Annotated in this window: 78 protein-coding genes and 1 pseudogene (1 of these 79 cut by a window edge); 49 read left to right on the forward strand and 30 right to left on the reverse strand. The window is 70.8% G+C overall.

The window, feature by feature from the left end; all coding sequences use genetic code 11:
* The 13 genes from ACFHWS_RS10130 to dmpG all read left to right on the forward strand — a co-directional run.
* Positions 1-153 carry the 3' portion of a hypothetical protein gene (locus ACFHWS_RS10130; protein ID WP_416553942.1) on the forward strand. 675 nt of this gene lie to the left of the window's left edge, so only the last 153 of its 828 coding nucleotides appear in the window; its start codon lies beyond the left edge, outside the window; it ends in the stop codon at positions 151-153.
* The gene (locus ACFHWS_RS10135) at positions 150-392 is read left to right on the forward strand and encodes a hypothetical protein (protein WP_416568066.1); all 243 of its coding nucleotides are present in this window, start codon (positions 150-152) and stop codon (positions 390-392) included. The genes ACFHWS_RS10130 and ACFHWS_RS10135 overlap by 4 nt, the downstream gene beginning before the upstream one ends.
* The gene (locus ACFHWS_RS10140; protein WP_416553946.1) at positions 389-1,876 is read left to right on the forward strand and encodes a sugar ABC transporter ATP-binding protein; all 1,488 of its coding nucleotides are present in this window, start codon (positions 389-391) and stop codon (positions 1,874-1,876) included. The genes ACFHWS_RS10135 and ACFHWS_RS10140 overlap by 4 nt, the downstream gene beginning before the upstream one ends.
* Positions 1,873-2,844 carry an ABC transporter permease gene (locus tag ACFHWS_RS10145; RefSeq protein WP_416553948.1) on the forward strand — a complete coding sequence of 324 codons (972 nt, stop codon included), beginning with the start codon at positions 1,873-1,875 and terminating at the stop codon, positions 2,842-2,844. Before ACFHWS_RS10140 ends, ACFHWS_RS10145 begins: the two co-directional genes overlap by 4 nt.
* A gap of 74 nt (positions 2,845-2,918) precedes the next feature.
* Positions 2,919-3,890: a sugar ABC transporter substrate-binding protein gene (locus ACFHWS_RS10150; RefSeq protein ID WP_416568067.1), complete on the forward strand. Its 972-nt coding sequence runs from the start codon at positions 2,919-2,921 to the stop codon at positions 3,888-3,890.
* A 27-nt stretch (positions 3,891-3,917) separates the two neighbouring features.
* Positions 3,918-4,742, forward strand: coding sequence for an IclR family transcriptional regulator (locus ACFHWS_RS10155; RefSeq protein ID WP_416553952.1), 825 nt, complete (start codon positions 3,918-3,920; stop codon positions 4,740-4,742).
* The gene (locus ACFHWS_RS10160; protein WP_416553954.1) at positions 4,739-5,497 is read left to right on the forward strand and encodes a dienelactone hydrolase family protein; all 759 of its coding nucleotides are present in this window, start codon (positions 4,739-4,741) and stop codon (positions 5,495-5,497) included. Before ACFHWS_RS10155 ends, ACFHWS_RS10160 begins: the two co-directional genes overlap by 4 nt.
* A gap of 13 nt (positions 5,498-5,510) precedes the next feature.
* Positions 5,511-6,365, forward strand: a complete 855-nt coding sequence (locus ACFHWS_RS10165; RefSeq protein ID WP_416553956.1) for an alpha/beta fold hydrolase — start codon at positions 5,511-5,513, stop codon at positions 6,363-6,365.
* Positions 6,349-7,218, forward strand: a complete 870-nt coding sequence (locus ACFHWS_RS10170) for an alpha/beta fold hydrolase (RefSeq protein ID WP_416553958.1) — start codon at positions 6,349-6,351, stop codon at positions 7,216-7,218. The genes ACFHWS_RS10165 and ACFHWS_RS10170 overlap by 17 nt, the downstream gene beginning before the upstream one ends.
* Complete coding sequence (locus ACFHWS_RS10175) at positions 7,215-7,934, forward strand: class II aldolase/adducin family protein (RefSeq protein ID WP_416568068.1); 720 nt, start codon at positions 7,215-7,217, stop codon at positions 7,932-7,934. Before ACFHWS_RS10170 ends, ACFHWS_RS10175 begins: the two co-directional genes overlap by 4 nt.
* Before the next feature lie 70 nt (positions 7,935-8,004).
* Entirely contained in the window at positions 8,005-8,823 is an 819-nt protein-coding gene (locus tag ACFHWS_RS10180; protein ID WP_416553962.1) for a 2-keto-4-pentenoate hydratase, read from the forward strand.
* Positions 8,816-9,790, forward strand: coding sequence for an acetaldehyde dehydrogenase (acetylating) (locus ACFHWS_RS10185; RefSeq protein WP_416553964.1), 975 nt, complete (start codon positions 8,816-8,818; stop codon positions 9,788-9,790). The genes ACFHWS_RS10180 and ACFHWS_RS10185 overlap by 8 nt, the downstream gene beginning before the upstream one ends.
* Complete coding sequence (gene dmpG, locus ACFHWS_RS10190; RefSeq protein WP_416553966.1) at positions 9,787-10,797, forward strand: 4-hydroxy-2-oxovalerate aldolase; 1,011 nt, start codon at positions 9,787-9,789, stop codon at positions 10,795-10,797. The genes ACFHWS_RS10185 and dmpG overlap by 4 nt, the downstream gene beginning before the upstream one ends.
* 24 nt (positions 10,798-10,821) lie before the next feature.
* Here dmpG and ACFHWS_RS10195 read toward each other — a convergent pair whose 3' ends face one another.
* Both ACFHWS_RS10195 and ACFHWS_RS10200 read right to left on the reverse strand, forming a co-directional pair.
* Positions 10,822-11,163 (reverse strand): hypothetical protein, encoded by a 342-nt coding sequence (locus ACFHWS_RS10195; RefSeq protein WP_416568069.1) that lies wholly within the window; start codon positions 11,161-11,163, stop codon positions 10,822-10,824.
* Positions 11,164-11,261: 98 nt separating this feature from the next.
* Complete coding sequence (locus ACFHWS_RS10200; RefSeq protein ID WP_416553970.1) at positions 11,262-12,008, reverse strand: VOC family protein; 747 nt, start codon at positions 12,006-12,008, stop codon at positions 11,262-11,264.
* 150 nt (positions 12,009-12,158) lie between these two features.
* Between ACFHWS_RS10200 and ACFHWS_RS10205 the strand changes: the two genes are divergently transcribed.
* Together ACFHWS_RS10205 and ACFHWS_RS10210 are read left to right on the forward strand one after the other, a co-directional pair.
* On the forward strand, positions 12,159-13,160 hold the full coding sequence (locus tag ACFHWS_RS10205) for a helix-turn-helix domain-containing protein (protein ID WP_416568070.1): 1,002 nt from the start codon (positions 12,159-12,161) through the stop codon (positions 13,158-13,160).
* Between the two features lie 20 nt (positions 13,161-13,180).
* On the forward strand, positions 13,181-13,513 hold the full coding sequence (locus tag ACFHWS_RS10210; protein WP_416568071.1) for a hypothetical protein: 333 nt from the start codon (positions 13,181-13,183) through the stop codon (positions 13,511-13,513).
* A gap of 8 nt (positions 13,514-13,521) precedes the next feature.
* Here the strand turns inward: ACFHWS_RS10210 and ACFHWS_RS10215 are convergent, their stop codons facing one another.
* Positions 13,522-13,659: a hypothetical protein gene (locus ACFHWS_RS10215; protein ID WP_416553976.1), complete on the reverse strand. Its 138-nt coding sequence runs from the start codon at positions 13,657-13,659 to the stop codon at positions 13,522-13,524.
* Between the two features lie 80 nt (positions 13,660-13,739).
* Here ACFHWS_RS10215 and ACFHWS_RS10220 point away from each other — a divergent pair, with 80 nt between their 5' ends.
* Positions 13,740-14,933 (forward strand): helix-turn-helix domain-containing protein, encoded by a 1,194-nt coding sequence (locus ACFHWS_RS10220; protein ID WP_416568072.1) that lies wholly within the window; start codon positions 13,740-13,742, stop codon positions 14,931-14,933.
* Positions 14,934-14,960: 27 nt separating this feature from the next.
* On the opposite strand, the gene cutA is transcribed toward ACFHWS_RS10220, so the two are convergent.
* The gene (gene cutA / locus ACFHWS_RS10225; RefSeq protein ID WP_416553980.1) at positions 14,961-15,296 is read right to left on the reverse strand and encodes a divalent-cation tolerance protein CutA; all 336 of its coding nucleotides are present in this window, start codon (positions 15,294-15,296) and stop codon (positions 14,961-14,963) included.
* 192 nt (positions 15,297-15,488) lie between these two features.
* A complete protein-coding gene (locus ACFHWS_RS10230) occupies positions 15,489-15,683 on the reverse strand; it encodes a helix-turn-helix transcriptional regulator (RefSeq protein WP_123604313.1) in 195 nt (64 codons plus the stop codon).
* Positions 15,684-15,838: 155 nt separating this feature from the next.
* Between ACFHWS_RS10230 and ACFHWS_RS10235 the strand changes: the two genes are divergently transcribed.
* Both ACFHWS_RS10235 and ACFHWS_RS10240 read left to right on the forward strand, forming a co-directional pair.
* Positions 15,839-16,078 (forward strand): hypothetical protein, encoded by a 240-nt coding sequence (locus ACFHWS_RS10235; protein ID WP_282232799.1) that lies wholly within the window; start codon positions 15,839-15,841, stop codon positions 16,076-16,078.
* On the forward strand, positions 16,075-16,323 hold the full coding sequence (locus tag ACFHWS_RS10240; RefSeq protein WP_416568073.1) for a hypothetical protein: 249 nt from the start codon (positions 16,075-16,077) through the stop codon (positions 16,321-16,323). Before ACFHWS_RS10235 ends, ACFHWS_RS10240 begins: the two co-directional genes overlap by 4 nt.
* A gap of 454 nt (positions 16,324-16,777) precedes the next feature.
* On the opposite strand, the gene ACFHWS_RS10245 is transcribed toward ACFHWS_RS10240, so the two are convergent.
* Positions 16,778-17,578 (reverse strand): hypothetical protein, encoded by an 801-nt coding sequence (locus ACFHWS_RS10245; protein ID WP_416553986.1) that lies wholly within the window; start codon positions 17,576-17,578, stop codon positions 16,778-16,780.
* A 257-nt stretch (positions 17,579-17,835) separates the two neighbouring features.
* Here ACFHWS_RS10245 and ACFHWS_RS10250 point away from each other — a divergent pair, with 257 nt between their 5' ends.
* The 3 genes from ACFHWS_RS10250 (at position 17,836) to ACFHWS_RS10260 (ending at position 21,295) form a co-directional block, all read left to right on the forward strand.
* Entirely contained in the window at positions 17,836-18,420 is a 585-nt protein-coding gene (locus tag ACFHWS_RS10250) for a TetR/AcrR family transcriptional regulator (RefSeq protein ID WP_416553988.1), read from the forward strand.
* A 43-nt stretch (positions 18,421-18,463) separates the two neighbouring features.
* Positions 18,464-20,686 carry an MMPL family transporter gene (locus tag ACFHWS_RS10255; RefSeq protein ID WP_416553990.1) on the forward strand — a complete coding sequence of 741 codons (2,223 nt, stop codon included), beginning with the start codon at positions 18,464-18,466 and terminating at the stop codon, positions 20,684-20,686.
* A gap of 66 nt (positions 20,687-20,752) precedes the next feature.
* A complete protein-coding gene (locus ACFHWS_RS10260) occupies positions 20,753-21,295 on the forward strand; it encodes a YbhB/YbcL family Raf kinase inhibitor-like protein (RefSeq protein ID WP_416553992.1) in 543 nt (180 codons plus the stop codon).
* A 46-nt stretch (positions 21,296-21,341) separates the two neighbouring features.
* Here the strand turns inward: ACFHWS_RS10260 and ACFHWS_RS10265 are convergent, their stop codons facing one another.
* On the reverse strand, positions 21,342-22,133 hold the full coding sequence (locus ACFHWS_RS10265; protein ID WP_416553994.1) for a hypothetical protein: 792 nt from the start codon (positions 22,131-22,133) through the stop codon (positions 21,342-21,344).
* Positions 22,134-22,466: 333 nt separating this feature from the next.
* On the opposite strand from ACFHWS_RS10265, the gene ACFHWS_RS10270 reads away from it, so the two are divergent.
* On the forward strand, positions 22,467-24,014 hold the full coding sequence (locus tag ACFHWS_RS10270; RefSeq protein WP_416568074.1) for a peptide deformylase: 1,548 nt from the start codon (positions 22,467-22,469) through the stop codon (positions 24,012-24,014).
* Positions 24,015-24,027: 13 nt separating this feature from the next.
* On the opposite strand, the gene ACFHWS_RS10275 is transcribed toward ACFHWS_RS10270, so the two are convergent.
* Positions 24,028-25,143, reverse strand: a complete 1,116-nt coding sequence (locus ACFHWS_RS10275) for an FAD-binding oxidoreductase (RefSeq protein WP_416568075.1) — start codon at positions 25,141-25,143, stop codon at positions 24,028-24,030.
* 201 nt (positions 25,144-25,344) lie between these two features.
* Here ACFHWS_RS10275 and ACFHWS_RS10280 point away from each other — a divergent pair, with 201 nt between their 5' ends.
* Positions 25,345-26,091, forward strand: coding sequence for a CPBP family intramembrane glutamic endopeptidase (locus ACFHWS_RS10280; RefSeq protein ID WP_416554075.1), 747 nt, complete (start codon positions 25,345-25,347; stop codon positions 26,089-26,091).
* On the opposite strand, the gene ACFHWS_RS10285 is transcribed toward ACFHWS_RS10280, so the two are convergent.
* Positions 26,078-27,073, reverse strand: a complete 996-nt coding sequence (locus ACFHWS_RS10285) for a hypothetical protein (protein ID WP_416568076.1) — start codon at positions 27,071-27,073, stop codon at positions 26,078-26,080. The genes ACFHWS_RS10280 and ACFHWS_RS10285 overlap by 14 nt on opposite strands.
* A 104-nt stretch (positions 27,074-27,177) precedes the next feature.
* On the opposite strand from ACFHWS_RS10285, the gene ACFHWS_RS10290 reads away from it, so the two are divergent.
* From ACFHWS_RS10290 to ACFHWS_RS10305, 4 genes are all read left to right on the forward strand, one after another.
* Positions 27,178-28,464, forward strand: a complete 1,287-nt coding sequence (locus ACFHWS_RS10290; RefSeq protein ID WP_416554002.1) for an erythromycin esterase family protein — start codon at positions 27,178-27,180, stop codon at positions 28,462-28,464.
* A gap of 182 nt (positions 28,465-28,646) precedes the next feature.
* Entirely contained in the window at positions 28,647-29,183 is a 537-nt protein-coding gene (locus ACFHWS_RS10295; RefSeq protein ID WP_416568077.1) for a PadR family transcriptional regulator, read from the forward strand.
* Complete coding sequence (locus tag ACFHWS_RS10300; protein WP_416568078.1) at positions 29,180-29,884, forward strand: ABC transporter ATP-binding protein; 705 nt, start codon at positions 29,180-29,182, stop codon at positions 29,882-29,884. Before ACFHWS_RS10295 ends, ACFHWS_RS10300 begins: the two co-directional genes overlap by 4 nt.
* Complete coding sequence (locus ACFHWS_RS10305) at positions 29,881-31,416, forward strand: FtsX-like permease family protein (protein ID WP_416568079.1); 1,536 nt, start codon at positions 29,881-29,883, stop codon at positions 31,414-31,416. Before ACFHWS_RS10300 ends, ACFHWS_RS10305 begins: the two co-directional genes overlap by 4 nt.
* A 66-nt stretch (positions 31,417-31,482) precedes the next feature.
* Here the strand turns inward: ACFHWS_RS10305 and ACFHWS_RS10310 are convergent, their stop codons facing one another.
* From ACFHWS_RS10310 to ACFHWS_RS10320, 3 genes are read right to left on the reverse strand one after another with little or no spacing between them, the layout of a single operon-like run.
* Entirely contained in the window at positions 31,483-32,172 is a 690-nt protein-coding gene (locus ACFHWS_RS10310) for a hypothetical protein (RefSeq protein ID WP_416554010.1), read from the reverse strand.
* Positions 32,169-33,737: a type VII secretion protein EccE gene (gene eccE, locus ACFHWS_RS10315; RefSeq protein WP_416568080.1), complete on the reverse strand. Its 1,569-nt coding sequence runs from the start codon at positions 33,735-33,737 to the stop codon at positions 32,169-32,171. The genes ACFHWS_RS10310 and eccE overlap by 4 nt, the downstream gene beginning before the upstream one ends.
* 3 nt (positions 33,738-33,740) lie before the next feature.
* A complete protein-coding gene (locus ACFHWS_RS10320) occupies positions 33,741-35,420 on the reverse strand; it encodes a right-handed parallel beta-helix repeat-containing protein (protein WP_416554014.1) in 1,680 nt (559 codons plus the stop codon).
* Positions 35,421-35,624: 204 nt separating this feature from the next.
* On the opposite strand from ACFHWS_RS10320, the gene ACFHWS_RS10325 reads away from it, so the two are divergent.
* The 3 genes from ACFHWS_RS10325 to ACFHWS_RS10335 are packed head-to-tail and all read left to right on the forward strand — an operon-like array spanning position 35,625 to position 37,806.
* Positions 35,625-36,008 (forward strand): YwqJ-related putative deaminase, encoded by a 384-nt coding sequence (locus tag ACFHWS_RS10325; RefSeq protein ID WP_416554016.1) that lies wholly within the window; start codon positions 35,625-35,627, stop codon positions 36,006-36,008.
* Complete coding sequence (locus tag ACFHWS_RS10330) at positions 36,008-36,499, forward strand: SUKH-3 domain-containing protein (protein WP_416554018.1); 492 nt, start codon at positions 36,008-36,010, stop codon at positions 36,497-36,499. The genes ACFHWS_RS10325 and ACFHWS_RS10330 overlap by 1 nt, the downstream gene beginning before the upstream one ends.
* Positions 36,496-37,806, forward strand: coding sequence for an SseB family protein (locus ACFHWS_RS10335; protein WP_416554020.1), 1,311 nt, complete (start codon positions 36,496-36,498; stop codon positions 37,804-37,806). Before ACFHWS_RS10330 ends, ACFHWS_RS10335 begins: the two co-directional genes overlap by 4 nt.
* Positions 37,807-37,813: 7 nt before the next feature.
* On the opposite strand, the gene ACFHWS_RS10340 is transcribed toward ACFHWS_RS10335, so the two are convergent.
* The 5 genes from ACFHWS_RS10340 to eccCa all read right to left on the reverse strand — a co-directional run bounded on the left by ACFHWS_RS10340 (position 37,814) and on the right by eccCa (position 45,911).
* Entirely contained in the window at positions 37,814-38,287 is a 474-nt protein-coding gene (locus ACFHWS_RS10340; protein WP_416554022.1) for a hypothetical protein, read from the reverse strand.
* On the reverse strand, positions 38,266-39,549 hold the full coding sequence (locus ACFHWS_RS10345) for a S8 family serine peptidase (protein ID WP_416568081.1): 1,284 nt from the start codon (positions 39,547-39,549) through the stop codon (positions 38,266-38,268). Before ACFHWS_RS10345 ends, ACFHWS_RS10340 begins: the two co-directional genes overlap by 22 nt.
* Positions 39,550-39,656: 107 nt before the next feature.
* Positions 39,657-41,246: a hypothetical protein gene (locus ACFHWS_RS10350; RefSeq protein ID WP_416568082.1), complete on the reverse strand. Its 1,590-nt coding sequence runs from the start codon at positions 41,244-41,246 to the stop codon at positions 39,657-39,659.
* Between the two features lie 31 nt (positions 41,247-41,277).
* The gene (locus tag ACFHWS_RS10355; RefSeq protein ID WP_416568083.1) at positions 41,278-41,874 is read right to left on the reverse strand and encodes a hypothetical protein; all 597 of its coding nucleotides are present in this window, start codon (positions 41,872-41,874) and stop codon (positions 41,278-41,280) included.
* A 77-nt stretch (positions 41,875-41,951) separates the two neighbouring features.
* On the reverse strand, positions 41,952-45,911 hold the full coding sequence (eccCa, locus tag ACFHWS_RS10360; protein ID WP_416554030.1) for a type VII secretion protein EccCa: 3,960 nt from the start codon (positions 45,909-45,911) through the stop codon (positions 41,952-41,954).
* A gap of 125 nt (positions 45,912-46,036) precedes the next feature.
* Between eccCa and eccD the strand changes: the two genes are divergently transcribed.
* Entirely contained in the window at positions 46,037-47,434 is a 1,398-nt protein-coding gene (eccD, locus tag ACFHWS_RS10365; RefSeq protein WP_416568084.1) for a type VII secretion integral membrane protein EccD, read from the forward strand.
* Here eccD and ACFHWS_RS10370 read toward each other — a convergent pair.
* Positions 47,424-48,185, reverse strand: coding sequence for an SUKH-3 domain-containing protein (locus ACFHWS_RS10370; RefSeq protein WP_416554034.1), 762 nt, complete (start codon positions 48,183-48,185; stop codon positions 47,424-47,426). The two genes, eccD and ACFHWS_RS10370, sit on opposite strands and share 11 nt — an antisense overlap.
* Before the next feature lie 124 nt (positions 48,186-48,309).
* Between ACFHWS_RS10370 and eccB the strand changes: the two genes are divergently transcribed.
* The 3 genes from eccB (at position 48,310) to ACFHWS_RS10385 (ending at position 50,544) form a co-directional block, all read left to right on the forward strand.
* Positions 48,310-49,725 (forward strand): type VII secretion protein EccB, encoded by a 1,416-nt coding sequence (eccB, locus tag ACFHWS_RS10375; protein WP_416554036.1) that lies wholly within the window; start codon positions 48,310-48,312, stop codon positions 49,723-49,725.
* A gap of 196 nt (positions 49,726-49,921) precedes the next feature.
* Complete coding sequence (locus ACFHWS_RS10380; RefSeq protein WP_416554038.1) at positions 49,922-50,245, forward strand: WXG100 family type VII secretion target; 324 nt, start codon at positions 49,922-49,924, stop codon at positions 50,243-50,245.
* A gap of 14 nt (positions 50,246-50,259) precedes the next feature.
* A complete protein-coding gene (locus ACFHWS_RS10385; protein WP_282232770.1) occupies positions 50,260-50,544 on the forward strand; it encodes a WXG100 family type VII secretion target in 285 nt (94 codons plus the stop codon).
* 10 nt (positions 50,545-50,554) lie between these two features.
* Here the strand turns inward: ACFHWS_RS10385 and mycP are convergent, their stop codons facing one another.
* Positions 50,555-51,862 carry a type VII secretion-associated serine protease mycosin gene (gene mycP, locus ACFHWS_RS10390; RefSeq protein WP_416568094.1) on the reverse strand — a complete coding sequence of 436 codons (1,308 nt, stop codon included), beginning with the start codon at positions 51,860-51,862 and terminating at the stop codon, positions 50,555-50,557.
* Positions 51,863-52,038: 176 nt separating this feature from the next.
* Here mycP and ACFHWS_RS10395 point away from each other — a divergent pair, with 176 nt between their 5' ends.
* From ACFHWS_RS10395 to ACFHWS_RS10405, 3 genes and pseudogenes are all read left to right on the forward strand, one after another.
* Entirely contained in the window at positions 52,039-52,431 is a 393-nt protein-coding gene (locus ACFHWS_RS10395; protein ID WP_416554040.1) for a YbaB/EbfC family nucleoid-associated protein, read from the forward strand.
* A complete protein-coding gene (locus ACFHWS_RS10400) occupies positions 52,428-52,769 on the forward strand; it encodes a hypothetical protein (RefSeq protein ID WP_416568085.1) in 342 nt (113 codons plus the stop codon). Before ACFHWS_RS10395 ends, ACFHWS_RS10400 begins: the two co-directional genes overlap by 4 nt.
* A gap of 1,056 nt (positions 52,770-53,825) precedes the next feature.
* A pseudogene (locus tag ACFHWS_RS10405) lies at positions 53,826-61,913 on the forward strand (toxin glutamine deamidase domain-containing protein); the annotation flags it as partial.
* A gap of 2,901 nt (positions 61,914-64,814) precedes the next feature.
* Here ACFHWS_RS10405 and ACFHWS_RS10410 read toward each other — a convergent pair.
* Positions 64,815-65,885: a TIGR02996 domain-containing protein gene (locus ACFHWS_RS10410; protein WP_416554079.1), complete on the reverse strand. Its 1,071-nt coding sequence runs from the start codon at positions 65,883-65,885 to the stop codon at positions 64,815-64,817.
* Between the two features lie 2,280 nt (positions 65,886-68,165).
* Between ACFHWS_RS10410 and ACFHWS_RS10415 the strand changes: the two genes are divergently transcribed.
* The 4 genes from ACFHWS_RS10415 (at position 68,166) to ACFHWS_RS10430 (ending at position 73,170) form a co-directional block, all read left to right on the forward strand.
* Positions 68,166-68,978: a DUF6406 domain-containing protein gene (locus ACFHWS_RS10415; protein ID WP_416554043.1), complete on the forward strand. Its 813-nt coding sequence runs from the start codon at positions 68,166-68,168 to the stop codon at positions 68,976-68,978.
* Between the two features lie 483 nt (positions 68,979-69,461).
* On the forward strand, positions 69,462-70,646 hold the full coding sequence (locus tag ACFHWS_RS10420; protein WP_416554045.1) for a hypothetical protein: 1,185 nt from the start codon (positions 69,462-69,464) through the stop codon (positions 70,644-70,646).
* Entirely contained in the window at positions 70,643-71,917 is a 1,275-nt protein-coding gene (locus ACFHWS_RS10425; RefSeq protein WP_416554047.1) for a M16 family metallopeptidase, read from the forward strand. Before ACFHWS_RS10420 ends, ACFHWS_RS10425 begins: the two co-directional genes overlap by 4 nt.
* A 341-nt stretch (positions 71,918-72,258) precedes the next feature.
* Positions 72,259-73,170 carry a nucleoside-diphosphate kinase gene (locus ACFHWS_RS10430; RefSeq protein ID WP_416554049.1) on the forward strand — a complete coding sequence of 304 codons (912 nt, stop codon included), beginning with the start codon at positions 72,259-72,261 and terminating at the stop codon, positions 73,168-73,170.
* 16 nt (positions 73,171-73,186) lie between these two features.
* On the opposite strand, the gene ACFHWS_RS10435 is transcribed toward ACFHWS_RS10430, so the two are convergent.
* Both ACFHWS_RS10435 and ACFHWS_RS10440 read right to left on the reverse strand, forming a co-directional pair.
* Positions 73,187-74,362: a hypothetical protein gene (locus tag ACFHWS_RS10435; RefSeq protein ID WP_416554051.1), complete on the reverse strand. Its 1,176-nt coding sequence runs from the start codon at positions 74,360-74,362 to the stop codon at positions 73,187-73,189.
* Positions 74,359-75,381 carry a GNAT family N-acetyltransferase gene (locus ACFHWS_RS10440; protein ID WP_416568086.1) on the reverse strand — a complete coding sequence of 341 codons (1,023 nt, stop codon included), beginning with the start codon at positions 75,379-75,381 and terminating at the stop codon, positions 74,359-74,361. The genes ACFHWS_RS10435 and ACFHWS_RS10440 overlap by 4 nt, the downstream gene beginning before the upstream one ends.
* A 40-nt stretch (positions 75,382-75,421) precedes the next feature.
* On the opposite strand from ACFHWS_RS10440, the gene ACFHWS_RS10445 reads away from it, so the two are divergent.
* Genes ACFHWS_RS10445 through ACFHWS_RS10460 form a run of 4 tightly spaced genes read left to right on the forward strand, consistent with a single transcriptional unit; the run spans position 75,422 to position 81,744 of the window.
* Positions 75,422-76,636 (forward strand): hypothetical protein, encoded by a 1,215-nt coding sequence (locus ACFHWS_RS10445; RefSeq protein WP_416568087.1) that lies wholly within the window; start codon positions 75,422-75,424, stop codon positions 76,634-76,636.
* Positions 76,637-76,641: 5 nt separating this feature from the next.
* Positions 76,642-78,567, forward strand: coding sequence for an aminotransferase class I/II-fold pyridoxal phosphate-dependent enzyme (locus ACFHWS_RS10450; RefSeq protein WP_416554057.1), 1,926 nt, complete (start codon positions 76,642-76,644; stop codon positions 78,565-78,567).
* Complete coding sequence (locus ACFHWS_RS10455) at positions 78,564-80,531, forward strand: DUF4910 domain-containing protein (protein WP_416568088.1); 1,968 nt, start codon at positions 78,564-78,566, stop codon at positions 80,529-80,531. Before ACFHWS_RS10450 ends, ACFHWS_RS10455 begins: the two co-directional genes overlap by 4 nt.
* Positions 80,509-81,744 carry an MFS transporter gene (locus tag ACFHWS_RS10460; RefSeq protein WP_416568089.1) on the forward strand — a complete coding sequence of 412 codons (1,236 nt, stop codon included), beginning with the start codon at positions 80,509-80,511 and terminating at the stop codon, positions 81,742-81,744. The genes ACFHWS_RS10455 and ACFHWS_RS10460 overlap by 23 nt, the downstream gene beginning before the upstream one ends.
* A 46-nt stretch (positions 81,745-81,790) precedes the next feature.
* On the opposite strand, the gene ACFHWS_RS10465 is transcribed toward ACFHWS_RS10460, so the two are convergent.
* From ACFHWS_RS10465 to ACFHWS_RS10485, 5 genes are all read right to left on the reverse strand, one after another.
* Positions 81,791-82,879 carry an alkaline phosphatase family protein gene (locus tag ACFHWS_RS10465; protein ID WP_416554063.1) on the reverse strand — a complete coding sequence of 363 codons (1,089 nt, stop codon included), beginning with the start codon at positions 82,877-82,879 and terminating at the stop codon, positions 81,791-81,793.
* Between the two features lie 171 nt (positions 82,880-83,050).
* Positions 83,051-83,314, reverse strand: a complete 264-nt coding sequence (locus ACFHWS_RS10470; protein WP_416554065.1) for a hypothetical protein — start codon at positions 83,312-83,314, stop codon at positions 83,051-83,053.
* A 15-nt stretch (positions 83,315-83,329) separates the two neighbouring features.
* Positions 83,330-83,605, reverse strand: a complete 276-nt coding sequence (locus tag ACFHWS_RS10475; RefSeq protein ID WP_416554067.1) for a hypothetical protein — start codon at positions 83,603-83,605, stop codon at positions 83,330-83,332.
* A complete protein-coding gene (locus ACFHWS_RS10480; protein ID WP_416554069.1) occupies positions 83,595-83,732 on the reverse strand; it encodes a hypothetical protein in 138 nt (45 codons plus the stop codon). The genes ACFHWS_RS10475 and ACFHWS_RS10480 overlap by 11 nt, the downstream gene beginning before the upstream one ends.
* Positions 83,726-84,400 carry a recombinase family protein gene (locus ACFHWS_RS10485; protein ID WP_416568090.1) on the reverse strand — a complete coding sequence of 225 codons (675 nt, stop codon included), beginning with the start codon at positions 84,398-84,400 and terminating at the stop codon, positions 83,726-83,728. The genes ACFHWS_RS10480 and ACFHWS_RS10485 overlap by 7 nt, the downstream gene beginning before the upstream one ends.
* A gap of 285 nt (positions 84,401-84,685) precedes the next feature.
* Between ACFHWS_RS10485 and ACFHWS_RS10490 the strand changes: the two genes are divergently transcribed.
* From ACFHWS_RS10490 to ACFHWS_RS10500, 3 genes are all read left to right on the forward strand, one after another.
* Positions 84,686-85,543: a helix-turn-helix domain-containing protein gene (locus ACFHWS_RS10490; RefSeq protein WP_416557632.1), complete on the forward strand. Its 858-nt coding sequence runs from the start codon at positions 84,686-84,688 to the stop codon at positions 85,541-85,543.
* The gene (locus tag ACFHWS_RS10495) at positions 85,540-85,737 is read left to right on the forward strand and encodes a DUF397 domain-containing protein (RefSeq protein ID WP_281552639.1); all 198 of its coding nucleotides are present in this window, start codon (positions 85,540-85,542) and stop codon (positions 85,735-85,737) included. Before ACFHWS_RS10490 ends, ACFHWS_RS10495 begins: the two co-directional genes overlap by 4 nt.
* Positions 85,738-86,075: 338 nt before the next feature.
* Positions 86,076-86,258 carry a DUF397 domain-containing protein gene (locus ACFHWS_RS10500; RefSeq protein ID WP_416557633.1) on the forward strand — a complete coding sequence of 61 codons (183 nt, stop codon included), beginning with the start codon at positions 86,076-86,078 and terminating at the stop codon, positions 86,256-86,258.
* Between the two features lie 70 nt (positions 86,259-86,328).
* Here the strand turns inward: ACFHWS_RS10500 and ACFHWS_RS10505 are convergent, their stop codons facing one another.
* The 3 genes from ACFHWS_RS10505 to ACFHWS_RS10515 all read right to left on the reverse strand — a co-directional run bounded on the left by ACFHWS_RS10505 (position 86,329) and on the right by ACFHWS_RS10515 (position 88,069).
* Positions 86,329-86,901: a hypothetical protein gene (locus ACFHWS_RS10505; RefSeq protein WP_416568091.1), complete on the reverse strand. Its 573-nt coding sequence runs from the start codon at positions 86,899-86,901 to the stop codon at positions 86,329-86,331.
* Between the two features lie 115 nt (positions 86,902-87,016).
* Positions 87,017-87,334, reverse strand: coding sequence for a hypothetical protein (locus ACFHWS_RS10510; protein ID WP_416556623.1), 318 nt, complete (start codon positions 87,332-87,334; stop codon positions 87,017-87,019).
* 18 nt (positions 87,335-87,352) lie between these two features.
* Positions 87,353-88,069 carry a hypothetical protein gene (locus tag ACFHWS_RS10515; protein WP_416568092.1) on the reverse strand — a complete coding sequence of 239 codons (717 nt, stop codon included), beginning with the start codon at positions 88,067-88,069 and terminating at the stop codon, positions 87,353-87,355.
* A 15-nt stretch (positions 88,070-88,084) separates the two neighbouring features.
* Between ACFHWS_RS10515 and ACFHWS_RS10520 the strand changes: the two genes are divergently transcribed.
* Entirely contained in the window at positions 88,085-88,315 is a 231-nt protein-coding gene (locus tag ACFHWS_RS10520; RefSeq protein ID WP_416568093.1) for a hypothetical protein, read from the forward strand.
* Positions 88,316-88,522: the final 207 nt, after the last annotated feature.

The raw sequence follows: 88,522 nt of genomic DNA on the forward strand, positions 1-88,522 counted from the left end.
CAGGCCGGCAATGGGGCACTGGAGATCCGGACCTGGCTGGTGGCCGTGGGTGCGACAGCTGGTGCGGGGGAGCCCGCGCCGGGAACGCTGCTGGCGTACGCGCCGATGGCCGAGTGGGCGATCGGCGCCGGGATCATGGAGTTCGTGCGATGAGCCTCGTGGAACTCAACCGGCTGGCCTGGGACCTGGAACACGAGTCCGGTCTGCTGGCCCGGGTTCGGGACGGCCTTCTCGACGGCTACGCGCTCGACGAGGAGGAGGCCCGCGCGGTGCGCGACCGGGACTCCTGGAAGCTGCTGGCCCAGGGGATGAATCCGGTGGCGCTGCGGAACCTGATGGTGATGCTCGGCGTCCCGCACGCCGAGATGTACCCGCCCCGGGACACGCCGTGACCGCCCCGCTGCTGTCGCTGCGTGGCGTGAGCAAGTCCTTCGGGGGCGCTCGCGCTCTGATCGACATAGATCTGGATCTGCACGCTGGCGAGGTCCACGCCCTGCTGGGGATGAATGGCGCCGGCAAGTCGACTCTCGTGGAGATCATTTCCGCGTCGCTGACGCCGGATACGGGGACCCTGTCCGTGGCGGGCGAACCGGCCGGCCCACTCACTCCACGACGGGCCCGGCAGATCGGCATCACCACCGTGCACCAGCGCCGGTCCCTGGTTCCGTCGCTTTCCGTCGCCGAGAACCTGTTGCTCGGCCGGCTGCCGCGTCGAGGCCCGTGGGTGCGCTGGGACGAGATTCGGCGGTCGGCCCGCGCGGCACTTGACGACATCGGGGTACGGATCGATGTCACCGCCCCGGTCCGGACGCTCCCTGCGGCCCAACAGGTGCTGGTGGAGATCGCCCGGGAGGTGCACGCCGGCGGCAGGGTGCTGATCCTCGACGAGCCGACCGCCGCCCTCGGTGGCGGCGACGCTGCCCATGTCCACGAGCTGGTCCGCACCCTCAGCCAGCGGGGAGTCGGCATCGTCTACGTCTCGCATCACCTGGACGAGGTGCTTGCCCTCGCCGACTCGATAACCGTGCTGCGCGACGGCCGCCGGGTCACCACCGTGCCGGCCGAGGGCACCACCGTTTCTGACCTGGTGACCTCGATGACCGGCGGCAAGGCCGACATCGGCCAACGCCGGCCGGCCGTCGAGCCCGGGCCGGTGGTGCTGGACCTGGTCGGCATCGGCACCGGCGACAGGCTGCGTGAACTCAACCTTCAGGTCCGCGCCGGGGAGGTGGTCGGCGTACTCGGTCCAGCCGGCGATGGCCAGTCCCAGCTATTCGGCCTGCTCTCAGGCACCCGTCGCCCGCGCACCGGGAGCATCGTGGTGGACGGCCAGCCGGTACGGCCGGGCAGCGTACGTGACGCGCTGCGGCACGGCATCCGGTGCGTCACCGGGGACCGGCTTGCCCTGGGCCTGATTCCCGAGCTTTCCGTGGACGAGAACGTCACGCTGGCCAGACGGGCGCTATCGGGCCGGCCGTTCGTCCGCTGGCCGGCGCTGCACGCCATGGCCGCCGAGGCCCGCGACCGCTACCGGGTCGTCAGCATCGCCGCCGACCCGCCGGTCCGGGCACTTTCCGGTGGCAATCAGCAGAAGGTTCTTCTGGCCAAGTGGCTGCCGACGGGCGGGCGGGTCTGTCTGCTGGAAGAACCGACGAACGGGGTCGACGTCGCGGCCAAGGCCGAGATCCACGAACTGGTAGAGGGTCTGGCCGCGGATGGAACAGCGCTCCTGCTGACCTCCTCCGACGTCGACGAGGTGCTGCGGCTGGCGGATCGGGTGGTGGTGATCCGGGGCGGCGCAGTGGTGGCCGAGTGCGCCGTGGCGCAGACCAGCAGGGACGAACTGGTGACCATGACGGCCGGAGGGACAGCATGACAACGTCGGCGCTCAACAAGCGGACCCGGCTCGCGGTGCCGGGCGGGTTGACCCACCATGCCGGACTGATCGGCCTGCTGATCGTTCTGGCGATCTTCACGGCGACCCAGTCGGACGCCTTCCTGACGGGGCCGAACCTGCTGAACGTCGTCCGGCAGATCTCCGTGGTGGCCGTGCTCGCCGCGAGCCTCACCCTGCTGATGACGGCCGGCGGTATCGACTTCTCCCTGGCCAGTCTCGCCGGAGTCAGTGCCGGGGTGCTCGCCCGGCTTCTCGAGGCCGGCGTGTCAGAGCTGACGGCGGTGGCGCTCACAGTCGGTGTGGGCATCACCGTCGGCCTGCTCAACGGCGCGATCATCACCGCCTCGGGAGTAGCGCCGTTCGTGGTCACGCTCGGCACCGCGACAGCGTTGGAGGGCGTCGCGCTCCTGGTCATCCGTGGGCAGAGCATCTCGATCGGGCAGAACCTGTCCGGCCTCGGCTTCGGTGAGGTGGTGGGCATTCCGGTGTTGTCGCTGATCGCGCTCGCGGTCTGCGTCGGGGTGGGATTGGTGATGCGCTACACCACGATCGGCCGGCACGCGTTCGCGATCGGTGGGAACGAGGCCGCCGCACGGCTGTCCGGCGTCCCGGTGACCGGTGTGAAGCTGGCCCTCTACGGACTCAACGGAGCGCTCGCCGCCATCGGCGGCACGATGCTGCTGGCCAGGCTGGGAGCGGCCAGCCCGGGCACCGCCGGGTTGCACCTGGAACTGACCGTGGTCGCCGCCGTGGTGATCGGTGGAACGGCGCTGGCCGGTGGCAGCGGCACGATCATCGGCACCGTCCTCGGCGTGATCCTGCTCGGGGTGGTAGCCAACGCGCTGAATCTTCTCCAGATCGACTCCTACTACCAGCAGGTCTCCGTCGGCGCCGTGCTGCTCGTCGCGGCTGTCGCCAATCAGGTACGTCGCCGGCACAGCGGCTGATCTGGTGCCGTTGCCCGGCCGTAGACCGTTCTCCCGTACGACCACACTGGTCCGTCTTTGAGAGGTTGACCGCTATGAAAAGAAAGAGCAGATTCTTCATCGGGGTTGCCGTCGCCGCCCTGACGGTGTCGGCCTCGGCCGGCTGCGGTAGCGACGACGCAACCGTCGACTCCGGTGGCCAGGAGGGATACCGGATCGGCTTCGTGAACGGCAATACCATCCAGTTCCACACTTGCCTGGAAAAGTCGGTACGGGCGCAGGCCGAGGCGAAGGGCGTGGAACTGCTGGTCGCCAACTCCGCCGGTGATCCCGCCAAAGAGATCTCCAACGTGGAAGACATGATCATCAAGCAGGTTGACGCGATCATCGTGCAGACCGTCAACATCGATGCTCAGCAGGGCGATGTCGACCGAGCCAACCGCGCCGACGTCCCGATTTTCCTGACCTCCGTGGCGGCTGTCGATCCCAACAAGATTCTCGGCGCGGCCACCACCGACGTGGAACACGCCGGCGCGCTGCTCGGCCAGTGGGTGGCCGAGGACGGCGGCCAGGAACCGGCCGAGATCGCGATCATCGGCGGCGCCCCCGGCGCCTCGGCCGACCTGATGAACAAGGGGTTCAAGGCAGCCCTCGGAGACGGTCAGCAGGTGGTCTTCGAGCAGCCGGCGCTGTGGCAGCGGGCCAAGGCGCAGGAGGTCGCGGAGAACCTGCTGCAGGGCAACCCCGGCATCAAGTACCTCTTCGTTCACAACGAGGACATGGCGTTCGGCGCACTCTCCGCGCTCCGAGCCGCCAACCGCGACGACATCAAGATCGTCACAATCAACGGCACCGACGACGGCCTTGCGGCGATCCGCGACGGCCAGATCTCCGCGACGATCAGCCAGCCGCCGCGCCTGATCGGTGAGATGGCCATCGACGCCGTGGTGTCCCTGCTCGACGCCGAGAACGGCGGTTCCGGCCCGGCTGCCCCCAAGGTGCAACAGATCCCCGACCAGCTCATCACCAAGAGCAACGTGGATCAGGCTCCGCAGTACTGCCTGTAGCCCAAGCCCGGTGACGGAAGGCTTCTGATGATCGACCTCGATGATGACCCGGACCGTCGGCGGGGCGTGCGCTCGGTGGCGCGGGCGCTGGACATCCTGACCGCGTTCAGTACCACCCACCCGAGGTTGCACCTGTCCCAGCTTGCGGAGGCCGCCGGGCTGCCGCGCCCGAGCGCCCACCGGATCGCGGTCACGCTCGTCGAACGGGGCTTCCTCCGGCAGGACCCGGACGGGGCGTATCTGCTCGGCATCCGGTTGCTCGAACTGGGCAACCAGGTCTCGGAGAGTTCCGCCCTGACCCACCTGACCCAGCCGGCGGCCGACGAGCTGGCTCGGATCACCGGCGAGACCGTCCTGGTGGCCGAGGTCGACTGGTCGGACTGCACGTTGGTCATCACGGGCAAGCGCCCGGCGGCCCACCCGCTGGCCGTGTCCTCCCCAGTCGGACGGCGCTCGGTGCTCGGCGGCGGATGCATCGGCAAGGCGGCTCTGTCCGGGCTGCCACCCGAGCGGGTCGCCGAGATCGTGCCCCGGCTACGACTGACCCGGCGCACCCCACGGGCGATCGTCGACCATCAGGAGCTCTGCGCCGAGGTCGAGGTGAGCCGCGCCCGGGGCTACGCGATCGAGTCCGGCGAGTATCTGGTCGGTGTGGCCGGGGTCGCCGTACCGGTGACGGTCAACGGCCGGGTCGCGGGGGCGCTCGCCGTCATCGGCCCCGCGTCCCGGTTCCTGCGGCGCCAACTCGACCGGACCGGGCAACTGGTCCGGCAACAACTCACCTCCGCGTCCCCGGGCGAACGGCGTCCGGTGGCAACCGCGATCGAACCGGAAGGATGGGAACACCTGTGAGCCCCAACGAGACACCCGGTTGGGTCACCTTTCCCAGCGGGACCGACCAGATCCAGGGCTACCTGGCCCTGCCCGAACCGCGCGCCGACCGGCTCCCTCCGGTCGTGCTGATGGCGCACGAGAACCTCGGCGTCACCGAGCACCGGCAGGACGTCACCCGCCGCTACGCGGCGCAGGGGTTCGCCTGCCTGACGGTGAACATGTTCAGCCGCGTCGGTGGCCGACCCCCACAGGACTACACCACTGTGGAGGAGCGACGTGCCAAGGCGTTCCTGGCGGCGACCGACGAGCAGGCCGTACCCGACTTCGAGGCTGCGCTCGACTACCTCGCCGGGCGCGGCGACGTGGACACCTCTCGGGCCGCGGCCGTCGGTTTCTGCCTCGGCGGCGGGACGGTACTGGTCTGGGCGACCCGGACGGACCGGCTGCGCTGTGTCGTGCCGCTCTACGGTCTGCCGGTGCTGCCACCGGAGTACTCCCCGACCGGGCGACCACGCTCCCGGATCGAGGCCGCCGAGTCGGTCCGCTGCCCGGTTCAGGCCCACTACGGGGAGGCGGACCAGTTCATTCCGCTCGACGAGGTCCGCCAACTCAAGCAGGCGTTGGCCCGCAGTGGCCAGTCCACCGAGCTGCACCTGCATCCGGACGCCGGGCACGCGTACCACGACGACACCCATCCGAACTACCACTCCAAGGCGGCCCAGGAGACCGACCGGCTCACGTTCGACTTCCTGCACGCGTACCTCGACCGGTGAGGCGCCGGCTGTGATGACGCTCTGGACCGAACTGCTCGGCGCCGAGGTGCGCTGGGTCGACGCGGGTGGTGTGCGTACCCGGACAGTGACCCAGGGCGACGGCCCGCCGGTGCTTCTCCTGCACGGCCGGGGCGGGCACCTGGAGACCTGGTCGCGCACCCTGCCGGCGCTGTCCCGGCGGCGCCGGGTGATCGCGGCCGACCTGATCGGCCACGGACTGACCGCCGCACCGCCCGGCGAGTACTCCGTCGACCGGCTGCTCAGCCACGTCGTGGACCTGCTCGACGCGCTCCGGCTGCCCCGTGTCGATCTGGTGGGACAGTCACTCGGCGGCTGGGTAGCGGCCCTGCTCGCGATCACCCGACCGGAGCGGGTCGACCGGCTGGTCCTGGTCGAACCGGCTGGGCTGCAGTCCGAGCAGGAACGGCTCGACGACCCGAGGGTACGCGCGGCGTACGAGCGCGGCGGCCGGGCCTTCGCCGAGGCGAGCGGAGACAACGTCCGGACCCGGCTGACCGGCCTGTTGGCCGACCCCGACCTGGTCACCGACGAACTCGTCGAGGTCCGGCGCCGGCTCTACGCTCCTGACGCCGCGCGGGCGGTCCACCAGTCCGTCCGCCGCGCCGACAACAGTCGTTGGCTGCTCACCCCCGAGCAGCTGACCAACGTCGCGTCACCGGTGCTACTGGTGCACGGCGAATCCGGCCATCTCCCGACCACCGTGCTGCGCGCGGCCGTCGCCGCGCTTCCCCGGGCCCGGTTGCGAACCGTGCCCGGCGCCCGGCAGTGGCCGCACTACGAACGTCCGGACCTGGTAAACCCCGAGATCGAGAAATTCCTTGAGGAGAACGATGACATTCTGGCTTGACGCGCTCGGCGCGGAGGTGCGGTTCCGGGACGCGGGCGGCTGGCGTACCCGATCGATCGAAGCCGGCGATGGTGAGCCGGTCATCATGATGGGCGGCCTGACCGGGCACGCCGAGGGCTTCATCCGCAACGTGCTGCCGTTGGCGGAGCGCGGCCTTCGGGTGTACGCGATCGACTGCCTGGGGCACGGGCTCACCGCACGACCCACCGACGTCACGTACCACACGCCGGTCTTCGTGGACCACCTGCTGCGGTTCCTCGACGCGATCGGCGCGCCCCGGGCACACCTGGTTGGTCAGTCACTCGGGGGATGGGTCGCGATGTGGGCGGCGCTGCACCACCCGGACCGGGTGGGCCGGGTGGTCTCCGTCACGGGCGCCGGCCTGCTGCTCGACGACGAGGAGAGCCGCCGGGAGAGCGAGCGGGTGCACCAGCGGGTCGGCGACGTGACCCGGCGTGCCGCCCAGGCTCCGACGCTGGACAGCGTGCGGAAGCGGCTGGAGTGGCTGATGCACGACCCGTCGACAGTCACCGACGAACTGGTGCAGACAAGGTACCGGTACTACACGTTGCCCGGGAGCCAGGAGGCGATGGCGAAGCTGATCGCCGAGCAGCCCGGTGAGGAGAACCGGCGCTACCTGCTACGTGAAGCCGACCTGCGACAGATCCCGCACGAGACCCTGGTGCTCTGGAGCGAGCACAATCCGACTACGCCCGCCACGGTCGGGGAACGGGCCAGCAAGCTCCTGCCGGCCGGGTCGTTCGCCCTGATCGAGGCTGCCGGTCACTGGCCGATGTTCGAACAGCCGGCGGCGTTCAACCGGGTCGTCGGTGACTTTCTGGCCCGGCCGTGACGCGGCCCGTTGCGGCACCGGCGGAACAGGTCGCCCAGGGCTGCCGGGTGCTCGCCGCCAACGGTCATTCGGATCTGGTGTGGGGTCACCTGTCCCTGCGCGACCCGACCGGCGCCGGGATCTGGATGAAGGCGGCCGGGTACGGCTTCGAGGAGGTCGACGCGGACGGGGTGCTCCTGCTCGACTCCGCCGGAACCGTGCTGCCGCTTCCGCAAGCGGGGTCGCGGGCTGCGGGCCGGCGGCACCTCGAGTATCCGATCCACACCGAGATCCTGTCCCGACGGTCTGATGTGAACGCTGTGGTGCACAGCCACGGCGAGGCGGCCGTCACCTTCGCCGCCACCGGCCACCCGCTCCGCCCGCTGGCACACGAAGGCACCCTGTTCAGTCCGCCAGACATCGCCCGGTTCACCACCACCGGCGACCTGATCCGGACCCCGGAGCAGGGGGCGGCGGTGGCCGAGGCGCTAGGTGACCGCAACGCCCTCCTGCTGCGCCATCACGGGCTGGTCACCGTGGGGGTCGATGTCCCGACCGCGGTGCTGACGGCGGTGTTCCTGGAGAAGGCCTGCCGGATGCAGCTCACCGCCATGGCCACCGGCGCCGAGTTCACCTGGTCGGACGACGCGGAGGCGCGCGCCAAGCGGGACCGCTGCTACGGCCCCCGCCAACTCGCCGACGCCTGGGCCTACCTCGTGCGGACCCTGCCCGGGTGACCCCATGACCACCATCGGACCTGTCGTCCGGCCTCGGCGCCGGCCTCCCACATCCGCGAGGAGTCCTGTCGTGTCGCAGCACCCACCCCACCTTCGCGACCGGGCCGCAGCCCGGTTGCGTCGTGCGGCATACGAACGCCTTCCCTGTCAGCCCGTCCGTGACCTGCTCGGATCGGACGATGTCGATGCCGCCTACGCGGTGCAGGCGGCGAACACCCGGCACGCCTGCGAGCTCGGTCGCCACCGGATCGGGCGCAAGGTCGGACTGACCTCGTCGGCAGTGCGACGGCAACTCGGAGTACATCAGCCGGATCTCGGCACGCTCCTCGACGACGCCCTGGTCCCGTCCGCTGGTCGGGTCGATCCGGGCCGGCTGCTGCAGCCCCGGATCGAGGCCGAGGTGGCCTTCGTGCTCGGCCGTGACCTCGACGCCACGACGGCCGACGTCGAGCAGGTCCGGGACGCTGTCGAGTACGCGGTCGCCGCGCTGGAGATATGCGACAGCCGGATCGCCGGCTGGGACATCTCGATCACGGACACCGTCGCCGACAACGCATCGGCCGGGCTGTTCGTGCTCGGTCCGGATCGGGTCGACATCTCCGACTTGGATCTGTCGGCGGTGACGATGACCATGCATCGCAACGGAACGCAGGTCGCCAGCGGGTCCGGCGCGGACTGTCTGGACGATCCGCTCAACGCCCTGCGGTGGTTGGCGAACGCGGCCCTGACCTACGGCGAACCGCTCCAGGCCGGAGAAATCGTCCTCAGTGGGGCGCTCGGTCCGATGGTCCCGGTCACCGCCGGCGACGAGGTCGCCGCCACCATTTCCGCAGTCGGTTCGGTGGCTGTCTCGATCGGGTCCGCCGAGGAGGTCCACACCCATGGCTGAGGCGCTCACGTCCACCGCCGGCAGGTCCGACGGCCGGCCAGCCGCGAAGGCGGCGGTGATCGGTTCGGGCAACATCGGCACCGACCTGATGATCAAGATACTGCGGCAGTCGGCCGTGCTGCGAATGGGTGTCCTGGTCGGCATCGATCCCGACTCCGACGGGCTGGCCCGGGCCCGCCGGCTCGGAGTCCCGGCCACTTCGGACGGGGTGCGAGGGCTGCTGGCCCGGGACGACTTCGACGAGATCGAGGTCGTCTTTGACGCCACCTCGGCCCGGGCACACCGCGACAACGCTGCCGCGCTGCGGCACACCGGAGTACGCATGGTCGACCTCACGCCCGCCGCGATCGGTCCGTACGTCGTGCCCTCGGTCAACCTGGACGCCAACCTGGCGGCACCGAACCTGAACATGGTCACCTGCGGCGGCCAGGCGACGATCCCGGTCGTCGCCGCGGTCGGAAGTGTCGCCCCGGTGCGTTATGCCGAGATCGTCGCCTCGATCGCCTCCCGGTCGGCCGGTCCCGGCACCCGGGCGAACATCGACGAGTTCACCGAGACCACGGCCCGGGCGATCGAGCGGGTCGGTGGCGCGGACCGCGGCAAGGCGATCATCGTCCTGAATCCAGCCGAGCCACCGCTGCTGATGCGGGACACGGTGCTTTGCCTGGTCGACGACTGCGACCCGCAGGTAGTGGAGGCTGCGGTTGCCGAAATGGTTGCTCGGGTGGCTACCTACGTACCCGGCTACCGGCTCAAACAGCGGGTCCAGTTCGATCGGATCAGGGCTGGCGACCCGCGCGCCCAACTGGCGCCATCGGCGAGGAACCTGGCCTGGCAGATCTCCGTGTTTCTGGAGGTCGAGGGTGCCGCGCACTACCTGCCCGCGTACGCCGGCAATCTCGACATCATGACGTCGGCCGCGCTACGGGTCGGTGAGTGTCTGGTTCGGACGGGAGGAGCGGCGTGACTGATCGGCTCTACGTCCAGGATGTAACGCTACGGGACGGCATGCATGCGATCCGCCACCAGTACACCCTGGCGCAGGTCCGGACCATCGCGGCCGCGCTGGACGCGGCCGGGGTGGACGCGATCGAGGTGTCACACGGCGACGGTCTCGCCGGTGGCAGCCTCACCTACGGCCCCGGCGCACACTCCGACCTGGAGTGGATAGCCGAGGTCGCGGAGGTGGTCCGGCGGGCCCGGCTCACCACCCTGCTGCTGCCCGGCATCGGCACCGTCGACGATCTGCGCCGGGCACGGGAGCTTGGGGTCGCCTCCGTCCGAATCGCCACCCACTGCACCGAGGCCGACATCGCCGCACAGCACATCGAGGCCGCCCGGGAACTCGGCATGGATGTGGCCGGGTTCCTGATGATGTCGCACCTGGCGGAGCCCGCCGAACTCGCGGCGCAGGCTCGGCTGATGGAGTCGTACGGCGCACACTGCGTCTATGTCACCGACTCGGGCGGTCGGCTCACGATGACCGGAGTGCGGGACCGGATCCGGGCGTACCGGGACGTGCTCGACCCGCGTACCGGCATCGGCATCCACGCCCATCACAACCTCGGTCTCGGTGTGGCGAACTCTGTCGTCGCGGTGGAGGAGGGCGCCATACGGGTGGACGCGTCGTTGGCCGGTCAGGGTGCCGGCGCCGGCAACTGTCCGATCGAGGCGTTCGTGGCGGTGGCCGAACTCACCGGGTGGGCCTCCGGCTGCGACCTGTTCGCTCTGATGGACGCCGCCGACGACCTGGTCCGGCCACTGCAGGACCGGCCGGTCCGCGTCGACCGGGAAACCCTCAGCCTCGGCTACGCGGGCGTGTACTCAAGCTTCCTCCGGCACGCCGAGCGGGCCGCGGCCGCCCACGGGGTCGACACCCGCGAGATCCTGGTCGAGGTGGGCCGGCGCGGCCTGGTCGGTGGCCAGGAGGACATGATCGTCGATATCGCCCTGGACCTGGCAGCCGGCCGGTGAGTCGGCGCAGACCGGCCGGTTGGCCTACGGGATCACCCAGATCCGCGCCCACAGCCAGTAGACCAGCGACACCAGCGCCATGATCGCGACGAAGGCCAGCGGCACCGCGATCAACGCGGTCAGGATCGGAAACCGGCGGTGCAGCCGTTGCCGCCGCTGCCAGCGCCACCAGGCCCGGCGGACCCTCGGTCCGCCGGGCAGGCGCAACGCGGCCAGCATCACCCGGCGCCGCCAGGTGACCCGGACCGGCTCCGGGTCACGGATCCAAGCCGGCAGGGTGACCGGCTGCCGGCCACGCCGGGGCTGACCTACCTCGTCGGTACGCGGACCGGCAGCGTCGCTGTGGTCGCCGGGCATGTCGGCCATGGCTTCCTCGCTGATCGAAGGGTGTTGGCGTCGGCGATGCCGAACCACGGCCCGATGGTGACAGCGGTACGCCAGCTTGTCGTGATCATTTCGCCTGGTCAGGCAGCCCAGACGAGACAGAACGGGTGGCCGGCGGGGTCGGCGTAGACGCGCCAGTCGGGGCCGGCGCCGTCGAGGCGGGTGGCGCCGATGGCGAGGGCGGCCCGTTCGGCGGTGTCGACGTCCTGGACCTGCACGTCGAGGTGGATCTGCTGCGGGTACGCCGGGTCCGGCCAGCGGGGCGCGGCGTACTGCTCGACCTGCTGGAACAGGACGGGCTGCGCGCCCTGTTCGCCGATCATGGCGATCCCGTCCCCCTCGTAGGTCACCGGTCTGCCGAGCAGCCCCGCGTAGAAGTGGCTCAGCTCCTTGGCGTCGGGGCAGTCGAGCATGACACCCGCCAGAGTGGTACGCGGCTCGTCAGCTTTCAGACACAGGCAGAACGGGTGGCCGGCCGGGTCGGCGAGGGTGTGCCACCGTTCGTTGCGTTGCAACAGGCTGGCACCGAGTTGCTGGGCGCGGTCCGCCGCCGCGTCGATGTCCGACACCTGGAAGTCGAGGTGGGCCTGCTGCGGTCGGTCCTGGCCGGGCCAGTCCGGCGGTACGTGGTCGGCCGCCTGTTGCAGCCCGATCCGCCAGCCGTCGTCGGTGACAAGGGTGATCCAGTCGTCGTCATCGTCGCCGGTGGGGCGGCGTCGCCAGCCGGCGAGCTGTTCGTAGAAGGTGGCCAGGCGGTCGATGCCCGGCGCGTCGATCGCCACGGCCCGCAGTGAGCCGACCGCCTGCCGGTCTGGTCCGGTGGTCATTCCCCCGATCCTGCCGACCCCAGCGCCGGCCCGCCACCGGAATTCGGCGTCGGTCGCCGTTGCCAGGACGCGTGGCCTACGGGTGATCTCGGTGGTGCAGGGTCGCTGGTACGCCACCTCCGTCTACCTGTTATCCGTTCCGCCCGATCGATGGCCAGCAGCGACAAGATGGTCTCGGCGGTACGGTTGGCGGCGGCGGTCGATGCGGCGTGCCGGATTCCGTACGGCCGGGGGCGGGTTTCGGGAGGCGGCGCGATGAGTTCGACGGTGGGCGACAACGTAGGGCGGCTACGTCGACTCAGGGGACTCACTCAGGAGCAGTTGGCGGAGGCGGCCGGGCTTGCGGTCGAGACGATCCAGAAGCTGGAGCAGAACAAGCCGGGATCACCGCGGATGTCGACCTTGCGAGCGGTCGCCGCCGCGCTTGCCGTGCCGACGTCCGTACTGGTCGGGCCTCCTGTCGCCAGCCCGGCGGCCGGTGCCGGAGCCGATGACGACGAGATCGCGGTTGGCCTGCTACGGCGGGCGCTGACTCCGGCCCGTGGCTTGAGCGGGACGACCGTCGGTGGTGTCTCGACAGATCCGCCGACAGTGCGGGAACTGCAGACGTCGATTGCCGATATCGATCGGATCTACCATGGCGACGATTACGCCACCGCGCTCGCCCGGTTACCGGCGCTGATCGGCGAAGCCCGCACCCTTGTCGACGCGAGTGGCGGCGATCAGCGGACCGCAGGTGCGGGGCAGCTCGCTCAGGCGTACCAGATCGCCGGGACGGCGTTGATCCAGCTCCGGCGTTTCGATCTTGCCTCCCATGCGCTGAGTCTCGCGCTCGACGTCGCGGACGAGTCCGGAGACGAACTGGTCGCCGCGTCAGTCGTCACCACGATGTGCTGGCTGTTGCTCCGGCAGGGGCGGTTCGACGAGGCCGAGCGGTTGGCCCTCGCCACGGCGGACGCGATCGAGCCACGCTTTTCACGTACTGACCCGACCCGGCTCGCGGTCTGGGGCTGGCTCATGCTGCGCGGGTCGGCCGCGGCGATCCGCGACGGTCGCGCCGACGACGCCAGAGAAATGCTGACGCCGCCGGTGCGGCAGCGGTCCGGATCGGCGAGCAGCTACCAGCAGACGTGGCTCTTCGCATGCCGGTGACCACGGGTGCCTTCTGTCCGGTGACCGTGCAGATGAAGCGGGTGGAGATGTCGGTCGTGGCGGGCGACCCGGTCACGGCGCTCGCGTTGGCGGAACGCGTACCTCCGGGGCGCGGCCGGGCCACGTCGGACAACCGGAATCGTCACCAGCTCGACCGTGCCTGGGCCAACTCTGAGCGCGGCGACCTGGTCGAAGCGACGCGCATTCTGTCCGGGCTCCGAGTGGAGTCGCCGACCTGGTTGCGGCATCAGCGGTACGCCCGGGACATCGTCACCACGGTCCTGGCCCGCCACCGTCGATCGGTAAGCCAGGAGCTGGCCACGCTGGCTGACCTGCTGGGTGCGGAGTCCTGAGCGTCCTTTCACAGGGGCGCCTGTCCGCATCGGGGCATGATCGACGCGGTCGCCTCGGACGCGATGCGGTAGGCGATCACTCGATCCTGCGCCGCTGTGGAAGCGAGCGCGTCGGTCACATCAGGCAGTGACAAGATGATCATCATTCTGCGGTACGGTTGTCAGCGGTGAGCGTCGAAGTCTCGCTGACGCGGCGCTGATCTTCCGGCGATCAGGGATGGTCGAGATGGCAGAGTCAGAAGGTTCGAGCTTCTCCCGTCGACTGGGTCAGCTGCGGACTGAGTGCGATATGTCGCTGCGTCAGCTCGCCAGGGCGACCTTTTACAGCAAGTCCTATCTCCATGAGCTGGAAAGCGGCTCCAAGCGACCAACGGCGCAGGCTGCCCAGCGGCTCGATTCTGCGCTCCGAGCCGGCGGTGAATTGTCAGCATTAGCTGACACTCAAAGGGCTCTCAGCCGCCGCCAGTTCGTAGCTGGAGCTGGTCTCGCTGCCGCGCTTCCGCATACCTATCTGGATCACGGCTGCCAGATTGGTGCAGATCTTCCGAATCAATTGGTGGAGCGTACCGCGCGGTTGCGTCGTCTGGACGACTTCCTTGGCGGCGCGGACACGTACCAGATGTACGCTGCCGAGCTTGATTCGACAGATCGGCTCATCCGGGACGGACGTTACGCCGAGGACATCCATCGACGGTTGTTGGCGGTGCTCGCCGAGCAGGCGCAGTTGGCCGGCTGGGCCGCCTTCGACGCGGGCCGTCACGGCGACGCGGAGCGGCTGTATCAGGCGAGTCTGACCGCTGCGCAGCAGGCGGACAGCCCGGCGCTTGCCGGCAACGCGCAAGCGTTTCTTGCCTACCAGGCGATCGCGCTCGGCCGGTCCGGCTTGAATCTAGCTATCGCGGCGTGCGAGACAGCGAAAGATGGCGCAACCCCTCGGGTCCTGACTCTCCTGCACTGCCGCCGGGCCTGGACTCACGCCCTTCAAGGACAGGCAGCAGAAGCGGAACGGCAACTCGATACAGGCGCACGGTGGCTGAGCGCCGCCGGTGACCGAGTTGAACCAGATTGGGTCTACTGGGTGGACGACGTCGAGGTCGACATCATGACTGGCCGCTGCTGGTCGGTGCTGCACCGGCCGATGCGCGCGATATCGGTGCTGGAGCACGTCCTGGCGCTGTACAGCGACACGCATGCCCGTGACAAGGCGCTCTATCTGACCTGGCTCGCTGACGCCTACCTCGACGCCAACGAGGTGGAACAGGCGTGCTCCGTGGCGGGCAAGGCAATGCGGCTGGCAGCGGGAGTCGGGTCGATCCGCCCAGCTCAGCGAATCGACTCATTCATGTCGAGGCTGGAGCCTTACGCGGCTCTCCCATGTGTCGTCGACCTACATGGCCAGGCGGCGGAGATGAGCCGGTAGCGTCGCCCGGCCAGGGCAGCTTCAATGTCAACTGCCTGGTGCGGCTTCGTCCGTCGACGATCGAAGCCACTCCAGACATGCTGCCGACCCTGCCACGATTGCCGTGGCGGTGATCTGCGGGTTCTGCCAGGGATGGTGCGCGAGTAGGTGGCGCTCCAAGGCTTCGTACCGGGCGGCCGTCGTGTTGAGTAGCACCTGCCACTCTTCACCCTCGCCCTGGTCGCCGAGATGCCAGAAGACGCTGATCACGGGGCCAACCACCTGAGCGTTCCCAGCCAGGCGAGCACGTACCGCCGATCGGGCGAGGGCTACTGCGGCATCACGTGTCTCGACTGCGGTTGACACCTGTAGATAGTCGCTCATGGTCTGAGGTTAACTCCCGCTCTAGCCGATCCGGTGTCTGCGGACAGCAGATGGTATTCGGCGGACGTCCCCGCCATCGCGTCTTGCGCCAGCGGCCGTGAGTATCGGTTTGTCCTTGCGGACTCCGGTCCTGTTGCGGGTTCTTGGTAAACGGACGCCACCGTACGAGGGAGCACGAAGGTGAATGAGGCATCAGTCTTCTTGTTGGGTCGGGCGGTGGGTGCGGATCCATTCGGCGACCTCGTCGCGGTCCCAGATCCGCATCCGGCCGGAGGCGACGAGCGCGACTGGTGCCGGGAAGCTCGCCCGGTTGGTGATCTCGGTGGCGCGGGTGCGCGATACACCGCCGAGCATCTCGGCGACGTCGGATAGCGCGACGACTCTCACGAGTCGAACGTATGCACCGGCACCCCGTGAACCTTGACAGTTGCAAGGTTGCCTGTGGACGGTCATGGAAGCTGTCCGGGCGAGACATCAGCGGTGTAGCGCCCTGAGCTTGATCGGTTGGGTAACACCAAAACGATCTTGAGAAGGAGAGAGCAGTGATCGTCGAGATGATTCGTGAACTGGTGGTGCGGTGGCGGGAGTGGCGGGACGGGCGGTCGGCGGCGTCGAAGCGCCTGGCCCGGCTCGACCAGGAGCGTGCGGCGGCCAGGCAGCGGCGGTTGGCGGGCAACCGTGGGCACCGCTGGTCGTCCGAGCCGACGATGCTCACTCCGACGCTGCGTCCGCTGATGACCTACGGCCAGATGGTCGGCTACCGCGTACCGGCAGGGTTGTGAGCCTGGTGGACGACGGTGCGAGCGAGTTGGGTCCGAAGGCCGATGCCGATGCCGATGCCGACGACGCCTACTCCACCCGAGAGTGCGAAACCGACGAAGCGGCCGAGGTGGCTCTCACGCTGCGGTGGAGCTTCGAGGACTTGAAGGCCGAGCACGGTGAGGCCGGTGCCCGCCGGATCGTCGCCGAGATCCTTGCCCGGTGGCAGGCCAACGGCGGCGAGCCCGTGTCACTCGACGACGCGTGACCGCTTGGAATCGTCATCTCTTGGAAGGGACGGAACGATGTGGGACATCGGGGCGCTGTTCAGTGCGGCGTTGCTGGGCTTCTGCGCCGGGCTGTGGTCGTTCAAGGTGAAGTCGCGATGGTGTCCGGACTGCGGGCGTAGGACATATCCGTTGGCGGATCGGCGTGGCGGGTAGTCGGCTGCTCCGTGCGCCCGAGCCGAGGCCGGGTGACGTGCTGGTGGTCGGCGGTGAGGCCAGTGTGCAGTTCGCTGGTGAGCGCAGGCTGAGGTTCCGAGTCATCTCGGTCGACCCCGAGCCGACGTACGAGGGCTGGCTCTGGGTCACGGGTTACGTGCTTGACAGGTCCGGCGATGCCGCCGAGCGGCGGGAGATATTCGTGCAACGTGACGGACTCTATCGTCTGCCTTGGCCCGACGGGTCGTAACCTCGCCCGGCCGCCGGGTCGGGCGGTGGTCAGGCGGCGCGGTTGTAGACCGTGATCGTCAGGTTGATCCAACTGAAGACGGTGTATCCCATCCGGACGTCTTCGCGGTTGAACCGCACCGAGGCGAAACGGTCCTCGTTGGTGATCGCGCAGGTGTACCTGGTATCGGGCAGGTCCTCGTCCAACGTCAGCCGGTATTGCGCCGTCGCCTGCTGGCAGAGCTCCGGGCCGTCCCCGGCGGCCTCCCGTAGCTCGGCGTTGTTGATCGCGTCGAGGCCGCTGATGCTGAACCGCAGATCGGCCCGGCCCGTCTCGTCGTAGCCCGTGACGTCCCAGTCCGGGGCGAGTGAGTCGAGGTCGATCTCCGATGTCGCGGAGAGGGGGACGATGGTTTCTGCCCGGTGCACCGTCACCGATGTGCCGCCGGTCGCGGGATCCGGTCCGGCAGTGGTTGGCGACGAACCCGACGAACTCGACGCAGTGGTCCTGGTCGAGCTCGGTGCCGGCGCGCCGGCCTCCCGTGCCGCGTCCGGCCGCGCCGACCAACCGAAGAGGCCCGCCCCGATCAGCGCCAGCACCAGCGCGCTGGTGAAACCAAAGCGAGGGCCGCCGGCCGTACGCCATCTGAAAGCGAGCGCGACCCCGCCGACGAGCAGGCTGCCCGCGATGAGCCGCAGCCCCGCAGTGGGGTGCTCAGTAAAAAAGGACGCGACACCGGCGATCGACCCGGCGACGGCCGCCGCCTGAATGAGTCGGTCGACCCAGTTGATCTTTTGCCGGGGCATGGACGAATCGGTACGCGGCGGCGGTGGATCCACGGTGGCCGACACGACCTCAGGCTATCAAGCAACACACAGCAAGACCGCGACAAATGATTGATCTGCGCCGCTTCCATCTTCGGGTCGGACTCTTAACAACTCTCATCAGGTTCTCGTCAGGCTTCCACCCGCTTCGGGTGCGATCTGCTGGTCGAGATCGAGGTTGAGCGGGCCGTTTGTGTGAGCTGCTTCACCTTCTGACCGATCGGTCAGGATTCCCGGGTTGGCTCCGGCATCCTTGGTTGCGACAGGTGACCTTAGGAACGGAGGTGAGCAAGGTGACGCAGGCCGGCCGGGGCGGCGCAGGCCGGCCCGAACTACGCGAACAGATCCTCGACGTGGCCGCCCAGCGCTTCGCGGAGGTCGGCTTCCGGGGTGCCTCCCTTCAGGACATCGCCGCCGAGGTGGGCTGCGCCAAGGCGTCCCTGCTCTACCACTTCGACAGCAAGGACGCGATCCTCGCCGCCCTGATGAACCCGGCGGTCGCCAGCCTTGCCCAACTCGACCAGCAACTGGCCGGACTCGACGACGAGACCGCCCGCCGTACGGCGATCGACGGCTTCATCGAACTCTGCCTGCGCTACCAGCGGCAGATCGCGGTGCTCTACGCCGAGATCCCGCAGATGCTGCACCAACCCGCCTTCTGCGACCTGGAACAGATGATCGACCGGCTGCTCGACGCCCTCACCGGTCGATCCGGACGCCTGGAGGACCGGTTCGCCGCCCTGGTGGTGCTGGCCGGGGTCGCCGCCGCCAGCTCCAAACACCTCGACCTCGACGCCGACCGGCTCCGCCCGCTGCTGAGCCAGGTGATCGACCGGACCCTTGACCATCCGAGGCCCGGCGCCAGCTGAAGACCCGAAGTTCCGTAACGCCCGACACGACAGAGGATGCCGCATGGCCACCCTGCTATACCGGCTCGGCCGGACCGCCTTTCGCAAGCGACACCTGGTCGTCGCGATCTGGCTGATCGCCCTGGTGGCGCTCGGCTCGGCCGCGCTCGCCTTCCGTGGGCCGACCGTCAGTAACTTCAGCATCCCCGGCACCGAGTCCCAGGAGGCGTTGGACCTGCTGCAGGAGCAGTTCCCCCAGGCCAGCGGAGCCGGCGGTGCGATCGTGATCGCCGCGCCCGAAGGGGAGCAGCTCACCACCGCCGAGGGCCAGGCGGCGGTACTCGCGGTCGTCGGGCAGGCGAACGAACTGCCCGGGGTGGTGGCCGCGCTCGACCCGTTCCAGACCGGGTCGGTCTCTCCGGACGGTCGGTACGCGCTGATCAACGTGCAGTTCGCCGCCCCCACCGACGAGGTCACCGCTGAGCAGCGCGAAGCGTACGAGTCGGTCGGTGAACCGGCCCGCGACGCCGGCTTCCAGGTGGCCCACGGCGGTGAGGTGATGAACACCGAACCGCACGTCGGCTCGCAGGAGGCGATCGGCGTGGCGATCGCCCTGGTGGTCCTGATCATCACCTTCGGTTCGCTGGTCGCCGCCGGAATGACGATGCTCAACGCGCTGATCGGTGTCGGCGCCGGCATGGCCGGCCTGTTCGCGTTGAGCAGCATCGTCGACCTCACCTCGACCGCCCCGGTGCTGGCGCTGATGCTCGGTCTCGCGGTCGGCATCGACTACTCGCTGTTCATCACCTCCCGGCACCGGCAGCACCTGCTCGAAGGGCTGGAACCGGAGGAGGCGGCCGCCCGCGCCGTCGCCACCGCCGGCTCGGCGGTCGTGTTCGCCGGCGCCACCGTGGTCATCGCCCTCGCCGGGCTCGCCGTCGTCGGCATCCCGTTCCTGACCGTGATGGGTCTGGCCGCCGCCGCCACGGTCAGCGTCGCCGTCCTGGTCGCGATCACCCTGCAGCCGGCGCTGCTCGGCTACGCCGGCCGCCGGGTGCTGCCGCGCCGCAAGCGGGCCGTCGACGCGGCCGAGGCGCCGACCACCCACGAGATCCAGGAGTCCTTCGGGTTCCGCTGGGCCCGGCTGATGGTGAAGCTGCGGATCCCGGTGATCGTGCTCGGCGTGGCCGGCCTCGGCACCCTGGCGATCCCCGCCGCCGACATGCGGATCGCGCTTCCGGACGCCAGCACCGCGCCGGTCGGCAGCAGCGAACGGACCGCGTACGACCTGACCACCGCCGGGTTCGGGCCCGGCTTCAACGGCCGGCTGATCATGGTTGTCTCCGGTGACTCGACGGAGGCCGCCACCGCCGCCGCCGGTCAGATCACCGATGCGGTGCAGGGCCTCGACGGCGTACTGATGGTCGCGCCGCCGCAGCCCAGCCAGGACGGGCAGACGGCGATTCTGGCGGTCATCCCGGCGACCGGCCCGACCGAGGCCGAGACCGAGGAGCTCGTCGAGCGGATCCGCGACGAGATCGCCGTACTCGGGCTGGCGCCGGACGACGACGGCTCGGCCGCAGTGGCCCTGACCGGAGCCACCGCCGTCGGCATCGACGTGTCCGACAAGCTCGCCGAGGCGATGCCGGTCTACCTGCTGCTGGTCGTCGGGCTGTCGATCCTGCTGCTGATGCTGGTGTTCCGTTCGATCCTGGTGCCGGTGAAGGCCGCCGTCGGGTTCCTGCTGACCGTCGGCGCGACGTTCGGTATCACCGTGGCGGTGTTCCAGTGGGGCTGGCTGTCCGGGCTGGTCAGTCTGGACACCACCGGCCCGTTGGTCAGCTTCCTGCCGATCCTGCTGATCGGCATCCTGTTCGGCCTGGCCATGGACTACGAGGTGTTCCTGGTCTCCCGGATGCGGGAGGACTTCGTGCACGGTGACACCGCCGTGCAGGCCACGATCAACGGGATGGGACACGGCGCCCGGGTGGTCACCGCCGCCGCGCTGATCATGATCTCGGTCTTCGGCGGGTTCGTGCTGCTCGACGACCCGGTGATCAAGTCGATGGGCTTCGCACTGGCGATCGGCGTACTGATCGACGCGTTCGTGGTGCGGATGACGATCGTGCCGGCGGTGATGTCACTGCTCGGCCCGGCCGCCTGGTGGCTGCCGGGCTTCCTCAGCCGGATCATGCCGAACGTGGACATCGAAGGCGAGCAGCTGCGGGCCCGGCTGGCCGCGCGACGCGACGCCGATTTGGTCGGCAGCGGAGCCGACCGGTCCTGACCCGATGACACCCGGCATCGGTGCGCTGTGCTGCGTACCGATGCCGGGTGCGGCAGGATGCCTGGCATGAACCTGGACCGACCGATCGCACCTGATCCGTACGACCTGCTTCCGCCGGTCAACTCGTTCGCGTTGACCAGCACCGATCTCTCCGAGGGCGGGCCGCTGCCGACGGCCCACGTCTTCACAGGAGCCGGCGGGGCGAACCTGTCCCCGCAGCTGTCCTGGTCGGGCTTTCCGGCGTCGACCAAGGGGTTCGTGGTGACCTGCTTCGACCCGGACGCGCCGACCGGGTGCGGGTTCTGGCACTGGCTGCTGGTCAACCTGCCGGCGTCGGTGACCGAGCTGGCGCAGGGCGCCGGCGGTGACCCGGCGAAGGCGGCGCCGGGCGCGTTCGGCGTACGCAACGACTTCGGCAACGCCGGGTACGACGGTGCCGCACCGCCGGCCGGTGACCGGCCGCACCGGTACATCTTCGCGGTGCACGCCCTCGACGTCGAAGGGCTCGACCTCGGCCCGACGGCCACCCCGGCATACGTCGGCTTCAACCTGGCCTTCCACACCCTCGCCCGGGCGAGGCTGACGGCCACCTACCAGCAGCCGGGCTGACCGTTACCCCTGCGCGGCCGGTGCCCACCGGCCGCGCGGCGCGGGGTCACGGGCGGATGCAGCAGCCGGGGCAGATCTTCGGGTCGGGCAGGGTGAACGCCAGGCAGCAGGTCCGTCGCTGCACCGTGACGGCCCCGTCCTCGCCCGGCACCAGGTCGATCAGGTCGCCGATGTCGAGCGCGTCGAGCAGTGTGCCGATTGTGGCGGCGGACGAGCCGGGCAGCGCGTCGGCCGCCTGCAGCACCGCGTAGGCGATGCCGGAGGACAGGGAGCCGAGCAGCGTACGCGGGCCGAGTTTCACCCGGCTGTGGATCTCGTCCAGCAGCGGGCTCATGTGCTGGTCAAGCAGGGAGATCCGCAGGACCCGGAGCAGCTCGGCCTCGTCGGCCACGACCAGCACCTCGGGCAGCCCGGCCGCCGCGATCGGGTCGTGCGGCAGCACCGCCACCGGAATTCCGGTGCGCAGGCCGACGTCGACCAGCGGGCCGTCGTCGTCCATCCGCAGCAGTACGTCGTCGGCGCGCATCAGCGGCACCCGGCGGGCCGACGCCCAGCCGAGCGCGACCGGCAGCGCCACCCAGTAGCTGTACGCCTTCCAGGCGAGGGCGGCGGCGGCGTGCCGCTTCGCCTGCCAGCGCCGGGCGGCCGAGTCGAGCATCCGGGGCAGCTGGTCGCCGTGGATCAGCTCGGTGGCGGGCAGCCAGCCAGTCTGGTCGTCGACGAGCAGACCGGCGTGCAGGCCGGGCAGGTCGTCGGTGCCGAACGCGGTGCGTAGCGTGGCGGTGATCGGGGCCAGCGGAGCGGCGGCGCGGGCCCGGGGGTCTATGACGGCGGTCACGATGAGCAACCATCGATCGGGGTGGTGGCAACCGAGAAGGAGGTGGCGCTCCCGTGGTCAACCGGGTCGCACGTCCCTCGCCTCAACGTTCTCACCTTTCGATCCTTCCGACAGCCGCCGACGGTTCACCCTAGCTTGCTAAGGCTAGGCTAACCAGAGTATCGGCGAAACTTCCAGTCGGGGTGGTGACACTCCGTGCCGGTGAGTGATGGGAAAATTTCACAGAGTGCTCCGAACTGTGATGTCAAGTGCTCTGTCGGCAACGCGCCAAATTCGACCGGGGGTACGAGTCGGAAAGCAGACTGTGGATCCGGCCTGAGGGGACGCCTTGCGATGACCAGCTCGCCCATCGACCGCGCCGCGGACACCTTCGCGGCCGAGCTCGCCCAGTGGCGTCTGGACCGGGCGATGACCAAGAAGCAGTTGGCCGCCCGGATGGGCTTCGACCCGTCGTACATCAGCCACGTCGAAGGACGCCGGCACCGCCCCACCGAGGACTTCGCCCGTCGGGCCGAAGCGGTGCTCGGCGCCGGCGGCGCGATCTGGCAGCGCTACCAGGAGTACGACGAACTGCGGCACAGCCGTACCAGCGCCCCGCCGCGCGACCCACCGGTGCCCGAACAGTGGATGCCGCCCGGCACCGGCCTGATCGTCGAGCAGGAGGTGGCCACCCTCGCCTACCGGGACGGCTACTACCACTGCGCGATCCGGCGGGCCCTCTACAACGCCGGCACCGACCCGGTCACCCGCTACCTGGTCCGGGTCGCCGTCGACCGGTACCCCGACGACCCGGACCGGTCCAACCGGCACCACCGGGAACACCCGCTCACCTTCGTCGAGCTGGACCTGCACGCCTTCTGCGGAACCCCCGGGCACCAGGAGCCGATGCAGTGGCGCAAGAAGCACGACCGCGACGCGTTCAAAGAGGTCTGGCTGCTGTTCGAAAACTCCGACGGCCGGTTCCCGCTGTACCCGGGGCAGCGCACCAGCATCGAGTACACCTACCGGGTCGGTCAGGAGAAGTGGGGGCAGTGGTTCCAACGCGCCGTCCGGCTGCCCACCCGGCAGCTCACCGTACGGCTGGATCTGCCGGAAGCGTTCGACCCCCAGGTGTGGGGGGTTGAGACGTCCCTGTCGGCGGAGGACGCCCCGCTGCGTACGCCGGTGCGCCGGCATCGGGTGAACGGCCGGTCGGTGCTGGAGTGGTCGACCGACGCGCCGCTGCTCAACGCCCGGTACCGGCTGGAGTGGCGGTTCCGGTCCGGGCCACCGCCCCACAGCGGCGGGCAGGCCGGGTCACCGGCCGGGACCGGGACCCGGCCGGAACCGCGGGCCAGCGAACGGATGCGGGCCATCGGGATCGTGCAGCGGGGCGCGGAGATGCTCCGGCAGCAGGTGCAGCCGTTCGAGCTGCCGGCCGACGAGGCGGTGGCGTTGGACACCGTCGCCCGGCTGCGGGCCATGCTGGCCCGGCTCGACGAGCTGCACCCGTTCGGTAAGGGGGTGGGTCTGGCCGCACCGCAGATCGGGCTGCCCTGGGCCGCTGCCCTGGTCCGGGCGCCGGAACCGGGAGCCGAGCCGCTGGCGCTGCTCAACCCGCGGGTCGTCGACACCTCGGTGGAGACCGACGACCAGTACGAGGGTTGCCTGTCCTACTTCGACGTGCGTGGGCTGGTGCCGCGTCCGCTGCGGGTCGACGTCGAACACTCCCGGTTCGACGGCGGCCGGGTGATCACGTCCTTCGAACGGGCGATGGCCCGGCTGGTCGCGCACGAGATCGACCACCTGGAGGGCCGGCTGTACGTCGACCGGATGGCACCGGGGACCAGCCTGGTGCCGGTCGAGGAGTACCGGGACAGCGGCCGGCCCTGGGTGTACTGACCGGGCGGAACGGTCACACGTCGCCGAAGCTGTCGTAGCGGATCTGGTCGGCCGGGACGTCGAGCTCGGCCAGCCGACGCAGACTCGACCGGACCATGCCGGCCGACCCGGCGACGAAGAAGTCGTGCTCGTACCACGGGCCGTAGCGGGCCAGCACGTCGGCGACCTCGCCGTGCTCCCCGGTCCAACCCGGGTCGTCCGAGCAGCACGGCACCACGTTCAACCAGGGGTAGGCGGCGCAGAGCCGACTCAACTCGGCCAGGTCGTACAGGTCGTCGCGGGTCCGCCCGCCCAGGTAGACGTGCACCCAGCGGCTGCGGTTGTACCGGGTCAGCTCGTCGATCAGGGCCTTGACCGGGGCGAAACCGACCCCACCGGCCAGGCAGACGATGTCTCGTGGCGAGTCCCGGTCCAGCACCATGGCACCCATCGGGGCCGCCACCCGCAGCAGATCACCGGGGCGGACCCGGCGGACCAGCGCGCTGGACACCCAGCCGGCCGCCGCCGCCCGGACGTGGAACTCCAGCGTGTTGTCCGCCCGGGGCGCGTTCGCGATCGAGTAGCTGCGCCACAGCCTCGGCTGGTATCGCGGCACCTCGACGCTGACGTACTGCCCCGCCTGGTACTCCAGCCGGTGCTGCAGCGGCCGGCAGGTCAGCACGGCGACGTCGGCGCCCCGGCGTTCGTGGTCGAGCACCTCGGCGTGCCAGAACGCCGGGTTCGGGTCGCTCTCCGCGCCGATGACCAGGTTGGTGGTGAGCAGTTCCAACGCGGCGCCCCATGCCTCGTCGTACTCGACGCTCCACCGGTCACCGGCGACGGTCCGCAGCGCCTCCAGCAGCATGTCGCCGAACGCGGCGTAGTCCGCGGCTTGCACATGGAACTTGCGGTGGGCCCGGCCGAGCGACTGCAGATAGTCGGCGAACTGCTCCGGGTCGTCGATCGAGCCGACGGCAGAGACGATAGCTTCGATCAGACAGCGCCGCTGGGTATCCATCTGCACCGGGAAGAGCTGCCGCAGATCCGGCCGGTCCAGGAACAGCCGGGCGTAGAAGTAGCCAGCTACCTGGTCGTGCTCCTCCTCGACGAGCACCCAGCTCTCCTTCAACAGTTGCGCGAGATTGCTCATCGAGGCCTTCCCCGTCACCGTGCCGCCACTGACGCCGTACCACTGGGTTCCAGGGTGAGTACTCTTAGTAGCGAGTCGACGTACCCGATGTGCGACATTGCTCTGCCGTACCCGCTCGGGCACAGTGGTCCGGTGACGGTCGACCTCACCGGTACGCCACCACCGGCCAGCAGCAACCCGGACGCCCACCCGGCGGCCCCGCTGCCGCCGCGCCTGCTGCGCGCCGAGGTGCTCCTGGTCCTCGGCGTGTCGCTCGGCCAGTCCGCCATCTACGCCCTGGTCACCATCACCGCGCGACTGACCGCCGACCGGCCGCTGGGGCAGCAGACCGCCACCATGAACGCCTCCCAGTCGGCCCGCCCCTGGCTCGACCTGACGTACCAGCTGCTCGGGATCTTCTTCGCCCTCGTGCCGGTCCTGCTGGCGGTCCACCTGCTCAGCCGGGACCGGGCCGACGCCCGCGCCCGGCTCGGACTCGACACCCGGTCGCCGCTGCGCGACCTGGCCTGGGGCGCCGCCCTGGCCGCCGCGATCGGGCTGCCCGGACTCGGACTGTTCTGGATCGCCGCGCTGCTCGGGCTCAACGCCAGCCTGGTCCCGGCCGCGCTACCACAGCTTTGGTGGACGGTTCCGGTGCTGATCCTGGCCGCCGCGCAGAACGCCATCCTGGAAGAGGTGATCGTGGTCGGCTACCTGATGACCCGGCTGCGGCAACTCGGCTGGCGGATCGGCGCGGTCATCGCCACCAGCTGCCTGCTGCGCGGCACCTACCACCTCTACCAGGGCTTCGGGGCGTTCCTCGGCAACGTGATCATGGGTGTGGTGCTGTCGCTGTTCTTCCTGCGTACCCGCCGGGTGATGCCGTTGATCATCGCGCACACCCTGCTGGACGTTGTCGCGTTCGTCGGCTACGCGCTGCTGCCCCGCGGCTGGTTCAGCTGGCTGTGACCGGCGCAGCCGGTGTGACCGGCCGGTAGTGGGCGCTCGCCCGCGCGGCCAGCCGCTCCAGCAGCAGCGTGTCGCCCGACCAGGCGACCAGCGCCCGCCCACCGGGCAGGAACCGGGCCGGCAACCGCAGCAGCGCCCAACCGCCGTCGGTCAACCGGCTCACCGCCTCGGTGAACCGCTGCGCGCCGTCGAGCAGCCGCAACGCCGGATCCTCATCGCCGTCGGCCGCCGGCCGGCCCGCCGCGTTCAGCGCCGCGTGGGCCGCCGCGACGTCCGGCTGCATACCGGTGAGAGCCAGCAGCTCCGCCGCCCGGTCCCGGTCGGTCGGATCATGCCGGTACGCGGCCGCCACGTGCAGCGTGACCGCGGCCTGCGTCCAGCCGAGCGTCACCAGCTCCAGGGCCGGGCCGAGCAGCCCACCGGCGGTGGCGACCGCCGCGCCGGCCCCGGCGAGCCGGGTGAACCGCCGGGCCGCCAGCCGGGCCAGAGCGTCGTCGCTGGCCGCCGGGTAGTCGTCGCGTAGCCGGGCCGCCCAGTCCCGCGCCGCCGGACCGATCCGCTCCACCGCGGCCAGGGCGAGCAGCTCCGGCGCGTACGCCGGACGCGTCAGCAGGTGCCGCAGCGTACCGCCGGGGACCGGACCTGGCGGGGGAGCGCCGACCGGACCCGGCGCCGGCGCGGCCTTCTTCGCTGGGGTCTTCTTCGCCGCTGGGGTCTTCTTCGCTGGCGCGGTCTTCTTGGCGGCGGCCTTCTTCGCTGGCGCGGCGGTCTTCGTCGGCGCGGCCTTCCTCGTCGGAGTCGCCTTCTTCGCTGGCGCGGCCTTCTTGGTAGGGCCCTCGGCGCTGCCGGCCGCGCTCGCGTTCGGCGGCGGCTGGAACAGCACGGGAGCGATGGCGGCGGGCGGCGTGGAGCCGGCCTTCGGCGTCCTGGCCCGTGGGGCGCGGGACCGCCTTGGCTCAGCGTCCGGCGATTGCTCCTCCATGCTCAGGCAGCCTAGCCCGAACCCGCCCGCAACACCCGCCTCGCCGGTTCCAGCGGCCCCGGCTGACGGGGTTTGTGCCGGTAACGCCCGGGTACCCGGGCCCGGTGGCCAGATATGCCGCGGACATCACCGCGCTGGCGCGACCGCTGGTCGACGCCGACGACCTCGACCCGCTGATCGAACGGGCCGCCGACGCGCGGGTGGTGATGCTCGGCGAGGCGAGCCACGGTACGCACGAGTTCTACGGCTGGCGGGCGGCCGTCACCCGCCGACTGATTACCGAGCACGGCTTCTCCTTCGTCGCCGTCGAAGGAGACTGGCCGGACTGCGACCGGGTCGACCGCAGCGTCCGGGGCCGGCTCGACGCCCCCCGCGACCCGCGCGACGCGCTGACCACCTTCGAACGCTGGCCCACCTGGATGTGGGCCAACGACGAGGTGGTCGACTTCTGCCGCTGGCTGCGCCGGCACAACGACTCGGTCAGCGAATCCGCCCGGGTCGGCTTCCACGGGATCGACGTCTACTCGCTGTGGGAGTCGCTCCGCGAGATCCTCGTCTACCTGCGGGAACATCGACCGGACCAGGTGCCGGCGGCGCTCGACGCGTACCGCTGCTTCGAACCTTACGGCGAGGACCCGCAGGACTACGCGACCGCCCTGCGGCTGGTGCCCGCCGGCTGCGAGGCGGAGGTGATCGACCTGCTGGTCCGGCTGCGGCGCGACGCCGCCGCCGACGGGGCCGGCAGCTTCGGTGCCTGGCAGAACGCCGAGGTGGTGGCCGGTGCCGAACGCTACTACCGGGCGCTGGTGTCCGGTGGCCGGCTGTCCTGGAACGTCCGGGACCGGCACATGGACGACACCCTCGCCCGGCTGCTCGACCGATACGGACCGGACGCCCGCGCGGTGGTGTGGGCGCACAACACGCACGTCGGCGACGCCCGGGCCACCGACATGTCCGAACTCGGCGAAGTCAACATCGGACAGCTGGCCCGCGAGCGGTACGGCCGGGACCGGGTGGTCCTGGTCGGCTTCGGTACCTACCGGGGAACGGTGGTGGCCGGTGACACCTGGGGGGCGCCGATGCGGCTGATGCCCGTACCGCCGGCCCGGCCGGGGTCGCTGGAAGCGATCCTTTCCGTCGCGGCCCCGGCCGAGTCGTTGTTCGTCTTCCCCGCCGACGGCAGACCGGACCTGCTCACCGACGAGCTGGACCACCGGGCGATCGGGGTGGTCTACCAGTCGAACATGGAACGGCGCGGCAACTACGTGCCGACCGTGCTCGGCGACCGTTACGACGCGTTCCTCTGGTTCGACCGCAGCCGCGGGGTGCGCCCGCTGCGGACCCCGCATGTCGAGCTGCGTGAACCGGAGACCTTCCCGTCCGGCGTCTGAGCATCACCCGGCACCAGATGCTGCCAGACGACCGCCCAGCCAAGTGCCCGCCGGGGTGTGCCGAACGCGTCCAGCACGGCCAGCAGCCGGTGCCGCTCGCGCAGCCGGGTGTGTAACCCCGTGGTCGGCGTGTCCCGGTGGGGAACTTGACGGCAGCTATTCGCTCAGTGAATAGTTGCCTGGTGTCCACCGTCCACGTGCTCCTCGGGCTGCTCTCCCGCGGCCCCCGGCACGGCTACGAGCTGAAGCGCGACCACGACCAGCGGCTGCCACGCGCCAAACCGATCGCGTTCGGCCAGGTCTACGCCACCCTCGGCCGGATGCAACGCGACGGCCTCGTCGAGCAGGCGCGGCGCGACCGCGCCGCCGGCCCCGACCGCACCTCGTACACGCTCACCGACGCCGGCCGGACCGCCCTCGACGGCTGGCTCGACGCGGTCGAACCGCCCGCCCCGTATGTCACCAGCGCGCTGCTCGCCAAGGTCGTCGTCGCGCTGCTGATCGACGACCCGCAGCGGGCCCGGCGCTACCTGGCCGCCCAGCGCGCGGCACACGCCGCGCGGATCCGGGAGCTCACCCGCACCAAGACCGCCCCGGACGCCACCCTCGGCGAGATCGTCGCCGCCGACTACGCGATCAACCACCTCGACGCCGACCTGCGCTGGCTGGACACCACCGTGGGCCGCGTCGCCGATCTGCACCGGGAGGTACGTCAGTGAACAGTCCGCTGCTCGCCGGCCGAGGGGTCGTCCGCGCGTACGGTGCCACCCCGGCGCTGCGCGGCGTCAGCCTCGACGTCGCCGAAGGTGAGATCGTCGCCGTCACCGGACCCAGCGGGTGCGGCAAGTCCACCCTGCTGCACTGCCTCGCCGGCATCCTGCGCCCGGACGCCGGTGAGATTCACTACCGCGACCAGCGCATCGACCTGCTCTCCGAGTCGGCCCGTGCCGTGCTGCGGCGTACCGAACTCGGGGTGCTGTTCCAGTTCGGTCAGCTCGTCCCCGAGCTGACCGCAGCGGAGAACGCCGCGCTTCCGCTGCTGCTCGCCGGCACGGGGCGGCGAGCAGCACGGACCGCGGCGCTCACCTGGCTGGACCGGCTCGGCGTCGCCGAGCAGGCCGACACCGTGCCCGGCGAAATGTCCGGCGGGCAGCAGCAGCGGTGCGCGCTGGCCCGCGCGATGATCACCGAACCTCGGGTGCTCTTCGCCGACGAACCGACCGGCGCATTGGACACCCTGACCGGCGAGCAGGTCCTCGGCCAGCTGGTCCGGGTCGCCCGCGAGCAGCGGACCTCCGTCGTGCTCGTCACCCACGACCCCCGGGTCGCCGGGTACGCCGACCGGGAAATCATGCTGCGGGACGGCGAGATCGACCCCGCCGGGCTCGGCCCGGTCGTCACCCGGACGGCCCGGTCGTGATCCGTCCGGCCACCCTGCTGCGGCTCGGCCTCGTCGGCACCCGCACCGACACGGTACGGATCGTCCTCACCGCCGCCGCCGCGCTGCTCACCACCGTCACCTTCCTCGCCGCCGCCACGGTCATCGCCGTACCGACCGTCCCGGACGGAAGATCCAACCGGTCCCCGCAGTACGGCCCGGCGCTGATCGCCGAGGCGGAGCTGCGGACCGGCGTCACCATCGCCCTGTTCCTCCTGGCGATCCCGGTCCTGGCCCTCGCCGGGCAGTGCGCCCGGCTCGGCGCGCCCGCCCGGGACCAGCGACTCGCCGCCATCCGGCTGGCCGGCGGCACCCCCGGTCAGGTCCGGGCGCTGGCCGCCACCGAAACCGGGCTGGCCGGTGCGCTCGGCTCCGTCACCGGGTTGGCCGGGTACCTGGCCGGCCGGCGGCTGCTGCACCGTCCGGACGAGCACGGCCTGCTGCCGTTACCCACCGACGTGCTGCCGCCGGTCTGGTCGCTGATCCTGATCGTGGCCGGCATCCCGCTGCTCGCGACCGCGGTCGCCGCCGCACTGCTGCGTACGGTCGTCGTGTCGCCGCTCGGCGTGCAGCGCCGGCGCCGGGCAGGGCGGCCCGGGCGGTGGCCCGGCCTGCTCATCCTCGGCGGCCTGGTGGTGACCTTCCTGTTCCGGCCGCTCGTCGACTGGGCTGCCGGCCGGGAAGCCCCACTGTGGGGCGTTGCGGTCATCGCGTTCGCCGGGGCGCTGGCCATCGCGATCGGCGTCGCCACCGGCACCGGCTGGATCTCGTACGCGACCGGACGGTTCCTGCGGCGAGTCGCCCGCCGCCCCGCGACCCTGCTCGCCGCCCGGCGGCTGACCGCCGACCCGTGGCACGGCGCACGGACCTTCGCCGGGCTGCTGGCCTGCGTCCTGTTCGGTGCCGGCACCGCCGGCTTCAGCGCCTACCTGGCGGCCGAGTTCGGCAGCCGGGACCGGGTCCACCGGATCCTCGCCGAACAGAGCGGCCAGCCGTACAGCCCGAGTGACAACAGTTTCTACTTCAACGCGGTCACCCTGGTGCACATTGCGGTCCTGGTGGGCCTGGCGATCGCCGCCGCCGGTCTGGCCGTCGCGGTCGTCGAAGGCATCGTGGAGCGTCGCCGCGCCAACGCGGCACTCGTCGCCACCGGCGTGCCGCGCGCGGTGCTGGCCCGCTCCGTCCTGGTACAGACCCTCACGCCGCTGCTCCCAGCGACTCTGGTGGCGCTGACCGCCGGCACGATGATGGCCCGGGCTCTCGGTACGGAGGTCTCCTCCGGGCCGCGTACCGCCACGTTCTGCGATGCGGTGGACGCCTGTCGCACCCCCGAGGACTGGACGGAGTACGGCCGGACGATCGAACATCCGGGCATCACTGTGCCGGTGCCGGTGCCGCTCGACGACCTGGCGCTGCTCGGCGCCGGCACGATGGTGGCCGCCCTGGCCACGGTCGGCGTCGGCCTGCTGTTCCTGCGTAGAGCCACCGACCTGACGGAGCTCCGGCAGACCTGACGGCTCGGTATGTCTGACGCTCGGCAGATCTGACCGGCTACGGCGCGGTCGGCCCGGTCAGCCTGATCAGGGTCGGCCGACCGGGCCGAGCAGCGCCGACTCCATCGACGTCGGATGCAGCATCACCCACTGCAGCCGGCCCTGACTGACCAGGCCGACCATCTCCGGATGGATCCGGGTCAACCAGCTCTGCGCCTCGGTGAATCCCAACGCCGACGCCACCAGCGCCGCCTCGGCGGCGGTCAACCGCTGCAGCACCACCAGGTCGCTGCGGACCAGTGGGTCGAGATCCCAGCTGCCCACGTCGTTGCGGACCACCATCGTCGTCCGCCACGGCACCCCCACCTCCGGCGTGCCGCCCATCGCCGGGCCGATATCCACCGCCAGCAGCTGGGGATGCGCCGGTGACGGCGGTGGCGGCGGCTGGGCGCCGGGCGGCAGGAAGGACGCCGACTCCTGACCCAGACCACACTGGTGCAGAAACCCCTGCCAGTCCGGCTCGCGGGCCGTCTGGATGAACAGGTGCGCGCCGAGCGCCATCGCCCGCAGCGCCAACAGCTGCGCGCAGCGCAGCCCGCCGACCAGCAGCAGCCGGGTCGGTTCCGGGCGGAACAGCCGCACCGCGACCGGCCCGCCCTGCCGGTTGCGCCCGACGACCATGCCGTCGCCGCCGGCCCGCAACCGTACGTCGCCGAGTGCTTCGAGATCGGCGGTGTGCAGGCCGGTCGGCGGAATGATCGACAACGGACCCGTCACGGCAGGAACCCCCCGAGCGGCAGGGTGGCGGCCAGCCCACGGACATGCTCACCGTCGATCCGCTCGGTGAGCCCGCCGCGCTCGCGTACCGCCTCGGTCAGGGCCTGGTCGCCGACGGCCAGCGTCGTCACGTCGGCGGCGGTGAGCCGGACCGCGGCCGACACCGTCACGTCCGCGACGGCGGTCTCGGTCGGATGCCCCGACTCCCGGGCGACGGCGACCGACACCACCGTGTCGACCATCGGCAGCTGCCGCAACACGTCGTCCAGCTGCCACGGCAGCTCCGGCCAGCGCAGCAGCCGGCGGCAGACCTGCGGCACCTCGCCGCTCCACCACGCCTGCCAGGTCTCCTCGCCGGCGACCCGGTTGCTGGCGGTGCCGTAGACGTTGCCGCCGTCCGGCCGGCTGGGCAGCTGCGCCAGGTAGCCGACGGCGGTCAGCAGATCGTCGCCGCCCAGCAGCCGGGCCGGCACCCGGTCCTGTTTCAGCTGGCGCTGGACCCGCCGGACCGACGACATCAGCGCCGGTGCCAGCGCCCGATCGGTGTAACCGTCCGGTGTACGCATCACCTGGAGCACCAACCAGGCCCGCCGACGGGCCGGCACGTCACCGCCGGTCAGCTCCCGGTAGGAACGCTCCACCAGCCCTCGTCCGGTGTGCGCGCGGGGGGCCGCCGCGACCTGGACGAGCAGCTGTACCGAGGTCGGCGGGGCGGCCGGATCCGGCACCGGCAGCAGCGCCGCCGGGGACGGCAGACTGAGTGCCGAGCCGACGAACAGCGAACCGTCGGCAGGGTCGAGCTCCAGGACGGCGCAGACGCCACCCCGGTGACTGATCGTCGCCATCGTCCGGCCGCTGACCGAAACATCGTCCACTATGGCAGTCGGCTCCACGAACCGCAGCAGGCCCGTCGCCCGGTTGCCGCCGCCGGCCGGCAGCCGCCGGGGCCGCAGCCGGTACCGCAACCACACCGCCATCCACTGGTAGAGCCACCGCCCGCGCAGCCGGACCACCGTCGGTGCCAGCAACAGCGCCAGCGCCGCCGCCGTCACCAACGCCACGACCGGCCCCCGCTGGTACGCGACGAGCAAGACCGTCGCCGCCAGTTGCCAGTAGACCAACTGCCCGATGGCGAACGGGCCGGTGCCGGGGCGGACCCGCCGGGGCCGGATCCGGCTGCCCGACGCCGTCGCCGGGATCGATGTCGCCGCTGCCGACCCGGTGACTCCGGAGATCATGTCCGCCGTCGGCCCGCCCGATCCTGACACGGTCGGTGACATCGGCACGGCGGCCCGCGCCGCCGTCGCAGGAGCGGCCGCCGACCGGCCAGCGACCTGCCCGGTCGGCAGCCTGGCGACCTGCCCCGACAGTCCGGCAGCGCGGACCGTCGGCAGCTCCGAGGTGGGGGCCGAAGCGGCCACGCCCACGGTCGGCGGTGCGGCTGCGGGTGGCGGCGCCGGCGCGGGCATCGGCGCGGCGTCACGTTGTCGGGGCGGTGCCCACTGCTGCCAGCCCGCCGGTGCGCCCGGCGACTGGTCGGCGGACGGGCCGGGGTCGGTCGTCATCGCTCAGCGTCCGGTCGCCGTACGGACGTCGGCCTCGGTCACCGTACGCAGCTCGTCCAGGCTGGGCCGCTGGCCGGACTGGCGCAGCCGCTGCGCCTGCGCCTTGCGTACCCCCTCGAAGAGCTTGCGCGCCTCGCGGGCGTTGCCGAAGCTCTCGTCCCGTTGCACCGTCGAAAAGTGTCCGAAAAGGACCTCCGGCACGGCGGCGGCGAGCAGATACTCGTCGTTCGCCGCCATCCGCTCGACGATCACCACCAACTGCTCCGGGGTGTAGTTGCCGAACTCGATCGTCCTGGCGAACCGGGACGCCAGGCCGGGATTGGCGTCGAGGAACTGCCGCATCTCCCCGGTGTAGCCGGCGGCGATCACCGCGATCTCGTCCCGGTGATCCTCCATCAGCTTGACCAGGGTGTCGATCGCCTCCTGACCGAAATCCCCGCCACTGCCGAACGACCGGGACAGGGTGTACGCCTCGTCGACGAAGAGCACCCCGCCTCTGGCCTGCTCGAACACGGCGGCCGTCTTCTCCGCCGTGTGGCCCAGGTACTGCCCGACCAGGTCGCGCCGGGACACCTCACGGAACGGCCCGCCGGACAGCACCCCCAGCGCGGCCAGCAGCTCACCGTAGATGCGGGCCACCGTCGTCTTACCGGTGCCCGGCGCGCCCGCGAAGATCAGGTGATGGCTGACCGCGCTGACCGGCAGGCCCGCGCCGCGCCGCCACTCGTTCACCTGGATCTCGTCGATCAGCCCGCGCACCTCATCCTTGACCGACTCCAGGCCGACCATCGCGTCGAGCTCGGCCAGCAACTCCTCGGTCCGGGCGGTGTCCGGCCCGCCGGCCGACGCGGCGGCGGCCGCGCCGAACACCGCACGCCGGCTCGCCGTACCGGTGACGATGGTCGGCTCGGCACCGTCGGCGATGTCGAACGCCGGCGTCGCCGTGTTCTCGGTGCTGCACTCCTCGACACTGCCCGCACAGCCACGACCGAAGGAGACCGCCGGCCCGCGGGTGTCGCGAATCCGGCAGCGCCGCAGCGTCGGCGCGCTCTGGTGGGCGACCGCCACCCCGGCCCCGCCGGTCCGGGAGATCTCGCACGTCTCCAACACCGGACGGCCGTGCTGGTAGACGTAGACGCCCCGGTTGCCGCAGCCGGTGATGGTCGACGCCCGGATGGTGGGCGCGGCCCCGATCCGCACGATCACGCCGTCCTCGGCGAGGTCGGTGAACTCGCAACCGTCGACGTCGCCGTCCGAATCCTCAACCACCAGGCCGTGCCGCGCCCCGGTGACCGTGCACCGGGTCAGCGTGAAGCTCGACCGGTTGCCGATCACGACGCCGGCCCCGAACCCGGCCCGCAGTTGGCAGCCGGTCATCGTCAGCCGGGCCCGGTCGACCGCCACCGCCGGCGCGTCGCCGGCCAGCAGCACCAGGTCACGCAGTTCGAGGGTGCCGCCGTTGGCGGACACAGTCGGGTAATGGCCGGCTGAGGCGTCGACGGTCACCGACCCGGCACCCTGCGCGGCGACCACAGTGATCTGTCGATCGTTGATGAACAACGCCTCGTAGTAGGTGCCGGGGTCGACGGCCACCACCGACCCGTCGGACGCCGCCGCGAGCGCGTCACCGATCGACGGATAGGCGCCGGGCTGGTCCGGACTGACCAAGAGGGTGCGCGTCATCGCTCCGGGCTTCGTACACGGTGGGACAGGGGATTCCGACGATATCGCAGCACCACCAGACAGGGTGTCCGGTGAACGACCGCGTCGCCGCGCGGGCCTGTCGTTGGCAGCAGCGACCGGCACCGGTTGTCTACGCTCTACGGCGGAATCCCAGGGCCCCGACCGGCCCCGGCAGGCTTCGACCGGACGGCGAAGGAGAGCGTGGTGGCGGTACGCATGCTGCCGTTGACGGCAGCCGCTCTGCTGGTCGACGGCGAGGTCCACACCCACACCTCGGTGCGCGGCGACCATCTCCCACAGCTGCACCCGCTGGTCCGGCGGATCCTGGACGAACTTCCGGTCAGCCAGCGGGAACGCTCCGTCGGCCGGTGCGCCGAGCCGGTGCTGATCTCCGACCGGCTGTACGCCGTACAGCCGGGCCAGCCCGGCACCGAGTTGTCGCCGGCTGCGGCCCGGGCGGCACTGTGGGGTGCCCGGATCCGGGTCTCCCTGATCCGCGAGCCGGACGATCCGGCCCACGGCACGGCGGTCGCCCCGTGCCGGTCCTGCCGCCAGCTGCTCGACTGGTTCGGGGTGGAGGCGCTCTGATGGCCGGCGACGACCGGTTTCCGCCGTCGGTGCTGGCCGCCCTGACCCGGGCCGGCTGGCAGCCCGGCCGGCGCGACGAACAGCGGGGCCGTGACTGGGCCCTGCGGGTCGTCGGGCACGCCGGACCCGACGGGCGGCAGCACACCGTGGTCGGTCCCGCGATCGAGGCGTACGCCGAGTTCGGCGGCCTGTACGTCGAACCGGACGGCCCTGGCGAGGCGGTCGCGCCGAGCACGGTCCACCTCGATCCGCTGCGCGCCGTGCACACCGTCGCCACCCTCGCCGTACTCGCCGACATGCTGGGCGTGCCGGTCAGCCCGCTCGGCGTCGAGGCGGACGGCACCGGCATCCTGGCCATCGACGCCCGACAGCGGGTGTTCGTGCTGGACCACGGCGGCGACTGGTTTCTCGGCCGGTCGGTGGAACAGGCCGTCACCGCACTGATCCTCGGTCAACGGCCGCACCGGCTCGCCGAGGACGGCAGCTGGTGACCGCCGACCCGGAGCCAGGGTCGCAGCCGCTGTCCGAGTCGGCCTCGGCCGGGTGGCGACCGGCCACCGCAGCCGAGGCGGGCATGGCCGCCGCCACCGACCTGGCGGGCTACCTGGCGGCGCTCGGCACCGGGCCGCTGCTGCTGCCGGTGTCGGCCGAGACCGCCGCCGGGCAGGCACCGTTCGCCTGGCCCACCGTCGAACACGACGGCGCACCACACGTGCTGGCCTTCACCTCGCCGCAGGCCATCGTCGCCGGCCTGCCGGGCGAGTCGGTACGGTACGTGACGGTCACCCTGGCCGAGGTGGTCGCCACGATCCCCGACGACAACTGGTGGTTGGCGGTCGACCCGGGACTGCCGATCGCCCACCGGATCACCGCCGGGCAGTTGCGGGAGCTGGCACCGTCGCCCGATGCAGGCGACATCGCTCGGGCGCTGCGCGCCGCTGTCGCGGCCGAGGACCCGGACGCGGTGATGGCCGCCCTGTTACGCGCCGAGTTCACCGTACCGATGCCGCCGGAAGCCGACCCCGACACCGCCGTACGAGACCTGGCCGACCCCCGGTTCCCCTGGTGGTGTCTGCCGGACGAGGCGGGCCAGCCGTCGGTGCCGGTCTTCACCTCCCCGGCGATGCTGGCCGAGGTGTTCGACGTGCCGCTGCCGTCGGTCGTCGCCTCCAGCGTGCGACTCTTCGCGAACTGGCCGGACCCGCGCTGGCAGCTCGCCGTCGACCCGGGCACCGCGTCGGCGGTGAGCATTCCCGGGGAGGCGGTCCGGCAGGTCAGCCGGTGGCTCGACGAACTGCGCCGGACCGTGACTGAGACGGACCAGGTCGACGTGGCCCAGACGGATCCAACCGAGGCGGACCAGGCCGAGGCTGTCGAGGCAGATCCAAACCTTCCGGTCCGGATGCAGCTGGTCGTTGCGCACCGCCACCTGCACGCGTACGTGGCGGACGGCTACGACCGGATGGCCGGCCCGGTGCACCGCTGGCACGGCCCCGGCCGGGACACCCCGAAGCGGCTGTACGCCCGGTTGGGCCTGCTCGGGCCGGAGTCGCCCTTCGCCGCCGCCGACGAGTGGGTTCCGGTCGTACGGTGGGAACCCGGCCCGGACACCCCGGCGACCTGGCTCGACGAGCGGCCGCAGCAGCGGGCGCTGGCCGTGCCGGACGGGGCCGAGCTGCACGTGCTGCACCAGGACGGCAGTGACGAGCTGCTGGCCCGCTTCGACCGGAGCGGTCGACGCTGGCTGCCGGTGGACCCGCCACCGGCCGACCAGCCGCCGGCCGCAAGCATCGGCTGATCGGCGGCTACCGGTCGGCCAGCCAGTGCCGTGCGGGCGGAGTGGCGAGCAGGATCACCGCCAGTCCGGCCAGCGCTCCGACGACCATCGGCAGCAGCATCGTCGGGTGGTATTCGATCTTGCCGAACAGCAGCAGGCCGCCCAGGACGACGAGGAGCAGCCCGGCGGTGAACCCGGCCGGGGCCCGCAGCATGTTCGGCCCGGCGACCCAGACGATCCGCATGCCGGCCAGGGTCATGAAGACCAGCAGCAGGCAGAGCCCGAGAATCGCGAACGCGATGATCCACAGTAGGAACTTCGCGTCACCCTCGGCCTGGTAGGTCACGACCAGGAAGGCGAGACCGGCGACCAGCCAGAGGGCAGCGGTAGGAGCCGTCAGCAGTACGGCGGCCACAACGACCACCGGCCGCCGCCGGCCGGCGGCGGGCGCGACGGGGCCGGCGGCTCGCCGGGGCACGTTCACCGGCTCGGTGGACGCCATACCGAATCGTCCTCGGCGGTCGGCGGCTCGCCCCCGGTTGGCTGGTCGGGCCCGGCCTGGGCGGCCGGTGCCGGCACCAACGATGCACCGACGTCGGTCGCCGGCGGTGGGCCGTCCCGGGCGGCCGCCGGACGTCTCGCCCGGCGCCGCAGCCACCGGATCAGCAGCACGACACCGGTGACCAGCGTGCCGAGGATGGTGAAGAAGATCAGCATGCCGATCAGTTCGTCGAGCCCGAACTCGTAGCCCGGCTCGGGCGGCAGGTAGGCGACCGGGTCGCTGGCGGTCGGCGACGGCCGTGGGCTGGCCCGATCGTCCGGCTCGGTGGTGAGCGCGGCGTGAATGTCCAGGATGCCCCAGCCGAAGTCGAGATCCTTGCCGGGCGGCCCGGCGTCGTACGCCGTACCGACCAGCCGTTGGAACAGTCTGCCCTGGTCCTCGTCCGGATACTGTGCCTTGAGCAGCGCGAACGCCCCCGACACCAACGCGGTCGCTGCACTCGCGCCGTCCATCGTGTAGTAGCCGCCGCCAGCGGACGCTTGCACAATGTCCTCGCCGGGCGCGGCGATGTGGGTCTGCTCGGCGCGGATCGACTCCGGGCTGAGCCCACCGTCCCGCCCGCTGCTGGTCACCGCGATGGTCCACGCACTGTAGGCCGGCTGGCCGATCAGCATGTCGCGGCGGTTGCCGATGCCGGCGACGACGATGACTCCGCGCCGGTACGCGTTCTCGACCGCCTGCTCCAGCGCCGGGTCGGACGATCCGGTGAGCGAGACGTTGATGATGTCGGCACCGCTGTTGACGGCCCAGTTGATCCCGAGTGCGATGGACTCGGGGAGGATGATCTCAGTCTTCGGGCTGGAGAGCGTGATGGGCAGGATCTTGGCCTTCGGCGCCACCCCGAGCACCCCGTCACGGCCGCCGGGCCCGTGCCCGTGCCCGGCGATCAGCGACGCCATCCCGGTGCCGTGGTTGCGCCGGTCGACGTGGCCCTTGCTGTCGCGGTCGTGAAGGTCGGCCCCGGGCAGTACGTTGTCCCGCAGGTCGGGGTGGGAGGCGTCAACGCCGGTGTCGACCACCGCGACGGTCACCCCCTCGCCCTGGGTGATCCGGTGCACCTCGGGCAGCCGCATCGCCTCGACATGCCAGGACTGGTCCCGGATCTCGTCGGCCTGCGCCGGCCCGGCGGGCAGCGACGCCGTGCCGAGCAGCCCGAGCAGCCCGGCTGCCACCAGGCCGAGTAACCGCCGGGAAGCACGCATGGGCGGAGCACACCTCTCCGTCGGGTAGTCGCCGGGCGACCCGGCGCTGTGCCCGGATGATACTGCGTCGGGTGCTTCGTCCGGCTCAGCTCGGCCGTCTGCCGGCCTCATCGCTGGCCCAGGCTCCGGACCTGCTGCTGCGGCGGCTTCTCGTCGGGGGTGTCGATGGTGCCGGGAGCCGCCGGGTCAATCTGCCACAGCTCGTCGTCACCGTCGCCGTACTCCCAGGTCTGCTGCCGGTCGTCGGTCCTGCGGCTGGTGCGACCGGTGCCGCTGGCCGGGCCGGGGCCGCGTTGCCCGCCCAGCACCGGACCCGGGCCCTTGGCGACCCCGCCGGGCTTCGTCGGCCCGGCCCGGCCGGACAGCCGTGGAGCAGCCGGGGCCGGCCGACCGGCGGAGCCGGGTGCGGCCGGCTGCGGTAGCCGGGCAGCGCCGGTGGTCGGGGCGGCGGGGCGGCTGCGTGGGCCGCCCAGGCTGGGCGGCGGGGCAGCCGGCCGGCCAGTGCCGCCGCCGGCCGGGCGGCCGCTCGGCCCCGGCGGCCGGGAGCCACCCGGCGTGGGTCCGGTGCTGCCGGGCAGCGACGGGCGCTGCGGTGCCGGACGTCGGCTGGCCGGGTTGTTCGGCGGCGGACCACCGGCCCCGGGCAGCGCCGGCCGGAGCGGAGAACTCGGGCGGTCCGCACCCGGCGGCAGTGCTCCGGGTCGGTTGCCCCCCGGTGCCCCTGGTCGTGGCCCGGGGGTGACGCCGGGTGGCACTACCGCCGGTGGCGGGCTCGGCGCCGGGCCGGCACCGGTCTGCGGGAGGTTGGGCACCGGGGGAGGCGCGGTCGGCGGGGAGACGGTGCCCCCAGCCAGGTGCAGCCCGTCCGGCACCGGCGGTGGTGGCGTGGGTGACGGTGCGCCCCGGTCCAGCCCGGGAGCGGTGGGCGGCTCGCCACGCCCCGCGAACTCCGGCCGGGGCGGTGCGCCCGGCGCACCACCCGGCGGCGCGCCGGGCGGCGGTGCCCCGGGGCCGCCGGGAGGAGCGACCGACGGGTGGACAACCGCTGCGTCGGTCGGGCCCCGAAAGGTGGTGCCCCGGGTGATGTGGCTCAGGTACACGTCGATGTACATGTCGGCCAACGGCTTGATGATGTCCCGGGCACGCTCGAAGTAGTCGTCCATCACGTCTTTGCGGGTCCGGCCGGTGGTGCCCGGGATCCAGTCGTACGTGTCGGACCACTGCAGGCCGTTGTCCGGGTCGGCCGCCTCCACGGTGTACTGCTCCCAGAGGCTGCGGAACTCCTGCTGGGTCGACTCGATCTTGCCGGCCAACTGCTCCAGGCCACGGCGGTTGCTGTCGGCGGCCTCCTTCCACTCGTCGAGGGAGTAGAGGGTGGCGCCCACCCGTTGCATGAAGTACTCACCGGCCGGTGACTGCCACTTGGCGGCCAGCGCCGTCGCGTACCGCTGCAGGTTGGTGCGGGTGCTGTCGAGCAGCACGCCGATCCGGTGCCACATGTCGGCGACGGCGATCACCCGCTCGTCGCTCTCGTTCTGGATCCAACCCCACATCGTCTCGATGTTGGTCGTCTCCTTGTCCCAGACGGTGGGTTCGTAGCGCTGGTTCGGGTCCGAGTAGTCGTGGACGACGTAGTCGTTCCCGGCGTTCACGTACGGGATCGACACCGGCTGCCAGCCGAAGTACTCGTCAGACATCCCCGCTCCTCGACGTCGCTATCCGCGCTGCTCAGTGCTCGGCCGACGGGCTGTCGAGCTCATCGTCGTGCATGTCCTCGTCGTCGGCGCGGATGTCGTAGGCACCGTCGCCCTCACCGATCGTCTCGGCCTCGTACAGCGACAGGTCCCGGTCGGCCGCCTCGGGGGCGTAGGAGGAGCTTTCCTCGTCCGGATCGACCACCAGACTCGGATCCTCGACGCCGCTCTCCGGATCTTGCCAGAGATCGTCGAGCGTCTCGCCGCCTTCTAGATTGGAGAATGCGGTGTAAATGGTCATCTGGTCGGCCGCGACCAGGGCGTCGCCGTCGAGGTATTCGGCGGAGATCGACTTGGCGGCGGTCGCCAGGGAGGCGAGGCCCTTGGCCACCTCGCCGAGCAGCAGAGTAGCCGCCTTACGGTTCTCGTCGTGCCGGCCCTGGAAGAACCGGCCCTCGGACATCCCCGACCCGCCGAACGGCACCGGGATGGTGAGCATGTGGTTGATGCCGCTTGCCAGGCTCGGCTGGAAGTTGAGCCGCAACTCGGCCATCACGCACTGGGCGAAGTCGTCGAGCTGCTCGATATCGACGTCGATTGTCTCGTTGACCAGCCAGCTGTCGTCCGCCATGATCCCTCCCCCAGGCCGCATGCGCGTATCGGCATCCACAAAACTATCGCGTCACCGCAATTGTCGTGGACCGAGAGTCACGATGTGGACGGTAGATGTAGCAACTGGACCAGCCGGGTGCCTTCCCGCCTGGTGACCAGCCAGCCCCGCCCCGGCGGCAGCGGGCCGGGCCGGACGTTGCCGAGCAGCACCCCCTCGTCGCGGCTGCCGGACATCACCAGGCCCGGCGAGCTGAGCTCGCGCAGTCGCATCAGGATCGGCTCGTACAGGGCCCGGCTGGCGCCGCCACTGCGCCTGGCGATCACCAGGTGCAGCCCGATGTCACGGGCCTGCGGCAGGAACTCCAGCAGCGGCAGCAGCGGGTTGCCGCCGCCACCGGCGACGAGGTCGTAGTCGTCGACCAGGATGTACAGGTCGGGGCCCCGCCACCAGCTGCGGGTACGCAGCTGCTCCGGGGTCACGTCCGCCGGGGGCAGCCGGTCACGCATCACATTGACCACCTCGGTCAGCATGCCGGCGGTGACGTCCGCCGAGGTGCCGTACCCGATCTGGTGTTTTTCGCTGATGTCGCCGAGCAGGCTGCGCCGGTAGTCGACGACGATGAGCCGGGCCTGGGTCAGATCGTTGCGGTCGGTGATGCCCCGGGCCAGCGCCCGCAGGAAGCTGCTCTTGCCGGACTCGCCGTCGCCGAAGACGATGAAGTGCGGATCGGTGCCCAGGTCCAGGTGTACGGGCTGCAGGTCGACCTCGGCGATGCCGATCGGCACGCCGGGGCGTCCGGTGTCCGGCACCGACTCGTACGGCACCACGGCCGGCAGCAGCCGCACCGGTGGCGCACCCGGGCCCTGCCAGGCGGCGGCGACGTCGGTGACGAACCGCCGGGCACCGTCGGCGAGGGTCCCGGCGTCGGCGTCGCCGTCGGTGCGGGGCAGCGCGGCGAGGAACTGCATGCCGTCCGGGGTGATGCCCCGGCCGGGCGACTTGTCCGGCACGTTCATCGCCGCCCGCCGGTCCAGGTTGGAGTCGCTGGCGTCGGCGAGGCGCAGCTCCAGCCGGGTGCCGAAGACGTCGCGTACCGCCGGTCGCAGGTCCATCCACCGGCCGGCGCTGATTACCAGGTGGACGCCGAACGACAACCCCCGGTTGGCGATGTCGTTGATCGCCGGCTCCAGGTCCTCGAACTCGGCGCGTACCGCCGCCCAGCCGTCGATCACCAGGAACACGTCGCCGAACGGGTCGTCGGTGTGCCCGCCGTGCCGGCGTTCCCGCCGGTAGGTGGCCATCGAGTCGATCCGGTTCTCGGCGAACCGGCGTTCCCGCTGGGCCATCAGCAGCCGCAGCTCGGCGATGGTCCGGCGGACCTGCCCGGCGTCCAGCCGGGTGGCGACCCCGCCGACCTGCGGCAGGTCACGCAGCGCGGTGAGCGCGCCGCTGCCCAGGTCGAGGCAGTAGATCTGCACCTCGCGTGGGGTATGGGTGAGGGCGAGCGACGACACGACCGTACGCAGCAGGGTGCTCTTGCCGCTCTGCGGGCCGCCGACGACGACGGTGTGCCCGGCAGAGCCGCCCAGCTCCAGCCAGAGCACGTCGCGGCGCTGCTCGAACGGCTTGTCGATCAGGCCGACAGCGGCCCGCAGCTCGCCCTGCAGGGTCGGGCTGGCCGCGGTGATGCCGCGTTCCGGGTCGGCGACCAGCGGCGAGAGCAGCTGGTCGAGGGTCATCGGAGCGCCGAGCGGCGGCAGCCACACCTGGTGGGCCGGTTTGCCGCGGCCGGTGAGCCGGCTGACCAGGATGTCGAGCAGGCTCTCGCCGGTTGTGGTGTCGGCCGGTTCGGGCCCGGGCTGGCGGGCGTCGGCCGGCAGCCGGGGTGCGACGTACTGGGTGGTGTATTCCTGGACCCGGTCGTCGCCGTCGCCGGCGGCGACCGCCTCGGCGGTCTTGCTGCGGTACGTGCCGGAGACGTACGCGGCCCGGAACCGTACCAGCGGTTCGGTGCCGAACCGTAGGTAGCCGTGGCCGGGGGAGCGGGGCAGTTCGTACGCGTCGGTGGCGCCGAGCACCACCCGGCTCTCCATCGCGGAGAAGGTCCGCAGGCCGATCCGGTACGACAGGTGGGTGTCCAGTCCGCGCAGCCGGCCCTCCTCCAGCCGCTGCGAGGCGAGCAGCAGATGCACGCTCAACGACCGGCCGACCCGACCGATCTGGACGAACATGTCGATGAAGTCCGGCTTGGCGGTCAGCAGTTCGGAGAACTCGTCACAGATGATCAGCAGCGCCGGCATCGGCTCCAGCGGCGCCCCGGCCGCCCGGGCCTTCTCGTAGTCACGCTGCGATGCGTAGTTGCCGGCCGAGCGGAGCAGCTCCTGCCGGCGGACCAGCTCGCCGTTGATCGCGTCGGTCATCCGGTCGACCAGCGGCAGCTCGTCGGAGAGGTTGGTGATCACCGCGCTGGTGTGCGGCAGCTTGTCCAGCCGGGTGAACGTCGCCCCGCCCTTGAAGTCGATCAGCACGAAGTTGAGCGTCTCCGACGAGTGGGTGGCGGCGAGCGCCAGCACCAGGGTGCGCAGCAGCTCCGACTTGCCGGAGCCGGTGGCGCCGATCAGCAGGCCGTGTGGGCCCATGCCGTCCTGCGCGGACTCCTTGAGGTCCAGCTCGACCGGGGTGCCGTCCGGGGTCAGCCCGAGCGGCACCCGCAGCCGGTCCCGGTTCGGCCGGGGCGTCCACGCCCGCTCCACGTCGAACTCGTACGGGTCGCCCAGGTCGAGCAGGTCGGCCAGGTCCTGCTCCAGGTGCAGCGGCTGCTCGCCCCGGGACGCGGCGGACAGTCGCAGCGGCGCCAGCTCCATCGCCAACGTCTCCGCCTCGGCGATCGTGCAGGTGTCGGCGGTGCCGATCTGCGCTCGGCCGTCCAGGGTGACACTGGCCATCGACCCGTCGGCGGCGACATCGAGCACCAGCCGGGCCCGGTCGAGCACCCGGGGCGGTGGCTCGGACAGGTCGACGATGGTCACCCCCTCCACGCCGCCGTCGGTCATCAGGTGATCGGAGCCGGCCGGGTCACCGCCGTCGAGCACCACCAGCAGGTGCGGGCCGGAGGTGGTGGCGGAGCCGCCGCCGGCCAGGTTGAACCGGGGGCGGTTGGCGAGCATGTCGTCGAGCATCGCTTCCAACCCGGTCACCGTCGACGACACCAGCCGTAGCGCGCCGGTCGCATCGGTGCGGGTCGGGTGCAGCGCGTGCGGCAGCCACTTGACCCACTCCCAGTGCTCCCGCCGGGTCGGGGCCGGGCAGATCGCCACCAGCATGTCGTCCGGCGCGTGGAACGCGGTGGCTTGGGCGATCACCGCCCGGACCAGGGCGCGGACCGGGTCGGGGTCGCCGCGCAGATGCACCCGGGCGAAGCCGCGCAGCGCCATGTCCACCGGCAACTGCGGAACAGTGGCGTAGCTGGTCAGGAACCGGCGCAGCGCCAACGCGCACATCGGTTCCAGCTTTTCCAGCGCGGTCGGCGGCGGTGGGATCAGCGGCGTCGCCAGCTCCTGCGGCCCGAGACCGACCCGTACGGTGGCGAAGTCGGGGTCGCCGCGGCGGCGTTCCCACAGTCGGGGACCGACCGGCACCGACCACAGCGTCTGCGGGTCCGGGTGCCGGTAGAACGTGGCCTCCCGCTGCTGGTGTACGGTCCGCAGCACCCGGCGACGCTGCCGCGACAGATGCGCCAGGTATTCCCTCCGCCGCTGTGCCATCTCCTGCCGGCTCGGCCCACCCGCCTGGTTGGACAGCTGGGTGGCGAGCATGCCGAGCGCGGAGAGGCCGAACAGGCCACCGGCGACGTAGCTGAGCGTCGATCCGCCCCGGCCGGCGTACATCAGCGCCATCGCGACCGACCCGGCCAGCATCGGCAGCAGCATCATCAGCTGCCCCCAGGTCCGGCCGGTTGGCGCCGGCACTTCGGGCGGCGCATCGAGCAGAACCTCGCCGGACGGGTACTCCGGCTCGGGTCGGCGCGTTGGACGCCGTATCACCACCGTACCCACGGATCGACCCTCCCCGTCGTCGTCACACCCGGACACCGGGTCACTACCGGCACCGACGGCACCGGCACATGGTAGGTAGCCTTCTCGAGTCAGGACAGCCCGCGCGGCTTGATGAGGAGTCAGCAGTGGTCACCCAGGCCGGAACCGGACTCGCCCGGATCGCCGTCGTGGCGCCGACCCGACGCATCGACCTCGCCCTGCCCGAACACCTGCCGCTGGTCGGGCTGCTCCCGGCGGTGCTGCGGCAGGCCGACGAGAACCCCTCCGACGGTACGGCCGACGGCGGCTGGGCGCTGCGGCGTACCAACGGATCCACCCTGGACCTCAACCGTACGCTCGCCGCGCAGCAGGTCCGCGACGGCGAGACGCTGCATCTGCTGCCCCGCCGTACCGAGTGGCCGGAGCTGGCCTACGACGACCTGATGGAGGCGATCGCCGCCGGTGCCCGCCGGCGCGGACTGTCCTGGACGCCGGCCGCCACCCGGCTGACCGGTTTGCTGACCGGTGCCGTTCTGCTGCTGCTCGCCCTGGTCGCGGTGGTGACCGCCGGCGGCACCGGGGTGGCCGCCGGGGCGGCCGCCGGGGCGGCCCTGCTCGGCACCGCAGCCGTCCTCGTCGCGGTCGGCGTGCTGCTGTCCCGGACGATGGCCGACTCGCTGGCCGGCGCGGTGCTCGCCGCCCTGGCCCTGCCGTACGCGTTCGTCGGCGGCGCGGTGTCGCTGGCCGGCGGCGAACCGGTCACCGATCTGGGGGCACCGCATCTGCTGGTCGGTTCGGCGGCGCTGACCCTGACCGGGGTGCTCGGCATGCTGGGCGTCGGGGACGCCGGCCGGGTCTTCGTGGCGGCGATCTTCGCCGGGGTCAGCGGGACGACCGGGGCGGTGCTGGCCGTCGGGTCGCTGGACGGGCCGCGCGCCGCAGCGGTGCTGGTGGCCGTGGTGACCCTGCTGCTGCCGGCGCTGCCGCTGATCTCGGTCCGGGCCGGCAAACTGCCGATGCCGGCGCTGCCGCGTACCGCCGAGGACCTGGTCCGCGACGACCCGCAGCCGGACCGGGCGGAGATCTACCGGGCGACGGCCCGCGCCGACGAGGTGCTGACCGGCCTGATGTTCGGTGCGGCCGTGGTCGCTGCCGCCGGGTCAGCGGTGCTGACCCTGTCGGCGACGGTCGGCGCGGTGCTGCTGGTCGCGGTGGTGACGGCCGGTCAGCTGCTGCGGGCCCGGCTGGTCTCGACCATCCGGCACCGGGTGCCGCTGCTGGCCGGCGGCCTGGTCGGCGTCGGTCTGCTGACCCTGACCGGTACGGGTGGGATGGCGGCCGGTACCCGGCTGGCCCTGCTGCCCGTGGTGCTGCTGGTGGTGGCGCTGGTGCTGGCGGCCGGGATGGTCTACAGCCGACGCCCGCCGACGCCCCGGCTGGCCCGGCTCGGCGACGGGCTGGACGTGGTGCTGCAGCTGGCCGTGGTGCCGGTGGCCTGCGCCGTGCTCGGCCTGTACGGCTTCATGCGGGCGATCAACGGCTGACTCCGGCTGCGAGCTGCTCCGGCCGCAGCGGCGGGAACGGGCCGCCCCGGACCAGCCGGATCAGTGCCGTGTCGACGTCGTCGGCGACGTACTGGTAGCCGGCCCAGTGCAGCAGGACGACCCGGCCGGCGGCGTCGACGACCAGCTCGGCGGGGCCGTCCGAGTTGCCGCCGAGCGGGAACACCGGATGGTCGTACTCGTCGACGAAGACCCGGGCCTCCTCGGTGACCAGGCCGCTGCGTACCGGGTGGACGAAGGTCGGGAAGCCGGCGTCGGCGGTGCCGTCCGAGCCGAACTGGGCTATGGTCAGCCCGCCGAACTCGGTCAGCGCCGCGCGGGCGACCGGCGCCATGACCAGTCCGTCGAGTTCACCCGCCCACCGGGCGGCCCACTGGTCGACCATCGCGGAGACGTCCCGGCCGGGGAACCAGCCGGCGGCCTCCAGCACCGGCCGGACGTCCGGCGGGAATCGGCGGTCGGCGGCCCGGGCGGCGGCGTACCGCTCGGCGACGACCGTCACCGGGACCGGCGGCCACTGGCTGACCTCGCCGGACTCCCGGTCGATCACGATCCGCGGCGACCCGGAACCGGTCGGCGGCCCGGCCGTCCGACTTCCCGCGTCGTCGGTGGGGATCAGCCAGGCGACGTATCCGTGCTCGAACTCGTGCAGGCCGATCCGTTCGTCGGTGCCGGCGCCGTGCTCGGTCGCCCATTGGCGGGCCAGGTCCAGCGCCTCGTCGCGACCGAGCATCGATGTTTCCCTCCGGGCTGCGGGCGAGACCCCACGCTACGCCGTCGTCACCGGACCCTATGGTAGGCAGCACGCCGCGTGGTGGTGCAGCCGTGCGGCGCTGACGGGTGGAAGGAAGCCAGGCATGCCGTCGCGGCGCGACCAGGTCCAGTCGTACCAGTTCTTCGTCCAGCGGATGACGTCCGCGCTGGTGGCGAGGGACCCGGATCCGGCGGTCGCCCCGTTTCAGCGGCTTGGCGGCGCGGGCCTCGGCGGGGTCATGGTGGCGGTGCTGTGCCTCGGCGCGGTCGGCGTCTTCGGCTTCATCGTCCCCGGTGGAGCGACCAGCTGGCAGGACGGCGCCTCGGTGATCCTGGAGAGGGAGACCGGCACCAGGTACCTCTACCGCGAGGGGCACCTGCATCCGGTGGTCAACTACGCCTCGGCGCTGCTGGCGCTGGAGTCCTTCGCCCCGGTGACCGACGTGTCACGCAACTCCCTGGCCGGTACGCCCCGTGGCCCTCGGATCGGCATCCCGGACGCACCGGACGCGCTGCCCGACGCGAAGCGGATGCTGACCGGCGGGTGGACACTGTGCTCCCAGGCCGTCCGGGACGAGTCCGGTGAGCTGGTGACCACCACGGTGCTGACCGTCGGCCGGCCGCCGCTCGGTGGCCGGCCCACCGACGACGGGGCGCTGCTGGTCCGCGACGCCGACACCGGGCACCTGCAGCTGATCTGGCGGGACCAGCGGCACGAACTGGTCGACGAGGACATCGTCCTGGAGGGCCTGGCCCTGCGCTCCGAGCCGGTCGTGCTGGTCGGCGGGGCCTGGCTGAACGCGTTGCCGGCCGCGGAGCCGATCGGCAGCCGGCCGGTGCCCGGCCGGGGCGAGCCGTCGACCGCGCTGCCGGACGCGGTCACCGGCGAGATCTACGTGGTCGAGAACCAGACCGGCGATCGGCAGTACTACCTTGCCGAACGGGACCGGCTGGCACCGCTGACCGAGTTGCAGGCCGAGGTGCTGCTCGCCGATCCGGGCACCCGGGACGCGTACGGCGGCGAACCGCCGACCGCGCGGCCGGTTGCCGCCGCCACCGTGGTCGGCGCGCCGCGGGCGGTCGAGTCCGGGGAGACCGGCGCCCGGTCGCCGCAGCGCCGACCGGACATTCTGCGGCTGACCGACGGCCGGCAGAGCGTCTGCGCCGGCTATCCGCCCGGCAGCCACCAGCCGCAGGTGCTGGTCGACGCGCAGGTCGAGCCGCCGACGCAGGCGATCGTCACCCCGGCGCGCACCGCCGACGGCGTACCGCTGGCGGACCGGGTGGTGATCGAGCCCGGCCACGGCGCGTTGGTCGAGTCGATGCCCGCGCCGGACGCCCCGGCCGGCACCCTGACCCTGGTGACCGACCTCGGCGTCCGCTATCCACTGGCGGACCGGGCGGTCGCCGCGATGCTCGGCTACCCAGAGGTGGAGCCGGTACGACTACCCGCCAGCCTGGTGGTGCGGCTGCCGGGCGGGCCGGCGCTGGAACCGGCGGCGGCCCGACGACCAGCTTGACCGGCTATTGTGGATCGAGGGACGGCGGGCGGGTGGCGGTCGGACCGTCCTGATCGACCGGTATCGGTCTGGCGTCACTGGACACAAGGAACTACCGTTTCCGTTGACAGATGGTGCGTCCGCGCACCATGCGGCACCGCCCCTCGAATTGCGGGGCATCCCACCAGAGGACGGGGTGAAGACCACCATGACCGGGATGAACACCAATACCGGGCTGATGGTTCAGACCGAGAAGGACGTCGATGACGTCGCGAACCGGCTGACCGGCAACCTGAACCAGTTGATGGACCAGCTCATGCCGCTCTACGACCAGTGGAAGGGCATCGGTGCCGGCTCGTTCCAGCAGGTGCGTCAGGCGTTCGACGAGGACATGGCGCGGCTGAACCTGGCGTTGCGGTCGATCGCCGAGGCGGTCGGTTCGGCCGGTAAGGACTACGAAGTCAGCGACGATGAGATCAAATCCGAGATGGATTCGGCGGGGGCGACCGCCGGCCAGATCACTGCGGCGCTGAAGCTCTGACCGGAGGGATCGAGATGGACATCCGCTACGATTTCGCCGCGCTGAACAACGCCGCCGACAATTGCGGCACCGCGGCCAAGAACATGATTCAAGAGCTCGACGGCCTCAAGACCGGCATCCAGCCGTTGGTGGCGACCTGGGAGGGTGACGCGCAGACCGCGTACCTGACCCGGCAGGCGGAGTGGGAGTCTGCCGCCAACGACCTCAAGGACCTGCTCAACCGGATCGAGAAGGCGCTGCGCGAAGCGGCCGTACGAATGCAGGCACGCGAGGCGGCCAACCGGGCCAAGTTCGAGTAGACGACTTCGGTCACCGACCAGCCGGTCCGGGCACCACGAAGTACGCCTCCTGCGGATCGGTGCGCGTACCGCCTTGCGACGCCGCGCCGCTGCGGTCGACCATCCGCCGGGTCGGCTGCCAGCGGCGGCGTCGGCCACCCGGCAGTGCCGCCACGGTCACCGCGACCACCAGGATCAGCAACGCCGTACCGGCGGCGACCGCCACGGCGGTCCGGGTCAGCCGCTGCCAGCGAGCTGCCCGCTGCGCCGCGGCGACATCCGGCACGACCGTCGGCAGCGCCGGCGCGCCGACCGGCTCGCCCGCCGTCAACCGCTCGGTCACCGCCCGGTACGGATTGACCACCCCGTGGCCGTAGCCCGCCGACCGGCCGCCGGATGCCGGATCCGCCGTCGCCGTCAGCCGCCGGGCCACATCGGCCGCCGACAGATCCGGCTCGGCGGCCCGCAGCAGCGCCGCTGTCGCGCTCACCACCGGGGCGGCGTAGCTGGTGCCGGCGACCACCTGGTGCCCGGACACCCGGGTCGCCGCCACCACCGCCCCACCCGGCGCCACCAGGTCCACGTAGTCACCGACCTGGGAATCCGCCAGCCGTACGCCGTTCTCGTCGATCGCCCCGACGCCGATCACCCCGTCGAACGCCGCCGGGTACGGCGTCGGATCCGGCGGCGCGCCCTGCTGGTGGCTGTTGCCGGCGGCGGCCACCAGCACCACGTCAGCCCGCACGGCGCGCTCGACCGCGGCCCGTACCGCCGGGTCCGCGCGGTACATGGTCAGCGACATGTTGATCACCTTCGCGTCGCTGGCCACCGCGAGGTCGATCGCCTCGGCCAGCCGGTCCGCCGGTGAGGCGGAGCCGTCCTGCCGCGCCTGGATCCGCTCGGTGACCCGGATCGGAACGATCGTCACCCCTGGGGCGATGCCGTGGAAGCCGACGCCGTCCACCCTGGTGGCGGCGATCAGGCTGGCCACGGCGGTGCCGTGCGAGGCGCAGTCCACCGTGCCGTTGACCTCGACGCCGGTCAGGTCGAAGCCGGCAGCCACCTGACCGGACAGTTGTGGGTGGTCGTCGTCGACCCCGGAGTCGATCACCGCGACCCGTACCCCCGACCCGTCGGTCACCGGCCAGCCGCGTTCGGGCGCCAACCAGCGCTGATGCCAGGAAATCTGAGGGATCACCGGACCGGGGTCGGCAGGGCTACGGCAACTGCCCGGGGCAGCAGACGCCGGCACCGCCGCGACGACCGGCAGGACGCTCGGCGCGCCGGTCAGCAGTACGCCCAACGCGACGGCCAGCAGCCGGGTCGGTGACCGCATCAGCTGACCTCCAGACCTCCCGTACCGCCCGACATCCTAATCCAGCTGCGGCGACCAGCGGGCTCGTGCGGCTGGCACACATTCAGTATCGTCGTCATGACGCTTCACCGGCGGTGCCTGGCGACGCCCACTCAGTGCCCGGCAGCGCCCGGTGTGACGCGGCGACGGGGAGGGACACGATGGACGTGCACGGCCTGCGCGCCCGCGCCGACGAGTTGATGACACAGTTCGACCGGATGCGCTCCGGCGCCGCCGACCTGCAGCAGCAGCTGCGGGCGGTGTCGGCCACCGTCACCTCCGACGACGGGCTCGTCACCGTGACGGTCGGGCCGAGAGGACAGGTCACCAAGGTGGAGCTCGACCCGCGGATCTACCGCCGGCCGAACGCCGCGCAGCTGTCCACCACGGTCACCGATACCATCCGGGCCGCCACCGCTCAGGCGATGGCCGAAGTGGAGCGGATCTGCCGGCCGCTGGTGCCCGACGCACAGTTCCAGGCACACATGGACTTCGATCTTGAAGGCATCTTCCGCCAGCTAGACACCGACCTGCCCGGGGGCGACCGGAAATGACCGAGCCGCAGCAGACCTTCCTCAACCCCGACCGGGCCCGCCCGGCCGGCAACGCGCTCGGCGCGGCGGCCGAGTCACTGGCCGCCGAGTGGTCCCGCGTCACCGGCAGCATCCGGGCGCTCAACGAGGCCCGACCGTGGGGCGACGACGAGGCCGGGCGGACGTTCAACGAGCACTACCTGGACGGCGGTGACGAGGCCCCGGCGAAGGTGACCCTGGACGCCGGTGACGATCTCGTCGCCGCGTTCGCCGACACCGGTCTCCGGATCGTCTCCTCGGTCGACGGCACGGTCGCCGACGACGGCGCGGTCGGCGACAGCTTCGGCGGCGGCAGGTAGCCCGGTCGCTGTCGGAGGGCCAACGACGTGGCGATCATCAATCCCCGGGAGTGGTTCGGCGAGTACGGGTGGGTCTGGGATGCCGTCACCTGGGTGAGCGCCGGTGAGGCGTGGCCCACCGGCGACGAGGACCAGATGCGTGAGCTCGCCGCCGCCTGGCGTGAGCTCGCTGAGGTGGTACGGGTCGCGTTGGCCGACGCCGACCCGGCCGCGCTGCGGGTCATCGAAAGCTGGGGCGGCGACGCGGGCGCCGAGTTCGCCAACTTCTGGCAGCAGGTCGGGGTCGGCCCCAACACCGGGCTGCCGGTCCTGCAGAAGGCCGCCGCCGCCTTCGCGAACGGTTGTGACACCGCGGCCAGCGAGATCGAGTACGCGAAGCTGACGATTCTCATCGCGGTGGCCATCACGGTGATCGCGGTGTTCGTGGCGTTGCTGATGGCCTGGCTGGGCGGCGTCTCCGCCGGTGCCATCCCCGGCATCCTCGCCGCCGGCCGGCAGGCGGTCACCGTCGCGTTCCGCCGGCTGCTGGCCCAGCTCGGCCGGCAGCTGCTCACCCAGGCCGGGATGCGGGCCGCGCTGCAGGGTTCGGCCAGGATCGCCACCACGCACGTCACCCAAACCGGCGCCCAGCGGCTCGGCACCCAGTTGGGCATCGAGCTGGCTCAGGAGATCGGCGAAGAGCTGATCATCGACATCGGCGCCCAGGCGTTCCAGGTCGCCCAGGGCAACCGCGACGACTGGGACGGCCGGCGGACCCTCACCGCCGGGGTCGGCGGCGCGTTCGGCGGCATGCTCGGCTTCGGCGGCAACCGGCTGCTGCGTAACACGGTCGCGCCTCGGGTGCCGGTGTCGTTCCGGCCGCCGGCAATGAATTTCCGGGCCGCTGGCGTCGTTCGCTGGGGCGGCCGGTCGGTCGCCGCCGGCTTGCAGAACGCGGTCATCTCCCCGGCGGCCAGCGTCGCCGCGAACCTCGCCGTCAACCAGCAGTGGACCAGCCCCGGCTGGCAGGGGGCGCTCGGCGGTTTTACCAGCGGTGCCGGTCGGGGTGGTGCCACCATGGCGGCGTCCTCCGCCGGCAGCACGGCCGCCGGCTGGGCCAACCGGCTGGGTGGTGTCGCGCCGCCGGCCGGCGTGCCCGGCACCGTCGACCTGGCCGGCATTGCTCCGGTGACGAGCGTGGACGCCGCCGGGCTCGACCTCGGCGCGACCGGGTCCGACCCGGCCAGCGGTACGGGTACCGCCGTCCCGGCTCCGGTCACGGCTGACCCGACGCCGCAGACCGTACCGGATTCCGGGGCCGGCTCCATCTCGTTGGCCCCGACCACGCAGGACGCCCCGACGACCCAGGCGGCCCCGACGGTCGTCGACCAACCCGGCATCCAACCGACTGTTGGTGCCGAGCCTCCACCGGTGGTCACCTCGGGTCAGCCGGCGGCGGTCGGCGTGGGCGACACCGCCAGCCCGGCGAACGCGCGGTTGACCGACGCGCCGTTGACCAGCACCGCCTCGCCGGACATCACCTCGCCGGACATCACCTCGCCGGACGTCACGGCGCCGGACGTCACGGCGCCGGACGTCACGGCGCCGGACGGTGTAGGGCCGACGCGGGCGGACGACGGGCCGCCGGTACAGGTCGTCGTCGGTGCCCCGGCCGGGGTAGGTACCTCAGCGCAGGCGGCGGCTCCGGCCGTGATCGCAGCCGGGCCGCAGAGCTCCCCGCCCACACCGGGTTCGACGTCGACATCGGCTGCGACGTCTACACCGGCGACGACGGCCACGTCGGGGCCGGCTCAGTCCGGAGCCCAGACGACTGCCCAGGCCGCGGCGGCGGCGTCAACGGCCGGTGGCAACCCCACGGCTGCTCCACGGAGCTCGTCGACCGGCACCACCTCGGCGCCGGTCCGGCCACCGGCGCCGGTGGCCGGACCTACCGCCGGGCCCTCCGCCGGCTCGGTCAGCTTCGGGCCGGCCGTCGCCGCACCAGCCGTACCGGCTCAGCCCGGCCAGTCGGTCGGCACCCCGACCGGGACCACCACGACGGGGTCGGCGTCGGCCGCGACCAGCCCGACCACGACGACCAGCCCGACGCCGCCGGTACTGCCGCCGATCGGCCCACCGGCGTCCGCGCCGCCGGCCGCGACCACCGGCGGCCCGGACCAGCCGGTCGGCCCGGCGCCCCGGCAACCGTCCGCCGGCACCACCGTCGACCCGCAGACCCTGCAGCGGTCGGCCGGCCCTACCGGCACCGGTACGCACAGTTGGCAGCTGGACCCGGTCCGGTTCGACGGCGATCCGAACAGCACGGACGCCGACCAGGCGCTCATCGACGCGTCCCGGGCCCTGGTCGACGCCGTCACGGGTGCGGTGACCCGGCACCAGCAGCAGGCCACCCAGGGCGAACAGATCTCGATGGGTAAACGGCCGGGCGTGGTCGGCGCGTTGATGACCCGCAGCGGGCAGCTCACCACACACAGCAGCATGACCGCCGACCAGAGCACCGACCCGGCCACCCAGCCGACGCCGCACCCGCTGGTCGAGACAGTGCTCGCCGAGGTCGCTCAGCAGGTCAGCCGGGTCGGCAGCGGGCACGGGCGGTGCGCCGAGGTCGCCATGGTGTCCGATGTGGTCTACCAGCTGGATCGGCAGTGGCAGGATGCCGGCCGGATCGGCGACTTCGCCGCGTACGCCCGATCGGAGCTGGCCGGGGCGCGGATCGTCACCCACCAGTTCCGCCGCGCCCAGGACGTCGACGTGGTGTACGAACGTGGCGACTACCGACCACCCTGCCGGTCGTGCGGGCCGATGCTGGAAAAACTCGGCGTCACCCCGGTGGTGGACACCGAACGGATGCCCGGCCCGACCGTACCGCCGGATTCCGGCGCGTTGGGTGACGGCCGGGCGCTGCCGGAGACCAGACCGACCGGCGACATGCAGGGTCTGGTGCCGCCGGACCCCGCCGACCAGCAGGCGTTGACCGACGAGGTGCCGGTCGGGCCGGACGGCCGTCCGGCCCGGCACCCCGACCCGCGCGACGGCCGCTGGCCGGAGCTGGTCAACGACGGTGGCCCGGCCAACCCCGGCCGCGGCACGAACTGCGCCGACGTCGGCCTGTCCGTCCTCGCCACCTGGTACGGCGACCCACAGGTCGCGGCGGCGACCGGCGCGTCGGTGACCGCCGAGCCGGCCGGCACCCGGCGTCAGGAACAGTGGCTGGGGGCGTCCTTCGCGCCTGCCGGCCGCGGGCCGGCCGGCTTGGAGGCGGTCGCCGACCAGCTGCGGCGCGCCGGCCCCGGATTCGCCGCGCTGATCATCACCAGCTGGACCGCTGCGGCCGGCGGCGGCGCGCACACCTGGAACGCCGTCAACCACGACGGGCAGATCATCTGGATCGACGCGCAGAGCCGGCAGGTCTCCGACGCTGCGCCGATCTACGGCAGCGAGGTCGACGGGGTCTGGTCGATCGTCCTCGACGCCGACGGCAATCCGATGCCGGCCGACGGCCCGCAGACGACTGCGGTGTCGACGACCGGGGCGACCGGTGAATCGGCGTACCTGGATGCGTTGACCGAATCCGACCGGGCCACGCTGCTCGCCGAGCTGGCCGCCGCCCAGGTCGATGCCGATGCGATCCTGGCCGAGCTGGGGACCGTCGGCGACCGGCTCAACACCGATCTTGGCCTGGCCGGCACCGCCGCGCTCACCCCGCTGGGCAGTGAGTACCGGGTCAAAGGTGCAGAGTCGCTGGCCCGCAAGTTCAGCACCGACTTCGAGCCGAAGGGCTACACCCTCCCGGAGGCGCTCGCCGAGATCAACGACGTGGTGCGGTTCTCCGTACGGGCACCGGAGACCGACGCGTACGGGCCGGCGGTTGCGGGAGTGCTCGACGCGTTGACCGCCGGCGGCCACCAGGTGACCGACGTCAAGAGCTTCTGGCACCCCGGTAACCGGTTCTTCGGGCTGAACTGCACCCTCGTCACGCCCACCGGCCGGACATACGAGGTGCAGTTCCCCACCGTCACCAGCTGGGCGATCGGCAAGCAAACCCATGGTCCGTACGAAGTGATGCGTGACCCGGCGCGGACCCCGGCCGACCGGATGCACGCCTTCCTCGACATCCTCACCGTCAACAAGGCGCACGACATTGCCGGCCGGATGCCCGGTGGCATGCCGGTGCTGACCGAGCGGTACGGCCCACCGAAGGACACCAGCTTCGCCAAGTGGATCGGCAAGCAGGACCAGGCCGGCCTGCGACAGGACTACGTCGACTGGCTGGCCGCCGACCCGAGTCGCAGCTTCCGGCAGGAGTTGGCTGCGCGAGGATTGGACCCGTCCGACCTGCCCGGATTCGATCCCGATGCGATAGGAAGCACAGATGCCGACCCTGACCTTCCGCTACCACCTGCTGTATCGGACGGACGACCAGACCCGGCCGCCGGTCAACGTGATAGCGGTGGCGGCCGGCACCGGGCCGACCCAGGCGGTGATCTGGGACCGTCCGACGTCGAGGTGGGGCTTCCGGCCGGACGTGGCGGCGTCGATCCTGTACGCCGACCCGGAGCGCCACAGCGTACGGGCAGCGGACCGGGCGACGGCGGAGTCGGTGACGCATCACTTCACGGCGGTGCCGTTGCCGAGCGAGCCGGAGCTGACCCGCATCTGCCAGGAGGCCAGCCGATAGCTGGCGGCCCTGCCGCGGATACGACGAGCTATCTCGATCGGCTGTCCGACGCCGAGCGGCAGGAGCTGGAGCATGGCGTGGCGGCTGCGGGGGAGAGCGCGCAGGCGATCCAGGCAACGCTGGACGACGTCCTTGTCGGGCTACGAATGATGGGTGACCTGACCGGTGTGCAGGAACTCAGGCTGCTCGGGACCAAGGATCGGGTCAAGGATCCGGAGTCGCTGGCCAGAAAGTTCGTGACAGAGCACCGCCCTGTTGGCGATGACATACCAGCCGCGCTCGCCGTGATCAACGACGTCGTCCGCTTCTCCGTGCAGAGCCCCGTTGGGCCCGCCTACGGTGCCGCGGTCGACCGTGTCCTCAGCGGCCTTGAGTCGGCTCATCATCAAGTGGTGACCGGCAAGGTCTTCTGGCATCTCGGCAACAGATTCTACGGCCTCAATGTCGCTCTTCGATCATCTGAGGGTCAGCTGTACGAGATTCAGTTTCCAACCGAGGCGAGCTGGCGAGTCGGAAAAGCGACTCACGGATTGGATGAGGTGCTGCGGGACAGGGACTCTCATTCGGCTGATCGCGTCAACGCTTTCCTCGACATTCTCGCGCTGAACAAGGCGGCCGGACTGGCCGACGGGCTACCCGGTGGCCTCGATGTTCTGGCAGACCGGTTCGGGCCGGCGAAGTTCCATGGACTTGCGGCGTGGCTAGGCAAGCTCGACTCAGGTACGGCTCCGGACAACACTGTTCGGCAGCGCTATGGCGAGTGGCTCACTACAACTCAACAGACTCTCGTCGACGTGCTTACGGCTCGGGGACTTGATTACACTGACGTGCCCGGGTTCGGGCTGGACCGGAGAGGTGATGTGGGTGGCGGACTTGGAGTTCCAGTACTTCCTGCTGTACCACCCGACACGTCCGTCGGACCACCCGGCGAACGTGATCGCCCTAGCGAACCATCCGGGCCCGACGATGGCGGTGACCTGGGACCGACCGACCGCCAAGTGGAGTTGCCAGCCGGACGTCGCGATAGCAGTGCTGTTCGTGAACCAGGAGCGCAACAACTTTCGAGGAGTGGACCGGGTGTCGGCGGAGTCGGTGACGCATCACTTCACGGCGGTGCCGTTGCCGAGCGAGGCGGAGTTGACCCGGATCTGCCAGGAGGCCAGCCCGACCTGACGGCTTCTCTCGTCGCAAGCGACCCTTCGTCCGATTCAGTCGGGAATTTAGAGCCGATTCCCTACCTGGACAGCCTTTCGGCTGGCGACCGGGAGCTCCTGGCCACGGCTCTGCTTGCTGCTCGCCAAGACGCCGATATCGTACTCGCAGACCTTGTTGTGGCGGCTGCCGAGGCCGGCGCGGAGATTGGACTCGTCGGGCCGGAGAGGCTTACGCCAGTAGGTCTCGAGCATCGGGTAAAGCATGCTGAGTCATTGGTGCGGAAGTTCAAGGTGGAATTTGAGCCTATCGGGCTTGATCTACATGGGGCGCTCGGCAAGGTCGGTGATCTAGTTCGATTTTCGCTCCTGGCGCCAGAGCGACATTATGGCTCGGCGGTTAATGAGACGTTGGATGGCCTGGTTGGTCGGGGATATGAGGTTCAACAGGTCAAGTCCTATTGGAATCCGGGGAACAGGTTTTATGGGCTGAACACTGTTCTTGTATCTCCCAGTGGTCGCGTATTCGAGGTCCGGTTCCCGACGAAGCGAAGCTGGCTAGTTGGTAAGCAGACCCACGGTTGGTACGAGGTCGTCCGAGATCCTGTTCGGTCATCCGAGAGCAGGGTTGAAGCGTTTCTAAATATTCTAATAATGAACAAATCGACTGGGCTGTCGTCGCAACTTCCGGGCGGCCTGGAACTGATTTCTGAAACTTACGGAAGTTCGATCCAAAATGGATTTGCAAAATGGATAAGTGATTCTAGGCGGCGCAACGTTGCCAGTGATTTCGCGATATGGTTGAATGGGCAAGGAATCGCGTTTTCGGAGTTTGCTGGCCGTCTCGGTCTCGATCAGGTGGACTTCGTGGGACTTGCCGATCAGATAGCGCAAGGGAGGGTCTCGGCTGACTATGACATTCATCTACTATCTGATGTACCCGCCAGGGGAGCTGGATGGGACTCCGGCGAACGTGCTCGCGCTGGCTCAAGAGCGCGGACCGGTGCAGGCCGTGATCTGGGATCGCCCGACGCAGAGGTGGAACTTCCGTCCGGACGTAGCAGCGGCGTTTCTCTATTCGACGCCGGACCTGGAGCAGACCAGGCTCGTCGATCGGGTGATGGCGGAGTCGGTGACGCATCACTTCACGGCGGTGTCGTTGCCGAGCGAGGCGGAGTTGACCCGGATCTGCCGGGAGGCCAGCCCGACCTGACCGGCACCCGGCCGGTGTCCGGTGCGGGCCGCGATACCGGGTCAACGACCCTGGCGTCGGCGAATGCCGCAGGTGAGTCGTCGACATCGCCGGAGCAGGGAGGGGTCGTCGATGACCGCGGACGAGGCCAGAGCACTGATCGGCAGACTGCCGGGCAGCAGGAACCCGATCGAGATGTATCCGTTCGAGTTCGGCTGGCTGGTCCGGGAGGAGTTGTCGACCCAGGAGCGGCGAGCCGGGATGCACATCGGTCAGGGGAGCTTCATCGTGGACCTGACGGGCGTGGTGACCGCCCAGCCGAGCCTGCCGGCGACGGTGGTGGTCGAGGAGTACGCGGCGGAGCGTCGGCAGGGCCGGATCTCGGGTCGGCAGGTGTGGCCGGAGCCGGGCCCGCCACCGGAGTAGCCGACCGGGCCGTACCCGTGGCGGGCGGCGATGCGCCGCTGGCCGGCTCGCGTCCGGTTGGTCCGTTGCATTTGGCGCCGTTGGAGGAGGTGGGTTTTCAGGCTGATCTTGAGGCGGTGTTGTGGTCGGGTGGTGGGTTTGTGGTGGGTGCGGATCCGTCGTCGCATCCGTTTGGTGGGTTGGTGAATGATGGTGGTCCGGGGCGGTCGGGTCGGGGCAACAATTGTATGGATTGTTCGTTGGCGGGGTTGTCGACGTTTCTTGGTCGGCCGATGGTGTCGTTGCCGCGCTGGCCGGACATCCTGCCGGACGGCGCCGTCGACCGGCAGACCGGCGAGGCGGCCGGTGTCGGCCGGGCCGAGGAGTGGTTGGGCGGGGAGTGGGTCGGTCCGTCGGCGGACCTGCCAGGTGGGCCGCAGGAGCGGGCGGTGGCGGTCGCCCGGCAGTACGCGCAGTTGCAGGATCGGGTGGCGGCGGCCGGGCCGGGTAGTGCCGCCCTGGTTGTCGCCGACTGGCTCAGTGTGGACGAGCGTACCGGGCAGGTGCAGGTCGACGCCGACGGCAACGCCCTGGCCGACGGCTCGCACGCGTTCCTGATCGTCTACCCGTACGGGGCCGACGGGCCGGTGTGGTGGGATCCGCAGGACGGCCAGACGTGGCCGGTGCCGCCGACGCACATCGTCGCCGGCACCCATGCGTTGTGGTCGATGGATGCGCCGGCAGCGGGTGGAGGGACCAACAGTGACTCGGGACGAAGCGCAGGAGCTGATCCAGCGGCTGGTCGGGACACCGAATCGGATGGCGCTGCACGAGTTCGAGTTCGGCTGGCTGGCGCAGGAGATCCTGAGTCCGCAGGAACGCGGCACCGGGATGCGGGTCGGCCTGGGGAGCTACATCATCGACCGGGACGGGACGGTGACGGTGCACGGCAGTCTGCCGGTACCGGTGACGATCGGCCGGTACGCGGCGGAGCGTCGGGAGGGGCGGATCTCGGGTCGGCAGGTGTGGCCGGAGACGGACTCGCCGGAAACCGAGTAGCTGACGGAGGCGCCGGAGTAACTGACGGAAGCTCCGGTGTAGTCGCCGGCGCCGATGGGCTGTCGGGGCCGCGTCCGGTTGGTCCGTTGCATTTGGCGCCGTTGGAGGAGGTGGGTTTTCAGGCTGATCTTGAGGCGGTGTTGTGGTCGGGTGGTGGGTTTGTGGTGGGTGCGGATCCGTCGTCGCATCCGTTTGGTGGGTTGGTGAATGATGGTGGTCCGGGGCGGTCGGGTCGGGGCAACAATTGTATGGATTGTTCGTTGGCGGGGTTGTCGACGTTTCTTGGTCGGCCGATGGTGTCGTTGCCGCGCTGGCCGGACCGGGCGGGCGACGGGACGATCGACCGGGTCACGGGTGAGGCCGACGGGATCAGCCGGGCCGAGGAGTGGTTGGGCGGGGAGTGGGTCGGTCCGCCGGCGGACCTGCCGGGGACACCGGTGGACCGGGTGGCGGCGGTCGCCGAGCAGTACGCGCAGTTACAGCAGCGGGTGGCGGCGGCCGGCCCAGGTAGTGCAGCCCTGGTCGTCGCCGACTGGCTGAGCTTCGACCAGGACACCGGACGGCTGCACCTGGACGCCGACGGAAACGCGCAGGCGGCCGGCTCGCACGCGTTCCTGATCGTCTACCCGTACGGGGCCGACGGGCCGGTGTGGTGGGATCCGCAGTACGGCGGAACCGCGACGCAGCCGCCCGCCGAGTACCTGGCGGCGACGCACACGTTGTGGTCGATGGATGCGCCGACGGCACGGGGAGGGACCAACAGTGACTCGGGACGAAGCGCAGGAGCTGATCCAGCGGCTGGTCGGGACGCCGAACCGGATAGCGCTGCACGAGTTCGAGTTCGGCTGGGTGGCGAGGGAAATCCTTTCGCAGACGGAACGAACCCAGGGGCTGGGTCTGGGCCAGGGGAACTGGGTGATAGACCACGACGGGACGGTGACGACCCACCGGAGCATGCCGCCATCGATCATCATGCAGGAGTACGCGGCGGCCCGCCGGGCGGGCCGGACGACCGGCCGCCAGGTGTGGCCACTGACGGACCAGCCGGAGCCGAACCACTAGCCACCGCCGGGCCGGACGGGTCGCTCAGCGCCGCGCCGGACGGACTGGTCAGCGCCGCCGCCGGGACGACCTTCGGCGGTGCGCTGCACGCCGCCGACCCGGTCGCGGTCGCTGCGGCGGTACGCGACGCGCTCGACACTGGACTGCTGCCGGCCGGTGCGGTCGCCGACCCGGACGCCGGCACGGTCACCCTCGACACCTCGGCCGGGCCGGTGACCGTCACCCTCGCCGTGACCTCGCTGCCGCCCGGTACGACGATGGCACCCGTCGCCACCATCGCGACGCACGCCGACGGGGCGACCGTACGGGTGTCCGATCGGGCCTCCGCCGACCATGTCCGGCGGGCAGTCGCCGCCGCACTGGCCGAAGTGGATGCCATCGCCCAGGATCGGGCCGACGGGCTGCGTACCGATGCGACGACCGCGCTCGCCGAAGGCGCCCGGCCCGAAGGTGACGGACAGCGGCAGCTGACCGCCCGGGACATCGGCCGGCTGGCGGAGCTGCGTACCGTCGCCGACCAGTTGACGCAGGCCGGCACCGGCCGGCACGCCGACCCGGCCCAGGTCGCCCAGTTGCATGCCGAAGCGGTCGGCCTGCTGATCAGCAGCGGGCTGCTGGAACCGTACCCGGGGCACCGGGTGCACAGCCTGGTGCCGAACGTACCGGTGGTCGGGCTGGCCGCCACGGATGCCCGGTTCGCTGCCGTCCGTACCCAGTTGGGGCCGGCCTTCGCGGACCTCGCCGGGCTGCTCACGGTCGCCCGCGACCGACCCGGCCTGGCCGACGAGATCCGGGTGGTACAGGCCGACGTACGGGCGGCGGCCCGCCAGTGGGCCGCGCAGGCGACCGCCGCCCGCGACCGGGCTGACCTGGCGTTGACCGACCGGGTGGACGCGGCACTCGGCGCCGACCCGCGGCACGTCTTCGACCGGCTGGTCATCGGCGGCGGCTGGGCGGCCACGGCCGACTTCGCCACCCTCGACGCGCCGCCGGACACCGGGGACGGCCTGCCGCCGGTGCTGGCGGTGTCGCAGGGCCACGACCCGTGGGCCGACCGGCAGCAGCTGCTGATGGGGCAGGTCCCCACCGAGTTGGAGATCCCCGGGCTGCCGTTCCAGCCGGCGGACTTCGCCGACGAAGGCACCCAGTTCGCCCTCGCCAGCGACTTCGCGGCGGCGGTCGGCGCGGCCCGCGCGTACACCGGGATGCCCAGCTACCAGGGCACCGCGACCGCGATCACCCCCCGCCCGACCGACGCCGCCGGTTGGCCGGCCCACGCCACCTACCGGGTGACGATCGGCGAGCGCAGTTTCTACGCGGCCACCGTGGACATCGCCGCCGGTCCGGGCCCGGCGCGGGTGCCGGCCGCGCCGGCGTCGACCACCGGCCGGTACGTCGACCCGGCGACCGGCTACCAGGTCGACCTCTCCGGTCCGGTGCCGGTGTTCCGGGACCCGACCGGCCTGCCCGTCGACCCGGCGACGCTGCCCGCCCCGGTCCGTACGGTCCTCGGCGGCACCGACACCGACATCCTGACCGGCACGGGTACCAGCCAGGACGACCCGCCGCTGCTGGCTGACACCGCCGGCCGGCTCACCGATCCGCTGGTGGTCGATCCGGACAGCGGGTACGCGGTCGACCGGACGTCCGGCACGCCGTACGCGCCGGACGGCTCCCCGGTCCACTCGGCGGCGCTGCCGGCCGGCGTCGCGCAGCGGCTCGGCTTCGACGCCGACGGCCGGTTCACCGACCCTCGGCCAGCCCGTCCCCGGGTCGACTTCGGTGGGCAGAACCTGGCCGACGCGTACCAGCCGGGTGACCGGGTGCTGGTGTTCGGCGCGGGCGCCTCCGGGGCCTGGGACATCGAGCAGGCCGCCGCGTCACCGGCGGCCACGATCGACTGGTCGGCCCGCGCGGTCGGGCTGCCGCCGGCCGACCGCACCGGGGACCCGGCCCGGGATGCCGAGTTGCGGTATCAGCGCAGCTTCTCCGGCGGCTACAACCGCCGCAACACGTTGCCCGACGTCGGCGCGTACGACGTGGCCGCCACCGATAGCCGGATCGGTCAGACCCTGCGCGAGATCGTCTCCGCTCGGCACACGCTGGACGGTACGTTCCTGGTCGAGTTCACCGATGGCACCCGCCAGGAGTACGACCGGGTGGTCCTCTCCATCGGCCAGGCCCCCGAATACCCGGGCGGGGTCGCCGCCCTGGCCAGCACACTGGAGTTGCGCCCGCTGCACGGGCCGGCAACCGCCCGTGGCGGTAGCCACGACCTTCTCGGCCTGTCCGACGCCTCCGGCCAGCTGCGGATCCTCGGTGCCGCTGCGGTGGCCCGCCCGCTCATTCTGTCGCTCGGCGAGTTCCGGCAATCGGTGGAGTCCGAGCTGGGCAGACTGGCCGCAGCGCTGCCCGACGACTCACGCAACATCCCGCCGAGTATCCGCTTCCACGCCCAGCGGATCGCCGAGGCCAACCGAAGCTCGCCACCACCCCGGTCACACCTGCCCGAAGTCGACGTACCCACCCCGCCAGGCGATGTCGGGGTCGAGCCAGGGCAGCGGTCCGTGCTCGGCGGTGATCCGCTCGGCAATCTCCGGAACGTAGACGTCGATCGGGTCCTGCCCACCGACGGCGTCGAAGCCGGCACCGTAGGGAACGAGCTTGGCGCGGTTGCGCGCGAAGTAGACGAACCGCAGGTGGGGCAGGACCCGGGGGGCGAGTTCGGCGAACAGTTCGGCACCCACCGGGGTGATGCCGCAGTTGACCAGGCCCAACCAGCGGAGTTGGCGCAGGTACGGGGAGGCCAGCAGGGTGCGCAGTCCGTCGTCGCCGATCGGGTTGTTGTTCAGTCCGAGGCTGGTGAGTCGGGCCAGCAGCGGGCTCGCGGCGATCGGGCCGATCAGGTCCGGACCGACATCGGTGAGCCAGACGTGGCGGACCGGAACCCGGCGGTAGATCTCCGCGCCGCGGTCGAGGAAGTCGGCCCCCGGCAGCTTGACGAACTCGGCAAATCCGCGCCGGACGAGCCAGTTGGTGACCAGGCCGGCGACGGGCGCGCCGAGTCGGGGAGTCAGCCGGTGGCTGAGTACGGCGGCCCGATCGGACAACTCGTCGCTGACCGGGTTGCCGGCGACGACGGCCAGGTCGCAGGCGATCTCGGCGCGGATCAGCTCGGCGTGGTCGGGGTCGGTGGGTTCGATGGCGTCGGCGTAGCGCAGCCGCAGGTCCATGTCGTCGGGGTCGGCGAGAATGGCGGCGTACAGGGTGTCGCTGACGGCGGGCCGGGCGTCGCTGGCGTCGGACATGACCGCAGCGTATCGACGCCACCCACGACTACAAGTGGAGTGCCGGGCGATGACAAAGGACGACGCGCAGCAACTGATCGAACGGCTGGTCGGGACGGCGAATCCGATCGAGCTGCATCCGTTCGAGTTCGGCTGGCTGGCGAAGGAGACACCGTCGACCGAACAGCGGGCGACGGGGGCGCACGTCGGGATGGGCTGATACATCATCGACCAGTCGGGGACGGTGACGGTGCACAGCAGCCTGCCGATACCGGTGGTCATGAAGCAGTACGCGGCGGCGAGGCGGCAGGGCCGGATCAGCGGGCACCAGATCTGGCCGCGAGTCGGGACGGTGGACCAGCCGATCCCCGGCTGACCCGGATCCGGGCGCTGGCGGCCCGCTACACCGCCGCCGACCCGCCGACCCGGCTGGCGCTGCGTGCCGAGATCGGCGTACTCGTCGACCAGCTCGGCCTGACCGGCGGCACCCCGCAGGCGTACGCGCGGTGGGCGCAGCTGCCGCCGGACCTGGCGAACCTGCTGCTGCGGCTCACCTCACCGGTGATCGCTCCGGAGACCGTACTGGCGGTGCTCGGCGCGGACCCGGCGACGCTGACCGAGCCGCAACGTGCCCAGCAGCGCGACTACCGGGCCCGGCTGGTGCACAACGGGTACGTTCCGTTCGCGCCGCAGCTCACCGAGCAGCTGCACCGGCTCGCCGTCGACGCCGAGCACGGTCAGCAGAGCCTGCCGATGTTGCCGGCCTCCGCCGGTCAGGTGATCGGGCTGCGCGCCGATCAGCTCGTCCAGCTGCGGGCCGTCGATCCGGCGCTGGCCGCGCGGATCGCCCGCGACGGGGTGTACGTCGACCTGACCGGCCAGGTCGACATCAGCCCGTACGTGTTGGCGAACGCGCCGCAGATCGACGTGGGCGGCGTACACCCGGGTTTCGACCTGGCGACCGACGCCGGCCGGCGGGCGCTGTTGGCCGAGGACGTCCGCCGGGCGTATGCGACGATCACCGCGACGTACGGGTCGAGCCCGGCGATCACCCAGCTGCTCGGCAGCCACAGCTTCCACTACCTGGCACAGACCCGCACCATGGTGCTGGTCTCGGACGCTCTGACCCGGGCGATCCTCAACCTGGCGCCGAGCGCGCCGGTCGAGCAAGCGCCGGAAGCAGCACCGCTCGCCGTCGGCCCGACCGAGATCCACGTGTACGCCGACCGCCCCACCCTGCCGTCCGAGTCGACGCGCAGGTATTCGGTCGGGTACGGGCGACCAGTCGACCCCTACTCGGGTGCTTCAGTGCCACTCTGGCGTGGGATGCCCCGGCGGGAGCAGGTGCAGCAGGGCATTCTTGGTGACTGCGGCATGCTCGCCTCGATCGGCGCGGTCGCCGGGCACAGCCCGCAGACGATCGGTAATTTGTTCCGTCCCAACCCGGACGGGACGGTCGACGTCCTGCTGCACGAAAGCAGCCTCCCTGGCGACCGCACCACCCCGACCGGCCGACGGCTGCGGATCACCGTCACCCCGGATGTGCCGGTCCTCGCCGATCCGCCGCCGAGGGCCGCATACGCCTCGCAACCAGAGGTCGGGGCGGCGTGGGCGAGCATCCTGGAGAAGGCGCTGGCGGCGGTCGACCGGACCTGGACCGAGTCCCGGCAGGTCGCCTGGCAGCAGCAGTGGCGGGGCTGGCAGGGCTGGTCAGACCCGAACCAGGCCGCGCCGCGCGGCTACGCCCGGATGGATCCCGGCAGCACTCCCGATCTGTGGGCGGAGGTGCTGACCCAACTGACCGGCCTGCCGGCCCGGATGGGACGGTTCGACGTATCGCCGGGCAACGAACCCACAGTCGAGGCGATGCTCAGCCGGCTGCTGTCCGACGGCAATCCGGTCATCGTCAGCACCAAGGGGATCGACGAGTACGGGCTGGGTCCGGACGATGAACTTCCGTTCGACTTGCGAGACGGGCATGCGTACGAGTTGGTGGGTGTGAGCAACGGGCATGTCCAGCTCCGTAATCCGTGGAACAAGTGGCATCCCCAGCCCATGCCGACCCGGGCCTTCTTGGACTGGATGAGTAGGGACTTCGCGCATCTCGACCGGGTCGCACCGACTCAGCCCGGACCGCTGTCTCTCGGGCCACCGAGCAGCATCGAGCACAAGCCGGCCGTCGGGTTGACCGAACCCGTGCCTGTGGCAGCGTCGGCTGGCGGGGTAGCTGCCTCGGTGACGTCAGGGTTCGGCCGGACCGCTGTCGACCGAGACGAGCCGATGATCGTCTACTACGCGATCCGGACGTCGAGCGGGCGATCCGGGGGGATCGTCGTGGTCGTGACCGAAGCAGCCGACCAGCGGATCCTTGTTTACGGTCCGGGTGGCGACGTCTCCGCAGCGTCAGATCTCGGCGTAGTCGCCGGGACAGGCGACCAGTTGCGGCCTGTGGCCCGGACCGAAGCAGAGCGGATCGCCTCCGCCGAGTTGGGCTTCGTTCTGCCGGACGAAGCATCGCTGAGTGATTCAATAGTCGGCTGACGGACCCGGACAGGAGGAAGCATGGCTGCTTACCGGTCGTCGCTCGATTTGGTAACCATCCCGAACAATGCTGTCGCACCGGTAGGACCGGCAGATGTCGGGGTCCGTCGGCTGGAGCGGCGCGGAACGGTCTGGGTGAGGCTGGACGTGATGGAGCGCGGCCCCTACAGCGCAGAGCATAGCCACCGGTGCGAGTTGGGTGACACCTTCCCCGTTGGCGATGAGACCTGGTACTTCGCTGGGGCGCATTTCGAGAACGCTGGTCGGTGGCGGGTCACGGTGCGGCGGCTGGCGCCGGGTGAGGCACCGCCGGTGGTGGACGAGTCGACGGCGGTGACAGGGTGGCGGCCGGCGAAGCGGCAGCCGTTCGGCCTGCTCGATGAGGGTCAGTTGCAGGCACTGGAGCAGGCGTTGGGGCGCCCGCTGCCCTGGGCTTACCGGGACTGGCTGTCGCAGACGAACGGTATGCAGCCGGTGGAGCCGCAGTGGGTGCCGGGTGCGCCGTTCACGCTGTTTCCGGGGCGGCCGCTGTTGGGGGTCCATCCGGAGTATCCGGCGTACGACCTGCTGGCCGCGGAGCGGGAGTGGCGGGTCGGGAAGTTGTCGACGGACTTCGTTGTCATCGCGGTCCCGATGGAGGGTCTGCTGCTGCTTCGGCTGAAGGAACCCCGCCCGGGCAGCGTCGGCTTCCTGCCGAAGGACCTGCTGGCCGGCCCGGGTACGGCGGATGCGATCGCCTGGCGGGAGCGACAGGTGATCACTACCAGCATGGGCTGGTCGTTCGGCGATTTTCTCGGCCGGCTCACCCCGCTCGATGCGCCGGGCGTAGCGTGAAGATCACTTGACGAAAATTCGGGCTGGCGTCGGCGTGTCGTCCGAATTTTCGTCAAGTGATCTTGAGGACTCCCGTCCTAGGCGGCGGTGATTGGTCGGTTTTGGGTGACTACCAGCTTTTATCCGGCATTCACTAGTTTGGTGCTGATCGATTCCCTATCCCTGGCTGGCGATTGAGATCTGTGCATTGACTGCGTGTGGCGAGATCCGTACGATCAGCCGAATACGCCACCACTTTTCCTAGCAAGGGGATGAAGTGAAGAATTCCACTAGCGTCAGGAAAGACACGGTTGTCGCGCCCACGCTGCTCACTCCGAGCCGGGTCGAGAAGATGCTCGCGCGTCGCCAGGCGGTCCAGGTGGTCAAGTTCCGCACGACCTGCACGGACTGCCTGCCCAACTACTAGCGCACCGCCGTCGGGCGCTCGGCGTCGCCGCGCGGTGCGAACGCCGGCGTCGCCGAGCCCGCGAGGAGCACCGTGCCGTGACCTTCCAATTGTCGGCGGACGATGTCCTTAGTGCGTTGAGCGTCTGTTGCGGTGAGCCGCTCGAGGATCCGGCCGAGGCGGTCGCGGCACTACGCCAAGGACAGCCGTCCCTGACCGCCACCCTGTACTCCGCGTGGGCTGCGGACGGCGTCACCCTCGACCCGGGGATTGCCCACGATCTCGAGTTGGCCACCTCGCGGGTCACGTTCTACCGCACCGTGGCGGCCGAGCTCGCCGCACGCGTCAGCGACCTGACTCCGATCAAAGGGCTGGAGGTAGCCGACCGCTACCCGGCCGGTCTTGGTCGCACCATGAACGATCTCGACTACGTCGCCGGCACCGAGGCCGCTCTGTGGCGAGCGGCAGCTCTGCTCATCGACGATGGGTGGGACCTGCACACCGGCACGTTCGCATGTTTCGGCGGTCGTCTCCACATGATGGTGAGTCTGCGACGCCCGCACGAATCCCGCTTCGTCCTGCCGTACGGCGTGGAGATCGCCACCTGGTGGTCGCTGGGTGACCTGGCCGGAGTACGACCGCTGACTGCCATGCCGCAACCGTGGCGGGCACCGGCGGTGAAGAACACCCTGATGCTCCTGTACGAGCGCTTCGAGCAACGCTTCCGGGCCCGGGACCTGATCGACGCCAGCCTGCTGGTGGCCTCGGCCTCCGAGGACGAACTGGCGACGCTCACCCGGGCACTGACCGCACTCGGGTTGTGGCCGGAGTACGCCGAACTTGCCGCGCTCGTCGCGCGGACGAGCCTGCCACCACTGCCACCGCCGCCCCGGCGCAACCAACTGGACACCCGCGCCCGCCGGGCGATCAGCAGTGCTGCCGTGCTGCGCCGTCCCCTCACCGGCATGGCTCGCCACCTGCAGCGTCGAAACATCAAAGGTGCCTCCGCCCGCATCGAACAGCGGTCCTGGGCGGCGGCCGCCGAGCGGCTCTCCGCCGGTGCGTCCGTCCGGGCCGGGGTGCTGGCCTTCGGCCTGCCACTGGACGGCGCCCCGCGAAGTGCTGCCCCCACCGCCACACTGCACGAGCGTGGTCGGCTGGCCTGGGTGGACAGCCCGGTCGGCAGGTTCCTGTTGACGATCGGCGACGAGGTCGACGAAGACACCGTGGCGGAACTGTCCGGCCCGGTGCCCAGTCCGGCGACCACCGGAGCGAATCCGTGACCGCCGCCGCCGAGATCGTCGGGCGGGCGTTGGACGACGACATCCGGGTGCTGACCCGTCACCGGCCGGGTGCCGAGATCACCACCGTGTCGGTGTGGATCCTCGCCGGATCCCGCGACGAAACCTCACCTGGCATCGCCCACCTGTTCGAACACCTGGTCATGCAGGCGGTGCCGCCCGGCCGGAAGATGCGGGTCATCGATGAGATCGAGTCGTACGGTGGCGAGGGCAACGCGACCACCGCCCGCGACTACGTCGTCCTGTACGCGCGGGTACCGACAGTGGACGCGCTGGCCGTACTGGACCTGCTCACCGAGGCCGCGACGGCCAACGAGTTCGACCCGGTCCTCGTCGAGGCCGAACGTCGGGTGGTCATCGAGGAGCTGCGCCTGGCTGAAGCCGACCCCACGGACATCGTCCACGACGTGTTCTTCGCCGCCATGTACGGCGACCACCCGATGGGCCGGCCGGTCGGCGGCAGCCCCGCCGACGCGCTCCGGCTCACCGCCGCCGAGGTCACCGCCTGGTCCCGCCGCCACGTGCGGGCCGGACGAGTCGCCGTCGTGGTCACCGGCGGTGTCACCCCCGCCGCCGTGACCACTGCGACGGCGCGAAGCGCCCTCGCCGGCCTGTCCGTAACGCACCAGAGCGCCCGCGCCGACCGGCCCGCGGCCGAGCCGTCCCGGCTCCCCATCCCGTTGCCGGCATTGGCTTCCGGCGAACAGTCCCGGCGGCTGGATCATCCGCTGCTCGGCGACACCGCGGCGGTGGTGCTCGGCGGACCCGCCTTCGCCCTGGCCGATCCGCGGCTCGCCGCTGCCGAGGTGGTGATGGAACTGTTCGCCGGGGGCAACACATCGGTCCTCGTCGAGCAGTTGCGTACCAATCTGGGGCTGTCCTACGACATCTGGGGCGACCTCAGCGGCTACGCCGATACCGGCGTCTGGCGGATCGCGGTCACCACCGCCGTCGAGCACCGCGACGAGGTGGCCCGGCTTGCCGTCGACCTCGTACGGTCGGCGGTGGCGGACGGCTGGAGCGACGCCCGCGTGGCGGTGGCCCGCCGACGCGCTGCCGGGCTGGTCCGGCTCGATGCCGAGGCCTCCGTCGATGAAACTCTCCTGCTGGGCCGGCACGCTCTGCTGGGCGGCAGTGCCGGCTGGTCGGTGGCCGAGTACGCCGACCGGATTGCAGCTGCCACCCCACAGCAGGTCCACAACGCCGCCGTGTCCATGGCGGACCAACTGGTGGTGGCCACCGCCGGCGGGTGACAGCCCGCAGCGGCCCACCCAGCAGACCGCCTACCGATGGAAGGGAGGGAAAGGGTGAACCGAAACATGAAGTTCGGCCGCAGGCCGCGGGTGAAGAAGAAGACGACAACGACCCGCAAGTGACCATCCCTTGCCGGCCGCACAACCGCTCGCTGATCCGCCGACCGACGGACTATCCGGCGCTCGACCCGGGAAGGAGGCCAGGATGAACCGCCAAGCTGTCCACACACGGCGCCCGGTCGTAAAAAAGAAGAAGCGGTGACCTGAAACAGACGACGGGTGCGGCCGCCGGCAGGTCCGGGGCCGCACCCGGCCCCATTCCGTGGCGAAGGAGCCTCCGCGTGAGTGAAGCAGTCGACTGGGAGCGTACGGTCTTCATGCTGCTCGCCCCCGATGCCCTCGCCCGCCACCTCGGCGGGCAGATCGTGGACCGGGTGGTCGACCAGGGATTCCAGCCAATGGCGTGGCGGGTGCTGTGGCACCGGCCGACCAACCTGGACGCGTTCCACGAACGCAACATCACCCAGGTGTGGAAGGCGTACCTCTACCGTCTCGTCGACCAGCTCTTCGACTTCGGCCCGACGGTGGCGCTTATGGTCCGCGACGTCCGGCCCGACCCGCGACACCCCAGCCACGCACGGCTGCGCCTGGCCAAAGGGGCGAGCGATCCCGCTGACGCGAGCCCTGGCACGATCCGTGCCGACCTCGGCTCCATCAACGTCATGCTGGCTCTGATGCACAGCTCCGACACCCCTGCCGACTCCCAGCGGGAGAGCGCGGTCTTCACCGACGGCGGGTTCGAGGGCGGATCCGGCACCGGGTTCGGCGGAGCTGGCGACGGGCCTGGGGGGTACGACGGCAGCGACCCGGCCGACCTGCGTACCCTGCTCGATCTGCTCAGCCGGAGCGCTCCCGCCGAGCGCCGGGGATACCCGCAGGTCCTGGCCGGTCTGCGCGCCCGGGTCCTCGCCCTGGCCTGGCCAGAGCTGTCCGACTCCGCCCGCCGCAGCGCGGCCGATCTGCTGGCTGATGACCTCAGCGGTCTCGCCGCCGCCGGGGCCGGCGAGAAGGCCGCCGGGCTGCTGGCCGGCGGGCATCCACTCGCGCCGATCCTGGCCGCCGAGTTCACCCCCGACCGGCCAGGGCCCGACCCGGTCCGGGTGCAGGACCTTCTCGCGGTCCACGGCGCCCGGCTCGACCCGTGGGAACGCCTGGTGCTCGCCACCTCACGCCGTTTTGCGCCGCGCCGGTGACCTGCCGTCGCCGGGATCAGGACGTTCGCTGTCCAGGGATGAGGGCGGTCGTCGATGCGGCGGTCCGCGCCGTGGCCATCAGCTCAGGATCGGTCGAGTGCAGCCAGGCCGTCAGCGGCGTACCGACGCATCCCCGGTCCTGTTTGGCCCGCGCCGAGCCTTGTCCGTAGCCGATCCGGCGGGCACCCTGCGCCGAGGCGAGCGGGACCGCTCCGTAGAACGCCGTGCCGAAGTAGGCGAACCGCGACCGGCGATCGGTGTAGTCGTAGCCGAGGGCCAGACACTGCCACCCGTCACCGAACGGTGCGAACAGCGCGAACCCGACGACGGTGTCCCCGGCGTCGGCGAGGACCACCTGTGCGCGGCCGCCGGCGACACCGTGCAGCAGCGACTCCAGCCGGCCGCGCTCGGCCCCCTCGTCGCAGCCGCCCCGGTACTTGCTGACCAACTGGCTGCGCAGCCGGGCCAGCGCCGGTACCACCGGGGTGATCGCATCGCCGGGCAGATGACGCAGCCGTACGCCGTTGGCGGTGAGCCGGGCCAGCTCGCGCCCTGCTTCCGCCGCCCGTTTACGGGGCAGCGACGCCAGGTAGGCGTCGAACCCGCCGCTGGGTACCGGAAGCTCCCAGGTCAGTGACAGTGGCATCGCCACGAACCCGGCTGCGGACAGGGCACCGGTCAACGCCGTCGCCTCTGGTCTGGTGTAGAGGAACGCTACCGTCGCGATGCCCGCGTTCGCGGCCCAGTCCAGGATGCCGTCGACGGCGACCGCGAGCGCGGCCGGGCTGGTCGCCGCCGGCCCGACGGGGAGGCATTCGTAGCCGGGCAGCATCACCAGCAGGTTCGGTGTCCAGCGGGACGGCTCGGGCACGGCCCGCCCGGACATCTCGGCCCGCCTCGACAACTCGGCCCGCGCGGCCCGCGACGCTTCGGTCAGCGGCAGCGCGGGAGCCGCACTGACCAGTACGTGGTGCAGGTCGAACACTTCACCGGGGCGGGGAACGGGCTGCACGGTGGCGTGCAGGGCCAGGCACGCCGCGCCGCCCTGTTCGACGACGAAGGTGAGTGTACGCCCGCCGAGTCGGCCCGCCATCGCACGCAGCCAGCCCGGTGTGGTCAGCATCGGCCCGCCGGCGGTCAACCGCTCCCACTGCGGGGCGATGCCCGGATGGACGCGTAGCCGGTAGTTCACAGCCGCATCACGTAGGCGTCGAGCCGGCGGGCGGTCAGCCCGTGCCGACGTTTGAAGATGTCGTTGCTGCGCCCGCCCTCCAGGATCGGCCGGCCCAGCCGCAACGCCAGCCGGACCGACTCGGTGAACAGCGCCGCGTACGGGCTGGCGTTGCCGTCGACGCGGTATTCGACACCGCAGGTCCAGGTGTGGAAGCGGCGCTGGTCGGTCAGGCACACCCCGGCGGCGACGAGCGTGCCGCGTTGACGGATCCGTAGCACGTGCGCGGCCGGGCCGAGGGCGGTGACGAACCGGGTGAACGTCTCGGCGGGGTAGAAACCGGCGTTGCCGAACCGGGCGGCGGTCCGGTCGCACAGCTCGGCGATCTCGACCAGGTCCGCGCCGTCCGGTGTGGTCACGTCGCAGACGAAACCGGCGTCGATCGCCCGACGCTCGTTGCGGCGCAGGTTGGCCCGGGGCCGGGGAGCCAGCCGGGCAAGATAGTCCTCGTACGAGGTGAGGCCGGTCAGGTCGGTGGAGTAACGGTCCACCAGGTGCCGCCCGGTCAGCCCGGCGGCGGTGAGCGCGGCCGCCGTCGGGCCTGACGAGTCCACATTGACCAACCCGTACCAGCGGGCCCTCCAGTCATCGGCGAGCCGGCGCAGGGTGTCCAGCAGTTCGGTGACCACGTCGGTGCGGGTGACCGCGCCGAGCAGTTGGGTGTCGTAGCAGTGCCAGACGTGGCTGAGCAACGCGCTGTCCCGTTCGATGCCGGGATGCAGGCAGCGGAGCCCGCCGATCGGGTCGGCGAGCCGGTGCAGCGCGATCGGTAGGACGGCCACCGGCCGTCCGGCCGGTTCCCGGGCCACCAGGTATCCGAGCCGCTCCAGCGGCGCGAGCGGCGCATCGTGGTACGCCGACAGGTAGCCGTCCTGATAGAAGACCGGTGTGTCACCGCTGCCGGCGACCGCATCCCACCCGGCCCGCGACGCCGCCCGTGGGTCGTCGTAGTGCTCGACGACGATGGAGCGGATCATCATCGCACTGTACCGGACACCGGCGGGCATCTATGGTTGCACAATGGCGTCAGTCTATTACCACACGAAGGTCGGCACGACCGAGGAATTGGCTGCGGCGGCGGGGCAGCCTCTGGTCGACGTGTTACGCCGCAACGGCATCCCGGTCAACTCCGTGTTGAGCTGGCGCGATGGGCAGGTGGTGTCGGAGGACACCACGGTTGTCGGCGCCGACGACATCATCGAAGTCCGGCAGGTCCGGCATTACGATCTGAATGTGATGCGCCGCCCGAAACGGCAGGTCTACGGGGTACCCAACCCGGTTTACACCAAGAGCATCGTTTTCGACGACAAGGGCGCCATCGAGGTCCGGGGCGAGCAGTTCGACGCTCCCGCCTTCATCCAGTATGTCGAGGAGGCGTTCGTCGACAGTGTCCTGTCCCGGGAGGTGATGCGCGACGGCGACCACGTGATCGTCGGGCTGTCCGGCGGGCGGGACAGCGTCGCCTATCTGACCCTGCTGGAGCGGACCAGGGACCGGCTGCCCCCACTGAACATGACGGCCGTGACCATCACCGGCCTGCCCGACTGGGAGGAGCCGGCGACGTTCGCCGCCGCCCGAGCCTCCGGCGAACGGCTGGGGATCGAGCAGGTCATCGTGACCGCGGCGGACGTCGAGCGGGTGTTCCGGCTACGCGGCACGTTCGTCGACTCGATGAACGAGATCGTCAGCGACGAGGGCAGCCACCTGACGATGGTCATCGGCCACCAGGTGCTGCGGCGGATGCTGGAGGAGGAGGCACACGCGCGCGGCGCCGGGGTGGTGGCGTTCGGCTTCAACGCCGACGACCTGCTGGCCAGCATGGTGACCTGGATGACCAGCGGATTCCGGATGGGTGGCATCCCGACCCGGCAGATCGGCGGCCTGCGGTACATCTTCCCGCTGTACCGGATCACCAAGAAGGAACTGACGCTGTACCTGGAGCTGGTCGCGCCGGAACTGAACCGACAGGGCACCCCGGGGCGGTTCACCACCGGGCCCGACGAGCGGTCCCTGGCGTACGGAATGACCGACCATCTGCTCGACCTGTGGCCGGGCATCGACTACTACATGTTCTCCGCGTTCGAGAACATGCAGCGCTACATGTTCCCCTTCATGGAGGCGGCCTGCCGCGTCTGCGGCGGGGTCTACCTGCAGCAGGAAGGTGTCGCCAACGCACCGGACCTCTGCGACGTCTGCGACTTCTTCGCCCGTCGCGAACTCACCACCGTGTCCTGACCGGCATGCCGCCGACCCCGTGGTACGAGCGCTACTTCACGGCCGACTACTGGACGTTCGCCGACGACGAGTACACGGCCGAACGCACCGCCGCCGAGGTCGCCTACCTTGCGGATGTCCTGACCACCCACGCCCCCGGCCGGCGGGTGGTCGACCTGGGCTGCGGGGTCGGCCGGCACGCCATCGGTCTGGCCCGGCAAGGCTTCGACGTGATCGGGGTGGACGTGTCCGGGTACGCGCTGCGGCGGGCCGCGAGCGCCGCCGAAGCCGCCGGTGTCACCCTCGACCTGCGTCGGGTGGACCTGCTCGGCGCGCAGCCACCCGGGTGGGGGCTGCCCGACGTCGACGCGGCTATCTGCGTACAGGCATTCGGCTGGGGAACCGACGCCGATCAGCTCCGCCTGCTGCGCGCGGTACGCCGCCTGCTACCCGCCGACGGTCTGCTGATCCTCGATCATTCCAATGTGCTCGCCATCGCCCGGCACTACCGCGACGAGGCACACGCGGACATCGGCGGCACCGCGTTCCACTTCCAACGCCGCTACGACCCGGCCACCGGACGCAGCAGCGGCCGGGTCGACGTCCGCCGGCCGGACGGCACCACCGCCGTCCTCCCCGACGACGTGCGCCTCTACCACCCGACCGAGGTGGCCACCCTGCTGACCCGTGCCGGGTTCGCCGTGGCCCGGACCGACGCGGACTTCACCGCAGGTGCCACCCTGACCATGGACACCCGCTACGTCCAGTACGTCGCCCGACCGGCACCGGTGGTGGCCTCGGCACTCGACGGTCACCGTCCGCCAACGCCACCAGACCCGTCACCGGGCTCGCCACCGGACCCGTCACCTGCCGGTGACCACGTCCCGGAGCCCCTGGACCTGCGCGCCGCCCCCGACGAGGCCGGGCCGGTCGAACCCGCGCTGGCCGCCGCGTGGGCGTCGCTGCACACCGGGCCGGCCGCTATCCAGCGGGCACGCCGCTACGACCTCGCCGACCCGTACGCGGCGCAGCGGCTCGCACCCATCGTCGCCGCGTACCTGCGCTGGCCGCCGGGTCGGCACCTGCCGCCCGAACGGGTCACCGCCGGTGCCGGTGCCACCGGCCTGCTGCACGCGCTGGCCCGGCTGGGCGACGGCGGCACCGTCCTGGTCGACCTGGCCGGCCATCCGGAGCTGCCCGGCGCCACCGGCGGCCAGGTCCGGGCCACGTCGCTGCGCGACCCGGCGGACGCGGTGGCCGCCGTGACCCACCACCGGCCGGTGCTGACCGTCGTCGACCGGCCCGGCCTGCTCGGCCCGATCTGGACCGGGGACCAGCTGCGCCGGGTCGCGCAGGCCTGCGCCACGGTCGGCAGCGTGCTGGTCGTCGACGAGACGCTCGGTGCCTACCTGCCGCCCGACCAGAGCGCCGCCCCGCTCACCGAGGAGCTGCCCGGCACCGTCGTCATCCGCAGCATGTCCAAGGGGTTCTGCGCCGGCGGGCTGCGGGTCGGATACGCCGTCGCCGCCCCGGACCTGGCCGACGTCGTCCGGCAGGTGGCGCCACCGCTGGCGGTCAGCGCACTCGCTCTGGACCTGGCGGCCGCGCTGCTCACCCAGCAAGATCCGCTGGCCGCACTGCGGGACCGGATCGCACAGGTGAAGCCGTACGTCGAGGAGCAGCTGATCGCCGCCGGTCTCACCCCACTGCCGACCGACCCCCGGCTGCCGTGGCTAGCCCTGCCAGGTGAGGACGGGGTACGCCGGATCCTGGCCGCCCGAGGAGTGCTCGCCAAGGAGGTGCCGTCGCTGGAGCCGGGCGGCCCACCGGGCGCGCTGCTGCGGCTGTCGGTCCCGCTGTCCGAGGCCCGCCTGGCAGCCTTCACCGCCGCGATGACGGCCGCCGCTGCCAGGGCCGCCGGCGGTCGACCCGCCCCGGCGGACCGCCGATGAGACTGTCCCAGCTGGTCGCGGCGGTGCACGACGGCATCGAGGTCGACGCTGCCATGGTCGACGTCGCCGAGGTCGCCCGGCACGACCGCTACCAGGCCTCGGCCGGGATCCACGCAGCGGCCGGCTACGTCGCACAGCGGGCGGCGGACGCCGGCCTGCGCGACGTCACCGTGCACACCTTCCCGGCAGACGGGGCCCGGCGGTGGTGGACCTACCAGGCCCCTATGTCGTGGACCCCGGTGCGGGCCAGCCTCCGGCACGGCGGCGAGACGCTGATCGACTATCCGGCACAGCCGTACACCCTCGCGGCGTACTCGGCACCGACCCGCGCCGGCGGCGTCGCCGCACCACTGCTGCGCTGGTCGGCGATGTGCGCCGGCACCGACCCGACCGGCGCGCTCGTGCTGCTGGACGACGTCCGCGTACCGTTTCCGGAATGCGCCCGGCGGGCGGCGGCCGGCGGCGCCGTCGCGGTCGCCGCAGACCCGCTCAGCACCCGGACCGACCGGTTCGCCGACCAGGTCGGCCGGCTGGAACTGCTGCCCGGTGCGGCGTTGGCCGGCTTCAGCCTCACCGCCGCGCAGCTCGCCAGGCTCAGCGCGGCCGCCGACCGGGGCGAGGCGGTCACCGTCGAGGTGGCGGTGGCCGGTTCGACGGCCACCATGCCGGTGGTGACCGGCGTGCTGCCGGGCGACGGCAGCGGCGACGAGTTCCTGCTCTCGGCGCACCTGTGCCACCCCCGGCCCAGCGCCAACGACAACGCCTCCGGCGTCGCCGCGCTGCTCGCGACCGCCCGGCTGCTCGGTGCCCGGCCAGTCGGCGGACCGGATCTGCGTTTCCTGTGGGCGCCCGAGTTCGTCGGTGTCGCCGCGTACCTGCACGATCTCGTGGGCGGCGGTGCCGTGGCGCGGCCCAGCCTGGCGGTCAACGTGGACATGGCCGGGCAGGACCCGTACCGCTGCCGCAGCTCGCTGGTGATCGAGCGGGGGCCGGACGACGTACCGTCGTTTCTGCCGGCCCTGGCCGGACGCTGCGCCGAACTGGTGCCGGCACGGGCCCGGTCCTACAGCGGCGCGGTGCCGTGCGATCCGGGGCAGGCGGTCACCGCGCCGTTCTCCGGAGGTTCCGACCACGCGCTCGTCTCGGACGCGCCGACCCGGTGCCCGACGGTGTCCTTCGGGCACTGGCCGGACCGGGCCAACCACACCTCGGCCGACACGCTCGACATGGTCGACCCGGCCGAGCTGCGTCGCACCGTCACGGTGGCGGCGTCGACCGTGGCGGCGGCACGCGGACGCGCGGACCCGGCGTTGGCCGCCGACGTCGCCGACGCATGTGCCGGCTGGGCCGCCGGGCACATCCTGGCGGCGCTGCCCGGCCGGCAGCGTCCGCCGGCACCGTACCCGTACCGTGACGACGGCAGCCCGGTGCTGGACCCGGCCGGCGACGCCGCGTCGGTCCGGCGGGTGGCCCACCGCAGCGAGATCGTCGGCAAATGCGTCGGCACACTCACCCACGCCGGTGTGCCGGCCGGGGAGATCGTCCGTACGGCGCGCTGGCTGGCCGACGTGTCCGCCACCGCTGCCGACCGCGCGCTGTGCGCCGAGCCGTCGGCCGACGACGAGGCAGCGGGTACGGTGCTGGCCCGCGCCGCGCTCGGCCCGGTCAATCCCCGGACGCTGGCCGCCACCGACGCTGACCGCGCCTGGCTCGCCGAACGCCTGGCTGAGGATCGGGGCGGCAGCCACGCCCGCGTACTCACGCTGTTGCGAGCCGTCGACGGTCGGCGTGGCCGCCGCAGCGCGGCCTGGTGGGCGGCGCTGGCCGGCGAACTCCCCATCTCGGTGGCGTTCGCCGACCGGGTCTTCGACATGCTGCACCGGGCCGGCTGGGTCGTCCCGGTGCCCGATCCTGAGGATCTCGACGCGGCTGAGGAGATCGATGCGACCCGTCATCCTGCGTGACCGCAACATGCGGCTGCTCCTTGCCGGTCAGGCGTTCAACATGTTCGGCAGCACGATGATGGTCATCGTGTTGGCGATCTGGATGAAGGACCTCACCGGATCCACCAGCGCCGCCGGCCTGGTCTTCCTGCTCATGGCGATCGCCGTACTGCTGTCGCCGTTGACCGGTCTGCTGGTGGACCGGCTGCCGCGCCGGTGGCTGATGACGGTCAACGACGGGACGATGGCGGTCCTGATCCTGGCACTGCTGACAGTGGACGGCACGGCCGACCTGTGGCTGGTGTACGTCGTCACCTTCCTGTACGGCTGCTCCGGGCAGATTTACCGGGCCTCCCGTGGCGGACTGCTGCACTCGATGCTGCCCGACGACAGCCTCGGCAACGCCAACGGCGTACTCAGCAGCCTCAGTCAGGGGATGCGGGTGATCGGGCCGGTCGTCGGCGCCGCGCTCTACACCGCCAGCGGTATAGAGGCGGTCATCCTGGTGGACGCCGCGACGTTCGCCCTGTCCGTCGCGTCGCTGGTGCTGCTGCGCCGGCCCCGGGATCTGGTCCGGTCGGCCGACGCCACGCAGCGGGGCTCGCTGGCGACCGAGGTCGTCGCCGGGGCCCGGCACGTGGCCCGCCATCCGGTCATCCGGCGGATCGTCGTCGCCAGCGCGGTCGCGTTCGGCGGTGCCGGCATGATCAACGTGGCTCTGTTCTCGCTCGTCAGCGACGGGCTGCAGCGTCCGACCGCCATCATCGGGATCCTCGGGGGCGTCCAGGGCGCCGGCAGCGTCGTCGCCGGTCTCCTGGTCGGTCCCGCGATGCGCCGCTACGGCGAGTACACCGTGGCCTGCGCCGGCTTCCTGCTCAACGGGGTCGGCCTGGCGGCGGCCAGCACCGCCACCCTGACCGGAGTCGCAGCCGGGGCGGTCCTGGTCGGGTTGGGGTTGCCGCTGATTCTCGTCGCCGAGGTGACCCTGGTGCAGCGGCGCACCTCCGCCGAGCTGCAGGGCCGCGCGATCGTCGCGTCTGAGGCGATCATCAATACGCCGTACGCCGTATGCATCGGCGTCGGCACCCTGGTCGTCGGCACAGTCGGCTACCGGCCGATCTACTTCGCGGTCGCCGCAGTCTTCATCCTGGTGGGGGCCGCGCTGCTGCCGTTCCGGGCCCAGACACGGCCGGAGCGGCCGGCTGACGTCTCGCCCGTCGGCACCGCCTCCTAGCGGTCCCGTGTCCTGGCGGCCCGGCAGTCTTAGCGGCACGGCAGTCTCAGCGGTCCCGCCAGATTGCCAGCGGTACCACCGTCTCGTCGGCTGAGTCGGTGCCGTGTTCCCAGCTCAGGCTGGTGTCCGGCACGGGGAAGCGTTCGTCTGCGGCGATCGCGATCACCGGGCCTACCCGGTCCCGCCAGGCTTCGTCGGTGGCCACGATCCGGGCCGAGGAGCCGAGCGCCGCAGCGAGTCGGCCGCCGACCTCTTCGTCTTCGTCGCCGGGGGCCGGGTACAGCCACCGGACCCGGCCCGCCCCGCCGGCCGGGAGCAGCCGCCGTGCCGGGTCATCCAGAGCAGACCATGCCCGCACCAGGTCCTCGTCCGGGGTGCACCGGACCTGGCCGTGGTCCGAGTGGACGATGACTGTCCAGCCGGCCTGCGCCCACCGGGCGGCCCGGCTGCCCAGCTCGGCCATCGCCGTCACGGCTCGTTCGTCGTAGCCGTGGCGGTGCAGGTAGTCGTCGAGGTTGACGTAGGTCCACAGGAGCATCGGTTGCCGCCGCCGCACGTCACCGGCCTGCCCGCCGATCTGCTCGTCGACTTCTTTCATTGCGGCGTCGACCAGCAACGCAGGGTCGCGGGCATGCCGGGCGAGCGTCTCCGACGGTGCAGCCGGGACGACGGTCGCGCCCCGGAGCAGCGCCTGCGCCCATGGGCCGGGTAGGTGGGCGATCTCCCGGGCCACCGCGCGGCACTGCACGCCGTCGCCTGCAGCCCGGTCGAAGATGGTCGGGTGCTCGATCACGAGTCTGGGGTCGCCGCCCGGGTCGGCCGGCCCCTGCGCCAACACCTGGCCGGTGACGGCGTACACCAGAGTGCCACGGCCGGGGACGCGGTAGACCATCCCGGGTACGCCGTGCTGAGCCGGCCCGACTCCGGTCATGGCGGTCAGCCAAGCGGTTGTCGACGTGCTCGGAAACGTGCTGGCCAACTGGGTCAGCTCGGCGGTCCGCCAGCCTGCCGCCAGCGCTGCGTCGTATGACAACCCGTCAACGGCAAGCATGATCACCCCACGGCGTGCCCGGGACAGTTCGTCGCAGACGACATCGGGCATGTCCGCCAAGGAGGTGTACGGAGCCGACTTCACAAATCTTCTCCTCCTCGGCTTGTGAATCACCGGCGCCACCGCCGCCGCCGGGCTGGCCGGAACCGCCGCCACCATGTGAGGCTGAGATACCTTATCCGCCGGTCGAAAGGTATCTCAGCCTCACATGATCTTGGTGATCCCGGCTTGGTGGGTGTCGGCGGCGGGGGTCGGTCAGGGTGAGCCGTGCAGGACGACCCGGTAGCCGAGTTGCTGGCCGTATGTCATCAACGGGCGCAGGGTCGGGACCAGTTCGGTCGCCTGTGTGGTCCAGTGGTGTCCCCGGTTGCCGTCGAGTCGGCGGTGGCGGGCCGGTGTCGTGTGCCGTTGTTGGTGCAGCTCGCGTCGCAGGTGGTGCAGCCGCTTTGAGGCGGTGGACCGGCCGGAGTGCCAGTCGAGCCAGCGTAGCCACCAGTCACGTAGCATTTCGGTGATCATTTCTCTCCTTCTTGATCATTTGGTCGATGGTCGGGTTTCTATGCGCCGGGGTAGTCGGTAGAGTCCGTGGCGCTGGACGAAGATCTCGCGTCGTTCGGCGGCGTTGCCGTGGCGGTCGATGACGTATCCGGTGAGCCAGATCCACCCGTCGTAGGTCCATTTGCGGTCGACGGCGATGACCCGGAGTCGGATGGCGCGGTCGGCGGCGAACTGGACGCTGGCTTGCCGGCCGATGATCAGCACGTCGCCGGGTTTCGGCTCCGGCGTGGCGAGTAGCCGGCTACCCGTCACGCCGTTCCGCCATCGGGTACGTGGTACGCCCGCAGTCCGGGCACCACCTGGACTTGACCTTGAATGACCACAGCCCGGCGCAGAAGCCGAGCAGCGCCGCGCCGACGACTGCCCCGATTCCTAGCATGGTCGCATCCTCCTGTCGCAGGTGTCGATGGCTTCGAAATCGAAGATGAGCACGTCTGCTGCGTGAAGTTCCTCGATCAGGTCGTCGAAGAGGTGGCTGTGGTGTGCGGAGAGGGCTTCGTGGGCGGGGACGATGATGTGGTGGACGTCCTCGACGAGGAGGCCATGCATCAGGTGGTCGAACGCGGCTCGGCTGGTCGAGCGTTCGATGAAGACGGCGATCAGCTCGTAGCCGTGGCTGTCGGCGAACTGCTGCATGCGTCGCTCGGCTTGGTCCACGATGGCGTTGCTGGTGTTGGCGTGCGGCGGCAGTAGGCGGATGTAGCCGTACAGCGGCGGTTTCATGGGTCTAGTTCCTCCTTGCAGGGTGTGGACCTGGACGCCGGTGTCTTCCAGCACGTCGAGAAGGTGGTGCTGGACGACCGGGTGCGTGGAGAGGTGCGCGAGGCTGGGCGTGATCACGCGCCGGGCGTTGGAGCGGCAGGTCTCTTCGATCAGTGCGGTGAGGGCCGGGCGGTTCAGCGCGGTGTCGTACTCATGGAAGAGCCCCGCTAAGCAGTAGCCCTCCTGCTCGGCCCAGAACTTGAGGGCGAGTTCCATCTGCCGGATGTCGCCGTCGAGGGCGTCGAGGTCCACCCGCAGGTAGCCGTACATCAGCGGCTTCACCATGGGTTGCCCCCTTCGAGTCGAGCGGGACCGACGACATGTGCCTGCTCGGGCGACCCCTCGCCGGCTGCTGGGCGGTGCGGCACGCCCAGGTACTGAAGACGAGTAGAGCATTGCGTGTATCGATCTACAAGACTTCATTTACGGAACCCAGAAGTACGTCATCGAGAGCGAAGCATGCATTGCAAAACAGGCGTACGGGTGCTTTCATCTTGAGTGACAGGGTCGCCTCACCGTGAGGCGAGGAGCGGAGGATGAGACGTGGCGGAAGGAGCGACAGGGTCAACGGTGCCGAGACGGCAACTGGGTCGCTGCCTGCGTGATCTCCGGATGCAGGCCCGGTTCACGGTCAGAGCCGCCGCCTCCGCTCTGGAGTGGAGCGAAGCGAAGATCTGGCGGATCGAGACCGGGCATACGTCCATGCGGTCACTCGACGTCGAGCAGATGTGCCGCGTCTACGGCGCGTTGGCCGAGACGACGACATCGCTCATGGCTCTCGCCAAGGAGACCAAGAGCAAGGGCTGGTGGCTGTCTTACGCAGACATAATCAACGAGGGCTTCGACGTTTACATCGGCCTGGAGGAGTCCTGCAGTCAGTTGCGGTGGTACGAAGCCGAGCTCGTGCCAGGACTACTGCAAACCGCGGACTACGCCCGCACGCTGATCGAGGCCGACAACCCCGGCACGGAGCCGCGCGAGATCGCCCGACGGGTTCAACTCCGAATCGCTCGGCAAACGCTGCTCACCAGACCGGTCGCGGCACCGGAGCTGAGGGTGGTGCTCAACGAGTCGATCCTCCGGCGGCCGGTGGGCGGGCGGGAGGTCATGAGCGCCCAGCTGGAACGGCTGATCGCCGTGAGCGAGATGCCGAACGTGGCACTCAGGGTGCTGCCGTTCGCGGTCGGGATGCACGCCGGCATCATGTCGGGTCCGTTTGTCGTGTTGGAGTTTCCCACCAACGGCAACGGCCAGGCGACGGAGCCGCCCACGGTCTACGTCGACGGGTTCACCGGTGCTCTGTTCCTGGACAAGCCGCATGAGATCGACCGGTACGAGGGAGCATTCAGCAACATCTGGGACGCCTCGCTGGATGAGCGGGCGTCGAGGCAGGCAATCAGGGACGCGATGAAGGAGATGGGCAAGTGATCACTGGCGACGTTTCAGCGGCTCGTTGGTTCACGTCGAGCCGGAGCAACGGACAGAACAACTGCGTCGAAGTGGCCGACAACCTTCCGGGACGGGTCCTGGTCCGGGACACCAAGAACCGCGACGGCGGCACCCTGGCCTTCGGCCCGTCCGCGTGGCGCTCGTTCATCGAGGTGGCGAAGCGCCACCACTGACGGCCTGACGGCTATCTCGGCGAGACAGCCGGAGAGCGCCGACCCTGCCTCGGTAGGGTCGGCGCTCCTGCATCGCGCGCCGGACGCGGTGAGTCAGGGCCGCCTGATCGCCGGCCGGGTTGGTCGGTTCGCTCTGCGCTGCGAAGGCTCCGTCATGACGTCCGTGAGCGCGGACCCTTCGCGGACCGCTCGCTCCGCCGCAGGTCAGGAGGGGTAAAATCGGTACCCTGTCACAGCTCTTTCGGGAGCTGCCCTTCATTGAGGCGGTGTGCATCGAGACTCGGTCTCTCTGGCACCTCACTGCCCAGGAGTGGACGTCGATCGGTGGAGATGATCCAGTGAGCAGCGCACCCACTTGGCGTACCAGCACCTACTCCGAAGCCGGCTCGTGCGTCGAGGTGGCCGACAACCTGCCCGGTCGGGTCCTGGTTCGGGACACCAAGGACCGTAGCGGCCCGATGCTGATCTTCGGCCCGTCCGCCTGGCGCTCCTTCGTCGAGCTCGCCAAGCAGCACCACTGATCCAACATCCCAGCAGCGGGCCGAGCTCCAGAGGCTCGGCTCCCCAAGTTGGCCGGTGCCTCCGCTGGTGTCAGTCCAGTTGGGTCACGACGTGGCCGTCGGCGTCGCGGCCGACGACGGCGGTGATGTCGGAGAGGTTCATCCCGTCGCGCTCACCCCCGTCGCGAGGAAGCCAGACCGCGTAAGCGCCGATCTGGCGATTTCGGGTGGCGGGGAGTTGGTGTACGGCGGCCGTGGCGGTCCGGCCGAACATGGTCACGGACACGCTGGTCACGGCACCGCGTACGGGCCCGACCAGGATGATCTCCCGCTGCTGCGGGTCAAGCGGTGCGGCGTATGGCATCGGCTTGGTGGGCAGCAGTGGCGGACCGAGTGTGTCCAACGCCTCCGGTGCCGGATCGCAGAAGACGAACTCGTTCTCCTTGCCCTCCATGCGCTTACCGTCGACGCGGGCGACGCGCACGCAGAACGCGTCTTCGGCGAGCCAGGCGGCGGTCTCCCAACCCGGTACGCGGGCATCCAACACCACGGGCTGTCCGACGGTCGGGGTAGGCGGGGGCGCCTCAGGTGCGGGAGCAGCGGCAGTGCAGCCCTGCGTGGCAAGTAGCCCGGCTACGACGGCCATGGTGATGGAGGGACGCATGCCGACAGTATCGCCCTGCATGCCACGGCGATGGGCGTCGCCGGGGTGGGTTCCCGGCCAGACTGTTGTAGCCGGAAGCCGTCGAGGTGAGGCTTACGCACGTCAAAAGGCGAAGTTAAGGTATCTCAGCCTCACCTCGGCGCGGTTTTGAGTTGCCGGCGGCCCCGTCCGAGCCGTGGCCAGGGTCAATCAGGTCGTGAATCTCCCCGCCACCGTCGCGTAGCTCTTCGACCGCTTCGGCCAACCGCTGAGCATTGGCGAGGCTGGCCATCAGATATACCGTCTCTTCCAGCGATCCGTGCCCATGGCCCGAGCCGGTCACAGCGGCCTCGTGGCCAGGCAGTTCCTGCTTACCGGACTCGACGGCCTGCTCGCCACCGGATCGTTCGATGTGGGCCGCGCGAATGTCATGCCAGCGTCCGAAAATAGTCATTGCTGCCCTTGATTGGCTTCAGATCTTCGCCGCCTCCTTGGCGGCCATCCTTACTATGTTTCGATAGTCCTCTTCGGTCCAGCCCACGTTATCGAACTCGATCCAGATCAGCTTGTTCTCCGTGACCACAAGGAAGGCGGTCACCATCCCATCTATTTCTTGCCCCGGTGCCTTCGACTGGAATACCAAATCGTCATCATCCTGGATGAGTGGCGCGCACATCTTTGCGGCTCTCACGATCTCATTCGCATTGGTATCGATCACCCGCCCGGTTGCTACCATTTGCCGGATCTCCTGGATTACCGCCTCCTCTCCTGCTGGTACCGGCTGATGTCCTCTAATGGTGCCAAAATACAGTATGTCGGCGCCGTTTTCGGCAAGGATTGCGTTTGTGTGATTTGGATTCTTTGCTACCCAGGGAAATGGCCTGTCGCACTCTGGTTCATTCGCTGGACCTAGGCGGGAACATGCTTCTTGGTCAAGCGAGATCGAGTGATATCCGTGGCTTGCGCTCGTAGATTCTGGCCACACTTCTTCGACCTTCAAGAGGCCTTCCCTGGTTTCTGGTAGCTCTGATTCGCAAACTGTGGTTTCATTTGCAAATGAGGATTCCGAAGATCGTGGAGAAGCGTGTGACTCAGCTTCTGATGGCCGCCTTACTGCGCCGACATCGCAGGCCATCAGAAAGGCAATCGCGATGGCCGCCAGCGCTGCAACGTGAGGTTGTTTACGCACTGATTTCCTTTGTTCTTGCGGAAGGAGCTGAGGAGCGGTGTCGTCGACGCCGCTCCTCAGCTCCTGCTGATAGTGCCGGGACGTAAAGCTCAACAAGCTATCGCTTTAGCCTTGTATTCGAAGGAGCTGGAAGAGTATGAGGCTGAGCAGCTGGCGGCACCTTCCGCCGGGACTGCGAACGATACTGCACTTCCTGAAACCGTGCTGGCCGCAGTTCCGGTACTGTTGCATTTCCAGCCGGAGTAGTTGCCATTGAATTTTTTCTCGCCATGAAAGAACGCGTAGGCACCAGGTCCGACGGTGATTGTTACCGACTCACTCGTCTGCCTTGTCACAGACCCAGAAGCCGCCAATGTGACACCAACCGTTCCGCTAAATTCGGCCATCACAGTGAGGTCTATTCACAGGCGATCCTGTAGAAGTGCAGCCCGATGACACAGGAGATCGTTTCCG

The sequence above is a fragment of the Micromonospora sp. LOL_013 genome (assembly GCF_048060315.1).
Classification (GTDB): Bacteria; Actinomycetota; Actinomycetes; order Mycobacteriales; family Micromonosporaceae; genus Micromonospora_E.

Coding starts and splice junctions, on each gene's coding strand:
- ACFHWS_RS10165 (WP_416553956.1), top strand. CDS start 5,511: ATGACGCTCTGGACCGAACTGCTCGGCGCCGAGGTGCGCTGGGTCGAC.
- ACFHWS_RS10415 (WP_416554043.1), top strand. CDS start 68,166: ATGGCTGCTTACCGGTCGTCGCTCGATTTGGTAACCATCCCGAACAAT.
- ACFHWS_RS10145 (WP_416553948.1), top strand. CDS start 1,873: ATGACAACGTCGGCGCTCAACAAGCGGACCCGGCTCGCGGTGCCGGGC.
- ACFHWS_RS10320 (WP_416554014.1), bottom strand. CDS start 35,420: ATGACGCGCACCCTCTTGGTCAGTCCGGACCAGCCCGGCGCCTATCCG.
- ACFHWS_RS10460 (WP_416568089.1), top strand. CDS start 80,509: ATGCGACCCGTCATCCTGCGTGACCGCAACATGCGGCTGCTCCTTGCC.
- ACFHWS_RS10370 (WP_416554034.1), bottom strand. CDS start 48,185: ATGCTCGGTCGCGACGAGGCGCTGGACCTGGCCCGCCAATGGGCGACC.
- ACFHWS_RS10170 (WP_416553958.1), top strand. CDS start 6,349: ATGACATTCTGGCTTGACGCGCTCGGCGCGGAGGTGCGGTTCCGGGAC.
- ACFHWS_RS10480 (WP_416554069.1), bottom strand. CDS start 83,732: ATGCTAGGAATCGGGGCAGTCGTCGGCGCGGCGCTGCTCGGCTTCTGC.
- ACFHWS_RS10340 (WP_416554022.1), bottom strand. CDS start 38,287: ATGGCGTCCACCGAGCCGGTGAACGTGCCCCGGCGAGCCGCCGGCCCC.
- ACFHWS_RS10255 (WP_416553990.1), top strand. CDS start 18,464: ATGGCCACCCTGCTATACCGGCTCGGCCGGACCGCCTTTCGCAAGCGA.
- ACFHWS_RS10200 (WP_416553970.1), bottom strand. CDS start 12,008: ATGACCACCGGACCAGACCGGCAGGCGGTCGGCTCACTGCGGGCCGTG.
- ACFHWS_RS10195 (WP_416568069.1), bottom strand. CDS start 11,163: ATGGCCGACATGCCCGGCGACCACAGCGACGCTGCCGGTCCGCGTACC.
- ACFHWS_RS10155 (WP_416553952.1), top strand. CDS start 3,918: ATGATCGACCTCGATGATGACCCGGACCGTCGGCGGGGCGTGCGCTCG.
- ACFHWS_RS10355 (WP_416568083.1), bottom strand. CDS start 41,874: ATGGCGGACGACAGCTGGCTGGTCAACGAGACAATCGACGTCGATATC.
- eccB (WP_416554036.1), top strand. CDS start 48,310: ATGCCGTCGCGGCGCGACCAGGTCCAGTCGTACCAGTTCTTCGTCCAG.
- ACFHWS_RS10220 (WP_416568072.1), top strand. CDS start 13,740: ATGGCAGAGTCAGAAGGTTCGAGCTTCTCCCGTCGACTGGGTCAGCTG.
- ACFHWS_RS10215 (WP_416553976.1), bottom strand. CDS start 13,659: ATGATGATCATCTTGTCACTGCCTGATGTGACCGACGCGCTCGCTTCC.
- ACFHWS_RS10135 (WP_416568066.1), top strand. CDS start 150: ATGAGCCTCGTGGAACTCAACCGGCTGGCCTGGGACCTGGAACACGAG.
- ACFHWS_RS10185 (WP_416553964.1), top strand. CDS start 8,816: ATGGCTGAGGCGCTCACGTCCACCGCCGGCAGGTCCGACGGCCGGCCA.
- ACFHWS_RS10385 (WP_282232770.1), top strand. CDS start 50,260: ATGGACATCCGCTACGATTTCGCCGCGCTGAACAACGCCGCCGACAAT.
- ACFHWS_RS10455 (WP_416568088.1), top strand. CDS start 78,564: ATGAGACTGTCCCAGCTGGTCGCGGCGGTGCACGACGGCATCGAGGTC.
- ACFHWS_RS10380 (WP_416554038.1), top strand. CDS start 49,922: ATGAACACCAATACCGGGCTGATGGTTCAGACCGAGAAGGACGTCGAT.
- ACFHWS_RS10150 (WP_416568067.1), top strand. CDS start 2,919: ATGAAAAGAAAGAGCAGATTCTTCATCGGGGTTGCCGTCGCCGCCCTG.
- ACFHWS_RS10345 (WP_416568081.1), bottom strand. CDS start 39,549: ATGCGTGCTTCCCGGCGGTTACTCGGCCTGGTGGCAGCCGGGCTGCTC.
- cutA (WP_416553980.1), bottom strand. CDS start 15,296: ATGAGCGACTATCTACAGGTGTCAACCGCAGTCGAGACACGTGATGCC.
- ACFHWS_RS10505 (WP_416568091.1), bottom strand. CDS start 86,901: ATGCGTCCCTCCATCACCATGGCCGTCGTAGCCGGGCTACTTGCCACG.
- eccE (WP_416568080.1), bottom strand. CDS start 33,737: ATGACGACCGACCCCGGCCCGTCCGCCGACCAGTCGCCGGGCGCACCG.
- ACFHWS_RS10275 (WP_416568075.1), bottom strand. CDS start 25,143: ATGAGCAATCTCGCGCAACTGTTGAAGGAGAGCTGGGTGCTCGTCGAG.
- ACFHWS_RS10410 (WP_416554079.1), bottom strand. CDS start 65,885: ATGACCACCGGTATCGGCAGGCTGCTGTGCACCGTCACCGTCCCCGAC.
- ACFHWS_RS10470 (WP_416554065.1), bottom strand. CDS start 83,314: ATGATCACCGAAATGCTACGTGACTGGTGGCTACGCTGGCTCGACTGG.
- ACFHWS_RS10285 (WP_416568076.1), bottom strand. CDS start 27,073: ATGGAGGAGCAATCGCCGGACGCTGAGCCAAGGCGGTCCCGCGCCCCA.
- ACFHWS_RS10485 (WP_416568090.1), bottom strand. CDS start 84,400: ATGGTGAAGCCGCTGATGTACGGCTACCTGCGGGTGGACCTCGACGCC.
- ACFHWS_RS10510 (WP_416556623.1), bottom strand. CDS start 87,334: ATGACTATTTTCGGACGCTGGCATGACATTCGCGCGGCCCACATCGAA.
- ACFHWS_RS10395 (WP_416554040.1), top strand. CDS start 52,039: ATGGACGTGCACGGCCTGCGCGCCCGCGCCGACGAGTTGATGACACAG.
- ACFHWS_RS10205 (WP_416568070.1), top strand. CDS start 12,159: ATGGCCAGCAGCGACAAGATGGTCTCGGCGGTACGGTTGGCGGCGGCG.
- ACFHWS_RS10350 (WP_416568082.1), bottom strand. CDS start 41,246: ATGTCTGACGAGTACTTCGGCTGGCAGCCGGTGTCGATCCCGTACGTG.
- ACFHWS_RS10445 (WP_416568087.1), top strand. CDS start 75,422: ATGGCGTCAGTCTATTACCACACGAAGGTCGGCACGACCGAGGAATTG.
- ACFHWS_RS10260 (WP_416553992.1), top strand. CDS start 20,753: ATGAACCTGGACCGACCGATCGCACCTGATCCGTACGACCTGCTTCCG.
- ACFHWS_RS10400 (WP_416568085.1), top strand. CDS start 52,428: ATGACCGAGCCGCAGCAGACCTTCCTCAACCCCGACCGGGCCCGCCCG.
- ACFHWS_RS10440 (WP_416568086.1), bottom strand. CDS start 75,381: ATGATGATCCGCTCCATCGTCGTCGAGCACTACGACGACCCACGGGCG.
- ACFHWS_RS10330 (WP_416554018.1), top strand. CDS start 36,008: ATGGCCGGCGACGACCGGTTTCCGCCGTCGGTGCTGGCCGCCCTGACC.
- ACFHWS_RS10450 (WP_416554057.1), top strand. CDS start 76,642: ATGCCGCCGACCCCGTGGTACGAGCGCTACTTCACGGCCGACTACTGG.
- ACFHWS_RS10270 (WP_416568074.1), top strand. CDS start 22,467: ATGACCAGCTCGCCCATCGACCGCGCCGCGGACACCTTCGCGGCCGAG.